Here is a 113,962-nt window from a genome sequence, read left to right as displayed (position 1 = left end):
GCCAGCGCGTCGACAGCGGCCTGCTGGTCGGCGGCGTGATGCACCGAGGCCGATGCCCAGATCAGGTCGGCGGGCGCGGCGATTGCCCGGCGCAACGGTTCCGCGCCCTCGTCCATGGAGGCGAGCTCGCACCGCACCAGGCCGGCGGTGTGTTCGCGTGCTTGCTCGAGGACGTCGGGATCCGCGTCGATCGCCACGACTGACGCACCGGGGAGTGCCTCGGCGAGTGCCTTGGCCATCCCGCCGCCTCCGCAGCCGACGTCCGCCAGGACCTTGTCGCCGTCGCGCACGAGGCTGCGGGCCACTGCCGCATTCCAGTCCGTTTCGCCCTCGGCCGACGCGCGCAGCCGTCCGGCCTCTCCCGCCCAATCGATCTCGATCATGCCGACAGTCTCGCGCCGTCCAGGGACGTTGTCCGTCTCAGGTTGCTGTTTCGGCAAAGGGCGTTACCGTTGCGCGGGTGATCGCCACGGACCGCCTGACCCTGCTGCCGCTGCGGGTCGAGTACGCCGAACCGATGGCGGAGGTGCTGTCCGACCCCGCGCTCTACACCTTCACCGGCGGGGAGCCCCCGTCCGTGGCGGAGCTCGAGGCACGCTACCGCCGCCAACTGGCCGGTCCGGGACGCCCGGACGAGCAGTGGCTCAACTGGGTGATCGAGTACGACGACGCGCTGGTCGGCTACGTCCAGGCGACGGTGACCGACGGTACGGCGGAGATCGCCTGGGTGATCGGCACTGCCTGGCAGGGCCGGGGTCTCGCGAAGGAGGCCGCCCAGGGACTGGTCACCTGGTTACGGGCTCAGGGAATCGGCCGGATCGTCGCGCACGTCCATCCGGACCACGGTGCGTCGGCCGCGATCGCGGCCGCGGCAGGTCTCGCGCGCACCGACGTGCTGGAGGACGGCGAGTACCTGTGGTGCACGGCAGACCCGGCCTGAACCGGGTCTGCCGCCAAGCTCAGATCAGAGCGGGCGAACGTTCTCCGCCTGCAGGCCCTTCGGGCCCTGGGCGATCTCGAACTCGACCCGCTGGTTCTCGTCCAGGGAGCGGAAGCCCTGGGTCTGGATCGCCGAGTAGTGCACGAACACGTCGGCGCCGCCGTCCTCCTGGGAGATGAAGCCGAAGCCCTTCTCGCCGTTGAACCACTTCACTGTTCCCAAAGCCATTTTCTTCTCCTGATACGACAAAACGCCCGGCGGATCACAAATCCGCGGGCGCTTCGACACGAACGTGGAACTGCAACTGCAACGATCAGAAACCCTAGCACGCTGGATGAGCCGTCAGCCACCCCTGTTCTCGCCGTACGTCGTACTCGTCGGGCGTACCCTCCCAGGGGGCAGCACAACCGGGTGTCCCGCACTCGCAGGCGAACGGGTACGGCGGCAGCTCGGCCAGCCCGATGTCCGCCTGCCACAGCCGCCCCTGCCGGCACGCTGCGAGGTTCTCGTACCGTCGCTGCCGGCTCAGCTCGGCGCCTGGCGCAAGACGCGGTAGGGCACCCAGCGCGTCCTCGACCGCTTCGGTGATACTTGCCCAGTCCGGTTTCGCGGAGACCTCGATGAGTACCCGCCCGCGTTCGAGCGCCTCTCGCCGTACCAGGTCAGCCAGTACGGCGTCCCGCGCCAGCAGGCTCTCGAGACGGGCGCGCCCGGCAGGATCGTCTGCCCGGGCCAGCCGCTCCTCCCGCGCTCTGCGGGTCTGCTCGGCGTCCGGCAGCAGCCACACCGCTGCCGGAACCGAGTCAGCCATCGACGGGAAGAGCTGCGGTCCCTCCACCACCGCGGGTACGTCGCCCAGGTCGCGCTCGCGGACGTCCGTGACAACGAGGCCCAGCCGCAGCCGCGCGACGTCCACGAAGGCCTCGGCGGCAGAGTCCGGTCCCTTGGCCAGATCCTCCGCCAGGGGCCGGAGTGGCGGCAGCCGGTCCAGGTGCGCATACGTCCACAGGTCCACCGGGTGCAGAGGCAGATCGGCGCGCCGCGCGAGACCCCGCGCGATCGTCGACTTCCCCGCGCCCGGAGCCCCACCGATCCACACCATCGCCGGCCAGGTCATCGGATCATCTTGCTAGGCCCGGACGTAGGTCGCCAGTGACGCCGCGCCGGTCTGCGCCACCGAGGTGAGCCGGAAGTGGAAGGGTGCGTCCGACGGGCCGAAGAGCTGCGAGCCGGTGCCGACGATCGACGGGAAGGTCATCAGCCGGTACTCGTCGACCAGGTCCGCGGCCTGCAGCTCCCGGATCACGCTGAGGCTGCCGGTGACGGCGATGGTGCGCGACTCCGACCGCACGTAGTCGGCCAGAGAGCCCACCATCAGCGTGGAGTTGGGGAAGGCGGACAGGTCGGTCAGCGAGTGCGTGGCGACCACCTTCGCCATCTTGTTCATGCGGGTGGAGAACTCGTCGGTGCGGTTCGGCCAGAGCCGGCTGAACAGCTCCCAGGTGGTCCGGCCGAGCAGCAGCACGCCGGTGTCCATCAGGTCGCCGAGGCGGAACTTGTCGCCGCCGACCGTCTCGGGACCGTGCCGGAACGCCCAGCCGCCGGCCGGGGTGCCGCCGGAGCCGTCGGGGTCGGTGACGATGCCGTCGAGGCTGACGAACGCGGTGACGATGACGTGGCCCATGGTTCCTGCTCCTTGCGTCGAGTGGGTTGACGCAGGTACTTACCGCCGGCGATGCGCCGATTCATCGGTCCCCGGTGAACTTTTTTCGGCGAGCGCTTGCCGGGGGATGTGATCTTGACCGCATTCAGCCTCCAGCCTACTGTATGCCGTATACCAAGCCCTATCCGGCCTCCTCGGAAGGCAGGGACCCCTATGAGAGTTGCGGTTCTCGGCGCCGGTGCGATCGGTGCGTACGTCGGTGCGGCGCTGCACCGTGGTGGGACAGAGGTTCACCTGGTCGCCCGCGGCGCGCACCTGGACGCGATCCGGTCGAACGGCGTAACGGTGCGCAGTCCCCGCGGTGACTTCACCGCCCGCACACCCGCCACCGACGATCCGGCCGCGATCGGCCCGGTCGACTACGTCTTTCTCGGGCTCAAGGCGAACTCGTACGCGAGCGCCGGCCCCTTGCTCGAGCCGCTGCTGCACGACCGCACGGTCGTCGTCGCCGCGCAGAACGGCATCCCCTGGTGGTACTTCCACGGGCTGAAGGGCCCGTACGAAGGCCGCCGGATCGAGTCGGTCGACCCCGGCGGCGCCGTCACCGAGGTGCTGGACCTCGACCGCGCGATCGGCTGCGTCGTGTACTGCTCCACCGAGCTCGACGGCCCGGGCGTCGTCCGGCACCTGGAAGGCACCCGCTTCTCGATCGGCGAACCCGGCGGCGGGCGGTCGGAACGCTGCACCCAGTTCAGTACGGCGATGATCGCCGGCGGACTGAAGTGTCCGGTCGAGGACGACATCCGCAAGGACATCTGGATCAAGCTGCTCGGGAACGCGGCGTTCAACCCGATCAGCGCGCTGGCCCGGGCGACGATGGTGGAGATCGCCACGCACCAGGGCACCCGGCAGATGGTCCGGATGATGATGGAGGAGTCGCTGGAGATCGCCGCCGCACTCGGCTGTCACCCGGAGATCTCCGTGGACAAGCGCCTCGACGGCGCCGAACGCGTGGGGGAGCACAAGACGTCGATGTTGCAGGACCTGGAGAAGGACAAGCCGCTCGAGCTCGACGTCATCCTCGCCGCGGTCGTCGAGCTGGCTGACCTCACGGGCGTCAAGGCTCCGACGCTACGAGCGGTCCACGCCGTTGCCGATCTGCTGGCGAGCAAGGTCGGCGTGTAACTGACCAGGTGGGTCCGACCACAGCGACGTCGGACCCACCTGTTCCATCAACTTCAGCCGTTGACCTGGAAGCCCTGCTGGTTGCCGTACTTGACCAGCGCTTCCTGCCACGCCGTGAGACCGGTGTTCAGGTCGGACTTCGACTGGTACGCCTTGCCGACGGTGTCGCCGTAGATGCTGTTCGCGTACAGCTCGTACGGCAGGTAGCTCCAGCCCTTCACGACCTGGCCGGCCGCGCTGGTGAGCACCTGGTTGATCTTCTGGCCGCCGAAGTACGCGCTCGCCTTGTCCACGAACGCCGGGTCCTTCAGGTCGGCCGTGGTCGCCGGGAAGCCGCCGCTGGCCAGGAACGGCTTCACGCCTTCGTCGTGGTTCAGCCAGCGCACGAACGCCGCCGCGAGGGCCGGGTTCTTGCTCTGCTTGATCACGGACTCGGTGCTGCCGCCGTTCTCCGCGGTGGCCGGCTGGCCGTCGTACGTCGGCATCGGGGCGACCGCCCACTTGCCGGCGCCCGCCTTGACCGAGGCCTCCATCACGCCCGGCATCCACGCGCCGGTCGGCAGGGTGGCGATGGTGCCGTCGCCGAGCGCCTTGAACCACTCGTCGGTCCAGCCGGGGATGTTCGACACCAAGCCGCCCTGGACGAGCTGGTTCCACATCCCGGTCCACTTCTTGGAGCCGTCGTCCTGCAGGTTGATCGTGACGTTCTTGCCGTCGGTCTTGAACGGCTGCCCGCCGGCCTGCCAGATCATGCTCGTGGTGAAGCCGGCGTCACCGGAGTCGTTGGTGATGTAGGACTTCGGGTTCGCGGCGTGCAGCTTCTTCGCGGCCGCGACGTACTCGTCCCAGGTCTTTGGCACGGCGATGCCGTACTTGTCGAAGACCTCCTTGTTGTAGAACAGCGCCATCGGCCCAGAGTCCTGGGGCAGGCCGAACAGGCCGCTGCCGGCGTGGACTGCGCCCCAGGTCGAGGCCGTGTACGCCGACTCGTACTGCGAGAACCCGTACTGGTTCAGGTCGACGAGCGAGCCGGGCAGCGCGAACTGGGGGAGGGCCTGGTACTCGATCTGGGCCACGTCCGGTGCGCCGGAGCCGGCCTTGATCGCGTTCTGCAGCTTCGTGTAGTGGTCGTTGCCGGTACCGGCGTTGACGTAGTTGACCTTCACGTTCGGGTACTGCTTCATGAACGCGGTGACCTGGGCCTGCGCCGACGGCGTCCAGCTCCAGTAGGTGATCTCGCCGCCCGCCTTGAGTGCGGCGTCGACGGCGTCGGCCGAGCCGGTCGTCGTACCTGCGCCGGCGGCGTCGGTCTTGGAGCCGCCGCCACAGGCGGCCAGCACCGCGAGGGCCGTGAGAGCGGCTCCGGCAACCACCAGCTGCCGGATGCCCCGCCGATGTGACTTCATCCTGTTCCCTTTCATTTCACACTCCCGGCGGACAGGCCCGACTGCCAGAACCGCTGGAGAAGGAGGAAGGCGACCACCAGTGGAACGATCGTCAGCAACGATCCGGTGACCACCAGGTTGTAGATGGGGCGGGCGCCCACGCCGGTCGCCTGGTTGCTCCACTGGGTGAGCCCGACCGTGAGTGGGTAGAGGTTGGGTTTGCTGAGCATGATCAGCGGCAGGAAATAGTTGTTCCAGGTCGAGACCATCGCGAACAGCAGCGTGGTGACGATGCCCGGGGCGAGCAGCCGCAGCGCGACGGTGAAGAACGTCCGGACCTCGCCGGCGCCGTCGATCCGGGCCGCCTCGAGCAGTTCGCCCGGTACGGCGTCGGTCGCGTACACCCACATCAGGTACAGCCCGAACGGGCTCACCAGCGACGGGATGATGATCGCCCAGACCGTGTTCGTCAGGCCGAGGTTGGAGAACATCAGGAACGTCGGTACGGCGAGCGCCGTCCCCGGCACCGCGACCGCGCCGAGCAGCACCGCGAACACCGCGCGGCGACCGGCGAACTTGTACTTCGCCAGTCCGTAGCCGGCCGCCGTCGCGAGCAGCGTCGCACCGCCCGCGCCGACCACGACGTACAGCACCGTGTTGCCCAGCCAGCGCAGGAAGATGCCGTCGTTGTAGGTGAGCGTGTCCTTGATGTTGGTGAAGAACGCGAAGCTCTTCCCGAACCACAGCCCGGGCGTCGAGAGCAGGTCGTCCTGGGTCTTGGTCGTGCTGAGCAACAACCAGGCGAGCGGGACGATCGTGTACAGCAGATACAGCACCATCACGCCGGTCAGCAGCTTGGAGCGCTTCGGGCGCAGGGGAGAGGTCAGGGCACTCACAGTGACTCCCGGGATCCGCGGAGCTGGACGACGTACGCGATGACCGCGGTGATGACGCCCATCACGATCGCGATCGTGGCCGAGTAGTTGAACTGCTGGCCGGCGAAGGACAGGTTGTAGGCGTACATGTTGGGTGTGTAGTACGTCGTGATCACGTTCGGTGCGAGCGTCCGCAGGATGTTCGGCTCGTTGAACAGCTGGAAGCTGCCGATGATCGAGAAGATCGTCGCGATCACGATCGCGCCGCGCAGCGCCGGCAGCTTCACCGCGCGGATCGTCCGGAACGTCCCGGCGCCGTCGATCGCGGCCGCCTCGTACAGCTCACCGGGCACCGTGCGCAGCGCCGAGTAGAAGATCAGCATGTTGTAGCCGACGAACTCCCAGGTCACGATGTTGGCGATCGACGGCAGCATCCAGCTGCTGCTCAGCGGCTGGATCGCGGTCGTGCCGAGCAGGTCGTTGAGGTTCGACGCCAGGCCGAAGTTGTCGCCGTAGATGTAGCCCCACATCAGGACGGCGACCACGCCCGGTACGGCGTACGGCAGGAAGATCACGATCCGGAAGAAACCGGCCGCGTGCAGCCGCGCGCTGTCGATCGCGAGCGCCGCGAGCAGCGCCAGCACGAGCATCACCGGCACCTGGACGACCAGGAAGACCGCCACCCGGGCGAACGCCTCCCAGAACTTCGGGTCCTGCAGCGCCTGGGCGTAGTTGTCCAGGCCGACGAACACGGTGCCGCCGAAGAACGCCTGGTTGCGATACAGGCTCAGGTAGATCGCGTACCCGATCGGGGCCAGGAAGGTGAGCGCGAAGACCGCCAGGAACGGCCCGACGAACAGCCACCCCTTGCCGTCCTTGAACACCCGCCGGCGCCGGCCGGCCACCCCGGCCCGCACCTGCTGCCCGGCCGGTTGCCGGGCCGGTTGCCGGGCCGGTTTCTGGGCCGGTTGCTGGGCCACGGACTCCGCCATGTCCGGGGACCTCCTCTCGCTTTCCACGCCCGGAGGTGGGCGCGACGCGCGATGTTGACGTCAACATCGACGGCGCGACGGTAACGTGTTTACGTCAACATGTCTACACTCCGACGCAAAGACCGAGGAGGTGCGGATGCCAGCGGAGGATTCAGCGGGCCGCCGGCGGCGCGGCCCGTCGATGGCGGACGTGGCACGGCTGGCGGGGGTCTCGGGGCAGACCGTCTCGCGGGTCGCGAACGACCGGAACAACGTCGACGCGGTCACCCGGGACCGGGTGCAGGCCGCGATGCGCCAGCTCGGGTACCGCCCGAACAGCGCCGCCCGCGCGCTGCGCAACGGCGAGTACCGCAGCATCGGCGTCATCGTCTTCGAGTTGCACAGCTTCGGTACGACGCGGACGCTCGACGCGATCGCCACCGCCGCCACGATCAGCGGGTACGCGATCAACCTGGTCCCGGTGCTGGACGTCACGCAGAGTGCGGTCACGAACGCGTTCAGCCGGCTCGGCGAGCAGGCGGTGGACGGCGTCATCATCCTGATCGAGGCGCACACGCTGGACGAGGCGGGCGTGCGGCTCCCGCACGGGCTTCCGGTCGTCGTGGTCGACTCGAGCGCGCACTACGACTACCCGATCGTCGACACCGACCAGCGGCAGGGCGCGCGGCTGGCGACCGAGCACCTGCTCGGCCTGGGGCATGCGACGGTATGGCACCTGGGCGGTCCGCCGACCTCGTTCGCTGCGGACCGGCGCCGGCGGTCGTGGGAGGCGACGCTGCTGGATCACGGCCGGGAGGTCCCGCCGGTGCTGGACGGAGACTGGACGGCGACCTCCGGGTACGAAGCCGGTCGGCGGCTGGCGACCAACGCCGAGGTGACCGCCGTGTTCGTCGCGAACGACCAGATGGCGCTCGGCCTGCTCCGCGCACTTCACGAACACGGCCGGGACGTGCCCGGCGACGTGAGCGTGGTCGGTTTCGACGACATGGAGGAGTCGGCGCACTTCTGGCCGCCGCTGACCACCATCCGCCAGAACTTCGTCGACGTCGGCCGGTTGAGCGTCGACGCGCTGATCCGCGAGATCCACGCCGGCGAACACCACCACGAGCCGGTCGCCGTCGCCGCCAAACTCGTCCACCGCAGCAGCACCGGCCCGGCCCCCCACCGCTGACCCCGCGCCCCGCCCGCCTCCGTATTTGGTGGGTAGACCCATCACGTTGGGGGTTTGTCACCCTGGATACGGTGACAAACCCCGGATTTCGCTGGTCAACCAGCGAAATGGTGGACGGCCGGGAGCGTCGCGCGGAGGAGATGGGCGGTTTCGGTCGGGGTTTTTCCGACCTTTACGCCGACGGCCTCGAGGGCCTCCTTCTTCGCGGCCGCGGTGCCGGACGAGCCGGACACGATCGCGCCCGCGTGGCCCATCGTCTTGCCCTCCGGCGCGGTGAAGCCGGCGACGTACCCGACGACCGGCTTGGTCACGTTCTCCTTGATGAACGCGGCCGCCCGTTCCTCGGCGTCACCGCCGATCTCGCCGATCATCACGATCGCGTCGGTGTCCGGGTCGTCCTGGAACGCCTGCAGCGCGTCGATGTGCGTCGTCCCGATGATCGGGTCGCCGCCGATCCCGATCGCGGTCGAGAACCCGAAGTCCCGCAGCTCGTACATCATCTGGTACGTCAGCGTGCCGGACTTGCTGACCAGTCCGATCCGCCCGGGACCCGCGATGTCCGCCGGGATGATGCCCGCGTTGGAGCGGCCGGGACTGATGATGCCCGGGCAGTTCGGGCCGATGATCCGCGTCCCGTTGGCCTGCGCGGCGGCGAAGAACGCGGCCGTGTCGTGCACCGGCACGCCCTCGGTGATCACCACGACCAGCGGGATCCCGGCGTCGACCGCTTCGAATACCGCGCCTTTGGTGAAGCGCGGGGGGACGAACACCACCGAAACGTCCGCGTCCGCCGCCTTCACCGCGTCCGCACACGACCCGTAGACCGGGATCGACTGCCGCGCGAAGTCCACCGACTGACCGCCCTTGCCGGGGGTCACGCCGCCGACCACGGTGGTGCCGGCGGCGAGCATCCGGCTGGTGTGCTTCTGGCCCTCGGACCCGGTCATGCCCTGCACGACGACCCGGCTCTTCTCGGTCAGGAAGATCGCCACGTCAGTTTCCCTTCTCTGCGGCGAGTTCGGCGGCGCGGGCGGCGGCGCCGTCCATCGTGTCGACCACGGTCACCAGCGGATGAGCGGCCTTGGCGAGGATCGCGCGGCCCTCGTCGACGTTGTTGCCGTCCAGCCGGACGACGAGTGGCTTGTCGGCCCGGTCGCCGAGCACGGCGAGCGCCTGCACGATGCCGTTCGAGACCGCGTCGCAGGCGGTGATCCCGCCGAAGACGTTCACGAAGACGCTGCGCACCTGGGGGTCGGACAGGATGATCCCGAGCCCGTCGGCCATCACCTCGGCCGACGCGCCGCCGCCGATGTCCAAGAAGTTGGCCGGCCGCACGCCGTACGCCGACCCCGCGTATGCGACCACGTCGAGCGTGGACATCACCAGACCCGCGCCGTTGCCGATGATGCCGACCGAGCCGTCCAGCTTGACGTAGTTCAGGCCCTTCGCGTGCGCCTCGGCCTCGAGCGGGTCGGCGGCTGTCTTGTCGTCGAAGCCGGCGTGGTCCGCGTGCCGGTACGCCGCGTTGTCGTCGAGCGTGACCTTGCCGTCGAGCGCCTCCAGCGATCCGTCGCCGAGCTTCACCAGCGGATTCACCTCGACCAACGAGGCGTCCTCGGCGACGAACACGTCCCACAGCCGCTGGACGACGGCCGACGCCTCGGCAGGGAATCCGGCTGCGGTCACGATCTCCGCGGCCTTCGCGTCGTCGACTCCGACGGCCGGGTCGATCGGCACCTTCGCGATCGCGCCCGGGTTGGTGTGCGCGACCTCCTCGATCTCCACACCGCCTTCGGTGCTGGCGATGCAGAGGTACTCGCGGTTCGCCCGGTCGACCAGGAACGAGACGTAGTACTCCTCGGCGATGTCCGCGGCCGGCGCGAGCAGTACCCGGCGCACGGTGTGGCCTTTGATGTCCATCCCGAGGATCTCGCCCGCCCGGGCCGTCGCCTCGTCCGGTCCGGCGGCCAGTTTCACGCCGCCGGCCTTACCCCGGCCGCCGGTCTTCACCTGTGCTTTCACCACCACGCGCCCGCCGAGCTCGCGGGCCGCGTCCGCCGCGTCGGCGGGGTTCTCGATCACCCGTCCGAGCGTCGCCGGGACGCCGTGCCGGGCGAACAGTTCCTTCGCTTGGTACTCCATGAGGTCCACGTCGCCTCCCTGAAAGTGTGGTGACGACTGTATGCGGTATGCAATCTACTCACAAGACCAGCTCAGGTCTGGACAGGCCGCGACGGGAGGAGTACCACAGACTTCATACGGTATGCAGTAGTCAGGAGGCTCGATGGATCACGCTGATGTACGTGACGTCTATGGCCGGCGGTACCGGATCGGCGAGGATGCCCGCGAACTGACCGGCCGTTCGCGCCGCTGGCAACTCTGGGCGGCCTGGGCCTGCATGGTCGCGATCAGTCCGCTGCAGTACTCGTTCGGCGCGGCGGCGCTCGGTCTGTCGTCGGATCGCGGGTGGGGCGCTGCCCGCACGCTGTGGCTGCTCGCGCTCTTCGTCGCCTGCCAGGCGCTGGTCGCCGTCCCGGCGGCGTGGGCCCAGAGGGTACGGCGGGCCACGCCCACGCAGCTCGTCGTCGGAGGCGGCGTGCTCTCGGCGCTCGGCCTCCTCACGCTCGCGCACGTCGACGCGTACGTCGCGGTCGTGGCCGGTTACTCACTCCTCGGCGGCACCGGTGCGGGCCTCGTGTACGCCGCCTGCATCACCACATCGGCCCGCTGGTTCCCGGAGCGGCGGACGGCGACGATCGGATTCGTCACCGGCGGCTTCGCGGTCGGCGCGGTGCCGAGCATCTTCTTGCTCACCTGGCTGGACGAGTCGTTCGTGTTCGACCTGACCGCGCTGGTGGCGGTGCTGATCGTACTGGTCGCCGGCGGTCTGTTGAAGGATCCGCCGCGGTACTGGTGGCCCGCGCACATCGACGCTCAGGCGTGGGCAGTCGACCGGAAGCTCAATCGCAGCATTCCGAACAATGCGCCCGCCGTCCGGCACTACCGTCCCGCGGAGGCGATGAAGACCGGTGCGCTGCCGCTGATGTGGTTGCTACTGGCAATCAGCGCGGCGCTGTCGCTGCTCGGGATCGGGTTCGTCGCCGGCTACGCCGTCGACACGGGCCTGGGGACGGCGACCGCAGCCGGCGCCGCCGGATTGCTTGCCGCCGTCAACGGTCTCGGGCGATCGTCGGCGGGCCACCTTTCCGACCGCTTCGGCCGCCGCCGCGTGCTGGCCGCCGTACTGATGGTCGAGGGGTTCGCGCACCTGGGACTCGTGACCGCCGGAACCGGGTGGGGGTTCGTGGTGTGTGCCATGTTCGCCGGCCTCGGCGGCGGCGCGTTCTACGCGATCATGGCCAACCTGGTGCTGGAGTTCTTCGGCGAGAACAGCCTGGTGCAGAACCAGGCCGTCCTGTACTCCGCGAAGGCGGTCGGCGGGCTGGTCGGCATCGGTGTCGCCGCCTCGGTGATCGCCGCCATTGGATACCGGCCGGTGTTCCTGACCGCGGGGCTGGTCGGCGTACTGACCGCGCTCAGTGTGCGGCTGCTCAAACAACCCGGCCGACCGGCGCTGCCCGTCCGCCCGCAGCTCGGTACGCCGGTGGCGGGCGAGTGAACGGCTACGGGAAGGTTCAGCGGGATCCCTGTGTGATGGAGCTGGTGTCCCGTTTGGCGCGAGAGCCCTGGACGGATCGTCCTGGATGCGTGCATCCGGTACTGAGTGCAGTGGCGCGGGTGGCTCACGACCACAGCACGTCGACCGGTCGACGCGAGTTGCTTCCACTGGCTCCGCGGTTCATCGACACCAACCGGGCGGGCTTCGAGTCGTCCGCCCGGTTGGTCGCGCTCTGCGTGTCGACAGCGCTGACGACCGGCGAGCTCCTGCGTGACGAGCGCCGCCGCCTGACCGTGGCGCACCAGACTGCTCTGCACCTGCTCGGTTCCGAAGGCCGCCCTGGGGGAGCGGCGCGATGGTGGCTACCGGTGCTTTCGCCCCTGAAATGGAGCGAGCCGTTCTATCGCATGTTCGTCGCCACGGAGCACGCAGCCGAGGCGGTGACGATCACCGCTCGCGCGGCCGATCCCGACGTGCACCTGCGAAGCCTGCTGAAGCTCTGCCTGGCGACTCAGGGCGCCGTGCGCCCCAAGCCCTCGTGCTCCGCGTCGGCCCAGAAATCGTGGTCGTAGTCGTCGTCCGGGATCACCACGAGCTCGTGCCGGCGGGGCGCGCGGACCTGCTGCTGCTCGAGGCGGCGGAGGTCTGCCGTGCAGCGCTCCAGGTCGTCGAGCAACCGCAATACGTCGAGGTGCGGACCGAGGCGATTCCTCAATGCCACAAGGGATTTCTCCAGCGCGAGCAGCGCGGCGCGAGTCCGGTCGAGTTCGTCGGAAATCGTCATCACAGCCTCCTGGGTGCGAACTCTGGACAACCACCGCGGCGTGGGATAAGACTACGACTACACCATACGGTATGCAATCTACATCCAAGCCGCTAACCGGCCTTTCCGAGGAGTGACTGCAGATGGCGCAGACAGTGTCGGAGACCCACCCCGTCGCGGAAGTCAAGGAGCCGGAGACCATCTCCGGGGGTCACCTCGTCGCGAAGGCCTTGAAGGCCGAGGGCATCGACGTGATCTTCACGCTCTGTGGCGGTCACATCATCGACATCTACGACGGCTGCGTCGACGAGGGCATCGCGGTGGTCGACGTACGGCACGAGCAGGTCGCGGCGCACGCGGCCGACGGGTACGCGCGGGTCACCGGCAAGCCCGGGTGCGCGGTCGTCACCGCCGGCCCCGGCACGACCGACGCGGTCACCGGTGTCGCGAACGCGTTCCGTGCCGAGAGCCCGATGCTGCTGATCGGTGGCCAGGGCGCCCTGAACCAGCACAAGATGGGGTCCCTGCAGGACCTGCCGCACGTGGACATGATGACGCCGATCACCAAGTTCGCCGCGACCGTGCCGCACACCGCGCGGGCCGCGGACATGGTCTCGATGGCGTTCCGCGAGTGCTACAACGGCGCGCCCGGGCCGTCGTTCCTGGAGATCCCGCGCGACATCCTGGACAACTCGGTGCCGGTCGAATCCGCGTCCGTCCCCGAAGCCGGTCACTACCGTGCGTCGACGAAGAGCATCGGCGACCCGGCCAGCATCGAGGCGCTGGCCGACCTGCTGGTGCGGGCCGAGAAGCCCGTCGTCCTGCTCGGCACCCAGGTGTGGACGTCCCGCGGCAGCGAGGCGGCGGTCGACTTCGCCCGCACGCTCGACATCCCGGTCTTCATGAACGGGTCGGCCCGCGGCACGCTGCCGCCCGGCGACCCGCACCACTTCCACCTGTCCCGGCGCTACGGCTTCAACAACGCCGACCTGATCCTGATCGTCGGTACGCCGTTCGACTTCCGGATGGGGTACGGGCGCCGGCTCCCGGAGAGCGCCACCGTCGTACAGATCGATCTCGACTACCGCACCGTCGGCAAGAACCGCGACATCGACCTCGGCCTGGTCGGCGACCCGGGCGCGATCCTGGCGGCCGTCACGCAGGCGGCATCGGGCCGCATCCAGAAGACGGACCGGAAGGCCTGGTTCGCGGAGCTGCGCGCCGAGGAGGACTCGGCGTACCAGAAGCGGCTGCCGCGGCAGCTGTCCGACGCGAACCCGATCCACCCGCTCCGGCTCGCGCACGAGATCAACGAGTTCCTCACCGAGGACTCGATCTACATCGGCGACGGCGGCGACATCGTCACGTTCTCCGGCGGCGTCGTGCAGCCGAAGTCGCCCGGCCACTGGATGGACCCGGGCCCGCTCGGCACGCTCGGCGTCGGCATCCCGTTCGTGCTCGCGGCCAAATACGCGCGGCCGGACAAGGAAGTGGTCGCGCTCTTCGGCGACGGCGCGTTCTCGCTGACCGGCTGGGACTTCGAGACGCTGGTCCGCTACAAGCTGCCGTTCGTCGGCGTGGTAGGCAACAACTCCTCGATGAACCAGATCCGGTACGGCCAGGAAGCCAAGTACGGCAAGGACCGCGGCCGGGTCGGCAACACCCTCGGCGACGTCAAGTACGACGAGTTCGCGCGGATGCTCGGCGGGTACGGCGAGGAGGTTCGCGACCCCGCGGACATCGGGCCGGCGCTGCTGCGGGCTCGCGAGTCCGGGCTGCCGTCGCTGATCAACGTCTGGGTCGACCCGGACGCGTACGCCCCCGGAACCATGAACCAGACCATGTACAAGTAAAGGGGACCCGCATGAGTAAGGCCCTCGAAGGTGTCCGTGTTCTCGACATGACCCACGTGCAGTCCGGACCGTCCTGCACCCAGATCCTCGCCTGGCTCGGCGCCGACGTGATCAAGCTCGAGGCGCCGACCGGCGACATCACCCGCCAGCAGCTGCGCGACCTGCCGGACGTCGACAGCCTCTACTTCACGATGCTGAACTGCAACAAGCGCAGCATCACGCTGAACATGAAGTCCGAGCGGGGCAAGGAGATCTTCACCGAGCTGGTGAAGAACTCCGACGTCCTCGTCGAGAACTTCGCGCCCGGCGCCATCGACCGGATGGGGTTCACCTGGGAACGCCTCCAGGAGATCAACCCCGGCCTGGTGTTCGCGTCGATCAAGGGCTTCGGCCCGGGCCGGTACGAGAACTTCAAGGCGTACGAGGTGGTCGCCCAGGCGATGGGCGGCGCGATGAGTACGACCGGGTTCGAGGACGGACCGCCGACAGCGACCGGTGCGCAGATCGGCGACTCCGGCACCGGGATCCACCTGGTGGCCGGCATCCTCGCCGCGCTGTTCCAGCGGACCAGCACCGGCAAGGGCCAGCGGGTCACCGTGGCCATGCAGGAAGCCGTCCTGAACCTGACCCGGGTGAAGCTGCGTGACCAGCAACGGCTGACGCACGGCCCGCTGCGCGAGTACCCGAACGACAACTTCGGTACCGAGGTCCCGCGGTCCGGCAACGCGTCGGGCGGCGGCCAGCCCGGCTGGGCGCTGAGGTGTGCGCCGGGCGGCCCGAACGACTACATCTACGTGATCGTCCAGCCGCCGGGCTGGGCCCCGATCGCTGAGCTGATCGGCAAGCCGGAGCTGGCCGAGGATCCGGACTGGGCGACGCCGGTCGCGCGGCTGGACAAGCTCGACAAGATGTTCGCGCTGATCGAGCAGTGGACCGAGCAGCACACCAAGTTCGAGGTGATGGACAAACTCAACGCGCTGAACGTGCCGTGCGGGCCGATCATGTCCACGGCCGAGCTGATCGCGGACGAGACGCTGGCCGACCTCGGCGCGGTGGTCGAGGTCGAGCACCCGCAGCGCGGCACCTTCAAGACCGTCGGCTGCCCGATCAAGCTGTCCGACTCGCCGGTCGAGGTGCAGACCTCGCCGGGCCTCGGCGAACACAACTCCGTCATCTACGGCTCGCTCGGGATCTCCCCGGCCGAGCTCGACGACCTCAAGACCGCCGGCGTGATCTGACTCTCGCGAAATGGAGTGCATTCGCATGACTTATGACAAGGCAGCAGTCCGGACCATCCTCGACCAGGCTCTGGCGGACGGCCGCACCTCGCTGAGCGCGCCGGAGGCCAAGCTGGTGGCCGACGCGTACGGCATCCCGACACCGGGCGAGGGGCTGGCCACGACTGCCGAGGAGGCCGCCGGCCTCGCGGCCGAGATCGGGTTCCCGGTCGTGCTGAAGATCGTCTCGCCGGACATCCTGCACAAGACCGACGCCGGCGGCGTCGTGGTCGGCATCGACGGCGAGGACGCGGCGCGGGACGCCTTCGACAAGATCCTCGCCAACGCGCGGGCACACCAAGCCGACGCCGAGATCACCGGCGTACAGGTCCAGAAGATGCTGGTCACCGGCGGTGACGCGCAGGAGGTCATCGTCGGCGCGGTCACCGACCCGACGTTCGGCAAGGTGGTCGCGTTCGGGCTGGGCGGCGTCCTCGTCGAGGTGCTGAAGGACGTCACCTTCCGGCTGGCTCCGCTCGGTGACGACGAGGCGCGGGCGATGATCGACGGGATCGGCGCCCACGAGATGCTCGACGGCGTCCGCGGCGCCCGGCCCGTCGACAAGGACGCCCTCGCCGACCTGGTCCGGAGACTGTCGGACCTGGTCACCGACTTCCCGCAGTTCGCGGAGGTCGACCTGAACCCGGTGCTCGCGGCGCCGGACGGCGCCACCGCGGTCGACGTCCGGATCATCGTGGACGCCGAGGCCGGGAAACCGGTCGAGCGGTACTCCCAGGAGGAGATCCTGGCCGCGATGACCCGGATCATGAAGCCGCGCGCGGTGGCCGTGATCGGCGCGTCCAACGAGGACGGCAAGATCGGCAACTCGGTGATGAAGAACCTGGTCAACGGCGGGTACGCCGGGGACATCTACCCGATCAACCCCAAGGGCGGCGAGGTGCTCGGGCGGAAGGCGTTCGCCAGCATCCTGGAGGTGCCGGGCGACGTCGACGTGGCGGTGTTCGCCGTGCCGGCGAAGTTCGTCGGCGGCGCGCTCGAGCAGTGCGGCCAGAAGGGTGTCGCGGGCGCGATCCTGATCCCGTCCGGGTTCGCCGAGACCGGCGAGCAGGAGCTCCAGGACGAGGTCGTCGCGATCGCCCGCAAGCACAATGTCCGCATCCTGGGACCGAACATCTACGGCTACTACTACCTGCCGGAGAGCCTCTGCGCGACGTTCTGCACGCCGTACGACGTGCGGGGTTCCGTGGCCCTGTCGTCGCAGTCAGGCGGTATCGGGATGGCGATCCTGGGCTTCAGCCGCTCGAGCCGGATGGGAGTCTCCGCGATCGTTGGGGTAGGCAACAAGGCCGACATCGACGAGGATGACCTCCTGACGTTCTTCGAGAGCGACGACAACACCAACCTGATCGCCATGCACCTTGAGGACCTGAAGGACGGCCGGGCCTTCGCCGAGACGGCGGCCCGGGTGTCGAAGAAGAAGCCGGTCGTCGTACTGAAGGCCGGCCGCACCTCCCTGGGCGCGCGGGCGGCCAGCTCGCACACCGGCGCCCTGGCCGGCGACGACAAGGTGTACGACGACATCCTGCGGCAGAGCGGCGTGGTCCGGGCGCCAGGGCTGAACGAGATGCTGCAGTACGCCCGCGGCATCCCGCTGCTGCCGACGCCGAAGGGCGAGAACGTCGTCATCATCACCGGCGCGGGCGGGTCCGGCGTACTGCTGTCGGACGCCTGCGTGGACGCCGGGCTGAGGCTGATGGACATCCCGCCGGACCTCGACGAGGCGTTCCGGGCGTACATCCCGCCGTTCGGCGCGGCCGGGAACCCGGTCGACATCACCGGCGGCGAGCCGCCGTCGACGTACCGGAACACGATCGCGCTGGGACTGTCCGACGAGCGGATCCACGCGCTGATCCTGGGGTACTGGCACACGATCGTGACGCCGCCGATGGTGTTCGCGGAGCTGGTCGCCGACGTCGTCGGGGAATTCCGGGCCAAGGGCATCGACAAACCCGTGGTCGCCTCGCTGTCCGGCGACGTCCAGGTCGAGGAAGCCAGCCAGTACCTGTTCGACCACGGTGTGGTCGCGTACCCGTACACCACCGAGACCCCGGTCCAGGTCCTCGGTGCCAAGTACCGCTGGGCCCGCAACGCCGGGCCGCTCGGCATCAGTTGATTGGAGGAAGCAGTCCGCGGGGGTGTGGTAGTCCGCTAGTTGGCGTCGATCTAAGGAGTCCGCCTTGGACGTCACGAGCAAGACCTCAGAAGTACCCGAAGAGTCGGCGGCCGCGGTCACCGAGAAGGTGTGGAAAGCCGGCCGGCTCGAACCGATGCCGATCCGGAAACTTCCGGACGCACCGCCCTCGTTGCACATCCTCGGCCCGACCGTCTTCCTGGTCGCGCTGGGGGTGGGCATGGGGGAGTCGTACATGTGGCCCCGGCTCGTCCTGGTGTTCGGGCCGGACATCCGCTGGTTGTTCATGGTCGGTGTCACGCTGCAGGCGTTCGTGCTGCTGGAGATGGCGCGGTACGCGATGGCCACCGGGGAGAGCATCTTCTTCGGCGCGGCCCGGATCTTCAAACCGCTGATGTGGTTCTTCTACGCGGCGGCGATCCTGATCTACATGTGGCCGGGCCATCTGTCCGCCGGCGCGGCCGCCTTCGAGGAGATCACCGGCATACCCTGGCAGGTCACCGCGTGCGTGGCTCTGGTGTTCGTCGGTGTGCTGTTCAGCCTGTTGTCGGTGATCTACAACTTCCTCGAGAAGCTGCTCGGCCTGCTGATCGGGCTGCTGGTCGTCGGTACGTCGGTGATCGCGGCGATCGTCGGCAGCTGGGACGACCTCGGCCGGACGCTGTCCGGGATGTTCGCGTTCGGGTACTTCCCGGACGAGGCGATGACCTCGGCGTGGTTCCCGGTCGTGGTCGGTTCGATCGCGTTCGCGGGACCGTCCGGGATGCAGCAGATGTGGTACACGCTGCAGCTGCGGGACAGCGGCGCCGGTATGGGCGCGCACATCCCGAAGATCCGCGGGCTGCGGGCGGCGAGCGAGGCCGAGTCGATGCCGTCCCGCGGGTTCATGTTCGACACCGAGGACCCGGCCGAGCTGGCGAAGTGGAAGGGCTGGCGCAAGTGGGTCACGTTCGACGCGCTGCTGCTCTTCTGGGGTATCACGATGCTGGTCACGATCTCGTTCACCGTGCTGGCCATGTCGGCATCCCGGGAGAACCCGAACGTGGCCACGCTGATCGAGGGCGGTGACCGGGAGGCGGCGCTGAAGGCGATGTCGGACGCGTTCGCGTCGGCCGGCTCGCCGATCCTCGGCACGCTGTTCTTCGCCTTCATCGCACTGATCGGGCTGAACGCGACCCTCGGTCTGTTCGACTCGTTCTCCCGCGGTCAGGCGGACATGACGTACTACTTCGTGCCCGGCGCGAAGCGGTTCTCGATGTCGCGGCTGTACGCCGGGTTCCTGTGGGGCGTGATCCTGTTCGGGATCCTGATCCTGCTGTTCGGGCCGGCCGACGGTCCGGCGGGGATCCTGGACACGCTGGCGTTCCTGTCCACGTTCGCGATGGGCGCGTACTGCATCGTGCTGCTGCTGACCAACAACATGCTGCTGCCGAAGAAGATCCGTCCCGGCCCGGTGCGGAACGTGATCATCGGCTTCGGAGCGGTGTTCTACCTCGGAATGCTGTTCTACTGCCTGTTCCGCTTCGGCGTGGCTGTGGGCTGACATGGCGGATCTGAAGCAGTTGGCGGAGTACTCGGTCCCGGCCGTCTCGGTCGGTGCCGCGGCAGGGATGATCGCCGGTGGGCTGGCCGCATTCGTCGGCCAGCCCGCCGGCTGGGCGGTGCTCACCGGGCTCGGGCTCGGCGTACCGCTGATGCTGTTCGGGACGGGGTACGCCGTCCTGGTCGCGCTGGGGAAGGTCCCCGCCGGGGTGTTCGCGCCGGCGGCGGTCTACTGGGTGATCGCGTTTCCGCTGGCCTTGCTGGTGCACGCGGTGGTCACCGAATGGGTGGTCGCCGGTTCGCCCGGCCTGCCGCCGGAACCGTGGAAGTTCCTCGCCTTCCGTGCGCTGGTGAGCATGGGATTCGCGATCGGCTTCCTCTGGATGCACGAACAGATCGGCCGCCTGTGGTGGCCGCACATCCTCGACCGCAACCTGTACGCCCGGCGGGTCGTCGAGCAGTACACCCATCTGGCCGCCGCCCTGGAGGCCCGCAAAGCCGTCACCGGCCGGGGCCGCAAGAACCGCACCGCCTGACAGTTGCTCGAGGGGATATCCCCTCCTGTTGTAGGTTCTCCGCTCGTATGCCAGGGGAGAACCCGCAACTCGAGGGGATATCCCTCGAGTGCTGGTACGGCGGCACCTGTGCTCGGCCGGGCCGCAGGACCCGTGCCTGTCAGCTGGTGCGGCGTCGGCGGCGCGCGGGTTCGGGGTCGGGGGTTTCTGCGGGGGGTGTGGAGGCCTGGAGGTCGTGGTAGGCCTTGCGGGTGTGTTCGGTGTGTTCGCGCATGATCTGGGCGGCCTTGTCCTCGTCGCCTTCGCTGATGGCCTTGACGAGGCGGTTGTGTTCGCGCCAGGACGCGGCGCCGCGGACGGGGGCGACGGGGGTGTAGTACCAGCGGACGCGGCGGTCGACCTGGGCGGCGAAGTCGACGAGGAAGCGGTTGCCGGACATCTGGGTGATCAGGCTGTGGAGCTCCGCGTTGGTGCGGACCGTGCCGTCGATGTCGCCGGCTTCCTGGTATGCGGTGCCGACCTTGCAGAGCTCGCGCAACCGGGCGACGTCGTCCTTGGACGCGTGCCGGGCGGCGAGGCGTGCGGACTCCGATTCCAGGGCGGCGCGGGCCGCGAGCAGCTGGTCGACCTCGTCCTCGGCCGGCACGTGCACCATCGCGCCGAACCCGGGCCGCAGGTCGACCCAGCCTTCGTTGTTCAGCCGCTGCAGGGCCTCGCGCACCGGTTGGCGGGAGACGCCGAGCATCCCGGCGAGCTCGACCTCCACCAGGTGCCGGCCGCGCTCGAGCGTACCGTCGATGATCATCTCGGTGAGGGCCTCGTACACCGATTCCCGCAACGGCTGCGGGCGCTTGACGTGCCGCACACCGGCCGGTTCCGAACCCGCCCCTGGCCCTGCGCTGATCGTCGTCATGAGGTCCCTTCCGGTCCTACAGTCATGGCACTTGGTAGACAGTCTACCAAGTGCCATGACCTGCCATATAGCTCCGGCGGCAGAGTGTTCTGCCCCGGATTCAGGCGGCCGACTCGCGGTCGCCGTCGTGCGTGCCGCGGCCTTCGCCGGCCGTCAACTCGGCGAGCTCCGCGTCGAGATCGAGCGGCTTGTGCAACTCCTGCAGCTCCGGGGCATCCGGGAACTGCGGCCGCGCCGCCAGAGCACCGAACCTACGCGTGAAGATCATTGCTGTCCCTTCCTGAATTCTGCCTTCTGTATACATTCAACCAGCCGTAGTCACCGGTTGTGCCCACGTCTCACGTGATCCCCGTTACGTACGCCGTGATCCCGCTTACACGCGGGTCGAGTACATATGCGCTCCGGTGCCGGCCGGTCGCCCACTGTCGACGATCAGGTAGGCACTTCCACCATCGCCGGGTCAGTGGCCGGCGGTCAAAGACTTGGTTGCTATGTCGAGATAGCCCGAATCCATCAGATGTACGTCGAGCAGGTCGTCGAGGGCTTTCTGTACGCCGGCCTGGCGCGCGACGTCGAGCAGTGCGCGGGCGAGGACGGGCTCGGGGCTGCGGGCGGCGATCACCAGGCCGATGCGCGGGCCGTGCGCCGGCCGCTTCAGCGGCACGACGCGCATCCCGTCCGGTACGCCGAACATGTGCAGCCACGCGTGCGAGATGACCGTCGACCAGTGGTTGCCGTGCAAGTGGCTGTAGAGACCGGAGACCGTGTCGCTCTCGATCGACGGTGTCGCGGTCACGCCGTCGTCGGTGAAGTACCCGTTCATGATCCGGCGGTTGCGCATGTCGGGGGAGAGCAGGCACAGCGGCAGTCCGGCGACCTGCGCCCAGGTCGCGAACGGCAGTTCGGCGAGTTCGGTGTCCTTCGGCGTGAGCAGCAGGTACCGCTCCTCGTACAGCGGTGTCTTGCGCACCTGGCCGAGCGTGTCGTCATCGAGGTACGTCATCGCGACGTCCAGCTCGAAGTCGGCCAGCTTCTGGGTGATGTCGCGCGACGACAGCGACTCGAGGGTGACGCGGGTGTTCGGGTGCCGCTCGCAGAACGGGGTGGTGAGCAGCGAGACGACCGGCATCGCGGTCGGGATCGCGCCGAGCCGGAGGGTGCCGTTCAGGCCGCCGCGCATCATCGACAGCTCGTGCCGGAGCGCGTCCTGCTCGGCGAGGATCCGCTGCGCCCACAGCAGCACCCGCTCGCCCTCGGGAGTCAGGCCCTCGAAGCGCCGGCCGCGGCGCACGATCGGTACGTCGAGCTCCTGCTCGAGCTTGCGGATCGCCGCGGACAACGACGGCTGGGAGACGTAACAGGCGTCCGCGGCGCGCGCGAAATGCTTCTCGCGGGCGAGGGCGACGAGGTACTCGAGCTGGCGGAGCAGCATCAACGACCTCGGGCTGGTGTGCAGTCGTCTGTATACATAATCCAACTGTAGTGAGGCCGGCCGCGCACGGAAAGATCCCGGCCTACTGTGATGTGGGTCACACGATGTCTCGGGTGGACCCCGCCGTTCGACGGTAGGGCAGAGAGTTTTTTCGGGCGAAGGAGCAGTGATGGAGAAGGTTGTCTCGAAGGACGGCACCGAGATCGCGTACGACGTGACCGGCAGCGGACCCGCACTCGTGCTGGTCGCCGGCGCGTTCACCGACCGATCGAGGTACGTCCAGGACGCCGAGGCGCTGGCGTCGGCGTTCAGCGTGGTGAACTACGACAGGCGTGGTCGCGGTGACTCCGGCGACACGCTGCCGTACGCGGTCGAGCGCGAGTGGGAGGACCTCGCGGCGGTGCGCGACGCGACCGGCGCGCGGTTCGCCTGCGCGTACTCGTCGGGGTCGATGGTGCTGCTGCGGTCCCGGGTGCCGTTCGAGAAGCTGGCGGTTGTCGAGCCGCCGTTCCGGGTGGAGGGCGCACCGCCGGCGCCGGAGCGGTACCTCGAGCGGTTGCAGGAGTTCGTCGCGGCCGGGAATCCCGGTGGCGCGGCCGAGCTGTTCATGGTTGAGGCCGTCGGCCAGCCGAAGGAGATGGTCGACCAGATCCGGCAGACGCCGATGTGGGCCGGCCTGGAGGCGATCGCGCACACCCTCGTGTACGACGCGCTGCAGATGGGCGACAGCGCGGTGCCGACCGCGCTGCTGTCGTCCATCGACATCCCGGCGCTGGCGCTCTACAGCAACGCGAGTCCTGACTGGCTGAAGGATTCGGTCCGGCAGACCGCGGACGCGTTGCCGCACGGCACGGCCGAGGGCCACGACGGCACGTTCCACACCATCGCCTCGGAGAACCTGGCGCGCGTGCTGGCAGGTTACTTCGGCGCTGCGTGAACCGGGCGGCGACCGGGGAGACCTCGGTCCAGGAGGCGTTTGAGGCGCGGGGCGAGCGGCCGTTCGACGCCGTAGTGCAGGGCGGCCGCGACGCCGGTCATCAGCGCCATCGTGGCGGCGACCAGGAGGACGTGGTTCACCTGGTCGCCGAGCCGCTCGAAGATGATGAAGCCGATGTGCGCGTTCACCAGGTACAGCGGATAGGTGAGCGCGCCGAGCACCGCGAACCACGGCCGTCCCAACCGGTGGGTGAGCTTCAGCGCGACCGCCAGCATGACCGCGAAGATCGCCACGCCGAGCGAGACCGCGACGAGGGCGAGTGTCTGCGGCGTCGCGCCGTACCGGTGGATCAGGCACAGCGCCATACCGGCGATGAAGTAGGGCGAGAACTGGGTGTTCAGCACCAGGTCGGTTGCGTGCGGCAACAGTCCGGCCTGGAACGCGACGGTCGCGGCGAGCCACGCCCAGAGGAAGATCGTCACTGAAGGCGACCGAGGCGACCGCGGTGAGCGCGACGGCGATCCAGTACGCCGGATACAGGCGCACCGCCCGGGAGGTGACGAACGAGGAGCCGACCCCGTGAGGGTTCCACAGCCTTCCTTCTGTCGGGTCCCCTCACTACACCGCACGCGGGTCCCTCGATCGTCAGCCCTCAGCACGATCTGGACCTGCGACCTACGGATGACGGTCGGATGCGGGGTGTGCGGCGACGAGACGGTTGTAGGTGGCAAGTACTTCGTCCGGAACGTCGATGTGGTCGATGAAGTTGCGGCCGCGAGGCCCGTAGACGTCCGGCGACAGCCGGTGGATCTCGCCGAGCAGCAGGGAGCGGAAGCGCTCGCGGCTCCAGACCTCAGGCGCGCCCGGCGCCGCGCCGACGTGATCCGGGCCGATCCACGGGATGACCGGCGCGTGGCTGATCATCGTGCTGCCAGGCAGGTCGGCGAAGGACCGCTCGAAGCAGGCGTGCGTACGACGCTGCATGGTCGGATCCTGGATCAGCAGCAGTGTCTGCGGGCGGCTGATCAGCGCGCGGGTGAACGCCGCGTTCTCGCCGCAGTTCGCGGATCGGTCCTCGACGACGATCTGGTCGTCCGGGACGCCGTAGCTCAGCAGGAGTTCGCGGAAGACGTGCGACTCGGGCCGGCCGGTGGCCAGGCCGAGCCCGCGCCGCCGGACGGCCTCGTCGAGGAACTGTGTCGAATGCCCGATCCCGCCGCTGACGAGAATCGGCGCCGAGTGCGCGCGGTGCGCCTCGGCCGCAACCTCAACCGACTCCAGCACGGCCGACCCCATCAGCACGACCCGATCGACCGGCCGATCGATTGGGTCCCGGCGCGCGAGCCAGCGCGCGATGACGTGCTCATCCAAAGCTGACTCGCTCCCGGTAGTACTCGAGGAGATCCGTGTCACCGTCCACCTCGAGATTGTCGTCGCGGCTACTCCTCCGCTCGGGTCCTTTGCCGTGTGGTCGGAGCCGAAGGCGGCGGTTTGACGTCAGGTCGGGAGGCGCATCGGCATCAGGATGTAGGCGGCGTCGGACGGCGGTGTGTCGTCGGGAGCGCTGAGGCCTGTCAGGTTGGCCGGCTTGGTGGGCTGGGTGAAGGCGAAGTGTGCGATCGGTGCGCCCAGGGACGCCAGCCCGTCGAGCAGGTAGCCCGCGTTGAACCCGGTCACCACCGGATCGCCGTTGAGGGTGACCTCGACGGACTCGGACGCCTGTGCCTCCTCGCCGTTGCCCGCGTCGAGCGTCGCCGTGCCGTCCGCGAAGGTGATCCGGACCGGCGCCGACCGCTCGGCGACCAGCGCGACCCTTTTGACGGCCTCGACGAGCGCGGCGGTCCGGACCGTGACGGTGCTGGTGATCGCGCTCTCGGCTGGGATCAGGCCGCGCACCTTCGGGAACTCGCCGTCGATCAGCCGGCTGGTCGCATGCCGCCCGCCGCCCTCGAACCCGATCAGCCCGTCCCCGCCGCCGGTCGAACCGAGCGAGAGGGTGATGTCGTGCCCGGACATCGCCTTCGCGACGTCGGCGAGCAGCTTCGCGGGAACCAGGGCATTCGTCTCCAGGGCCGGATCGACGGGTTGCCACGGGACGGTCCGGACGGCCAGCCGGTAGCGGTCGGTCGCCAGCAGCGAGATGGTCGATTCGCGGATCTCCAGCCGGATCCCGGTGAAGACCGGCAGCGTGTCGTCGCGGCCGGCCGCGCTCACCACCTGCGCGACGGCTCGGGCGAAGACCTCCGCGTCGACGACGCCGCTCGCCGCCGGGATCTCCGGGAGCGGCGGATACTCGTCGAGCGGCAAGGTGTGCAGCAGGAACCGGGCGGCCCCGCTGCTCACCTGGACCCGGGCCGCTTCGCCGCTCAGATCCACCGAGTCCCGCGGCATGCTCTTGCAGATGTCCGACAGCAACCGCCCGGAGACCAGCACCCGTCCCTCGTCGGCCACCTCGGCCGGCACGCTGACCTGCGCCGAGCTCTCGTAGTCGAACCCGGACACCGTCACCTGACCGTCGGCTGCCTCGACCAGCATCCCGGCCAGGATCGGAACGCTCGGCCTGCTCGGCAGCCCGCGCGCAACCCATCCGACGGCCTCGGCCAGCACCTCGCGCCCGACTCGAATCTTCATCCCAGCTCCTCCCCATCGAGAGGAACGACTCAATCAGGCGGCACCGACAATTTCCGGACGGACCGGCCGACCGGCCGGTCCGTCCTCAGGAAATGACGATCAGTAGATCGTCACGCCGTACGCGTTCGCGGCTTCGCGGACGGGCTGGAAGAACGTCGTCCCTCCGGACTGGCAGTCGCCGCTGCCGCCGGACGTGATGCCCAGCGCCTTCGTGCCGTCGTACAGCGGGCCGCCGGAGTCGCCCGGCTCGGCGCAGACGGTGGTCTGGATCATGCCGTCGACCTTGCCCCCGCCCTGGTAGCGGACGCTGACGTTCAGTGCGGTGACCCTGCCGCTGTGGATGCCGGTCGTCGAGCCCTTGCGGGTGACGGTCTCACCGACAACCGCGTCGCCGACCGTGAAGCCACCCGGGTGGCTCAGCGACGTGTTGGTGTACTGCACCAGGGCGTAGTCGTTGCCGGGGAAGCTGTAGCCGATGGTCGGGCCGATCAGGGTGCTGTGGTTGGAGTTGGTGAACCACTCCTTCGCGACCTTGCCGCAGTGCCCGGCGGTCAGGAAGTAGTAGCTGCTGCCCTTCTGCACGTTGAAGCCGAGCGAGCAGCGGTACTGCCCGCCGTAGATCGCGTCACCGGCCGAGAGCAACGGCTTGAAGACACCTCTGGTGCGATTGACCTGCACACCGTCGTGCTGCAGCGCCGCAAGCTCCTTGGCGGAGACCGTGCTGTCTGCAGTCACCACGACCTTGCCGGCGGCCGCGTCGGTGTACCAGGCGACGCCGCCGACGCCGGACCGTTCGACTGCGGACTGCGCCGCCGCCAGCCGCGCGGCCGGTGATGGAGCCTTGGCTTGCGCCGGTACGGCGTACAGGGATGCTGCGACCGCGCTGACGGCGGCCAGGAGCTGGACGGTACGGCGCACGCGTGACGTACGTTCGATCCTCACTGTTCCTCCTGCGACATCGCGGGACCGTGTGGGCGGGGTCCCTGGAATGTCGTCGGCGCCTGTCAGGGGTGAGCACCGCGACAGTGCACATGTTCCCGCCTGAAGTCAGTTGCAACCAGACCGTAGGCGCAGATCACCGAACGTAATCTGCTCCACCTCCTCGGCCTCCTGTCTGGTCAGAACGACTGCGGACAGTGCACCAGGCACGACGCGGCCCGGGGCGCTTGCCGCCTTCCGAACCACGTCCGGCCAGCGCCGGCAGTGCGTCTCCATGCTGGCCGACCGTACGACCCGACCGCGGGCCCACTGCCCAGAGCGGGCCATATCGCCCGGTACGTCGAGCAGGATCAGGTGCAGCGGCAAGCCGGCCTGACGGGCGCGCCATCCGATCAGGTGGCGCACCCACGGCCGCGTCGCGCAGTCGTGGATCACCAGCGGCCCGCGTCCGGGGCGCATAGCCGTCAAGAGCGCCACGTAGTACACGAGATATACCAGGGGACGCCACAAGGCGTAGGGGAGGACGCCTAGGACAGGCATCCACCGGTCGCGGATGTGCGCGGAGTCGTACACGCGCACGTCGTCGTTGCCGGTGAACACCCGGCGCAGGAGCGTGCTCTTCCCTGCGCCGGGTATTCCGGCCAGCAGTACGACCGCGTCGACCGCATACCTCAGCTCTCGTCCCCGCAGCACTCCTTCGACAAGTCCCGTATGCACCACGCACGTCCTTCCTGCACTCGCCAGGTACAGGTAGGACGAACAGGGTCCGCCGGCGGCCCCGAAAGAACGCTGAGAAGTGGTTAGGAACTCCCTGAGAGAGGCTGTGGTCAGTGCGTTCCGAAGGTCTCCAGCAAGATCTGGCGCTCGCCCTCGGTGAGGTTGGTGTCGACCAGCTTGATCCCCATACCGTGGAACCGCTCGCCCAGCCGATCGAGGTCACCTTGGTCGGTGACGACGAACAGGGCCGAGGTTCCTTCCGTCACTTCGCTGTGGATCTTGTGCAGCTGTTCCTTCGTGATGCCGACGTCCTCTGTCGCCTTGCTGATCGCACCGATCGCCGCTCCGACGGCGCCGCCGATCAACGGGACGAAGAACAGCGCGCCGAGCAGCAGGCCCCAGAACGCGCCCCACCCGGTCCCTCGCCAGGTCTCCTCGTGACTCTGGTGCGTCGTCGGCTTCGACTGGCCCTTCGGCCAACTGACCACCGCATGGTCGAGGATCTTCACCAACCCGTCCGCACTGGCCCCCTTCAGTATCCGGACGGCCTTGTCGGCGCCGTCCGGGTCATCGAACTTCCACACCGTGAACGTGGTCATGCCACCGCTCTCCCCTCGAAGGTCCGGCGCAACCCACGTGCCCCCAGGGGGCTACGCCCTGTGTCGAGCGTAGCCCCCGCCGGACCGCCCCTGAAGACCGCGCGACAACCCTCTGACCTGCGACTTTCCGGTCAGCGCCGGAGGTCGCGCCGCTGGTGCATCCGGCCGTCGCCGTCGAGCTCGACGACGGTGTCGACGCCGATCCGTTCCAGGAACGCGAAATCGTGGCTGACGACGAGCAGAGCACCGCGGTACGCGTCGAGAGCCTCCGCGAGTTGCTCCACGCTTGTGAGGTCCAAGTTGTTGGTGGGCTCGTCCAGTACGAGCAGCTGCGCCGGCGGCTCCGCGAGCAGCAGTCTGGCGAGTGAGACGCGAAAGCGCTCCCCACCCGACAACGTGCGCACCGGACGGTCCGGGCTGTCGCCGCGGAGCAGCAGACGCGCAAGCTGGTTGCGAATCGTGCCGACCGGCGTCTGCGGGGCGAGGGCCTGCACGTTCGCCAGTGCGCTCGCGTCGTCATCGAGGCCGTCGAGGCGCTGGGGGAGGTAGCCGACCAGATCGGTCAGGAGCTTCCCGTGCGGTCGTCCGGGCGTCGCATCCGTCCCGTTGACCAGCTGACTGATCAGCGTCGACTTCCCGCTGCCGTTCGCACCGACCAGCGCGACCCGCTCGGGGCCCTGGATCACGACAGTGCGGTCGTTGTCGTACAGCTCGGCGATCCGCCGTCCGCGCGGTACGTCGGGATCGGGCAGCACGAGGTTGATGTGCTCCTCCTGGCGTACCCTGGCGTCCGCGGCGTCGACCGCTGCCTGGGCCGACTGCACCTTGTCGTCCAGCGTCGAGCGCATCGCGCCGGCCGACGCCTGGGCCTTGCTCGCGCGGTTGCCCGCCAGGATCTTCGGTATGCCGCCGTGCTGCTGCGTCTTCTTCGCGGTGCGTTCGCGGCGGGCCAGTTTGGTCTCTGCCTCGACGCGTTGCCGCTTCTCCACCTTGAGCGCCTGCTGAGCAGACCGTGCCGCTTGGAGCGCGGCTGCTTGTTCTTGCTCCTGGTGCTCCTTCCAGGCGCTGTACGGACCGCCGTACGTGCTGAGCGTGCCGTCGTACAGCTCGGTGGTGTTCTCCATGTGCTCCAGGAGCTCGAGGTCGTGGCTGACGACAACGAGCGTCCCGGGCCACTTGTCGACGAACTCGGCGAGTTTGGCGCGCGTCGGCCGGTCCAGGTTGTTGGTCGGCTCGTCGAGCAACGTGATCGGCGTACGGCGGACACGCAGCCCGGTGATCGCGATCAGCATCGCCTCGCCGCCGGACACCTCGGCGACGCGGCGGTCGAGGTCGGCGGCGGAGAACCCGAGCTGGTCGAGGGCCTCGCCGGCGCGGGCCTCGATGTCCCAGTCGTCGCCGATCGTGTCGAAGTGGCGCTCGTCGGCGTCACCGGCCTCGATGGCGCGGATCGCGGCGACGATCGCGTCGACCCCGAGCAGCTCGGCGATCGTGGCGTCCTGGCGCAGCGTCAGCGTCTGCGGCAGGTACCCGACCTCGCCGCTCACGTCGATCTGCCCGGACGCCGGTCGCAGCAGGCCGGCGATCAACCGCAGCAGGGTCGACTTGCCGGCGCCGTTGCGCCCGATCAGACCGGTGCGGCCGGCATTGATGGTGCCGCTGACGCCGGACAGGGCGACAACGCCGTCCGGCCACTCGAAGGTCAGCTCGCGCAGCGTGATTGCGGACTTGGAAGACATAGGCGTGTGCTTTCGTGGATCGAGGTCGCGCGCGTCGGAACGCCCGGACCCGGGGAACAGGTCGGCGCGAAGCGGACAGGCCGGACGTGGCTCAGGCGGACCGCGTGACAGCACGGGTCGGACGCAACTGAAAGCCACCGGCGGTCCGGTGGCTAGATTCTGTCGACCTCGATCTCCACGACACCGAGCTTAACAGGTGCCACCATCGGTTCTAGCGGGCCGAATCAGGGCCGAGTCAGGGCCGAGTCAGGGCCGAGTCAGGGGAGGTGGCGGCCATGGGCGGTGCTGTACGCCGGGTTCCGACCTACTGCCCGTTGTGTGTGTCCAAGTGCGGCGCGACCGCGGTGATCGACGACGGCGTGTTCGTCGCCCTGGAACCCGATCCGTCGCACCCGACCGGGCAGGCCGTCTGTATCAAGGGCAAGGCGGCGCCGGCCGTGCTGAACCATCCCGATCGGCTGCTCTACCCGGTCCGGCGTACCGCACCGAAGGGCGCCGCGGACCCTGGCTGGCAGCGGATCAGCTGGGACGAGGCGCTGGACACGATCGCCGCGAGGCTGACCGCCGCCGCGCGCGAGTACGGCCCGGAATCGGTCGTGTTCGCGAGCGCGTCCCCGTCGACGTCGGCGATGTCCGACGCGATCGACTGGGTGGACAGGCTGCGGCGCGCCGTCGGCAGCCCGAACCTCGCGGTCTACATGGAACTCTGCGCGTGGGGCCGGATGGGTGCGCCGCTGTTCACGTTCGGCGCGCCGGTGCCCGCGGCGTACATGCCTGATCTCGACAACGCCGGCTGCATCCTGTTCTGGGGTTACAACCCGTCGGTGGCGCGGTTGGCGCACGCCACGGCGACGACCGCCGCGTTGCGCCTCGGAGCCAAGCTCGTCGTCGTGGACCCGCGGCGCGCCGGACTGGCGAGCAAGGCGGATCACTGGCTGCGGGTCCGGCCCGGGACCGACGCCGCTTTGGCCCTGGCGATGACGCAGGTGATGATCACGCGCGGCTGGTACGACGAGGACTTCGTGCGACGCTGGACGAACGCGCCACTGCTTGTCCGCAGCGACACCGGGGAGTTGCTCCGGGCAGACGGCGATCCGGCGGGGTACGTCGCATGGGCTGGTCGCCCGGTCCGTTACGACCCGTCAGCAGGCCGGTACGAGGTCGACGAGTCGCAGTTGGACCTCACCGGAACACATGTCGTGCCGACGGCTGCCGGGCAGGTCGTGTGCCGCCCGGTGTTCGCCGTACTGGCCGAGGAGTGCGCCCGCATGACGCCGGAAGCGGCGGCGGAGCTGACGGGAGTGCCGGCGGAAGAGATCGAGGCGTGTGCGCGGACCTTGTGGGAATCCCGCCCGGTCGCCTTCTACACGTGGAGCGGACTCGAGCAGCACAACAACGTCACGCAGACGGTCCGTGCGATCGACGTTCTCTACACCCTGACCGGCTGCCTCGACGCTCCAGGTGGCAACGTGCTGTTCTCGGCGGTCCCAGCGAACCCCGTGGCGCCGAGGGCCGCGGCGGCCGAGCAGGTGCAGGCTCTCGGGTTCACTGAACGTCCGCTCGGCCCTGCGCGGCTCGGCTTCGTCACCGGGTCGGCCCTGTACGAGGCAGCGCTCGACGGTCGCGTCCGGGCGCTGCTGACGTTCGGTGCGAACCTGGTGATGGCCCACGGCGACACCGCGCGCGGCCGGAAGGCACTCGCCGCCGTCGATTTCGTGGCGCACGCGGACCTGTTCATGAATCCGACCGCCGAACTCGCCGACATCGTCCTGCCGGTGGCCGCCGCGTTCGAGGCCGAGGCGCTGCGGATCGGCTTCGAGACCAGCCAGGACGCGCAGTCGCTCGTCCAGCTGCGCACCCCGTTGGCGGCGCCGCGCGGGGAAGCCCGGTCCGACCTGCAGATCCTCTTCGCGCTGGCCGAGCGCCTCGGCGTCGGGGACCAGTTCTTCGGCGGGGACATCGAGGCCGCGTTCCGTCACCAGCTCGAGCCGGCCGGTATCACGCTGGAGCAGCTGCGGGACAACCCGGCAGGCGTTCGCGTCCCGCTCACCACGGCGTACAGAAAGTATCGCGACACCGGCTTCCGTACGCCGACCCGCAAGATCGAGTTGTACTCCGAGACGCTCGGGGCCGCGGGCGCTCCGCCGCTCCCGACGTACTCCGAGCCGGCCACCAGCCCGCGGTCCCGCCCCGACCTCGCGGCGGAGTTCCCGCTCGTCCTCACGTGTGCGAAGTCGCTGTGGTTCTGCGAGTCTCAGCACCGCGGCATCGCCGCCCTCCGCAAGTCCATGCCGGACCCGCAGGTCGAGCTGCACCCTGACACAGCCGCTGCGCGTGGGATTGCAGCCGGCGACTGGGTTCGCATCTCGACTCCCGCCGGGAGCGTCCAGGCCCGCGCCAAGTTCAACGCCGGCCTCGACCCGTCGGTGGTCTGCGGCCAGCACGGCTGGTGGCAGGGCTGCGCTGACCTCGACCTCCCTGGCTACCCGGTCGAGGGCCCCGGCAGCGCCAACCTCAACCTCGTGCTGCCCCAGCAACCTGGCGACCCGATCAGTGACAGCGCGCCCCTCCGTTCGTCCCTCTGCGACATAACGCCGCTGTAAGCCCCCGCGAACAGCCTGTGTTCCGAGATCGCGGTTTCACCCGGTGCGGGCGATGCCGCGGGGTCTGCGGCGAATCCACAGTCGAACGAAGACCGCTCACATCATCCGGGTCGTGCCGGACGTGTAGAGCAGGCTGTGGGGAGGGGCCGGGGGGCTATGAGGGCAGATTTGCGGACGGAGCGCATCGGACAACACACTGCGGGTACGTACGGTCTCAGACACGTGACCGACTCGGCCGTCCCGCCCGACCGGATCCGTCCACCGGGGCCGCCGCCGTTCCGGGTCGTCCAGCGGCCGCGATTGCTCGACCTCATCTCTCGGGGCGTCCGCGAGGCCCCGCTCACGCTGGTGAGCGCAGGTGCCGGTTCCGGCAAGACGGTGCTCACCGCAGCCTGGGCGAGGCACCACCGACAGACGTCGGTCGCCTGGCTCTCATTGTCCGATCGTGACGACACGTTCATCCCGGATGTGTGCAGTGCGCTCGCGCGCGCCGGTGTTCTGGACGCCGACGACCCGCACCTGACCGACGTCGAGGCGCTGTCCGCGCACTTGCTGCTGCTGGACGAACCGGTGGTCCTCGTCCTCGATGCGGCCGACCGCGTACGGCGCCAGGTGGTCTTCGACCAGCTGGGCAGGCTGCTCGACGCGGCCGGGGACCGGCTCCGGGTGCTGATGGCGACGAGGGCGGATCCGCCGCTGCCGCTGCACCGGCTCAGACTCGAGGGCACGGTCTCGGAGATCCGCTCCGACGACCTCGCCTTCACCGCCGCGGAAGTCGAGGCACTGCTCGGCGTCCATGACATCGAGGAGCCGGAGGCGGTCCAGGAGGTGGTCGAACGGACCGAGGGCTGGGCCGCCGGCGTGCGGCTGGCAGCGCTCGCACTGTGGTCCGGCGATCGCAAGTCCCTGCCGACGGGGTTCGCGGCCGACTACCTGGCTGCCGAGGTGTTCGCCGGTCTCGACCGGGCCGATCGAGACTTCCTGCTCAGGATCAGCCTGGTGGACGAACTTCCGGCAGAGCTCGCTGCCGTGCTCGCGGATCGCCCGGACGCGGACACCGTGCTGCGGCGGATGGCGAGCGGCAACACCTTCGTCCAACCTGTACACGGCCACTACCGGATCCACGGACTGGTCCGGGAGTTCCTCCGCGCCGAGCTCGCCCGCACCCTGCCCGGCGCGGTCGACGACCTCCGGCGGCGGGCCGCGGACTGGTACGGCGCGAACGGCCGGCTGGTGCAGGCCGTCAGCCATGCCGCCGAGACGGGCGACTGGGAGCGCGCCGCCGGTTTCGTGGTCAACGGGCTGGGCGTCGGAGACCTGCTGCTGCGGACCGGAGTCGGCATGGAGCTGGCCCGTGGCCTGTCGGAGATGCCGGCCGTGGCCTCTGTCGACGGACAACTCGTGCGCGCCGCGATCGCCGTCGCCAACGACGACGTCACCGCAGCCAGGCAGCTCCTCGCGGACTGCGCGGTGGACCACCCCGTCAGCGGTGCCTGGTCGGCGTCGGCCGCTGCCGTGACCACCTTGCTGTACGACAAGTCGGGCAGTGTCGACCAGACATTGCTCGCCGCCCGAGCGCAACGGGAGGAACTGGCCGCGCACGGCAACGCAGTACTGAACGCGCTGGTACTGGGCGCGGAGGGCAAGGCGCACCTGCGCGGCGGCGACCTCGATGTCGCGTGTGCGGTGCTCACCGAAGCGGTCCGGACGGCCGCAACGGGTGACTGCGCGGATCTCCGGTTGCTCTGCCTTGCCACGCTGGCGCTCGCCGAAGCCTGCCGCGGCCACCTGTCCCGCGCCCAGGGGCTCGCGGACACCGCCGAGCGGCTTGCTGCGGAGTCCGGTGCCGCGGCCGAGCGTCCCGCCGCAACACATCTGGCGCACGCCTGGGTGGCACTGGAGCGTCAGGACCTCGCCGGGGCGCAGCAGTCCCTCGACCGCGCTCGCCGGCTCCGTGAGACGCACAGCGACCATCTCTTCAGCTCGGTGTTCTCGCTGCTGAGCGTGCGGTTGATGCGGGACCGGGGCGACCGGATCGGCGCCCGCGGCGCCCTGGCGGACCCGGAACCGCCGGACAGCTGGCTGCGCAGGTCCATCGACGCCGAGGCGGCAGGCGTCGGTCTGGACCGGGCCGGGCGGCACGACACGACCGGGCGCGGGACGATCACCGCGTCGCAGCAGATGCAGGAGCTCCTGGATCAGGCGCTGGCCGAATGGCTCGACGGGAACGTCCGCGACGGCCGGTCCGACATCGCCAAGGCGCTGTCGCTGGGTCGCGCCGAGCGGCTTCGCCGTCCGTTCGCGCACACGTCCGCCCGGATCCGGGCGATCATCCGCAACGATGCCGCGCTGCGCTCACTGGCCGGCTGGCTGGGCCCGGACGAGCTGACGGCCGGGGACCCGTCGGACGGGCCGGCGCCGATCGTGGAGGAACTGTCCGAGCGCGAGCTCGAGGTCCTGCGGCTGCTGGCGGCACTGCGCACCACCACTGAGATCGCCGACGAGCTGTTCATCTCGGTCAACACGGTGAAGTCGCACATCCGCAACATCCTGCGGAAGCTGTCGGTCTCGAGCCGCAACGAGTCCGTCCGCCGGGCGTGGGACCTGAACCTGATCTGATCCGGCGAGCTGGGGAGGCTCGATGATCGTGGGGGAGACCGTGATCGGTCTGGCCGTCGCGGCCGCCGTGGACCCGGTTCCGTGGGCGCGGTCGCAGATGGCGTTCACGCTCGCCTTCCACATCGTCCTGGTGCCGCTCGGGGTGTCCTGGGCGTTCATGGCCCTGATCGCCAACTACCGGGCGGTACGGCGCGACGACCACGACGCGCTGCTGCTCGCGCAGCGGTGGTCGAAGTACATGGCCGTGACCTTCGCCGTCGGTGCGGTGACGGGGACCGTGCTGAGCTTCGAGTTCGGTCTGCTCTGGCCGCGGTTCATGGGCACCTGGGGTGACGCGTTCGGGATCCCGTTCGCGTTCGAGGGCCTGTTCTTCTTCACCGAGGCGATCTTCGTCGCGATCTACATCTTCGGCTGGCGCCGGCTGAACCCGTGGACGCACTTCTGGACCGGCGTGCCGATCCCGGTCGCCGGCGTCTTCGGCTCGATCTCGGTGGTCGCGGCGAACGCCTGGATGAACGCCCCGGGCGGCTTCACGATGAACGCGAACGGCGAGATCACCGATGTCGATCCGATCAAGGTGATCTTCAACGACGCGATGCCGTTGCAGGCCGCGCACATGGTGATCGCGGCGTACCTGGTCGGCGGGTTCCTGGTCGCGTCGGTGTACGCCGCCGGGATGCTGCGCGGCCGGACCGACCGGTACCACCGGCTCGCGTTCACGATCGCTTTCACGGTCGCCGCGGTGGCGACGCCGATCCAGATGGGGGTCGGCGATGCGCTGGCCCGGTGGGTGTTCAACAACCAGCCGGTGAAGTTCGCCGCGATCGAGCTGGTGCCGACGACGAGTTCCGACGTACCGGAGCGGTTGCTCGGCACGCTGAATCCGGACGGCCAGGTCTCCGGCGGCATCCCGATCCCGGGGCTGGCGTCCTGGCTGTCGGATCCGAGCACCGGTCGGTCGACCGTCGTCCAGGGGCTGAACAGCGTGCCGGCCGACGAGCGCCCGACCGTCGGCGAGACGAACGTCGTCCACCTCGCGTGGGACGTCATGGTCGGGATCGGTACCGCCCTGTTCCTGCTGTCGGTCTGGTACGGCGTGATCTGGCTCTTCCGCCGCCGGATGCCCCGGAGCAAGTGGTTCCTCCGCGCCGCGGCGTGCTCCGGTGTCCTCGCCGTGATCACGATGGAGGCCGGCTGGATCGTCACCGAGGTCGGCCGGCAGCCGTGGATCGTCTACCAGCGGATGAAGGTCGAGGCGGCCGCGACCGCGAACACCGGCGTCTGGCTCACCTTCATCGGCGTCTTCGTGCTGTACGCCGCCCTCGGCGTCACGCTGATCCTGGTGCTGCGCGGGATGAGCCGGCGCTTCCGCCGCGCGGGCGGCTTCGTCGAGGGGGACACGCCGTACGGACCGACGGAGGCGGCCGCGGCCGCGGAGGTCGAGACGGCCGAGCAGGTCGAGGAGCGGACGCCGTGAGTACGACGATCGCGGTGCTGCTGCTCGTCGCCCTGGCGACGTACGCCGTGTTCGGCGGGGCGGACTTCGGCGCCGGGTTCTGGGATCTCGTCGCGGGCGGACCGGACCGCGGTGCGGAGCCGCGCGCGGTGATCGAGCGCTCGATCGGCCCGGTGTGGGAGGCGAACCACGTCTGGCTGATCTTCATCTTCGTGGTCACCTGGACCGCCTTCCCGGCGGCGTACCAGTCGATCATGCTGACGATGTTCGTCCCGCTGACGGTGGCCGCGCTCGGGATCGTGCTGCGGGGGGCGAGTTTCGCCTTCCGCAAGGGGGTCGTGACGCTGCGGTTCCGGCGGATCTTCGGCGGGGCGTTCGCGTTGTCGTCGGTGCTCGTGCCGTTCTGCATGGGGGCGATCGCGGGCGGTATCGCGTCGGGGCACGTGCCGTCGGGCGGCAAGGCCGGCGACCCTGTGGACAGCTGGCTGAACCCGACGTCGCTGCTGACCGGCGTGCTCGCGGTCGTCGTGGCGGCGTACCTTGCCGCGGTCTATCTGGTCTGGGACGCGCGCCACTTCCGCCAGTTCGTGATGGCCGAGTACTTCCGGCGCCGCGCTGTGCTGAGCGCCGTCGTCGCCGCGGTGGTCGCGGTGGCCGCCCTGTTCGTCCTGAACGCCGAGGCGTCGCACGTCTTCGACGGCATGACGTCGAGAGCGCTGCCCGCCGCGATCCTCAGTGTGCTGTCCGGACTCGGCGCGCTGGTGCTGCTGACGCGGTACGCCGCCCGCGGTGCGCGGGTCCTCGCCGTACTCGCAGCGGCCGGGATCATCGTCAGCTGGGGCATCGCCCAGTGGCCGTACCTATTGCCGGAGAGCTTGACCGTCGCGGCGGCGGCCGCACCCGACGACACGCTGGTCGCGTTGCTGGTGGCGGCCGGGCTGGCAGTGCTGATCGTCGTGCCCGGCTTCGTCCTGCTCTACGTGCTCGACCAGCGTGCGCTGCTGCCCGACGAGAGTGTCGAGGACGCCGGCGACCGTCCAATCACCTCTGGCGGGTGATTCCTTGTCCTGCACGGCCGCAGATCGTGGAGGCAGGCCCGTGACGTCGCGTGTCACGACTGTGAAGGAGCTCCCGCCATGACTTCGTCGCCGTTCCCGCCGATCGCCGACTACGCGTTCCTGTCGAACTGCCACACCGGTGCGCTGGTCGCTCCGGACGGATCGGTCGACTGGCTCTGTCTGCCGTCGTTCGACGCGCCGAGCGTGTTCGGAAACCTGCTGGACCGCGGGGCCGGGTCCTTCCGGTTCGGTCCGTACGGGATCAACCAGCCGACCGCCCGCACGTACGTGCCGGGCACGAACGTGATGACGACCACGTGGCACACCCCGGCCGGCTGGCTGCTCGTCCACGACGCCTTGACGATGGGCCCGTCGCACGGTCCGGACACGGTGACCCCGCACACCCGTCCGCCGGCCGACGACGACGCCGAGCACGTCCTGGTCAGAACCGTCGAGTGCCTCGACGGATCGGTCGAGATCGAGCTCGTCTGCGAACCGGCCTTCGACTACGGACGCGTCCCGGCCGAATGGGCGATGGTCGGCGACGACGCGCACACCGCGGACGCGTCCGGCGCCGGCCGGACGTTCCGGCTGAGCACCGACATGCTGATCGGGATCGAGGGGGGCTCCGCCCGGGCCCGGCACGTCATCTCCAAGGGGGAGAAGGCGTACTGCGCGCTGTCCTGGGCCGACGGACTGGCGTCACCGGCCGACCTCGCCGACGCGGAGGCACGCATCGCCGCGACGATCCGGTTCTGGCGCAACTGGCTGGCCCGGGCCCGGATCCCCGACCACCGGTACCGGCATCCGCTGGAGCGGTCGGCACTGACCATCAAGGGCCTGACCTACATGCCGACCGGAGCCACGATCGCCGCACTGACCACGTCGTTGCCGGAGACGCCGGGCGGCGAACGCAACTGGGACTACCGCTACACCTGGATCCGCGACACGACGTTCACCTTGCAGGCGCTGCACTACCTGAACCTGGACTGGGAGGCCAACGAGTTCATGCAGTTCGTGGCCGACCTGGAGCCCAACTCGGACGGCGCGCTGCAGATCATGTACGGCATCGACGGCCGCCGCGACCTGACCGAGTCGACCCGCGACGACCTCACCGGCTACGAGGGCGCCAGGCCGGTGCGGATCGGCAACGGCGCGTTCGACCAGCGGCAGAACGACGTGTTCGGCGCGGTGCTGGACTCGGTGCTGCTGCACACCGTCCGGAGCAAGCGGCTGCCGCGCCGGCTCTGGCCCTTGGTCGAGTCGCAGGCCCAGTGCGCGATGTCGTCGTGGCGTGATCCCGATCAGGGCATCTGGGAGGCCCGCGGAGATCCGCAGCACTACGTCTCCTCCAAGCTGATGGGCTGGGTGGCCCTGGACCGTGCGTCCCGGCTGGCCCGGATCCGCAACGACGACGACCTCGCCGAGCTGTGGGCGAAGACGGCCGAGGAGATCCGCGAGGACATCCTCGAGCACGGGGTGAGCGACCGCGGCGTCCTGCGTCAGCACTACGACACCGACGCGCTGGATGCCTCGACCCTGCTGGCTCCGCTGTTCGGCTTCCTGCCGGGCAGCGACGAACGGATGCGGGCGACCGTCGAGGCGATCGACAAGGAGCTGACCGAGAACGGCTTCGTGCTGCGCTACCGGACCGACGAGACCGACGACGGCATGTCCGGCAAGGAAGGCACGTTCCTGATCTGCTCGTTCTGGCTGGTGTCCGCGCTCGCGATGACCGGTGAGACCGAGCGCGCCCGCAGCCAGTTCGAGCGGCTGCTCCGGATCGAGTCGAAGCTCGGCCTGTACGCCGAGGAGTTCGAGGTGGACCGGGCCCGGCACCTGGGCAACTTCCCCCAGGCGTTCTCGCACCTGGCGCTGATCGGAGCGGCCGGCCGGATCATCCTCGCAGACCTCCGGGAGGAGTTCTCGCTGTGAACGAACAGGGGCAGCAGAGCCCGCACGTCGTCGTCCTCGGCGGCGGGCTCGGCGGGGTCGCGTGTGCGCACCGCCTCGGGGACGAAGGTGTCCGGGTCACGCTGGTCGACCGCAACGACTACCACCAGTTCCAGCCGTTGCTCTACCAGGTCGCCACCGCGCAACTGCCGGCCGAGGACATCGCCCGGCCGCACCGGGCGATCTTCCGCGAGCATCCGACAGTCGAGGTTCGCACCGCCGACGTCGCGCAGATCGATGCCGACGACCTCACGCTGACGCTGACCGACGGCGAGCGGATCACCGGATCGCACCTGGTGATCGCGGCCGGCGCGCGACCGGAGTACTTCGGGGTTCCGGGCGCGGCCGAGCACGCGTTCGCGCTCTACTCGGTCGCCGACGCGGAGCGGTTGCGGCTCCATGTGCAGTCCATGGTCCAGGCCGGTGCCGAGCCGACCGCGGACGAGGGCGAGCTCGACATCGTGGTCGTCGGCGGCGGCCCGACCGGCGTCGAGATCACCGGGGCACTGACCGAACTGATGGCCGCGCTGGTGGCCACCGAACGGATCCCGCGGCCGGGCAAGGTCACCGTGGTCGACCGCGGTGACACGTTGCTCGGTGCGTTCTCCGAGAAGTCGCATGAGTACGCGCACGAACGGCTGACCAAAGAAGGCGCCGAGCCGAGACTCGGTACCGGCGTGTCGGCGGTGCACGCCGACCGCGTCGAGTTCGACGACGGGACGTCGATCCGTACCCGGACGGTCATCTGGGGCGGCGGCGAGTCGGCCGCCTCGGTGGTGGCGAACGCGCCCGGGCTGCCGACCGGCCGCGGCGGGCGCATCGACGTACTGCCGGACCTCACGGTCGACGGCCACCCGCACGTCTACGCGGTCGGCGACGTCGCGAACATCCCGGCCAAGGACGGCACGATCCTGCCGCAGCTGGGCTCGGTCGCGCAGCAGTCCGGTGCCTGGGCCGCCGGCAACATTCTGCGGGAACTGCACGGAGACAAGGCCAAACCGTTCCACTACAAGGACAAAGGCATCATGGCGATGATCGGCCGGAACGCGGCCGTCGCCGAGGTCGGCCGGCATCGGCACCAGGTGGAGGGCCCGGTCGCGTTCGCGGCGTGGCTCGGCGTGCACGCGATGCTGGTCAGCGGTGCGCACAGCAGGACCGACGCGTTCCTGTCCTGGGCCTGGGACTACTTCGACCGTGACCACGCCGCCTCCGTCGAGTGGTCCACCACGCCGGAGCGGATCGCCTGGGGCGACGAGGCCGCCGACGTTCCGCACATCGTCCTGGACCGACGCGGCCCGACCGCCCGCGACGCCTGAGGAGAACAGGCATGTCCGACCACTACGACGTCGTCATCGTGGGATCAGGAGCAGGTGGCGGCACGCTCGCGCACCGGCTCGCACCGTCGGGACGGCGCGTCCTGATCCTGGAGCGCGGGGACTGGCTCCCGCGGGAGGCCGAGAACTGGGACGCCGAGGCCGTTTTCGTCGACAACCGCTACGTCTCACCGGACCAGTGGTTCGACAGCGCGGGCAAGCCGTTCCAGCCCCAGGTGCACTACTTCGTCGGCGGTGCGACCAAGTTCTACGGCGCCGCGCTGTACCGGCTGCGCGAGCGGGACTTCGGTGAGCTCAAGCACCACGGCGGCATCTCGCCGGCCTGGCCGATCTCGTACGACGTGATGGAGCCGTACTACACGCAGGCCGAACAGCTCTACCAGGTGCACGGTGTCCGGGGCGAGGACCCGACGGAACCGCCCGCGTCCGCGCCGTACCCGTTCCCGCCGGTGTCGCACGAGCCGCGGATCCAGAAGCTGTTCGACGACATGGCCGCGGTCGGGCTGCATCCGTACCACGCGCCGTGCGGCGTGATGCTGGACGAGAGCCGGCCCGCGTTCAGCGCCTGCGTGCGCTGCGCGACCTGCGACGGGTTCCCGTGTCTCGTGCACGCGAAGTCCGACGCGGACGTCATCGCGGTCCGGCCCGCGATCGAGCACGACAACGTGACGCTGCTGCGCAACGCCGTCGTACGGCGCCTCGAGACCGACGCCACCGGCCGCACGGTGACCGCGGTCGTCGCCGACGTCGAGGGGGCCGAACAACGGTTCAGCGGCGACGTCGTCGTACTGTCGGCCGGCGCCGTGAACTCGGCGCGGATCCTGCTCGCGAGTGCCGGCGACCGGCATCCGAACGGGCTCGCGAACGGATCCGACCAGGTCGGGCGCAACTACGTGTTCCACAACAGCCGGGCCTTCCTGGCGGTCTCGACCGAGAAGAACGACACCCGGTTCCAGAAGACGCTCGGGCTGAACGACTACTACTTCGGCGACGCCGACTTCGACTACCCGATGGGCAACCTGCAGATGGTCGGCAAGTCGTCGGCCCCGATGTACCGCGGGGAGAAGCCGGTCGAGACCCTCCTGGCGCCGAGGTTCGCGCTGCGCGACGTCGCCGCGCACGCCGTCGACTTCTGGCTGTCGGTCGAGGACCTGCCCGATCAGGACAACCGGGTGACGCTCGACCGGGACGGCGCCGTCGTCCTGAGCTACACGCCGAACAACACCGAGCCGATGACGCAGCTGTACCGGCGGATCAAGAAGAACCTGGGCCGGCTCGGCATGCACCCGCGTCACCTGGTCCCGCGCAGCGTCTACATGAAGAACGACATCCCGGTGGCAGGCTGCGCGCACCAGGCCGGGACGGTCCGGTTCGGGCACGATCCGGAGACCTCGGTGCTGGACGTCAACTGCCGCGCGCACGAGGTCGACAACCTGTACGTCGTCGACACCAGCTTCTTCCCGAGCATCGGCGCGGTGAATCCGGCGCTCACCGCGATGGCGAACGCGCTCCGGGTCGGTGACCACCTGCTGGAGCGCCTCGGCTGATACAGGCTGATACAGGCTGATACGGCTGTGCGTCAGCTCGGGATCCAGGGCTGCCGCCAGCCGCCGTACCCGGCCGGTACTTCGGCGGCCGCGGCCGGCCCCCAGGTCCCGGGCTGATACGTGTGGATCGGCGTCGGTGCGTCGAGCAACGGCTGCATGACCCGCCACTGCTCCTCGACCGCGTCCTGGCGCGTGAACCGGGTGCTCTGCCCGGTCATCGCCGCGTGCAGCAGCACCTCGTACGGCGTCGGGCCCTCACCGCCCTCGGCGGCGAATTCCGTGTCCAGGTCGATCGGCGCGATCCGCGACATGTCCGCACGGTGCGCGTCGATCCGGACCCGGACGCCGGTCGACGGGTCGAGCTTGATCACCAGCTGGTTCGGCTCGGCGATGTGTCCCCGCGGCCCGAACCCCAGCCGCGGCGGGCGCTTGAAGACCAGCCGGAGCTCGGTCTGGGTCACCGGCAGCCGCTTCCCGGTGCGGATGAAGAACGGCACGCCGGCCCAGCGCCAGTTCTCGATGTCGAGCCGGAGCGCGGCGTACGTCTCGGTGGCCGAACCCTTCGCGACCCCGTCGATCCCGAGGTAGCCGTCGTACTGGCCGCGGACGTAGTGGGCCGGATCGGCGTCCTCCACCGCGCGGAACAAGATCACCTGCGAGTCCTTGAGCGTGCTTGGATCGCCGCGCGACGGCGGCTCCATCGCGGCCGCCGCGACCACCTGCATCAGGTGGTTGACCACGACGTCGCGCAGCGCGCCGACCGGGTCGTAGAAATGGCCGCGGTCCTCGACGCCGAAGCTCTCCGCCATGCTGATCTGGACACAGTCCAGGTAGTTGCGGCTCCACAGCGGCTCGAGTACCGCGTTCGCGAACCGCAGGTACAGGATCTCCTCCAGCCCCATCTTCCCGAGGTAGTGGTCGATCCGGAACAGCTGCGACTCGTCGAGGTACTGGTGCAGCTCGGCGGCCAGGTCGCGGGCCGACTGCTGATCGTGACCGAACGGCTTCTCGACCACCACCCGGGCCCCGGCGGTCAGCCCGGCCTCGGACAGTCCCCGGATCACCCGGCCGAACAGGAACGGCGGGATCTCGAGGTAGAACACCGGGGTCTTGGCGCCCTTGATCGCCTCGCCCACCCGCTCGTACAGCGGTGCGTCGGTGAAGTCGCCGCCGACGTACGACAGCCGATCGGCGAAGCTGTCGAAGACGGCCTTGTCGATCGTGACGCCGGTCCCCTCGATCGACGTCCTGGCCCGCTCGATCAACTGGTCGACGGTCCAGTCGTCGGCCGCCACCCCCACGATCGGGCAGTCGAGCAGACCGCGCGCCTCCAGCTGGTACAGCGAGCGGAACGTCATCACCTTGGCCAGGTCGCCGGTGATCCCGAAGATCACCAGGACGTCCGCCGCCTTCGGGCCGGTTGCCGTCTCTGCCATGACTACCTCGCCTCTGGAAATCTCTGGGGACCGGCTGTCTGCGGGATCAGGCCGGGCGCGCCTGCCGGCCCGGGATCTGGTTGCGCTGCGTCGCGCTCGCCGCCCAGTGGCCGAGGTCGAGCAGAGCGGCCAGGCCGATCCAGAACCAGTCGAACCCGTGGATCCCCCCGGGAGCCCACAGGAACAGGTAGATCAGCGTCGTGAACGGCAGGAAGATGATGCCGAGCAGCGGCCACAACCAGGTGCTGAACGCCGCGTCGACCCGCTCCGGCCGCGCGACCCAGACGATGAACACCCCGAGCCGCGGAAACACGCCGGCCATCAACGCGAACAGGCAGCCCATCGGATCCCCCTGACATCCTCCGACCGCCACTCGGTCAGACGTCGCACCATCCTGTCTGGCGCCCGATCGGTGCGAATCACCCGCGACGAATGATTCGCCCGGCCGTTCACTGCGAAACGCTCGACCTGGCGCTGCGGATCAGCTGCTCATGGCGGCGTAGTGCCGGAGAAACAGTGCCTCGGTCAGGGCCATCGCTTCGATCTCGGTCGGATCCACGCTCTCGTTGGGGGCGTGGATGAGGGCCAAGGGCTCCTCGACGCCGATCAGGATCAGCTCGGCATCGGGATAGGTCTCCTCGAAGACGTTGCACAGGGGAATCGAGCCGCCCTGTCCGAGACTGGTCATCGGCCGGCCGTACGCCTCCTGCATCGCCTTGGCCATCGCCCCGTACGCCGGGCCGTCGGTCGCCGCCTCGAAAGGAGCACCGGCGGCCTCGACGTCGGCTGTGATGTGCACTCCCCAGGGGGCGGCGGCTTTCAGGTGCTCGATGAGGGCCCGCTGCGCGATCTCGGGTGACAGGCCGGGCGGGATGCGCAGATTCAGCCGTGCCGCGGCCTTGGGGACCACGGCGGCGGCCGAGCCGACGACCGGTGGGCAGTCGATGCCGAGAATGGTGAGCGCGGGCCGGGCCCACAGCATGTCGGACACGCTGCCGTCCCCGAGCAGCGAGACGCCTTCCAGTACGCCGGCGTCCGCTGTGAACTGGTCGGTCGGGTACGGCGCGCCGGACCAGGTACGGGTGTTGTCCAGACCGGTGATCGTGGTGTTCCCCTTCGCGTCGCGCAGTGTGGACAACATCGCCACCAGCGCGGCGAGAGCGTCGGGAGCGGGGCCGCCGAACATGCCGGAGTGGACCTCGGAGGAGAGGGCCTCGACGGTCACGACGAGGTTGACCATGCCGCGCAGACTCACGGTGGCGGCCGGGTGGCCGACCGCGGCGTTGCCGGTGTCGCAGACGAGGATCGCGTCGGCGCGGAGGAGGTCCGCGTGCTCGGGGACGAACGCCTCGAGACCGCCGGTGCCCTGCTCCTCGGAGCCTTCGACCACCAGCCTCAGGTCGACCGGGACGTCGTCCCCGAGTGCGCGCAGGGCCGCCAGGTGCATGACGATGTTGCCTTTGCAGTCGGCGGCTCCACGGCCGTACCAGCGCCCGTCGACCTCGGTCAGCTGGAACGGGGGAGTGCGCCAGGCGGCGTCGTCGAGCGGCGGCTGGACGTCGTAGTGGGCGTACAGCAGCACCGTCGGAGCATCGGCCCGGGAACACTTCCTGGATCCGACGACCGCCATGCTGCCGTCGGCGGTCTCCTCGAGGCGGGCGTCGGAGAACCCGAGGTCCGCGAACCTCTCGAGCACCCACTGGGCGGTGCGCTCGCACTCTTCGGCGGGGTACTGGCGTGGGTCGGCCACCGATCGGAGCGCGACGAGCTCGGCGAGTTCGTCGTGGGCCGTCGGCATCAGATCCGCGATGCGCTGCCGCAGGTCGTCCATGTCAGTCGCTCGCCACGTCGTCGGTCTTGAGGTCCTCGACGAGCCTCTTGAAGTCGTTCAGCTCGTTGGGGCAGTAGATCTGGATGATCAGCAGCTGGCCCTTGAGCGCGCGGCTGTCGACGATGACCGGCCTGGCGCCCGGGCCCGCGGCGCCGTTGGCGAGCTGGCTGAACAGCACCGCGCGGCTCAGGGCGTCGTTCGGGTTCTCGCAGGTCGCGCCTCCGTCGGTCCCGAGCACGCGGACGATCTGGTCCTTGTCGGGCGTTCGGGCCCCGGCGGCCGAGAGCGCAGCGATCAGCTGATCGGCTTTCTGGTTGGCCTCGTTCGTCCGCCTGTGGGAGCTGAAGGTGAGCAGGCCGATGATCAGCAGCACCCCGAGGACGACACAGGCGGTGATGTAGATCCACGTCCGTTCGCGTTTGGGCTCGTTCTCGGCAGACGTGCTCATGACGGAGTCACCTCCTCCTGCTCAGGCTGCCTCCAGGACGGCTTGCGCAGCCGGTAGAACAGGAACGGCACGAGCAGGCCGAGACCGAGGGCGCCGCCGCCGACGATCAGCAGGTACACACCGGAGTTGCCGGACTCGAACTGCGACGGCGGGATGAAGCCGACCAGCAAGGCGGCCAGCGAGGCTGCGAAACCGACGCCGCACAGGCTGAACAGCATCGGCGCCCGGTAGCCGCGCGCGTGGTCCGGATCCTTGCGGCGCAGCTGGATCGCGGCCACGAACATCAGCAGGTACATGATCAGGTACACCTGCGTGGTGATCACCGAGAAGATCCAGTAGGCGCTCGATACGTCCGGGATCAACGCGTACGCGAGGCCGATCACGGTCGTGAGCAGGCCCTGGACGACCAGGATGTTCTGCTGGACGCCGTTCTTGTTCAGGCGCTGCAGGTACGGCGGGAGGTAGCCCTCCTGCCGGGAGATGAGCAACAGGCCCTTGGACGGCCCGGCCAGCCAGGTCAGCATGCCGCCGAGCGAGGCGGTGACCAGCATGATCCCGACAATCGGGGTCAGCCATTGCCAGCCGAAGTTGGCGAAGACGGCGTCGAAAGCCTGCATCACACCGGCGGTGAGGGACAGTTCCTCGGCCGGCACGACCCAGCTGATCGCCAAGGCGGGCAGGATGAAGATCGCAAGCACCATGCCCATGGCAAGGAACATCGCTCGCGGGAACTCCTTGCCGGGCTTCCGCAGCGACGACACGTGCACGGCGTTCATCTCCATGCCGGAGTAGGACAGGAAGTTGTTGACGATCAGCACGAGGCTCGAGAGCCCTGCCCACGCGGGCAAGATGTTGTCGGCCGTCATCGGCGCGGCCGACGGGTTGCCCTGGCCGAGGAAGACGATGCCGAGGGTCACCAGGACGACGCCCGGGATCAGCGTGCCGATGATCAGGCCGCCGCTGGCCAGTCCGGCCACGCCCTTGGTGCCGCGCGAGGAGACCCAGACGCCCGACCAGTAGACGACGATGATGACCGCCGCGGTCCAGACGCCGCTACTGGCCAGCTCCGGGTTGAACACATACGCGAGGGTGCTCGCCACGAACCCCAGCAGGCTCGGGTAGTAGAAGATCGTCATGGCGAACTGGCACCACACCGCGAGGAAGCCGGCCGGCTTGGAGATGCCTTCCGAGACCCACTTGTAGATCCCGCCGTTCCAGCCCGACGCCAACTCCGCCGAAACCAGCGAGGTCGGCAGCAGGAACACGATGGCCGGGAGCAGGTACAAGAACACGCAGGCCAGTCCGTACACCGCCATCGTCGGCGCCGCCCGGAGGCTGGCGACCGAGCTCGTCGTCATCATCGCCAGCGCCACCCAGGAAATCCATTGGGTGGTGGTCGCACGCGAGCGTGCGACAGCAGCGGCTTCGGTGCCGTCGGCCGGCACGTCCGCGGCGCTCATGACCGTCCCTGACGTGTTGCACGCGTATGCATGAGAGCCTCCGCTCCCCGGGCCCCAGTAGGTAGGCCACTCGTCACAGTCTGGAATCAGGTCGGTCGGTCGGTCCTCATCCTGTCCGGATGACGTACGCGGGACACCCGCCGTGGGACGGCCTTACCGGACGCTGCGGAGGTCGCGCCCGGTGTTGTTGAGTCGGCGCCCGCCGGTCCCGGTGACGGTCACGATGTCCTCGATCCGCACCCCGAACTGCCCGGCGAGGTAGATGCCCGGCTCGACCGAGAAGCACATCCCGGGCACCAGCGGCTGCTCCTCACCCTCGATCATGTACGGCGGTTCGTGGGTCGTGGTACCGATGCCGTGGCCGGTGCGATGGATGAACCGCTCGCCGTAGCCGGCCTGCGTGATCACCTTCCTGGCCGCCCGATCGACCTCCTGACACGCGACGCCCGGCCGGACCGCCTCGACGCCTGCCTGCTGGGCCAGGCGCACGATCTCGTGCACCTCGCGGATCCGGGCGGACGGCTCGCCCACGCACACGGTGCGGCTGGTGTCCGATCCGTAGCCGTACATCAGCCCGCCGAAGTCGAGCACCACCGCGTCGCCGACCTCGATCGTCCGGTCGCCGGCCTCGTGGTGCGGGTTGGCGCCGTTAGGGCCCGAGCCGACCACGGTGAAGTCGACCTGTTCGTGCCCGAACTCGCGCAGCAGCCCGGCCAGATCGGCCGCGACGTCGGTCTCCTTCCGGCCGGAGAATTGCACCTGCAGGATCCGCTCGTACGCCGCATCCGCGGCGGCGCCGGCCGCTTCGAGCCGGGCGAGTTCGGTGGCGTCCTTGACCGCTCGGAGCATCGGCAGGCTCTGCGTGAGGGAGCGGTACGAGGATCCGGGCAACGCCTCCTGCAGGCCGAGCAGATGCATCGCCCAGGCGGAGTCCGCGATGCCCAGGGTTCCGGTCGCGCGAAGGTAGCCGGCAGTTCTCGCGAACGGGTCGTCTCCGTCGGCCCAGTCCACGATCGTCAGGCTCGGCGCGCCCGGCGCCCCTTCCGCGTCCGGCCGTTCGAGGGTCGGCACCACCAGGGTCGGCTCCTGATCCGGTGTCAGGACAAGCGCCGTCAGTCGCTCGGTGATTGCGGTCGGCCGGTACCCGGTGAGCCAGACCAGGTCCGGCCCGGGCGTGATCAGGAGCCCGTCGAGCCCCGCGCGTACGGCGTCGGCCAGGACGCGCCGCATCCGTGCCGCGTAGTCCTCGGCGGTGAAGGGAGCCGGTGCTGCCGGCCGGGTTGTGGTCATCGATTCCTCCCGGGTGCGGGCGTCGGCCTCAGCCTTGCCCGGCGGCCGTTCGTCCAGCAGTTGCCGAGGTGGGCAGGGTGTGGGTGTGCGCGGCCGCTGCCGCGGCGGCGTCGTTCAGCGTCCCGGCGGCCGCGCGGTGCCGGCCGATCACGAACGCCATCACGACGCCGAGGAAACTGAAGATCGCCATCGTCCAGGAGGCCGCGGCAAGACCCGAGGCGAGCGAGTCACCTTGCGACGCGCCGTCGGCGGTCTGGTTGCCGATCACCGAGCCGTAGATGGTGGCGGCCAGCGCGGTGGCGACCGCGGCGCCGACGTACCGGGCCATGTTCGAGACACCGGACGCCCCGCCGACCTGGTTCTCCGGCACCGACGCCGTCGACGCGGACGACGCCGGACCGTTCGACAGGCCCATGCCCACCGCGATGGCGATCAGCGGCAGCAGGAACGCGACGTACTTCCACGACGCGTCCACGAAGCCCACGATCACGAATCCCAGCGTGGTGAGGGCGAATCCGGCGCCGATCGTCTGCCGGCCGCCGATCTTCGCGGCAAGCTTCGGTACGAAAGGCGCCACGACGACGAGACCGATGGTCGCCGGCAACGTCGCCAGGCCGGCCTGGAGCGGGCTGAAGTCCAGGACCGCGGGATCCTGGAAGTACAGGCTGAGCAGGTACATCAGCGCGTTGATCGTGCCTGCGCCGATGAGGATCGCGATGGTCGAGCCCACCAGGACGCGGTTCCGCAGCAGCGCGAGGTCCAGCAGCGGTACGGCGACCCGCCGCTCGACCGCGATGAATCCGTACCCGGCCCCGATCGTGATCGCGAAACACCCCAGCGTGGCCACGGAGATCCATCCCCAGTCGCTGCTCTTGGAGACCCCGAGGATGAGCGGAGTCAGGGTCAGCGCGATCAGCACCGTGCCCGCATAGTCGATCGTCTTCGGCCGATCCGGATCCCGTGACTCGCCCACGGTCGCCGCCGTCAGCAGCATGCACAGCACCGCAATGCCGGCGTCGATCCAGAACAGCCCCTGCCACCCCGTGGCCTCGACGAGGGCGCCGCCCGCCAACGGACCAGCGGCCGCGCCAACGGCCGCCGCCGCGCCCCACAGCGACACAGCCTTCAGTTGCGCGGCGCCCTCGTTGGCGACCGTGAGCAGGCTCAGGCCGCAGGCCAGAATCGTTGCCCCCGCCGCACCCTGGATGACGCGGCCGGCGATCACCATCCCGCCCGACCCGGCGAGCGCGATCAGCACGCACGACGCCACGAACAGCAGCAGGCCGAGTTGGAAGACGCGCTTGCGGCCGAAGACGTCACCCAGCGAGCCCGAGGTGACGATGACCGCGGCGCCGACCAGCGAATATCCGGTCACCGCCCACTGCAGCGTCGTGACCGACGTACCGGTGTCCTCCGAGATGGCGGGCAGCAGAATACTGACCGCCGAGGTGTTCGCGTTCACCACGAGCGTCGAGACACACGTGGCCGCGAGCACCCCACCCGCCCGGCTCTTGACCTGCGCGGTGTCGCTCATGCGAGCCCTCCCGGTGACCGAGACCGAGCCCCAACGCTAGGGCTGGGCACCGCACGGCGGCCTCACCCGCGACGGACGAGGCCAGGCGGACGTCAGCTCGCCGAGCACCGCCGCGGTGGCAGCTGATGCGTGAGGGCCCGCCGGACAGCCGGTCCGGCGGTTGCCTGTTCGCGGGTCTCTTCACCCTTGCCGGGTGAAGACCTGGAAATCGCAGCGCACAAGCGTGAGGACCGCGAGGCGGTTCGAGCGGATCTCGTTCCCGATCCGTGGCCGACGGCTGTTCGAGGAGAGGCGAGGATGACCGAGATCCGTAGTGAAGACTCCGTGCGCGCTGGTACCTCATCACCGCTGGTGCAGCAGGTCAACAGCGGGAACTGGCTGGAGCAGGAAGAGGCTCAATCGCTGCGCGCGGAGGTGTTCTACCAGCGTGCTGTGCACGCCTACATGACAATGCAGCCGGCTTTGAATGTGATCGGGATGCGCGACGGGTCGGAGAAGGTCTTCGGGCGGGGCTACCACGTGCTGCCGATCTGGAAGGACCGGATGGACAGCCGGACCTGGGTCCCGACGCCGAACGCCGATGTCATCTATTCGATGAGCTACTTGGACCTGAAGGAGACCGGTCCGCTGGTGGTGAACGCGCCGGCGAATGTGATCGGGATGTTCACCGACTTCTTCCAGCGCACCATCACCGATGTCGGCGCGATCGGCCCGGACCGCGCGCGAGGCGGTCTGTACCTCCTCCTACCGCCCGGCTACGACGGTCACGTCCCGGGCGGTTACTACACGTTTTCGTCCTCGACGTACAACGTCTTCCTGTTCTTCCGTACCCTCATGGGCCAAGGCAACGGCGAGCCCGACCCGGCCGCGGGAGTCGCGGTTGCCGAGGGCACCCGGGTCTTCCCGCTGTGGACGCCGGAGAAGGACGCCACGGCAATGTCCTTCCCCAACGCCAGCGGTCAGCGGCTGGACATGATGTACCCGACCGACTTCGCGTACTGGACCAAGCTCAAGGAGTTCGTCGACTACGAACCAGTCTCCGCGATCGAGCCCGAGTTGCGAGGCGTCCTCGCGTCGATCGGAATCATCAAAGGCAACCCGTTCGAGCCGAACGAGTGGCAGCGCGCCCAGCTCGACCGTGCGCTGCGCGACGCGCCGCGGATGATCCTCGCGCTCGCACAACTCGGTCGCGAAGACCAGCGCAACCTCTACTACGACGACCGGCGGTGGCAGGTGGCGTGGGCGGGCGGCACGGCCGAGTGGATGCAGGAGACCTACCTCGACCTCAATACTCGTGCCAGGTTCTTCCAGTACGCCTACTCCTCGGCCCCGGCGATGAACATCCACAGCACCGGTGCAGGGTCGAAATACCCGTTCACCTACCACGACGCCGACGGCGAGTTCCTGCACGGCAGCCACACCTACAAGCTGCACCTACCACCCGGGATCCCCGCCGGGCTGTTCTGGGCAGCCACCGCCTACAACATCACCGACGGCACGATGCCCGAGACCGACCAGTTGCTGCCCTCGACCAACGGCTACTACGAGATCCCCGAGAACGACGACGGGTCCCTCGACATCTGGTTCGGCCCGAACAAGCCCGACGGCGCCGTCGACGCTGCGTTCGTACAGACCGTCCCGGACCGCCACTTCCTCGTCGCGCTGCGCCTCTACGGCACCGAGGCCGCGTTCTACGACCAAACCTGGCGACCCGACGACATCACCGAAGTCAAGTGACCCGGCTCGGCCGGACACCGGGGTCGGTGGCATGCCGGCGAGCTGACGCACGCTGCACAGCGCAGTGCTCCGGGTGTCAGCGTCGGGCTCCTGGGTGTGGTCTTGGGCGGCCGCGATCCCGGCGCCGACGTCTCGGTGGATCACGGAACTCGCCCACGGTCGATGCCGTCAGCAACGGCCGAAGTGTTCGCGTTCACCACGAGCGTCGAGATACATGTGGCCGCGACGGACGAGCCCAGCGGCTACTCGCCAGTTCGGCCGTGGTCAGCGAGGGCGTCCCGTCTTCATCGCACTCCATGCCTCGATCGTCATCCCGAGAGGCGTGCTCTGTGGGCTGTCGCGAGCTAGATTCGGGTGCCTCGGCTCTCTCGCGGGAGGACGTCACATGACCGGTCGGATCGTCGTCGGCATCGACGGCTCACAGCAAAGCGGCAACGCGCTCGAGTGGGCGGTGGAGCGGGCACGCCTCGGAGGTGAGCAGCTCGAACTGCTCAACGCCTACACGCTCGTTCCAGAGCTCAATTTCTACGGCTTTTACGGCGCACCGAGCCAGCCTGTGGATTGGTACGTCGACTTCTCCGGGCAGCTGCTCGAGGCCGCGGCAATGCGGGTGCGGGAGCTCGCGCCCGCTCTGACCTGCAAGGTGACCTCGCAGCTCGGCCACCCGGCCCACCTGCTCGCGGAGGCTTCTGAGGGCGCGGACGCCGTCGTGGTCGGCCGGCGCGGGCTGGGCAGTGTCGCGAGCGCACTGATGGGTTCGGTGAGCAACCGGCTGACCAGCCAGGCGAAATGTCCGCTGGTCGTGGTCGGAGAGGAGAAGTGGCCGACGACCGGCCCGATCGTGGTCGGTATCGACGGGTCGGAGTTCGGCGTGCACGCGCTGCGCTACGCGCTCGCCGAGGCAGCTGTGCACAAAACGGCGGTCCGCGCCGTCGCCGCCTACGAGCTGCTGCATCCCGCGCTCCGGGACGACCCGGAGCTCGTCGCCCGGATGCAGGCGGACGTCGAGCGGGAGACCGCCGACACCATCGCCCACGCACTCGACGAGGCGAAGGGCACCGACACCGCGTCGGTGAGCGTGGAACCCGTCGCGGTCCAGGGCCCCGCCGCAGAGGCGATCCTGGACCACGCCGAGGACGCCCGGCTGATCGTGGTCGGCACCCACGGCAAAGGCCTGGTACGCCGGATCCTCCTCGGCTCCGTCAGCCGCCGAGTCCTGAACGACGCAGACCGACCGGTCGCCGTGGTCGACCTCCCCGAAGCCTGACAGCGAGCCGCCGGTCCAGACGCGGTACAGGCGAGCCGCCTCCCCCTCGGTGGATGAGCCCGGCCCGGGCCACCGGCGAAGCGGGCGCACGGACAGCCAGCTTGGTTCCGGCAGGGAGCCCTCGGCCGAATCCGGCTCCAGAGTCGAACCTGGGCAGACACCGGTCCGGTATCTGCCCAGGTCACAGCTTGCGCGCCCGGCAGGACTCGAACCTGCGACCAACGGATTAGAAGGCCACCGGACCGCATCAACAGGGGTCGATTTGAGCCTCAGGACCCATGCAGAGTTCGGCCTCTTGTCGACTCCAGTAACTCTATTACTCGCCAGTCCGTTCCAAAATGTGTTCCACAGCTGCTCCACGAGCTCCGATGCGCAGAGCAGTGCAGTGCGGTTCGCCTGGCACCCGAGGGCTGACGTCGACTGCCGGGTAAACCTCTTATGGATCAAGGGTGCGCCTTTGGCGCGCGGCCTCGGCTGCGGGCGGCGCTGGGGCGCCGTCCTCGCCGGAGCCCAGCAGCAGGACCTTTCCCTCACCACCGATCCCAACCGCCACGAGGCTCGTACCAGCGTCTGGCCTGGGTTAGCCCCCCGCCGCTCGATCGTGCGGCCACGACGACCACATCAAGAGCGTCTACGGCGTCGCTATGGGATCGGCGAGCCGACTCTCGACACGCGCCGCGCTGGCCTGGGTCTCTCTGACCAGGGTCCACTGGGCCGTCACGTTGGTCCTCTCGCTGGCGATCCTGTTTCTCGTCGCTGCCTGGCCGGTGCGGGCCGTGATGGGCTCTCCGAATCCCGGGATTCGTGCGATCGAGGGCCTGGCTTCCTCTGCGCCCTTGTTCGTCCTGCTGTTCGCCGCGACCTATTACGTGATGAGCCAGTCCGACGTCGCCGACTTCAGCGCCTCGTCCTCGGCCTCGGCGTCTGGGGTCTTCGCCGGAGCCGTCCGCCTCGGCCGAGCCCGCAACCACGGAGTCCGATCGCCCAGGGACGACGCCTGAGAGTGTGGCCAGCTCTGAGCGCCCGAGTAGACCAAGGGTCGGAAGACCCGTTCGGGGTGATGCGGGTGATGCTGCGAGATCGTACTGTCGCGCAAGCACGGACGGTTCGTGTTCGACCTGCCCCTGCCCAGTGGCCCTGAACCCGGTTGGATGAATCCAAGTCCCACCAGCAGTGGGTGTCCCAGCAGGCCGGCCACACAAACAAGGGCCCGCCAGCGAGCAACCATGAACAGGTGGCGAAGATGCCGGCTGGGCTACTCGCGGGAGCTGGCCTGGGTGAGATGGGCCGTTTGGCCCTGCCCTGTGAGTTCGCCACGGAAGACGGTCGTGGGTATGAGGGGCTCACCCCGCCGGATGACCGGGGGCGACGCCTGTTGGTCCGAGAGTCCGAGCTGGTCGTCGATCCCTTGGAGGTGTCGGGGATGGCCGTGATGGAGAAGGCTTCGGTGGTGTTCAAGGTCGATCCGAAGGGATTCGATCTGCGCAGAGGCGTCGGTACCTTTCTCGTGTTGCTGGTGCCGCTGATCGTTCTTGGCCTGCTGGACCAGGAGAAGTATTTCCTCAGCACAGCGTTCGGGGCGTTGTTCACGGGATTGTGCGATCCGGGCGGGAAATACGCCTACCGGGCGCCGCGGCTGGCCGTGGTCGCCGTGGCGGGCGCGCTGCTGACCGCGCTGGGCTATTGGCTCGGGCCTCTCGCCTGGGGATGGGTGGTGCTGGCCGCGTTCATGGTCACTGTCCTGGCCAGCCTGGCGGTGAAGTACGGCACCCACCGGTTCACCGCCGCACTGCTGCTGAACATCTGGTTCCTGATCGCGCTGTCGTTGCCGGGGGCGTACCAAGCTGACCAGGTGCGCACCAGCGCCTGGCCGCAAGCGCTGGCCTGGCTGACTGGGGCAGCGATCATGATCGGCTACATCGGTCTCATGTGGCTGGTCGACGCGCGGTCGGGGCGACAGCAGACCGGCGCGGAACTGCTGCCCGGTGATACCACGCCGGTTCCGCTGAGTCCGCCGGTGATCATGTTCGCGGTGATCCGGGCCATCGTGGTCGCGATCACGGTAGCGATCCCGTTCGGGCTGGACCTTCCCAACGCCGACTGGATGCCGATCGCCGCGCTGGTCGCGATGAAGCCGAGCCTGCAACAATCGACGTTAGTGGCCGCCCAGCGCCTGGCCGGGGCGACAATCGGAGCTGTGGTGGCGGCGGTTCTCCTGCTGGGCGTGGACAGTAAGGTCGTGCTGGGAGTGGTCGTGGTTGTCCTCGGCGCACTGGCCGGCGCACTCCGTGCGGTCAACTATGCCTGGTACTGCGCGACCGTGGCCGCAGCGGTGCTGATCGCGGAGGACGTCGGGCATCCGACGAACCTGTCCGAGGAGGCCAGGCGGGTGGCCTTCACCTTCGCCGGCGTGGCGACCGCCGTCGCGGTGACGTTCCTCGCCGGTCTCCTGGCAAAGCGCGCAGCCCGCCGACAGACTTCTCCCGCGGCCGGGACAACCGGATAGCGAGGCCTCCGGGCAGCTTGTGACGAACCCGAAGAAAGCGTTTGGAGAGTCAGCCTGGCCGGGCGCATCCGGGCGGGTGTTGTGCTGCTCGGTCTCCTGTCAGTGGCGGCCGTCGACAGTGTGGTCAGCCATCCACCCAGCGTAGCCACGAACGATCCTCACCGAGGAACTCGATGACACGGTCAACCTCCGCGATGAACCCAGCCCCGGCGCCGCCTCGAAGTTGGATCAGACCGCCCTCCAGCCAGACGTCGGGTGCTACAGCTCCACGGACGGCCGCCTCACCAAGAACCGCCTGCTCGAACTGAACCTCCCGGCAGACGCGACGGCCTACATCTGCGGTCCAGGCTCCTTCATGACAGACATGCGCGAGGCGCTCACCGCCGTCGGGGTGACCGACATCCACACCGAGGTGTTCGGTGCCCTGCCGCCCCTCAACCCCGGCACTACCGGCCAGATCACCCGTCCACCTCACCAGCCCGAAGGCCCACCAGGTGAGGGGCCCCTGGTCACGTTCGCCCGCAGTGGAATCGCAACGCCGAGCACTCACAGCAGTCTGCTCGAACTGGCCGAGGCCTGCGACGTCCCGCCCAGCCGGCCACGATCGCCGCACTCCAAACGCTGCTCGAGGTCTTCGTGGACGAATGCAACCACCGCCGCCCGCACCGATCCCTGCCTCGCCGCGCCACTCCGGCCACCGCCTATCACGCCCGCCCGAAAGCCACTCCGACCACGGACCGCACCGGCGAGGCCCACCATCGAGTCCGCACCGACCGCGTCGACCACACCGGCGTCGTCACGCTGCGGGTCAACGGGCGGCTGCACCACATCGGCATCGGCCGAACCCACGCCCGAACCCACGCCCTGATCCTCGCCCACGACCTGCACATCCGCGTCGTCCACGCCGCCACCGGCGAACTCCTCCGCGAACTGGTCCTCGACCCCACCCGCGACTACCAGCCCACCGGCAAACCACCAGGACCAGCCCGCAAACACCCCCGGAACGACAACAGGTGAACCCACAAATCGTGGGTTCACCTGTCGCCGATGTCTTGAGACATCACATTGCGCGCCCGGCAGGATTCGAACCTGCGACCAACGGATTAGAAGAGTGATGCGACCCGCCACATAGCCACTCTTCAGACGGTAGCACTCGCCGATGCGCCCCCAGGAGGAGACGTTTACCGCCCCAGTTGACTGGATTTCATGTCACGAACCATGTCACGCCATCGAGCCCTGCGGCGGCCCGTGACGTCGGCGGCAAGGTGCTGATCTTCGACTCCTCACGACCGGGCTGGCTGAAGTCGCCTGTCCGAGTTGCGTTCCATGACCCTGCCGGGTACGCCTCTCGATGGTCAAGGGGCACGCCTTGGTGCGTTTACCGCGCGGGGTGGGCGACTGCCGGCCTCGAACCGGATCTCCGGCCGCCGCTTAACCGACCTACCCCCGCACGACCTGGTACGTGACATCGTGCAAGCCGTGCTCGTTGATCAGCCGTGAAAGTCCACCGCCGCAATGGCTGCTACTGCTGGACCTCAGCGGTATGACCCTTAGCGGCGCCACCGGTATTTCTCCTCGCGACCGGTGTCTCCGCAGGTTTCAGCGCTGCTCCGCCCGCTGAAGGCATGCCGCCCAAGGCAGTCTCGGCAGCCGACCGATCGGCCCGATCGTTCTGCAAGCCCACCAACCAATCGGAGTCCGTATCCAGCGGACTCGAAGTGCGCGGCTGGCTCTGTTCAGATTGCCGAAGGTAGTTCACGGCCCACTCGCGGGGGTTCGGGATGCCACGGCTCGTCGCGTCCGCGGTGAGTGCTTGCAATCGACGCTCATGTTCCCGCGCCGCGGCGGAGCCCTGGCCAAGATTGTCTTGTGGTGTTGTCCATTTCTGGATCACTGACCGGGCTTTGGCGCGGTAGTAGGCTGCCTCTGCGGCTCGGAACGTGGGCCAGTCGGGGGTGTGGGCGTGCTGAAGGCTCGCTTCGGCGAATGTGATCTCGACGGGGTCGGCGGCAGCGGTGGCGTCGTCGAGTTGTGCCTGGGCGATGGTGATTTCGCCTCGTCGTCGGGCCGCCTCGAATTGCTGTGGTGTCGCCGTGGCCAGGTGATGGGCATCGAGGACCCACCGCCACCGGGCTGCCGCCGCGTTCTGGCCCTTGTTCTCATGTTCTGCGATCCGCTGTTCAACCTGCGCAACGGTAAGAGATTCCTCAGCCTGGCGCCAGCGTATCAGAGGGTGAAGCTGTGTCCGGTCGGGTGGAAGAATAACAGGAGATCGCATGATGCCTGTCGGCAGCCCCGCAGCGCGCGCACGCGCATCAAACTCCTCGGCTGCACGGGCGGTGAGCAACATCAGAGCAAGCTCAGCCTCGCCGTCAATAAGGTAATCGCCGCCGACTCTTGTTATCCCCTGCGGGCACAATGCGCGCAGAATTAAGTAATTGTCAGCGAGTTCTTGCTGCTGTTGCCTGGCGACAGCGGGGTCGCTGCTCGGTGGTCCGATCGCTGAGGTGATATCCGCTACTGGGCCATCGTTTTCAGGGAAGCTTTCATGTATCTTCTTGCTCGTTACAGCAAGAACTGTCGCTGACCTGGTCAGCTCTCGGATGACGGCGTCTTTTCTGCCGCTGAGATTGATTTCTATCTTTTGTATGGGGTCTGGATCAGTGGCAACTGCCAATTCTAGTGCCTCGCGCGCATAGTTGTGCGCCCATTGGGTTTCGAGCACCAAATTTAGCGCTGAAACGGCATTGCCGAGTCGTCCATCGGCTTCCAGTTGCAGCATGGCCGAATGTTGGGTTTCGCAAATGTCCACGAATCGCCGAATTTCAGCCACAAACCAGGAATTCTGGGGGAAGGCTTCGGTCCCGCTCGTTCCCTGTTCTCCGCCGCGAGATAAGACAATCGATGCTAGGCCGGTATTCCCGACAATATTTTCTGGAAGTGTGAATCTCGGTGCTGGTGTGCGTAGCGACCTGGTGCGTTCAGCGGGCCTGATGAGAGCCGGATCTAGCGGCACTGGCACATAGAGCAGCCGCATGTTGATGACCCTCGGCGATGAATCGCTCATGGGCCGAACCTTAGTTCTGTGCGAGGGTCACCTCTTTGGGTGGGACGGGGTCTCGCGGCAAGCGGTCAGGTCCGGTGAGCCACAGTGAACGGGCAACGCGTGCCATGTCGCTTCCCCTGCACGGCCCCCTCCGGAACTCGACGTTCAAGAAGCAGGATGAGGATAAACCAGTGTCGTTGCCGACACTCGATCCCAAGACGACCGGTCAGACGGCAGGGCCCCGCAGCTTCACCGAGTCGGGATCATCGCTGCCGTAGTCGTACAGTTCCACGCCGGGCTCCTGGTTCTTGGACTCGACGGTGATCAACTCGTGCGGATTCGATCTATTCACTGTTTGTCGCGGGTCAAGCTCGTATCCAGGTCGCACGTACCTCTCGCCGAGTTGCTTCTGAAGATACTCGACATAGCCTCGATCTTTCGTCTGGCTGGTTGATGAGTGGGTGATGGTCGGGTTGGGGGGCTTGGGTTGGGTAGGGCGTGGCGGGGTTCCGGCGCTGGTTCCGCCGGTTCTCCGGGGTCCTGGTTGGGGTTTGGGGTTGGGTGTCAGGTGGTGCGGAGGTTGGCCCAGCCGGTGTCGATGAGGTGATTCCAGGGCCAGTTGGCGGGGAGTCTGAGGCGTCGTCGGCGGCCACCACGGATGATTTGGCCGGCGACGGCCAGGATCCGGAAGCGTAGTTTCTTGGGTTCCCACCGGCGGGCGGGGGCTTGGTGGTCGAAGGCGAGGGTCTGGGTCCAGGTGAGCAGGTCGGTGGCGAGTGCGACGATCTCGAGCCAGATCTGGTTGTGGGCGTAGCCGTGGAAGGGCAGGTTCCGCATTCCGGTGTCTTTGGCGTTGCGGATGCGGTCTTCGGCGCGGGCGCGTTGCCGGTGCCGGACCTCGAGGTCCTGGACGGGCCAGCCGCGGCGGCCACCTCGTCCAGTGGGGTCGACGGGGGTGTTGGTGGCGAAGCAGGTGACCCGCCAGCCGTTGTGATCGGTCAACCTGAGTTGGGCGCCGGGGTGGGGACGTTCGCGGCGGGCGATGACCCGCATGGTGTCGGGCCAGTGCTGGGGGCCGAACCGGGCCGGTGAACGTGTCGGCAGTGTCGGCATGGTCGGGGTGGGCATCCAGCCGGTCAGGTCGGCGACCTGGGCGCCGTCTCGCGGCAGGCCATCACCATCGATGGCGTCGGTCCAGGCGGACTCGGGGATGGTCTCGATCGCGGCTTTCACGGTGTCCAGCGCCCCGAACCCGACCGAATACTCCAGCCCAAGATCGGTGATGTGGTGCAGGAACGCCTTCGACCCGCCGCCGGCGTCGGCGCGGACCAGCACCTGGCCCCGCTCGCCGGCGGGCAACTGGACGAGTGCCGCGTTCAGGCAGGTGATGTGATCGGCGGCGTTGAACGGCGAGGCGTTGCCCGGCCGCAGATCCAGTGCCAAGACCTCACCGGTGCCGTACTCGCCGTGGTCGACGAACGCGCACATCGGTGCGAAGCCGAACCCTTTCTTATATGTCGGCGCCGCACCTTGTTTGTCCGAGTGTGCGGTCACCAGCGTGGCGTCCAGGTCCACGATCACCAGGCCGCCGTCCCGCGGTACCGGCCAGCGGACGGCGCCGGGCCCATACCGCCGCCCGCGCCCGGGCTCGCGCGGCCCGGATCGCCGGCACCACCTGGTCGGCGTCGGCGGCCAGCCGCGCGATCACCCGCGACACCGTCGGATCCGACGCCACCGCACCGAACAGGTCCGGCTGGGAACGGACCACCGCCACATCGGCCAGGCAGTCCCCACCCAGCGCGACCGCAGTCGCGACATCCAGCAGCACCTTGCCCGGATCGTGGATCGCCCGCGCCGCACGCCACGGCGCCAGCACCTCCGACAACCCGCGCCCCAAGCCCGCGACCCGGGCCGCCTCCCGCACCAGCAACCCACCCGACGACGAGATCAGCGACTCGCGCCCCGGATCCAGACCAACGCCAACAGCCCAGCTACGCTTCACCTACGGAGTGCCTTTCTGTGCGGCGGACCTTGACCTTCGACAAGCCAAGAATCCCTCACCAGACAGGCACTTCCGTGCGTTACGCGCCGACCTTAACCCCCACCAGATGAAATCTCGAGGATAGTAGTTGTCAACCTGGTCCTTACCGTCGTCCTCGGCGGCACCTCCGCCATGCTCGACCTCCCAGATCCACACCTCACGCGGGCCTCCATCCTTCGGCACTGGGTGGCATACTGACGGTTCTGGGGTACGTGGGGGTACGCGATCTGGAAGAGGAACGCCGGCGAGAGTGGCGCAGGGATGACTGACGGGATGTCGGCGGCCGACGAGGCGACCCGGCTGAAATCGGCGCGTGGGATCCGTGGTTTGTCACATCCCAGCCGGGTGATTGTCAACATGCGGGGGCAAGAGGGCCTCGAACTGGACCACGAGACCTCGATCGCCCATGCTTCAACGGCGGGCACCGCGTACTCCGTATTCAGATGTTGGCTTCAACAACCCGCATCAAAACGGAACGTGGTGCCCGCGTCACATCCCCAGACCGACACGCCTACCCGTGCGATCTCTTAGTCACCAGCCTTGAATCCCGTTGACTTTCCTAACCAGTCCGGGAGCGGCTAATTCGCGCCTAACAGATGCATGCGATGACGCCACGCAAGAGTCAGGCAGGTAGCGCTGGTCTGCCCGAGCGGCTCACGTGTCGTCAGTCGTTTCACGGTCTCCTCGTCGAAGGGTAGTCCCCGGATCGATTTGCTGTCGCTCAGAGAGAACACGACCTCGCCCTCGGGATTCGTGGTGACCAGGTCGCTGAACAGGTCGTCGAAGATGGTGTCGTCGATGATGGTTGCTGTGGCGATGGAGGCGTTGAGGCTTAGGGCGTCGAGGATGACGCCGAGGGCGAAGGGCCGTACGGCCCCGGCTTCGCGAGCGGTCGTCATGTCTCGGTAGAACGGCCAAACGTCGTAGTCGACGGGGATTCCGCTGCTGCCGTCGTGTTCTGGCTGCCCGAGCATTTCTTCCGCGTACTCGCGGATCATGTTGCGCCAGATATCGAGGTCAGTCGTGATGCTCTGGGGAGAGATGCTGGCGGGTTGGAACTCGCCTGCGGGTGGGAGGCTGTAGTGGCGGCCGTTCGTGACCTGTGTCGGGTCGCGTCTGAGCAGGAAGAACGTTCCGGTGCCATCGGCCGTGTTTCTGCGGATCGTGAGCGTGCTGATGCCCGGGTTGACGATCCGAGTCGCGAGGTCGAACGGATCCGACACAAGGTCTCTGAATGGCAGGTGTTGCCAATCGAGGTGGCCGGTGATCTCGGCTGCCGCGGCCTCGTGTCCGAGTGGCTCGGAGACGTCGAGTTTGTCGAAGAAGGTCGCGAGGGCGAACGTCATACGTCCGACGCCTTGACCCCATTCGATTGCGCTGAGGCGGTAGCTGTGGTGGTTCTCGAACAGCGCCGGTTTTCGCAGGCACCGGATTGCAGCGGTGTACCGGGCGAATGCGTGCCCGGGTGCACGCAGGGGCAGCGTGGGACGAGCCTCTGCCTCAAGCCCCGTGATTCGCGGTTTACGCGGGTTGTCGTCCCAGTCCAGGACGAGCTTCTCGAGTGGTACTGGTTCACTGGGCAGCCAAGCGGCGGGGCTGATCGCTGGCACATGCTCTACGCGAAGGTCTGGATCGTACAGGTCGGCCGTCCTCGCAGCCAGGCCGATCCCGCTTTCGATCAGGTACTGCCGTACCTGGCGCCAATGCGCCTGGCTTGCGTCCACGGCGCCGTCTGGCGATGGTCTCTGGCCGCGCGTTGGGAGCGTGGAGCGCTCGGCCGGCGCATTCGGCAGGGCGCCATCCTGTGCGGCCAGCAGCATGCCAAATCGGCGTTGCACGCTCTCGTCTGCGCCCTTCAGTGCAGCATCAAGTACTTCCTGCATGCCCTGCGAGAGCACCATGTCCGGATTCGCCTCCCAGTTCGCAACCGTGCGAACTCCGGCACCGAGGCGGCTGGCGAAGGCTTCATTGCTCATGCGCAGGGACGCTCGGAGTGCCGACGCTCGTCGGCCTGTCCACAGGTCAACTACGTCCATCGTCTGAGTCCCTCCGCAAGGTCGATCCAGTAAGACTGCACTGCGGCTGCACTGTCGTTGCATCGTCGCGGCATGTTGAGCAAGTCGCCTTCAGTATTCACTGGTTCACGTGACAGCCAGAGACAACCAAGCTTCGTTGACTCACTCAGGGGTCTGCTGCGCGGATAGGTGACATCTGGGCTGGCTTGCCGTGAGGTGGGCCTGGAAGGATGTTGCTGTGCCCAAGCCCTATCCCCGTGAGGTCCGTGACGATGTCGTTCGCGTGGCTCGCGATCGGGGTCCCGGAGTCACGGTCGAGCAGATCGCCAAGGACTTCGGGGTTCATCCGATGACGCTGTTCAAGTGGTTGCGGCAGGCCGAGATCGACGAGGGCGCCAAGCAAGGTGCGAGTCGGGGTGAGTCGGCCGAGCTCCGTGAGGCCCGCCGGCGGATCAGGCTGCTGGAGCAGGAGAACGAGGTACTGCGCCGTGCGGCGGCCTACCTGTCCCAGGCCAGCCTTCCGGGAAAAGGCTCTACCCGCTCGTGAGCGATCTGGCCGCTGACGGGATCCCCGTCGCGGTGACGTGCCCGGTACTGAAGATCGCTCGCCAGCCCTACTACCGGTGGCTGGCCCAGCCGGTCACCACTGCCGAGCTCGAGCAGGCCTACCGCGCCAACGCATTGTTCGACGCCCACCGCGACGACCCCGAGTTCGGCTACCGGTTCCTGGTCGACGAAGCCCGCGACGCCGGCGTGTCGATGGCAGATCGGACCGCGTGGCGGGATCTGTTCGGCCATGGGCTGGTGGAGCGCATTCGGAAAGGCGCGTGGGAAGAACGGCAAGAAGCCCGGTCCACCGGTCCACGGTGACCTGGTCGGTCGCGTGTTGACAGCGCGGAGACCGAACCAGCTGTGGCTGGCCGACATCACCGAGCACCGCACAGGCGAGGGCAAGCTCTATCTGTGTGCGATCAAGGACGTCTACTCCAACCGGATCGTGGGCTATTCCATCGACCCACGGATGAAGTCCCGGCTCGCGGTCTCCGCGCTGAACAACGCCGTCGCGAGGCGCACCGACGTAGCCGGCTGCGTCCTGCACACCGACCGCGGATCGCAGTTTCGGTCCAGGAAGTTCGTGCACGCGCTCGGACGCCACGGCCTGGCCGGGTCCATGGGCCGGGTCGGCGCCGCCGGTGACAACGCCGCGATAGAAAGCTTCTTCGCGCTGCTGCAGAACAATGTCCTCGACCGACGAACCTGGTCCACCCGCGACGAACTCCGGATCGCAATCGTCAGCTGGATCGAACGCACCTACCACCGCCGCAGACGCCAAGCCGCCCTCGGCCGATTGCCCCCCATCGAATACGAAGCAATCATGACCACCCCAGCCAGTCAGGGCTGCGTGACCCGAACTGTCACCTACTCGTGCAGCAGTCCCCCTCTTCCGCGTCCGCACGCCGCTCGGCAACCAGCCACAACCTCGCGAACTCACCCACAGGCATACGCACATTCCTGCGCGGTATCCGCTCAATATGCCGCGCCGTCAGCTCCATACCACAGCACGATCCCACGCCTCACCGACAGTGTCGCGCCGGTCAGCGCGGAGGCTGTTGCCGGGGTGTGGGCAGCGCCGTCATCACCTGTGCCACTTGCACCGGACCGCGGTCGACGCCAACGCGCTCGGCGCGGACCTTGGAGCTGCAGCTACCGGGCCTCGACGGTCGACACCGAGACTGAACCGCTCGCTACGGCATGGTCACCGGCGCAACACGCGTCAAGGTCGCCATAAACATGGTGGAGCCGGCCAGGCCGTCGAGCGCGTGCTGGAGATCGCTCACGTCGTCGACGCGGCCGATCATTGTGGTCTAGTCTCCGATCACGCACTGCAAGCATTAGACGGAAGCGAGGGCCAGTGCCTGACGCCGATCCCCAGCCAGCCGACGTGTACAAGGCGAGTCCAGCGACATCGATCGACGGTGACGCGCACGGAGATAGGTACCGGCCCGTCGCCGTCGTTGAGCGGCTTCCGCGCACCGCGACATGTCTCACGCGGACGACGCACCCCGAATCCAGGGCCGAGACGCTCGAGTCGGAAAAGAACGTAGAGATCGGCCTCACGGAGGATGGCTGGTGGACTAACCGGCATCAGCGGTCGGTGCCCCGCCGGTTCTGGGGCACCAAGGACTTTGTGTATTCTGGTCGGCTGCCCGAATCCGAGGCGGCTGCGTTGGCGCGGTTCTGGGAGCTTCTCGGGATGCTTGGAAGGAGGAACGCATGACGTCGATTCCGACCCTCCTGCCCACCGAGCGAATCGATACGAGCCGCGCTACCCCCACCCCGGAGCCGGGTCAGCTGTGGATCGCCTCCTGGGGCGGTGAGTCTCTGGGATTGGTTCTCGTGGCCATCGCGTATGACGACTACTTCATTGCATGGCCCGTCACCGACGAGAGCGTGCCGCCGTCCCATCCTTGCTTCAAGCTGGCCATGGCTGGTCCGCCGCTGGCGTGCTGGCCGGAGGGTGAGACTGGCATTTCAAACGCCGTGTTGGACAGTTGCCTCGGACAACCGCTAACGGGTAGAGCAGTGCGCGAGATCCGGGCCTGGGTGCGAGGCGACGAGCCGGTAGAGGGACTCGACGTCTACCCCGAGCGTACCGATGATGACGCTGAGGACGCTCTCGCGCTCGTCTGCATGACGGCCGCAGCCTGGGGCGAACTGGACTCGCCAGGCTTGGAAACCACCGGCGGCGTCCTGAGCGCTGCCTTCGTCGAGTCGCATGCGGTCGATGCGATCAGGCTGAACAGGGTTCTGGGAGGTGTGGCCGCGTTGGCACGGGACGCGCTGGCACAGCGCAGGCTGCTGGATGCGAGCCAGGCCGCGGCGATCGCCTCGGAGTTCGGCGCGTCTGTCGACCACGTTTGGTCCCCGCCCTCGGGGGAGGAAGCCGTGCTGCTACGCAGCCCCGAGATGAAGCATGAAGTCCTCGAGACGGCACGATCTCTCGGCTCGTCGGAGGACGAGGTGCGCGCCAAGGCCTGGGAGGCGTCCCTGATCGCCGCCCGCCAGGAGGGGCAATCCCGGGACGCGATCCGCGAGCGGGTCCGGCACGCGCTCCGGTCGCTGCGAAGTGAGGCGTAGACGACGATGCTACCGGATCTTGCCGCCGAGTCGTGGTTCGGACCTGAGGCCATTTCCGCCGGCGCGGACCATCTCCTGGAGGTCGCCGCGGGTATTGGGCCTGAAATCCTCAGCCGATGCCGCTGGGACACGCGAGGCGCCCTCGAAGCGGTGCCTGGATTATCGATCAGTGAGGACTACTCGCTGCGACCGCGGGCATGTCCGATTGACGGGACATACGACCCGGCAACGCGGTCGATCAGATACCGCCCAGTCAGCGAGCGCCGCGATCGCTTCACGTTGCTGCATGAGTTTGGACACGACCAGCTGGCGATCGACACGGAATGGTCCCTACGGGTGGCGCCCGCTCTCGACAAGCGTCAGTACGGAAGACAAGTCGAGGAGAAGATCGTCAACCGCTTCGCTTCCCGAGTCCTGATCACAGACCAAGAGGCGGAGAGTGCGTTTGCGCACGGGGTGACGGCTGACGCTGCTGCATCTCTACACAACATTGGGTCCGCCTCAGCGACCGCATGCCTGGTTCGTGCCCTAGGGGAGCGGGGACAGCGGATGGTGATGCTGACGGACTTCGCAGGTCGGCCGTGGTTCACCGAGAGCAACGGAGAACCCTATGCCCCGTCGCGCGAGATCCGGCAGCCCGCCATCGAGAAGGCCGCGTTACGCGCGGCCGAGACCGCCACCGAGACATTCAGCGGCGTAGGGCTCGGTGGGGTGCAGTACAAATCTGGCAAGGTGTTGTCCGACGTTCGCATCGATGTGGCCGTCCGCGGCGGCCTGGTTTTCGCGGTGGTTACGGCGTTGCCGCGAGACGTCCGAGTGGAGGCCGGGATTTCCGAGTGGCACGTCGAGTGCCTTGCTGGCTGCGGATGCACGTTTACCCAGGAGGAATCACCCGGGCAGTGCGACGTGTGCCGCGAGCCGAAGTGTCCCAGCTGTCGCGGCTGCGAGTGCGCACTGAACCAGCAGGAGTTCTGCTCAAAATGCTTCATGTTGTTGCCCAAGGCCAGAAAAGGCCAAGCATTCTGCGAGATTTGCGAGTGATCCGGATCGCTAACGTATCTACCTGCCGGAGCCATCCACGCGCTCAGGTGACGGCATCACACAGATGAGTGCCTCAGGAGGTCACGTACATCACGACGCGTTTGTACTGGGTGTTGATCGCATATTCACCTCGCAGGGTCCAACCGGCAGTTCCGCCGTGGTTGATCCCGCCACAAGAGCACTCGCACAAGAGCGCGTTCTTGGGATCGGCCTGCTGGCACGCGGGCGCACAGATAGTCTGCATCGCAACGTCGCGGATGACCGTAATTGCTCTGCCAGGGAAGCCCGCGACGAGGGCGGCGCGCAGCTCGTCAGTGTGATTTCGACCCAGGACAAGAGCGCCGGTCCCTCGTTCGCCGCGACCGACTCGCACTCGGGAGCCAAGGGACGCACGTAGCCAGTTGAGTCCGAACAGAGGCTTGTTCGGGACGTACGGCAGGAGAACCTGGACCTTGCCCTTGACCGGCACCCATAGCGAGGGCGGCGGCTTCATTTCCGCTGGCAGACCCATATCTCAGGATGGCACCACCCCTCGGTAGGTGTCGAGTATCGAGCTAAACCCCCACCCAGTTCCGGTTCTCGGCGCGGGCCTCAACGGAGGCGTGCTGCTGGTCACGTCCGTGGTGCAGCTTGTGGTGCACCTCTGCTGGCCGCCGGCGCAGGACTCATCACCTGCTGGCGACACGGTCGGCTAGGTGCTGCCCCGCTCAGCGGCCGACCGGTGAGCGGGGCATGTCTCATGGCACGAAGTGCCGGATATTGATGCCGAATCTCGGGTCCCATGAGCGGACGCCTGTTGAGAGCGGATCTGACGCTGTCGTTCCTTCTCGTAATGAGAAGGTCGTCGGTTCGACTCCGACTAGCTGTATCCACAGCCCTTCGATCGCCGCCCGCAAGCCACGATGTCGCAGGGCTTCAGTCCGACGAACTGAGGTCCTACATCATTCCGACTCGGCGGCAGGCGGTACTAGAACGAAACACCTACAGACGGGGCGACCTTGAAATCAAGGTCCATCACCTCGTGCAGCAGGTCCCGGGCGAGTGTGACCGCAGCGATGGCATCCTGGTAGCTTGCTGCCGCGACTCCGTGGATCCATTTGTTTCTCCTGCTACGCACCTCGCCGATCGCAATGCTGAGTTTCGGAGCGATGGTGCCGGCTAGCGTCATTACCTCGACGATGATGGATGCAGTAAAGTCGCGGCCCGACCAGTAGGCCCGACGGTTCTTGCTGACGCTCAACCCGTGACTTGTCGCTTGAGCATGAGTGTAGGTATCCCAGAGGGTTTGAAGGAGGGATTCGCAAGCCGTCCATGCTGAAGCAACCGCTAGTTCGAAGTCGTGCCCTTTGCAAGCGCTGAGGGCGTGATTGGTTAGAGCAACAAGAGCAAGCGACTTAGGATGCGAGCATCCGAGAACGGAATCCAGTAGTTTGCATGCATGTTCGATGGTCGATGCAGGGACGACCCCGTGCCTGGACGGATGCGGTAGGAGATATCCCTGTAGAGGGATCAGAGGAAGGTGCTTCATCCCTGGACCGCCGTGACCTTGGCGTAGATCGTCGTAATGAACGAGGTCCTCGTGAGTTATGCGAAATCCCCCGTAGCTGAACTTGTCGAATTCGACTGTCGCGGAGTGCAGGCATAGAGCGAAGGCGTTGATAACTTGTACGCGCTCTCGCATGGCCTGAATTGCTAGTTCAAGCATATTGTCGGCAGGAGGGTCATCGTTCGGGAGGACGGCACTTGGCAGATGGGTGAAGTCGAAACCTAGGAAACCTCCGGCTGTCGCCTCGATCGATAGGCCCGATTCTAAGCTCCACCGACCCACCGGCGAGAAGAAATCTCGAAATTCCATTGTGGCTGTTGGAAGTCTAATCCCAGGATCGCTTACGAGCCACCTAGCCTCAGGATAAACCAGCCCGCTCTTTGCTGACCGCATTGTATGAGTATCCAATTCATTTGATATCGGCTTGAGAGGAGTGCGTGAAAGAGGCGTCGACTTCGGGGCCGCGTCCCCGTTCAGCTACGCCGATGGCGTAGGCGGCTTCGGGCTCGCGGCGATCACGCGCGGCCTCTTGCCTCGAGGGCCCTCGATCATGCCAGCTTCCTTCAGCGCCGCGATGGCGCGACTAACCGTGCCAGTCGAGACCTTGTGCTTGGCTCGAATCGTCTCGTTGGAGGGCAATTGAGAACCGACCCGGTACTCGCCACCCTCGATGGCTTCCCGGAGGTCGCTCAGCACTCTTTCATAGGGAGTGCGTGGCACGCGCCTCAGTGGGTCGGGGACCGGCAGTTTGGTTGCGATGCTGCCGGCGGCGCGCTTGTCGGCTTCTTCGAGCCAGGCAGCGTAGAACCGGAGCGTGGTGCTGCCGCTGGCATGGCCGAGGCGGCCGGAGACCGTCTTCAGGTCGACGCCGGCCGCGAGTAGTTCAGTCGCCGAGTAGTGCCTGAGGGAATGGATTCTGGTGCTGCGTAGGCCGTTGCGTGCAGCCAGGCGCCTGTACCGCTGCGTGACTGTGTCCGGCCTCATCGGCTTCGAGAAATCTGCTTCGAGCGAGAAGACGTAGGAGTTCTGGCCGAGGGTTATGCCAGCGGCGTTGCACTGCTCGGCGGCGCGTTTCTTGTGTGAGCGCAGCATCTCTACCGTGTAGGGGTCGATCGAGATACGCCGGTCCTGTTCGCTCTTGGTGGACTTCTCCTGCAGCTTTCGGGTCAGCGCCGAGTCGATGGTCACCTTGGCTCGGTCCAGGTCGATGTCCGACCAACGCAGTGCGCAGAGCTCGCCGCGCCGGCAGCCGGTGACCATGACCGTCCAGAGGAGTGCGCCCCAGGCTGGTGTTTTCCAAGCCTCGTTGAGGATGGCCGCGGCTTCAGCCTCGTTTGGGGGATCGGGTGCACCCTTCTTGGCGGCCGGGGGCTTTGCAAGTTCCGCGGGATTCACCCTGAAGTACTTCCAACGCACTCCACGCTGGCCGGCGCCCGCCAGCACCGCGTGGATCTGCCGGACGCTGCTCGGTGCGAGTGGTGCGCAGATGTGGTTCTTTGCGCGTCGTTTGTCGCACAGGTACCTGCACTTGCGCAGCCGCGAGTAGAACGTCTCCAGGTGCTCAGGGTCGAGCTTGGCGAACTGGATCGAGCCGAAGGCCGGTTCTATGTACTTCCTGTTGAGGCCCTCGTATCGCTCGCGCGTGGAGTCCTCCAACTCGGCCACGTCGAACCACTTCTCGATCAAGGCGCTGACGGTGATCCTGCTCTTCGGCTGGCGTTCCTCATCGATCTGCCGGTGCAGTTCGAGCAGTTCGGCTTCGGCCTCGGCTGCCGTGGCGAACAGTTCGGTCTTCGGCTGCCGTCGGCGACCGGTCACCGGATCACGACCGGCCGAGGCAACTCCTCGGAACTTGCCGCCGACCTCTTCTATATGGCCCCGACGCTTCCCCATACGGGGAGTCTAGAGTGGTCCTGTTCCAAAATCTGTTCCAAGTACAGACCAGGGCAGACACCGCTTGCGGTATCTGCCCTGGTCACAGCTTGCGCGCCCGGCAGGATTCGAACCTGCGACCAACGGATTAGAAGTCCGACGCTCTATCCAGCTGAGCTACGGGCGCGTGGCACGGAAGAGTGTCTCAGATCTTCGGGTGATCTCGCCTCCGGGTTCCTGATCGCGACGGTTCGCGGCGGGCCGAAGTACAGGGTTGTCGTTCCATCCCGGTAACGCTGAGTGGGTGGTCCTGCCACTGGATCTTGACCCCAACTAGGCTTCGGGGCATGAGTCACCCCTCACCAGGCCCGTCCGGCGCGCCGCAACCCGCGGCGGGGTCGGCGTACTCACCCGGCGGACCGTACCCGCAGCCCAACGTGCTCGGGAGCCATCCCGTGCCCGGGCAGCGGCGCAACCGCGGCGTGCTGATCGGCATCGTGATCGCGGTCGTGTTCGCGATCGCTGGTCTGGTGATCTTCGGGATCGTGGCCAAGTCGACCGGCGCCGGCGGCTTCACCTGGGGCCTGGTGTTCGCGTTCGTCCCGGTCATCCCGGTGATCGCGCTCTACCTCTGGCTGGACCGCTACGAGCCCGAGCCCACGAAGTACATCGTCTTCGCGCTCTGCTGGGGCGCGTTCATCGCCACGCTGGCCGCGATCTTCATCAACACCGAGGTGTCGCACCGCCTGGCCGAGACCGGCGTCGGCGGCGACCGGTCCGCGGTCTTCGTCGCCCCGCCGGTGGAGGAGTTCGCCAAGGGCTCCGTGATCCTGCTGCTGGCGCTGGTCCGGCGCAAGGAGTTCGACGGCATCATCGACGGCCTGGTGTACGCCGGGATGGTGGGTGTCGGCTTCGCCTTCACCGAGAACATCCTGTACTACGGCCGCGTCTTCAACACGCTCTCCGAGGAGGCCGGCAGCGACGCGGGCCTGCGCGGCGCGTTCGCGCTGTTCATCATCCGCGGCGTGATCTCGCCGTTCGCGCATCCGCTCTTCACATCGTTCACCGCGATCGGCATCGGCGTCGCGATCCGGCACCGAAGTACCGCCGTACGGTATCTGGCTCCGGTCGTCGGGTACCTGGCCGCGGTGCTCGCGCACGCGGCCTGGAACGCGTCGGCGAGCTGGGCCGGCGGCGGGGGCTTCATCCTCGCGTACCTGTGCCTGATGGTGCCGCTGTTCATCTGCCTGGTCGTTTTCGCGCTGGTGATGCGGTCGCGGGAGGGCCAGATGATCGCCTCGCGGCTGTATGACTACGTCCGGTTCGGCTGGCTGGTGCCGCAGGACGTACCGCTGATCGCGACGCTGCGCGGGCGCAAGGCGCTGCGGCAGAACGCGCGCCGGTACGGCTCCCAGGCGGAAGCGGCCGCGAAGGCGTTCCAGCACAACGCGACCGAGCTGGCGTACCTGCGCGACAAGATCGTCCGCCAGGTGATCGGCCCCGAGGCGCTGGAGACCGAGAAATCTCTGCTCGACGAGCTCCGGGACCGGCGCCCGAGCGTCCCGTTCCCGCCGATGCCGGCGTTCGCCCAGGCCGCACCGCAGTACGCCGGTGCGCCCGGGTATCCCGGCGCGGCGATGCCGCCTGGTGGACCTGGCGGGCAGATGGGGCCTGGGGCGCCTGGTGGGCCTGGTGTGCAGCCGGGGCTCGGCGGAGCAGGGCAGGGCGCAGGCGGAGCGGTGCCGGGTGCGGATGGCGCGGTGCCGGGCCAGGCGCCGTACCCGCGGCCGCAGGACGGTTATCCGCCTGCTCAATCCGGGTATCCCTCCGGACAACCCGGTCACGGAACCGGTCAGCCTGGTTACCCACCGGGACCCCCTGGTCGACAAGGACCGCCGGGAGGATACGGTCCGTATCCACCACCGCAGTGACTGCCACCCGTCCACGCCGCCAAACGGGGATGACGATGACTTTGCTTCTGCGCTGTCCGACCGGGCACTCTGTGCTCGTGGGCGGACGCCGTGGCTGACACCAGGTCAGCAGCTGGTGACGGTTCGGAACCGCGGGTTCCGAATCAGGATCAGCATGCCCAGGAGCTGGCGAACCTCATCGCCCAATCACCCCCGAAGCCCCGAGGCTTCTGGCGCCGCCGCCGCAAAAAGCCCACCGACGACCCCACCCCATCCACGTCAACCACGCCGCCCGGAGACGTCCCAGCCGACCCCAAGTCAGCAGACAGCTCATCCGCCGTCCAGCGCGGGGCCGACTCGGAGCGGCCCCTGTCAGTTGCGGCAGCGGCCCAGCCGAGTCCCGGCTCGTCCAGCGCACAGTCGAGCCCCGGCTCGGCGAGCGCTCAGCCTGGAGACGGGACGGCCAGCGTCGAGCAAGAAGTTGGCGCGGGTGAGGCCCAGCCGGGACCGGCACAGGCGCAGCCGGGCGACGAGTCTGGCGCGGTCCAGCCGGGCGACGGCTCCGGCGACGCCTCGACGGACGTCCCAGCGGACTCCGCAGCGGGCGACGCCGCAAACGTGTCAGCAGACGGCAAAGCGGCAGACGCGCCCGCAGAAGCCCGTACGACGGCGAACGGGTCAGCTGACGCTCCTGCCCGGGCTGACGCGTCCACCGACGCCGATTCTGGCGCGACGGCCCCAGGGACCGGGCCCCAGGATGGAACTGCCGGGGAGACGTCTGCCGTGCAAGCCGACGCAGAGGACGCTTCCGCCGTGGAAACTGCGTCCGGCAACCCAGACGGCCAGGCCTCAGCTGGGCTGACGGCCGCGGAAGGCGGCGACCCTGGCCCGGTAGACGGCGAGGGCTCCGCAGGTTCGGCAACTGCTGGTACGACGACCGGCCGCGCCGACGGCCGAACTGGTACGTCGACCGCTGAGCAGGCCGCCGTACGCCCGGCAACCGCAGGCGAGCGTCCGCGCTCGGCCGTCGGTGTCGTGTACGAACCTGACGAGTCACCCGACGGATTCCCTCTCGAGTACGGCAACATCATCATCGGCCTCCCCAAACAAGCGGAGACGGCCGACGCCTCAGCTCACACGGCCCAGGCCGCCGACGGTGCTGATGAGCCGCACCCCGCGGACGTCGCCGACGGTGTGGGCCCCTCAGACCGTGCCGACGAGACGGATCGTGCGGGCGACCGAGACGAAGCGGGCCCGGCCAACGGTGCGGGCGAGGGTGTCGGGTCCGGCGACGGGCCTGAAGCTGACGACGCGACTGAAGCTGACGACGCGACTGAAGCCGGCGATAGGCCCGAAGCCGGCGATGGGTCTGAAGCTGGGGGCCGGGCTGGAGCTGGTGGCGGGGCTGAAGTTGGCGAGGCGGCTGGTACTGCCGGTGGTGCCGAGGGGGCGGCGCCTGACTCTCAGGGCGACGTACAAGCCGATGGAGCGGTGGAGGCGCCCGCGGCGGCTGCAGGCGATGGCGAGGATGGCGACGGCGCTGCGGAGCATGCGGGCGAGCAGCCCGCGGAGGACGCGGCTGAGGCTGGCAATGCGGACCGCGTGGCGTCTGGAGCCGGCGAGGCGGATGCCTCAGCCGGCCCGGTCGAGGGGTCCGACGCGGGTGCTGAGGCTGGCGCGGACGTCGAGGTTGGTGCCGGCGTTGCTGAGGGCGCGGATGCGGCTGCAGTGGGCGCTGGGGCGGCTGCTGATGAGGCTGCTGGTCAGTCGGATGAGTCTGCGGGTGCAGAGCAGTCCGATGGGTCGGCCGACAGCACTGGCGTGGATGGTGCCGGCGACGAGTCGATCGATTCCTCGGCGGCGGACGGCGCTGACGAGTCTGTAGGCGGAGACCTCGCCGGTGACGGCGCGGGTGCGTCGGGGGATGGCTCGGCTGGTGACGCTGCTGCTGAGGAAGGCGAGTCGGTCGCCGATGGCGATGCCGTCGAGGCCGGCGCTGCCGGGGACTACGCTGGAGACGCTCCGGCCGGCGAGGCGGGTGCGTCGGGGGATGACTCGGCTGATGACGCCGTCGCTGGGGAGGGCGGCACGGCTGCAGAAGGTGCTGTCGAGGGCGGTGCTGCCGGGGACGGCGCTGGAGACGAGCCAGCTGATCCCGCCGGCGAGGGCGCGGTCGTCGATGAGGTGGGTGCGTCGGGCGACGACTCGACCGATGGTGCCGCCGTTGTGGCTGCTGCGGACGATGCGGCTGACGAGGGTGCTGCCGAGGGTGAAGCGGCTGAGGGTGACGCTGCCGAGGGTGGTGCTGGTGACGGTTCTGAGGGGCCGGATGAGCCGGAGCTGACCGGGGAGGAGTTGGCTCGGCGGTTGGCGGCTGAGCAGGCTGCTATGGCGCTTATTACGGCGCTGATGAAGCTGCGGGGCGTGCTGGCGGGGAGTCAGTTGCCGTTGGAGGTTGTCGGGGCTGACGAGGCTCGGCAGCAGCAGAAGGCGATGCTGGATCAGCTGGACGACTACTTGTTGCCTCGGCTGGTGCAGCTCGAGGCTCCGATTCTGGCTGTGGTGGGTGGGTCTACGGGCGCCGGTAAGTCGACGCTGGTGAACACGGTGATCGGCAAGGTCGTGAGCGAGCCGGGCGTACTGCGGCCCACGACGCGGTCGCCGGTGCTGATTCATCACCCCGCCGATGCCGACTGGTTCGTGGGGGACCGGGTGTTGCCGGGGATGGCGCGGACCAGTTCGGACGAGCCGGGCGGCATGGAGGACGCGGGGCAGTTGCGGCTGGTGGAGGCCGACAGCGTGCCCCGGGGCCTGGCGATCCTGGACGCGCCGGACATCGACTCGGTCGTCGAGACGAATCGTGATCTCGCGACCCAGCTGCTCGCGGCGGCGGATCTGTGGTTGTTCGTGACCACGGCGGCCCGGTACTCCGATGCGGTGCCGTGGGAGTTCCTGCAGAGCGCGTCGGATCGCAGTACGGCGGTCGCGGTCGTGCTCGACCGGGCGCCGAGCGAGACGATCGACGACATCACCGGCCACCTCGCGCAGATGCTGCTCGAGCGCGGGCTCGGCGAGTCGCCGCTGTTCTCGATCCAGGAGACGGTTGTCGATGGCAACGGGATGTTGCCGCAGGCGGCCGTTGCCTCGATCAAGGACTGGCTCGCGGACCTGGCCGCCGACGCCGAGGCGCGGGCGGCGGTCGTGCGCCGAACCCTGCAGGGCGCGGTCAGTGCGATGGTGAAGAAGACCCCGCCGTTCGCCGAGGCGGTGAAGGCGCAGGCAGACACCGCGGTGGAGCTGCGGTCCTCGGTGGAGTCGGCATACGACCAGGGCGTCAAGGACATCGCGAAGGCGTGCCAGGACGGGACGCTGCTGCGGGGCGAGGTGCTGGCCCGGTGGCAGGAGTTCGTCGGGACCGGCGAGCTGCTGAAGGGTCTGCAGTCCAATGCCGGTCGGCTGCGGGATCGGTTGAAGAGCTCGCTCGGCAACAAGCCGGCGGAGACCCGTGACGTCAGCGACGCGATCCAGTCCGGTCTGGAGTCGTTGCTGGGTGAGCACGCGACAGCCGCCGCAGAACGCGCGGAGAAGGTCTGGCAGGCAAGTGCTCCCGGTCGCCAGCTTCTGGCCGCCGCCGAGGCGAATGATGCCGACGGCAACAGCGGGCAGGCGCTGGGCGTGGTGTCGGAGGACTTCCCGGCCGCTGCGAGCCGGTCGGTCCGGGAGTGGCAGACGTTCGTCCTGGAGCTGGTCCGCAAGGAAGGCGCGGACAAGAAGTCGACGGCACGGATCCTGGAGTACGGCGTCAACGGGCTGGGCCTCTCGCTCATGGTGGTGGTGTTCGCCAGCGGTGCAGGCATTCCGAAGGGTGCCGAGGCCAGCGCCGGCGCGGGCAGCGCGGTGGTCGGGAAGCGACTGCTGGAGGCAGTTTTCGGCGACAAGGCCGTTCAGGGCATGGTGGACAAGGCACGCGAGGAGCTGGACGGTAAGGTTCATGCCCTGATGGATGCCGAATTCGCCCGGTATCTGGCTGTCCTCGACCAGCATCCGGTCGACGCCGAGACGGCCAGGCAACTCACCGAGGCCGCGCGCGCGGTGGAGGACTGCACGTGACGGAAACAGTGGATACGGTCGAGACCCCGGCGCGGGCCGAGACCGATGTCCTGAAGAAGATCGACGCGCTCGAGGCGGCCGCGGAGGCCGGCGACGGCCGGCTCGACCCCGTGGTGCTCACCGAGGCCGGGCAGATCGTCGACCGGGCCGCGCAGCGCCTGCGGATGTCGGGCGACCTGACCGTGGTGGCGCTCGCGGGAGCGACCGGCTCGGGGAAGTCGTCGCTGTTCAACGCGCTGACCGGGCTCGACCTGGCCGCGATCGGAACCCGCCGGCCGACGAGCTCGATGCCGCTGGCCTGTGTCTGGGGTGACGAGCCGGCCGGTGAGGTGCTGACCTGGCTGGGCATCCCGCGCCGGCACCAGGTGCAGCACCGCAGCTCGCTCGAGGAAGCCCAGTCCGAGGATCTCGACGGTCTGGTGCTGCTGGACCTTCCCGACCACGACTCGACCGAGGTCGAGCACCGGCTGATCGTCGACCGGCTGGTGGAGCTGGTCGACCTGCTCGTCTGGGTGGTGGATCCGCAGAAGTACGCCGACGCGGCGCTGCACAACCGCTACATCAAGCCGTTCGCCTCGCATTCTCCGGTGATGGTGTTCGCGCTCAACCACATCGACAAGCTGACGCCCGACCAGCGGAAGAGCTGCCTCGAGGACCTGGAGCGGCTGCTGAAGTCGGACGGCCTCAAGTCGCCGACCGTCGTCGCCACGTCGGCCGTCAGCGGCGACGGTCTGGAAGAAGTCCGTTCGCTGCTGGTCAAGCGGGTCAGCAACAAGCGCTCCGCCCGGGAGCGGCTCGCGGCCGACGTCGATCGGGTCGCGGACCGGATGGCGAGCCAGTGCGGCAACGCCAAGACGCCGGAGATCGCGGAGGCCGACGTCACCGAGCTCGTCGACGCGCTCGCGGACGCGAGCGGGCTGTCCGTCGTGTCGGACGCCGTACGGCGCTCCTACCTGCAGCGGGCGCGGGCGGCGACCGGGTGGCCGTTGACCAAGTGGCTCGGGCGGTTCCGTCCGGATCCGTTGCGGCGGCTGCACGGCGACCAGGTGTCGCGCGAGCAGGGCAAGGCACTGCGCAAGTCCGCGGCGAGCGAGGTCGCGATCGCACGCTCTTCGTTGCCTGCGGCAACGCCGGTGCAGCGGGCGCGGATGGACGCCGCGGTCCGCACGATCACGAACAAGGCCGCCGAGGGGCTGTCGCGCCCGTGGGCGGACTCGGTGCGTACGGCGATCAGGCGGCGCGAGGAGTCGCTCGGCGACGAACTCGACCAGGCGGTCGCGCGGACGGATCTGGGTGTGTCCGGCAACCCCGGGTGGTGGGGTTTCGCCAGGGTCGTGCAGTGGTTGCTGTTCCTGGTCACGCTCGGCGGCGCCGCCTGGCTGATCGCCTTGCTGGTGGCGCGGATCGCCGACCGGAACGATCCGCCGCTGCCGGAATGGAACGGCATTCCCTACGCGTGGATCATGCTGGTCGGTGGTGCCGTCCTTGGAGTGGCGCTCTCGTTCGTCTGCCGGGTGTTCGCCACGAACGGCGCGCTGCGGCGCTCCCGGCAGGTAGCGACGGCGCTCCGCGCCGAGCTGGTTAACGTTGCCGACAGCCACGTTGTGGCGCCGGCGCGCGCGGAGCTCGCGGCATACACGAAGTGCAGGGACAGCGTCGCCGCTGCCCGCGGATAGTCCGCCGGTCGCCGGTATCTCTGCCGGCGGGCAGGCGCTGCTCTGCCGCCGCGCCTCTCGGACGAGACGACGCGCGACGGCGAGGGCGATCAGAGCTCGGCGTCTGGCGCGTACTGCGACAGGGAGATCTTGGCGGCGCCGAGGAGGTCCTCCTCGGTCGTGGTGCCGGACGCCCGGATCGCCTCGATCCAGGCGCGGACGGACTGCTCGTTGTAGTTGACGACCTCGGGAGAGTTGGCCATCTCGACCGGGTCGGCGTCGGCCGGGAGCTCGCCGGTGACGTAGAGGGCGAGGCCGAGCAGGCCGCCGTCCCAGCCTGGCCCGACCCAGAGCGCGCCGGAGCCGCCGGGCGCCGGGGCCTCGCCCATCGAGTGCTCCAGCTCGAGCTCGGTGGAGGAATCCGCGCCGGGCAGCAGCCGGAGCTCCAGCAGGCTGGTCGGGCCGCCGAAGGTCACCTTGAACCGCTTCGGCGGATCGCACTCCAGGATGTCGCCGCCGGCGTTGCCCTCCAGCTGGAACGATCCGCCGACCTTCAGGTCGCCGCTGACCGGCATGAACCAGCGCCGCATCCGCTCCGGATCCGTCAGCGCGTCCCACACCTCGGCCGGCTCCGCCCGGTAGGAACGGCGCATCAGCACCGTCACGGTCTCGCCGGTGCGGCTGACCTCGCGCTGGACCGCGTTGAGGTGCTCGAGGATGTCGATCACGGGTGGTTCCCTCTTCTGAAGTGGTCTGGAGACCTCCACAATGCCGGGATTCACTTATATAAGTCAACACTGACTTATAGGGTCCGGCGGCGTCGCGGACCTGCGCTGCGGGGGCGCTGGGAGTCGTCGAGCTCATGCGGCGTCGGCTGTCAGCGGGAGCGAGGTGGCGGAGTATTCCTCGGCGGGGAACGGGGTGGCGGTGACTTCAGGCGCGGAGGCTTCGGAGCGGGGCGCGGATTTGGTGTAGCTGGTGGTGCCTCGGTTCAGGTCGTGGCCGATGGCGAAGGCTTCCAGGACCAGGCGGCTGCGAGGCTCGCCGTTGTCGTCCCTCCACTCGTGGGTGCGGAGTTTGCCGGCGACGATGACCGGTTGGCCGAGCTGCACCGAGTCGGCGGTGTTCTGCGCCAGTTGACGCCAGCACTCGACCTGGAACCAGGTGGTGGTCTTGTCGATGAAGTAGCCGAGGTTCTTGTCGAACTGTCGCGGGGTGGAGGCGAGCCGGAACGACAAGTGGGGGGAGTGGCCACGCTCCTTGAGGTCAGGCTCGCTGCCGACGCGGCCGAAGACTGTCACATAGGTTTCGTTGAGGCTCATGGGATCGCCTTCCGTGAAGAGTTCTGTCCACGGAGAAGATGCACCGATCGGGACCGGGTCGGGCGGGGAAAGTCGGAGGCTGTGGATGACATAGGCTCTGGGGTATGGCGGAATTCATCTACACGCTTCGCAACGTCCGGAAGGCGCACGGCGACAAGGTCGTTCTCGACAATGTGACGCTGAACTTCCTGACCGGGGCGAAGATCGGCGTGGTCGGGCCGAACGGCACCGGTAAGTCCTCGCTGTTCAAGATCATGGCGGGGCTCGACCAGCCCTCCAACGGCGAGGCTCGGCTGGCCGAGGACGCGACGGTCGGGATCCTGCTGCAGGAGCCGCCGTTGACCGAGGGCAAGACCGTGCTGGAGAACGTCCAGGAAGGCGTCGGCGACACCAAGCAGAAGCTGGACCGCTTCAACGAGATCTCCGCCGAGCTGGCCGATCCGGACGCGGACTACGACACGCTGCTCGCCGAGATGGGCGATCTGCAGACGGAGCTCGACCACCGCAACGCCTGGGACATCGACGCGCAGCTGGAGCAGGCGATGGACGCGCTGCGCTGCCCGCCGCCGGACGCGATCGTCGACAAGCTGTCCGGTGGTGAGCGCCGCCGGGTCGCGCTCTGCAAGCTGCTGCTGCAGCAGCCGGATCTGCTGCTGCTCGACGAGCCCACCAACCACCTGGACGCCGAGTCCGTGCTGTGGCTCGAGCAGCACCTGCAGAAGTATCCGGGCGCCGTCATGGCGATCACCCACGACCGGTACTTCCTGGACAACGTCGCCGAGTGGATCCTCGAGCTCGACCGCGGCCGCACCTACGGGTACGAGGGGAACTACTCGAAGTACCTGGAGACCAAGAAGCAGCGCCTCGTCGTCGAGGGTCAGAAGGACGCCAAGCGGCAGAAGATCCTGGAGCGCGAGCTCGAGTGGGTCCGGTCGAACGCGAAGGCCCGGCAGACCAAGAGCAAGGCCCGGCTCGCGCGATACGAGGAGCTCGCCGCCGAGGCCGAGCGGAACCGCAAGCTCGACATCGACGAGATCAACATTCCGCCGGGCCCGCGCCTGGGCAGCACCGTGCTCGAGGTGAACAAGCTGGAGAAGGGCTTCGGCGACCGCAAGCTGATCGACGGCCTGAGCTTCAGCCTCCCGCGGGCCGGCATCGTCGGTATCGTCGGCCCGAACGGCGTCGGCAAGTCGACCCTGTTCCGGATGATCGTCGGCGAGGAGCAGCCCGACGCGGGCTCGCTGAAGCTCGGCGAGACCGTGAAGATCTCGTACGTCGACCAGTCGCGTGGCGGCCTGGACCCGAAGAAGACGGTCTGGCAGCAGGTGTCCGACGAGCTCGACTTTATCAAGGTCGCGAACTTCGAGATGCCGAGCCGGGCGTACGTCGCCTCGTTCGGGTTCAAGGGCCCGGACCAGCAGAAGCTGACCGGTGTCCTGTCCGGCGGTGAGCGGAACCGGCTGAACCTGGCGCTGACGCTGAAGATGGGCGGCAACCTGCTCCTCCTCGACGAGCCGACCAACGACCTGGACGTCGAGACCCTGCAGTCGCTCGAGGACGCTCTGCTGGAGTTCCCGGGCTGTGCGGTGGTCGTGTCCCACGACCGGTGGTTCCTCGACCGGGTGGCGACGCACATCCTGGCCTGGGAGGGCAGCGACGACGACCCGGCCAACTGGTTCTGGTTCGAGGGCAACTTCGCGGCCTACGAGGCGAACAAGATCGAGCGTCTCGGGCCGGAGGCGGCGCGGCCGCACCGCGTCACCCACCGCAAGCTCACGCGCGACTAACCGACGACGACCCGAAGGGCCCCGCTCCTCATCAGGAGCCGGGGCCCTTCGCACGTTCCAACACTTAGCCCTTGCGTTAACTATCGAGCTCGGGCAATACTTAGCCTCATGGCACAGTATTCGGAGCAGGTCGACGGCGTCTTCGTGGCGCTCGCCGATCCGACGCGGCGCAGCGTGATCCGGCGTCTGGGGCGGGGACCGACGAGCGTCGGCGAGCTCGCGGCGGAGTTCCCCATCACGTTGCCGTCGTTCATGAAGCACGTCCGGACGCTCGAGTCGAACGGGCTGATCCGCACCGTGAAGACCGGCCGGGTGCGCACCTGCGTGCTCAACCGGGAGCGGCTGGAGCTGGTGGACGACTGGCTCGCCGAGCAGCGGCGGATCTGGGAGGAGCGCACCGACCGGCTGGAGCGCTTCGTCATCGAGGAGGAGGAATCGTGAGTCGTACAGGGTTCGATCCGGAGCTGGACCTGATGGTGGAGCGGGTGATCCGCGCGCCCCGCAAGGCCCTGTGGCGGGCCTGGACCGATCCGCGACGCTTCGAGCAGTGGTGGGTGCCGGCGCCGGCGCTGTGCCGGGTCGAGCGGCTGGAGATGCGGCCGGGCGGGGCGATCGTGACGCGGTTCAGCCAGGACGGCGGCGACTTCGTACCGCATCTCGAGGCGGTCGTCCTGGTGGCCGACGAGCTCGAGCGGATCGCCTTCACGAACACGATCGACAGCACCTGGCGGCCGGCGGATCCGCAGCCGATCGCGATGACGGCCGAGGTGCTCCTGGACGACCACCCGGACGGTACGGCGTACCGGATGATCGCTCGGCACGGTGACCCGGCCACTCGCGGCCGGCATGCGGAAATGGGGTTCGCGGACGGCTGGGGAACGGTCACCGAGCAGCTGGCGACGTTGGTGGAGAGATGAAGCTCGTACTGACGGAGTTCGTGACGCTCGACGGCGTCAGCCAGGGGCCGGGCTCGCCGACCGAGGACACGAGCGACGGCTTCACACGCGGCGGGTGGCTCGTGCCGTACATCGACGAGCTCTTCGTACGCCGGACGGCCGAATGGCTCCGACACGCCGACGGGCTGCTCCTGGGGCGACGCACGTACGACGCGTTCGCGCGCGACTGGCCGCAAATCACTGATCCCGATGATCCGTACACGGAGCGGATGAACTCCCTACCGAAGTACGTCGTGACCAGCACGCGAACCGCGGGCACCTGGCATCCGACGACGGTGCTGACCGGCCTCGACGACGTCGGCGAGCTGAAGCGGCAGCCAGGCGGCGAGCTGCAGATCCACGGCAGCGCACGGCTCGGGTACGCGCTGTTGAAGGCGGGGCTGGTCGACCTGGTGCGGCTGGTCGTCGCGCCGACCGTACTCGGCGCCGGAAGGCGGTTGTTCGAGCCGCCGGGTGACACGGCAGGGCTGAGGCTTCAGGCGCAGGAGTCGACGCCGAGCGGGCTCATGCTGCTCGAGTACGAGGCGGTCGGCGCCGCTCCGGTGGGGGAGTACGAAGGCGTCACGGCGTACGTCTGAGTCAGCCGTCGCCGCCCCCGTCGATCCCGCCACCGTCGAAACCGCCACCGTCGAAACCGCCACCGTCGAAACCGCCGAAGTCATGCCCGTGCATGCCGATGTCACCCCAGCCGCCGGCCGCGCCGCTCTGGGCCTCGAAGCCGGCGAGCGGGATGTAGCTCGCGCCGGCGCCGGCCGCGAAGTACCCCTGCCCGTACGGCGTGACGGCGGCGCCGGCCTGCCAGTACGGGACGCGGCGGCCGCCATAGTGGACAAGGCGGACCTCAGGCTCCTCGTCCGCGCGGATGCGGGCGGCGTCCTGCGCGCAGGCCGGGACGGTCCGGGTTCCGTACTTCGGCTGGGTCCAGACGATGTCGGTCGTCGACGGACCGTGCTGCGGGTTGAAGAAGCACGGAACCCGGCGCTCCGGCGCCGGCTCGCCGCGCATCCGCGCCTGGACGCAGACGATCGCGTAGCGACCGGTCGCGAGCGTGTCGGTGACGGAGCTGATGCCCTCGGCGCTCCGGATGCGCGTGACTGCCCGCTGCGCCGCCTCGTACGCGTCGAGTGCCACCTGGTAGTCCGCCCGAGCGTCCGGGTCGAGCGGATGCCCTTCCACTTGCGTGTCCAGCCGCCGCAGCTCCTCGCCGAGCAGCGTCACGTCCTCGTCGGCCAGCTTGCGGATCTGCTCCAGTTCCTCGGCGTCACCGCGCTGGGCGGCTCGCCGGTCCCAGAAGTACCGGCCCGCGAGTGCCAAACTCCCGCCCCCCAAGGCGGCCAGAAACCACCACATCTTCCGACGGTAACGCCGGTTGCCGCGCGGCTAAACGGTCTGCGCCAGATAGTCTGTCAAAACGTTGCCGACGACGCGCAGGTCCTCGGTGATGAGCGCCTTCCAGAGCGCCCAGCCGCGGGCCCTGGCCCAGGTGCCGGCGTCCTGGTCGACCGTCTCCCGGAAGGTGGCGCGGGAGGCGCCGGAGAAGAACGTGTAGGCGATCACCAGGTCGCACGCAGGGTCGCCGACTCCCGACGTACCGAAGTCGATGACCGCGCAGAGCCGGCCGTCGCGGACCAGCAGGTTGCCGTTGGCGATGTCGCCGTGGAACCACACCGGCGGCCGGTCCCAGGACGTCGTCAGCGCCGCGTCCCACACCTCACGCGCGAGATCGGTGTCGATCCGGCCCTTCAGTGCGGCGAGGGCCTCGATCGTCTCGTCGTGGTAGTACGCCGGGGGCCCGCCGCGATGGAAGCTGTGCGCACCGGCGAGCGGCCCGCCGGTGGGGTCGACGTCCTGCAGGGCGCGGATGAACTCCGCGATCGACCGAGCGAAGCCGGGCAGGTCCGTCACGGTGTCCGCTGACGCGGTCCGGCCGTCGATCCAGCGCCGGATCGCCCAGGGGTGCGGGTAGCCCTCGCCGGGTGCACCCTTCGCGACGGCCTCGGGGATCTCGACCGGGAGCTGTGGACCGAGAACCGGCAGCCACGTGTGCTCCTTGTCCACGGCCGCCACGTAGCTCGCGTGCGTCGGCAGCCGAGCGGTCAGCCCGGCGCCGAGCCGGTACGTCCGGTTGTCCCAGCCGTCGACCTCGACCGGTGTCACCGGGAGGTCGGCCCACTGCGGGAACTGCTGTGCGATCAGTCGCCGTACCAGCGCTGCGTCGATACCGGCCCGGCCGTCCTGGGGGAGTTCCGTCACGCGAAGAAGGTTCCCCGATGCGGACGGCCGGTCTCAAACGCTTTAGCCGTCGGCTTCAGCGTTGGCCGATGTGCTCGGAAACGGCGTCGAAGACCCGGCCGACGGCGGCGAAGTCCTCGGGGCTGGCGAGGTCGACCAGGTTCTCCCGGACGCCCTCGACGTGGAACGGCGCGGCCTGCTCGAGCAGGGCGAAGCCGGCGTCGGTCAGCTCGGCCCAGACGCCCCGCTTGTCGCTCGTGCACGACGTGCGGCGGACCAGTTCGGCGGCCTCCAGGCGGCCGACGGTGTGCGTCAGGCGGGACCGGCTCTGGTGCAGCCGGTCGGCTAGGTCGGCCATCCGGAGCCGCCGGTCGGGCGCCTCGGAGAGCCGCACCAGGATCTCGTAGTCGTTGATTCCGAGGCCGAACTGGCGCAGATCGTCGTCGAGTTTGGCCATCAGGCGTGCAGTGCCCAGCAGGTACGCACGCCACGCCACCTGCTGCTCGGCGTCGAGCCACCGAGTCCCCCGGTCCATCTCAGTCTCCATCGTCACGGGAACAGTGTAGCGGGAATGTAGTTGACTTTTAAACCGTTACTGCCTACTGTCGTAGTCATCGGTTGAAGTTTTAACTACCGAGGCTGCGTCGCCCCCGACCAGTACGACCCTTTCCGAGAGGACCCCATGAGCGACACCACCACCGGCACCCCGACCAGCAGCATCCCCGGCCTGGTCGCCGGCACGTACGCCCTCGACACCGCGCACAGCGAGGTCGGCTTCACCGTCCGGCACCTGATGACCAAGGTCCGCGGCACCTTCCAGGAGTTCAGCGGCGAGATCGTCGTCAAGGACAGCATCGAGGAGTCCACGACCAACGTCGCGATCGAGCTGGCGTCGGTGCACACCCGCAGCGAGCAGCGCGACGGGCACCTGCGCTCCGGCGACTTCTTCGACGCCGAGAACAGCCCGAAGATGACCTTCGTCAGCACCGCCATCAAGCCCGAGGGCGACGACTACGTCCTGGCCGGCGAGCTGACCATCAAGGACGTCACCAAGCCGATCGAGCTGGCCGTCGAGTTCCTCGGCGTCGACCAGAACGCCTACGGCCAGACCATCATCGGTTTCGAGGCCTCCGCGTCGATCAGCCGCAAGGAGTGGGGCATCGACTTCAACGTGCCGCTCGAGGGCGGCAAGCTGCTGATCGGTGACAAGGTGGACATCCACCTCGACGTCCAGGCCGCGCTGCAGGCCTGACCCACCCAGCAAACCCGAAAGACCCCGCGCCGCCCGGTGCGGGGTCTTTGCTATGCCTGGACCATGCGGTGCGCGAGGTCGGCGTACAGCTTGCCGAGCGCGGCCGGGTCGCCGCGGTGCGGGGTGTACCACCGGGCGACGTCGATGGACAGCGAGAGCACGGCGAGGGTGGTGCCGGGCAGGTCGGGCACGGTGAACTCGCCCGCGGCCACGCCGTCAGTGAGAACCTGCTCGATCTGGGCGGAGATCGCCCGGCGGATCGTCGCGACCTCGGCCAGGTGCTCGGGTGACAGGGCGGCGAGCTCGTACTGGACCACGCGCGCGATCGTGTGGTGCTCCGCGTGCCAGGCGGTGAAGGCGGCGACCAGCGAGCGGAGCCGGTCCGCAGGCGCGGAACCGGTGTCGGCGGACCGTAGGACGTCGAGGGCCGCATTGTGGCCGTAGAGGCTGATCTCGAAGAGCAGCCGCTCTTTCGACGGGTAGTGGACGTACAGCGCGGCGGGGCTCATCCCGGCGCGCGAGGCGATGTCGCGGGTGGTGGTGGCCTGGTAGCCGCGCTCGGCGAAGGCGTCGACGGCGCCGGTCAGCAGCCGGCGCGCCGCGGCCGGCTGGACGTGCTCCCACACCAGGGGATCGGTGACTGCGGACACGTTGACACCTTGCACCGAACGCGTGAAGCTAAGCAAGCGCTTAGCCATTTGTCTCAATCCTCGGGGAGGCCCCATGGAGCGCGTCATCTTCGGCGAGGACCACCACGCCTTCCGCGCCAGCGCCAAGGAGTACTGCGACCGCTCGCTGGTGCCGCGGATGGAGCAGTTCCTCGAAGCGAAGACGATCGACCGCGCCGCCTGGCTGGAGGCCGGGAAGCAGGGCTTCCTCGGCCTCGACGTGCCGGAGGAGTACGGCGGCTCGAGCGTCGGCGACTACCGGTTCAACGCGGTGTTCGCCGAGGAGGTGTCGAAGGTCTCCGCCTCGCTGTCGAGCTGCTTCGGCATCCACTACGACTGCGCCGCGCCGTACTTCGTGGACCTCGGCACCGAGGAACAGAAGCAGCGCTGGCTGCCGAAGTTCTGCGCCGGCGAGTACGTCGCCGCGATCGGGATGACCGAGCCGTCCGGCGGTTCGGACCTGGCCGCGCTTAAGACCACCGCGAAGAAGGCCGACGGCGGCTGGGTGCTGAACGGCTCGAAGACCTTCATCACCAACGGCGACATGGCCGACCTGGTGATCGTGGCGGCCCGCACGACCCCGGACAAGGGCGCGAAGGGCATCACGCTGTTCGTGGTCGAGGAGGGCATGGAGGGCTTCGCCCGCGGCCGCAAGCTCGACAAGGTCGGCCAGACCGAATCCGGTACGTCGGAGCTGTTCTTCGAGGACCTGTTCGTCGGCGACGACAACGTGCTCGGCGAGCTGGACCGCGGCTTCATCCACATGATGGAGCGGCTGGCGCAGGAGCGGATCGGCGCCGCGGTGTCGAACATCGCGCACGCCACGCAGATCCTGGCCGAGACGATCGACTACGTGAAGCAGCGCAAGGCGTTCGGCCAGCCGGTCGGCTCGTTCCAGTACAACAAGTTCCTGATCGCCGAGCTGGTCACCAAGGCCGAGGTCACCCAGTCGTACGTCGACAACGCGATCGTCGCGCACGACGAGGACCGGCTGTCCGCGGTGGACGCGGCGAAGGCGAAGTGGTGGAGCGCCCAGGTGCAGAACGAAATCCTGGATGCCTGCGTCCAGCTGCACGGCGGCTACGGCTACATGAACGAGTACCGGGTCGCGCGCGCCTGGCGCGACGCCCGCGTGACCAAGATCTGGGCCGGCTCGAACGAGATCATGAAGGAACTCATCGGCCGCGACCTGGGCCTCTGAAAGGGAACTGACCATGCCTGAAGCAGTCATCGTGTCCACGGCCCGGTCGCCGATCGGCCGCGCGTACAAGGGGTCGCTGACCACGATCCGGCCGGACGACCTCGTCGTACAGATGATCGAGGCCGCGGTCGAGAAGGTGGGCCTGACCGGCGACCAGATCGAGGACCTGGCGCTCGGGTGCGCAGAGCCGCACGACGAGCACGGCGGCAACATGGCGCGCCGGGTCGCGGTGCAGCTCGGCTGGGACAACACGCCGGCGACCACGGTCAACCGGTTCTGCGCGTCGTCGACGCAGACCGCGCGAATGGCGTACCACGCGATCAAGTCCGGCGAGGGCGACATCTTCGTCAGCGCCGGCGTCGAGTGCGTCTCGCGGTACAAGAACTTCGGCTCCGCCGGTGTCGGCGACCCGAGCTCGTTCAACCCGCTCTTCACCGACGCCGTCGCGCGGACCGAGAAGTACGCCGAGACCAACGACACCTGGCACGACCCGCGCGCGGACGGGCAGATCCCGGACATCTACATCTCGATGGGCCAGACCGCGGAGAACGTGGCGACCCTGCGGGGCATCAGCCGCGAAGACCAGGACGTCTTCGGCGTCCGCTCGCAGAACCTCGCCGAGAAGGCGATCAACAACGGGTTCTTCGAGCGCGAGATCACGCCGGTGACGCTGCCGGACGGGACCGTGGTGAGCAAGGACGACGGCCCGCGGGCCGGGACGACGCTGGAGAAGGTGAGCCAGCTGCAGCCGGTGTTCCGCCCCGACGGCACCGTGACGGCCGGGAACTGCTGCCCGCTGAACGACGGTGCCGCGGCGGTCGTGATCATGAGCGACACCAAGGCACGCGAACTCGGCCTGACGCCGCTGGCGCGGATCGTGTCGACCGGCGTCAGCGGTCTGTCGCCGGAGATCATGGGACTCGGGCCGGTCGAGGCCTCGAAGCAGGCGCTGGCCCGGGCCGGGATGAGCATCAACGACATCGACCTGGTCGAGATCAACGAGGCGTTCGCGGTCCAGGTGATCGGCTCCGCGCGCGAGCTCGGGATCGACGAGGACAAGCTGAACGTGCACGGCGGCGCGATCGCGCTCGGTCACCCGTTCGGTTCGACCGGTGCGCGGATCATGACCACGCTGGTCAACGGTCTGCAGTTCGAGGACAAGCAGTTCGGCCTCGAGACCATGTGCGTCGGCGGCGGGCAGGGGATGGCGATCGTTCTCGAGCGCCTCAGCTGATGAGCCTCGACGGCCGGACGGCGATCGTCACCGGCGCCTCACGCGGTATCGGGCTGGCGATCGCGCAGCGCCTGGTGGCCGACGGCGCGCGGGTCGTCATCACCGGCCGGACCCAGGAGACCCTCGACCAGGCGGTCGAGGCCCTGGGCGGCCGGGAGCACGCGCTCGCGGTGGCCGGCAAGGCCGCCGACCCGGAGCACCGGTCGCAGGTGGTGGCGGCCGCGGTGGCGACGTACGGCTCGGTGGACCTGCTGGTGAACAACGCCGGCATCAACCCGATCTACGGAAAGCTGCTGGACGTCGACCAGACGGTCGCGGCCAAGATGGTGGACACCAACGTGCTGGCCGCGATCGCCTGGGTGCGGGCCTGCCGGGACGCGTGGATGCGCGCACACGGCGGGGCCGTGGTCAACCTGTCCTCGGTGGCCGGTCAGGGGCCGTCGCCCGGCATCGGGTGGTACGGCGCGACCAAGGCGATGGTGTCCCGGGTCACGCAGGAGCTCGCCGTCGAGCTGGCTCCGGAGATCCGGGTCAACGCCGTGGCCCCGGCGGTGGTGAAGACAAAGTTCGCCGGAGCGCTCTACGAGGGCCGTGAGGAGAAGGTGGCGTCGACGTACCCGCTGGGACGGCTGGGCCGGCCGGAAGACGTCGCCTCACTGGTGTGGTTCCTGCTGTCCGACGAGGCGTCGTGGATCACCGGCCAGACCATCACCATCGACGGCGGGCTGATGCTGAACGGTGGGATCGCCTAGGGCCGGCGGCCCTGCCAGCCCGCCAGTTGGTCGTACGGCGGCGCGTCGGCGGCCACCGGCACCACCGGGCCGAACGGTATGTGCCCGCCGCGCTGCTCGGCCGGGACGTACTGCCGAACCATCGGAAGCACCTGTGCCGCGAGCTCCTCGTCGAGCTGGTCACGGCGGCCGGTCGCCGTGGCCAGGTCCCAGGCGTGGGTGGCGAGCTCACCCGTGTACGCGGCGATGGCTGCTGCGCCGGGGAAGGTGCCCCAAGGCAGCTTGCAGATCCGCCCGAGGATCGAGTCGTCGGCCAGGGTGGCGTCGAGCGCGACGCGGCGTTCCTTCCAGGCGGCCGGGACGTCGTCGACTCCGGTGGTGACGACGGGGACGGTCAGCGGGTCGCCGCCGTTCAGCGCCAGGTCGATCCGCGCCGCGACCGTGAGCAGGTGGCCGAGGAGAGTGCGGACGTCGTACTCGTCGCAGGGTGTCTGGCGGTCGAGGTCGTCGGGCCCGGTGGTGTCGACGAGCTGCTGGGTCTGGTCGAGGGCGCGGACGAACAGTGCGCGTGGGTCGTTGGTCATGAAGACCAGCTTCGAGGGGTATATACGACATCCTCTGTCCCATATTGTTGAGGACATGCGCGCGGACCGGTTGTTGCAGATCATCCTGTTGCTGCAGCGGCACGAGCGGCTGAGCGCGCGGGAGCTGGCCGAGCGGCTCGAGGTGTCGACGCGGACCGTCATGCGGGACATGGAGGCGTTGTCGGCGGCCGGCGTACCGGTGTACTCCGAGCGTGGGCGCAACGGGGGCTGCGTGCTGCTGCCCGGGTATCGCGCCGACGTGAGTGAGCTGACGCCGCGCGAGGCGCAGGCGCTGTTCGCCTGGTCCGGGCGAGCGGCGCTGTCGGAGGAGCTCGGGCTGCGGGACGCGCTGCACTCGGCGATGGGGAAGCTGTCCGCGACGTTGCCCGCCGAGCTGCAAGGCGATGCGGACGCGTTGTCGGGCGCGATCGTGGTGGACCGGCGGCGGTGGTTCGCCGACACCGAGGACACCGGCGCGTTGCCGGTGCTGCGGCAGGCCGTCGTCACCCGCCGCCGGGTGCGGCTGCGCTACGCGTCGGCGAGTGAGGGCGTTCAGCAACGAACCGTCGATCCGTGGGGACTCGTGGAGCAGGCTGGCAGGTGGTACCTGGTGGCTGCGCATCGCGGTGCCGCGCGGATGTACCGGGTCTCCCGTGTCGAGCAGGCCGACGTACTCGACGAGGCGGCGGAGCGGCCGGAAGGGCTGGACGTCCGCGCCGAGTGGGAGCGGTTGCGCTCAGGGCTAGAGCGGCAGCTGCCGGTCGGGGCGGACGTGCTGGTTCGGGTGCGGCCGGACCGGGTGGAGATGGTCCGGCGGATCGCCACGCCGATGCTGGTCAAGGGGGAGGCGGCCCGCGACGTACCGGCCGACGACGAATGGCCGCACCTGCGGATGCACTTCCGGGTACGCGAGGCCGCGTGCGGCGTGCTGCTGGGGTTCGCCGGCGATGTCGAGGTGCTGGAGCCGGCCGGCATCAGGGCGCGGATGCTCGAGCTGGCGAAGGCGGCGGTGGCGACCTACGGCTGACGGGTGGCCACGAACGTCTGCCGCAGGATCACGTTGCCGTCGGCACCGATGTCCTCGTTGCGCCAGTGGAATCCTGTCGTCGTGATGCCGGTGAACTGCCAGCGGGTACTGGCGTTCTGCGCCTCGAGCGTGATGGTGTCCCCGGTCGCGTGGGCGATGAACGGCATCACGAACGCGGCCTTCGGGCCCAGCCAGGTCGAGCGGAACGCCTCCAGTCCGGGATCGTAGATCCGGATCGACAGTCCCCACTCCCCGTCGCCGTCGGTCGCCCGCGCTGCTCGGCTCGGGGTGATCCAGATGTCGGCGACCGCGCGGCCGTCGAGCGCCCAGGCGAAATGCCATTCCCCCGTGGTCTGCCGGATCACGGCACCGCTCTCGTCGTACCAGGCGACGTCGAGGTCCCAGCTCCCGATCAGCGGTGCGAACGGGCGGAACGGCTCGGCGAACTCGGGGCGCGGTGCGTCGGAGACCATCAGGCCGGCCAGTGTCCGGGCGGCCGCCGCACCGTCGGGGATCTGCATGAGCTCAAGCCTAGGCCCGGACGCCCCGCCGCCGGTGACCCCGTCGCGTGGAACCACGATGGCACTTCCGGCGGTCGGGGCGATCAGTCCGACAGCACCGCGCCACTGTAGTACGAGTCCGGCGCACATCCGAATCACGGGACGCGCGCGATCCCGTCACTTAATCCGTGGCGGGTGCCCTGCCTGCTGGCTAGGGTCCGGGCATGACGACTCGGGCGGTGGTACGGCTGGCGGTGGGGGACGATGCCGAGGCGGTGGCAACGGTCCGGGCGGTGGTCGCGCCGTACAAGGTGATGTCGGCCGCGGCGACGCGGCACCTGATCACGGTGCAGTCGCCGAAGGAGCGGTTCCTGCCGCTGGTCGCCGAGCACGAGGGTGAGATCGTCGCTTGGGCGTCGGCCGGGATCAACGTGTGGACCAGCGAGCCGGGGCAGGCCCACCTCAGCATCTATGTGCATCCGGACCACCGTAAGCAGGGCATCGGCAGCGAGCTCGCCGAACGTCTGCACCAGCACCTCACCGAGGTCGGCGCGGTCCGGGTCCGGACCTTCGTGCAGCCCGACGGGCTCGAGTTCGCGCGCAACCTCGGGTACGACGGGACGCGGCAGATGCACTTCGCCGGCCTCGACCTGACGGCGGCGCTGCCCGAGCAGCCGGAGACCCCGGCGGGGATCGAGCTCGTGGCGCTGGACAGCGTGGATCCGCGGACGGCGTACACGGCCGACACGATCGCGTCGCTGGACGAGCCGAGCGACTCGCCGCTGGACTCGGTCGACTACGACCAGTGGCTGGAGGAGGTCTGGAACAGCCCCTCGGTGGACAGGTCGCTCAGCGTCGGCGCGATGGCCGGCGAGGAGCTGGCGGCCTTCACCGTCGTCGAGACGGCCGCGGACCGGATGTGGTCGGGCATGACCGGCACGGTTCCGGCGTACCGCGGGACCGGCCTGGCGAAGCTGGTGAAATCGGTCGCGCTCCGGCGCGCGGCGGCGGCCGGGATCACCTCGGCGTACACGTCCAACGACGACGAGAACGGCCCGATGCTGGCCGTCAACAACTGGCTCGGGTACCGCCGGGTGCAGACCGAGCTGGGGCTGCTGAAAACCCTCTGAGACAGAGCTGTAATGGGTTCACTTCCGGTATGCACCTGAAATGGCGCTAGATTCCGGGAGACTTCGGTGTCGTTGGAGTGCCCAAGGAGTTTCAGATGGAGATCAGGGCGGCTGAGCCACGCGATGTGGACGCGGCGGTCGCGCTGCACGACGCACTGGTGCCGTACCTGGTGACCACCCGGGGCGCGCTCGCCCGCCGGATCGGCACCGGGAACGCGCCCGGTCGGGGAACGTTCGCGGCCGTCGGCGACGACGCCACGCTCGCGGGCTGGGCGACGGACGGCCTGATCGCCGGCTCCGACCCGCTGGACGGGGAGTTGCGGGTGCTGGTCCGGCCGGAGTACCGGCGCCGGGGGATCGGGACGCGGTTGCTGGAGGCAACGCACGCCAACCTGAGGGCGGCCGGCGCGACGTCGGCGCGAGTGTTCGCGGACCCGGGATCGGTCGCCTGGGCGGCCCGGTTCGGGTACCGGCAGACGCGCCAGGTGCACTACGCGGGCATCGATCCGCGGAAGGCGCCGGAGTTGCCCGAGATCCCGAGCGGCGTGGAGCTGTTGCCGGCCGGCGCCGTCGATCCGCGGCTGCTGTACGAGGCCGACATGGTTGCCCAGCGCACCAAACCGGGCGACGCCAAGATCTCCACCCGGCCGTACGACGACTGGCTGGCGGGGGTCTGGCGGAACCCGGACACGGTGCTCGATCTGAGCGTCGCCGCCGTGTCCGAGGGCCGGGTGGTCGCGTTCACGCTGGGGCTCGGCGACCACACGATGATCTGGTCGAAGATGACCTCGACGATGCCCGAGTACCGCGGCCGCGGCCTGGCCAAGCTGGTCAAAGCCGCGGCCCTGCACCGCGCCGCCGAGGCCGGAGTGCACGGCGCCTACACCGCCAACTACGACGGCAACGCCCCCATGATCGCCGTCAACGAATGGCTCGGCTACCACCGCATCGCGACGCACGCGGTGCTGATCTGCCCGCTCTGATTCGTGTTGCCGCCTGGGTGGCGCCAGGAGATAGTGGTGGGGATGGACCGCCCACTGCTCATCACCTGCCTCGCCGGCTTGGCCTGTGCCCTGGGTGGGTCGTTCCTCGCCACTCTGACCGATCGCAAGGACCGGCAGCACTACTACAAGACGTACTTCTGGGTGGAGTTCGGCGACGGGATCTACTTCGTCGCCGGCTTCGGCCTGCTCGCGGCATCGGTGAGCAGCGTGACGGCACTCGGTCGCGCGGACTCCGACGCGCCGGCCGGCCGTGCCGGTCTGATCGTGCTGGCGGCGATCGCAGTTCTGATCGCGGTGCTCGGCGGCCTGGTCTTCCAGCGGTCGTCGCGCATCGTCGTGCCGAGCCTGCTCACCGGTGGCAGCGTGGGAGCGGCCGTGCTCGCGCTGGCCGGCCTGCTGGGGCTCCACGGACAGGATCTGGTCGACACCGGCGCACTCGGCTGGGTCGTCGGACTCGGTGGGACCGTGGTCGTCGGCGTGGTGTCGCTGTTCTTCGTCGACGGCATCTGACTCAGGGGACGAGCAGGACGACCGTTTCGGCGACGCAGGCCGGCTTGGTGGAGTTCTCCAGTTCGATCACCCAGTTGAGGGAGACCTGGACGCCGGCGGGCGTCTGTACGGCGTTCGCGATCGAGGCGCCGGCGCGGACCCGGGCGCCGACCGGGACCGGGGCCGGGAAGCGGACCTTGTTGACGCCGTAGTTGAGTTTCGCGGTCACGCCGTCGACCTTGAACAGCTCGTCGCCGAAGCGGGCGATCAGGCTCAGCGTCAGGTAACCGTGCGCGATCGTCCCGCCGTACGGGCCCTTCGCGGCGCGGTCGACGTCGACGTGGATCCACTGGTGGTCACCGGTCGCGTCGGCGAACTGGTTCACCTGCTCCTGGGTGATCTCCAGCCACGCGCTCTCACCGAGCGTCGTGCCGACCGCGTGCACCACCTCGTCGACGCCGTTGAACGTCTGCGGCATGTCGCCTGCCTCCTAGTTCCGCGGTCCGCCGGCGACGTACAGGACCTGGCCGGACACGAAGCCGGCCTCCTCGCTGCAGAAGAACGACGCCGCGGCGGCGATGTCCTCCGGCTTGCCGGTGCGCTGCACCGGGATGCTCGCGGCGGTCGCCTTCTTGAACTCCTCGAAGTCGACGCCGACCCGGGCCGCGGTCGCGGCCGTCATGTCGGTCTCGATGAACCCCGGCGCGATCGCGTTCGCCGTGACACCGAACTTGCCCAGCTCGATGGCGAGCGTCTTCGCCAGGCCCTGCAGGCCGGCCTTCGCGGACGCGTAGTTCGCCTGGCCGCGGTTGCCGAGGGCCGACGTCGAGGAGAGGAACACCATCCGGCCGTACTTGGCCTCGACCATGTGCGCCTGGCAGGCCTTCGACATCAGGAAGCTGCCCTTGAGGTGCACCGACATGACCGTGTCCCAGTCGTCCTCGGACATCTTGAACAGCAGGTTGTCCCGCAGGACGCCGGCGTTGTTGACCAGGATCGTCGGCGCGCCGAGCTCCGCGGCCACCCGCTCGACGGCGGCCGTGACCTGCTCGGCCTTGCTGACGTCGGCGCCGACGCCGATCGCCCTGCCGCCGGCCTCGGTGATGGCCTTCACGGTCGCCTCGCAGGCGCCCTCGTCGAGGTCGACGACCGCGACGGCGTTACCGTCCGCGGCGAGCCGCTGCGCGATGGCCGCGCCGATTCCCCGGGCCGCCCCGGTCACGATCGCCACCCGCTGCGTACTCATCAACCACTCCATTCGGTCCACTGGTCTGCCGGAGATGACATTACCCACGGTCAGTCACCCGGGAAGTACCCCGGATGACATGATCGTGGTGTGGATCATCACAGACCGGGGCGGTGGGGTGGGCAAAGTATGAGGAACCGCCACGTTTACCACTGCCCGTTGCGCTGGGGCGACATGGACGCGCTCGGCCATGTGAACAACGGCCGGTACGTGGACTACCTCCAGGACGCCCGCGTGGACTTCCTGTTCCGGACCGCGAAGGAGCTCGGCGCCGACAACCTCGAGACCGGCCTGCTGGTGGCCCGGCACGAGGTGCAGTACCGCGCGCCGCTGCACTTCCGGCCCGAGCCGGTGCGGATCGAGCTCTGGATCAGCGAGATCCGGGCCGCGTCGTTCACGGTCGACTACGAGATCCTCGACGCCGAGCCGGAACGCCGGACGTACGTCGAGGCGCGGACCAAGCTGGTCCCGTTCGACTTCACCGCCAACCGCCTGCGCCGGATCACCCCGGTCGAGCGGACCGCCCTGGAGAAGCTGGTGGGCGCCTGATGTATACACACCCGGTCCTGGTCCGGTGGTCCGACATCGACTCCTACGACCACGTGAACAACGTGCGGTACTTCGACTACCTGCAGGAGGCGCGAATCGCGTTCCTCGGGCAGGTGATGGAGACGACGGGCGACTTCTTCGCGCAGTACCCGTGCGTCCTGGTCAGCCAGACGGTGGACTACCTGCGTCCGATCCTGCTCCGGCACCCGCCGTACGACGTGGACGTATGGATCGCGTCGGTCGGTACGTCGTCGTACACGCTCGGCTCCCGCATCGTCGACCGCAGCGCCGGCGCGGAGGACCTGTACGCCAAGGCGGAGTCGGTGATCGTCGCCGTGGACGGCGCCACCCACGCCAAACGGCCCCTCGGCGACACCGAAAAGGCAGCCCTCCTCCGACACCTTGTGACCAGTTGAGAGACTGGGTCCGACATGAGTGAGCAGCAGAGCTTCTACGACGCCGTCGGTGGGGCGGAGACCTTCCACCGGTTGGTGGCAGCGTTCTACCGCGGGGTTGCCGCCGATCCGGAACTGCGGGCGATGTACCCGGAGGAGGACCTCGGTCCGGCCGAGGTGCGCTTCCGGATGTTCCTCGAGCAGTACTGGGGCGGCCCGAAGACGTACTCCGAGCAGCGCGGGCACCCCCGGCTGCGGATGCGGCACGCCCCGTTCGCCGTCACCCCGGGCGCGCGGGACCGGTGGCTCGGCCACATGCGGGCCGCGCTCGACGAGATCGCCCTGTCCCCGGAGCGGGACGAGGAGATCTGGCGCTACATGGTGATGGCCGCGCACAGCATGGTGAACACCGACGAACCGCAGTACCCGGGCGCGATCGACGTGTCCGGCCGCTGAACCACTGTCTGAATCTTCCAGAAGGAGACAACACGAGCATGGCTACCACTCGTACGGCGAAGGCCCACTGGGAAGGCTCGCTGATGGAGGGCGCCGGCAAGGTCGCCCTGGAGTCGTCCGGTGTCGGCACGTATGACGTCACCTGGGCCTCCCGCGCGAACGACGCCAACGGCAAGACCAGCCCGGAGGAGCTGATCGCGGCCGCGCACTCCACCTGCTTCTCGATGGCCCTGTCGCACGCGCTGGCGCAGGCCGGCAACCCGCCGGCGTCGATCGACACCCAGGCCGACGTGACCTTCCAGCCGGGTGAGGGCATCACCGGGATCAAGCTGGCCGTGAACGGCAACGTGCCCGGGCTGACCGCCGACGAGTTCGCGGAGTTCGCCGAGGGCGCGAAGAAGAACTGCCCGGTCTCGCAGGCGCTGTCCGCCGTCCCGATCACCCTGGACGTCACCTTCACCGCCTGAACCGCCGGCGCTGAACCACGGCGCTGAACCACGGCGCTGAATCACCGCTCTGACGCCTCCCGTGCCTCGGCACGGGAGGCGTTCGCGTCTCAGCTCCGGGCCTCGTCCTGCTTCTCGGCGGCCGCGCTGTCGTCGGCCTTGGCCTCTTCTTCCTTCTCGGTGCCGGAGCCGACGCCGGAGGTGAGGGTGCTGTTCGGGTCGCGGGTGGTCAGGTTGCCGACCCGGAGGACCTCGCCGTTGCGGACGTACCAGGTGGTGCCGTCCTCGCCGCGCAGCGTGGTGATCCGCAGGCCGACCGCGACCACGACGCCGGTCGCCTTCTCCATGTCGATCAGGTCGCCGACGCCGTACTGGTCCTCGAAGATCATGAACACGCCGGCCAGGAAGTCCTTCACCAGCGTCTGCGCGCCGAAGCCGAGCGCCACGCCGATGATGCTCGCGGACGCGATCACCGGGAGGATGTTGAAGCCGAGCTCGGCGAGCACCATCACCACCAGGACCGCGCTCAGCACGATGGTGATCGCGCTGCACAGCAGCGAGGCGATCGTCTCCGCGCGCTGGGTCCGGCGCTCGCTGGCGAGCGTGCTCTCCACGAACCCCTGGCCGAGCTTCGACTTGGACAGGACGCCGGCCACGGCACCGTTGCCGGTCCGCCGGGCGAACCGGCGGATGATCTTGTGCAGCAGCCAGCGCAGCACGAAGAAGCCGATGATCAGGCCGGCGATCCGGGCCGGCACGACCACGACCTGATCGGTCACCTCCAGCTTGCCGTCGTTGCCCATCCGGAAGAACGTCGGGAACGTGTCCGGCAGACTCAACGACGAGGAAAACAGGGGGTGACTGACTAGGGACACAAGGTAGCTGGTCAGAATAGGCATCTCGCCGCCTGATGTTAGTAGGGCTGACAAGGAGACGGAAAAGCATGTCGAGCCGGCTGGACGACGAGCTTTCAAGGCTCGTGAGCGCTGGTGTGCTGCGCCAGTACCAGGCCGACTCGATCCGGGACGCCGCCGACGCCGAGATCGCCGCGGCGCTCGCCGACCCCGGCCGGCCACGTCCGCGGCAGGAGCCGCCCGAGCCGGAGCCGGCCAAGGGCAAGCGGCCGCCCGTTCCGGCCCACACGAGTGCGCTGGTGGAGGTGCTCGGCTACATCGGCGGGGCGCTGCTGCTCGGCGCCGTCGCGCTCCTGACCTTGGCGAACTGGGGCGAAATGGGCCGCGCCGCCCGGATCACCACCGGCACGGCCGCCGCGGTCGTGCTGCTCGGGGCCGCGGTGGTGCTGGCGCTGGTGCGGCGCCGGGAACAGCTGAGCTCGGCGCTCGCGGCCTTGGGCTGCTGCGTGGCCGGCTTCGCGACGTACGTGGCGATCGAGGGGGAGGCCGGCCGGGTCACCGGGGTCGCGATCGCGCTTGCGCTGGCGGCCGGTGGGGTGTGCTGGCTGCAGCAGCCTTCGTTGCTGGTGGCAACGTTCGGGATCCTGGCCGTGGGTGTGTTGGTGATCACGGCAGATGTCCTCACTCCGGACACCGGGTCGGCGCCGAACAGTGCGGGGATCGCCGGGACCGGGTTCATCATCGTCGCGTTCGTGTTCGCGATGCTCGGTCTGGTGCGCGATCAGGTGACGTCGTGGTCACTGGCCGGAGCGGCGATGTTCAGCTCGTCGATCTGCTGGCTGGTCCAGGAGCGCGGCGAGATCATGGCGCTGGCCGTCGGTACGGCGGGCCCCGCGGCGCTGCTGGTCGCGTACGGGCGGACCCGGCGCTCGGCGTACGCCGTGGTCGGCTGCGCGATCCTCCTGGTCATCTGGCCGACCGCCCTGTACCAACTGACCGACAACCTGGCCGGCGTCGCCATCGGCCTCGTCGTCGCCAGTGCGGTCCTCCTGCTGGCCGTCCTCATGCTCAGCCGGCGCCGCTCGAACGCGTAAGAGGGGTCTGCAACGCGCGCCGTTTGGCCGTGGGTGCCGTTGATACGGCAGACTCGCTGGGGTGACTGCTCCTACTCCGGCCCTTGTCGAGCTAGCGGTTGCCCATGGCGTGGCGACGGAGTACTGGAACTGGCAGGGCGAGCATGTGATCGTCTCCAGCGAGGTCGTGGCCGACGTGCTCGCGGCCCTCGGTGTGGACGCGTCGACGCCGGAGAAGGCGGCCCTGGCGCTGGCCGAGCACCAGCAGGCGCGTTGGCGCCGGACGCTGCCGGCGACCGTGGTGATGCGGGAGGGCTGGACCCCGTGGTTCGCCGTACACCTTCCGCACGGCTCGTCGGCGGAGGTGTGGATCGACCTCGAGGACGGCGGTCACCGGCGGGACATCCCGCAGCAGGAGCACTGGGTCGAGCCGGAGTGGATCGACGGCGTCCAGGTCGGTGAGGCGACGTTCCAGCTGCCGGGCGACCTGCCGCTCGGGTACCACCGGCTGTGCGCGCGGATCGGCACCAACCCGGAGATCTCGGTCAGCACGCTGATCGTCACGCCGGCGAAGCTGGCGCCGGAGAAGCTGCGACGGACGTGGGGCTGGGTGCTGCAGCTGTACTCCGTGCGCTCCCGCCGCTCGTGGGGCATCGGCGACCTGCACGACCTGGGGGACCTGGCCGCGTGGTCGGCGCACGACCTGGGAGCGGGCTTCGTCCTGGTGAACCCGTTGCACGCCGCGGAGCTGGCCGGCCGCATGGAGCCCTCGCCGTACCTGCCGGCGTCCCGGCGCTTCGCGAATCCGATCTACCTGCGCATCGAGGACATCGAGGAGTACGGCGACCTCGCTCCGGCGGAGCGCGACCGGGTGCGGGCGCTGGCGCTGCAGGCACGCGCACTGAGCGAGGACTCGACGGCGCTCGACCGCGACACGGTCTGGGCGGCCAAGCGGGAGGCGCTGCAGGTGCTGTTCGGCGTGCAGCCGTCCGTGGGACGGATCGCGGAGTACGGCGCGTTCTGCGACCGGGAGAGCCAGGGGCTGATCGATTTCGCCACCTGGGCCGCGATCGCCGACGTGCACGGGCCGGAGTGGAGCAAGTGGCCGGAGGAACTGCAGGAGCCGACCTCGCCGGAAGTTGTTGCCTTCCGCAATGAGAATCCGGACGCGGTGGAGTTCCACTGCTGGCTGCAGTGGCAGCTCGACGATCAGCTGGCGCGGACCCAGGCCCGCGCGAAGGCGGCCGGCATGTCGCTGGGCGTGGTCCACGATCTCGCTGTCGGTGTGCATCCGGACGGCGCCGACGCCTGGGCGCTGCAGAACGTGCTTGCGCGCAACATCCACGTGGGTGCGCCGCCGGACGCGTTCAACCAGCAGGGACAGGACTGGTCGCAGCCGCCGTGGCGGCCGAACGCGCTGGCCGACACCGGGTACGCCGCGTGGCGGGACCTGGTGCGCGCGGTGATGCGGCACGGCGGCGGGCTGCGGATCGACCACATCCTCGGCATGTTCCGCCTGTGGTGGGTGACGTCGCCGGAGCGGCCGACCGAGGGCACGTACGTGCGGTACGACCACGAGGCATTGGTCGGCATCCTGGTGCTGGAAGCGCAACGCTCCGGGGTGACCGTGATCGGTGAGGACCTGGGGACCGTCGAGCCCTGGGTCCGCGACTACCTGACCGAGCGGGGCATCCTCGGTACGTCGGTGCTGTGGTTCGAGCGGGATGCCAACGGCAAGCCGTTGTCGCCGGAGCGGTGGCGGGAGCTGTGCCTTGCCACGGTCACCACCCACGACCTGCCGCCGACGGCGGGCTACCTCGCCGGTGATCACGTCGAGCTGCGGAACCGGCTGGGGTTGCTGACCCGGCCTGTGGAAGAGGAACTGGCGGTCGACGAGGCCGATCGCGACGCCTGGCTCGACGCGCTGCGTGAGCGCCACCTGCTCAGCAACACCGACGGCGATGTCGAGCGCATCGTCGAGGCCATGCACCGGTACGTCGCGCACACGCCGGCGAAGCTCGTCGGTGTCGCGTTGACGGACGCCGTCGGGGAACGCCGTACGCAGAACCAGCCCGGCACCACGGACGAGTATCCGAACTGGCGCGTCCCGCTCGGTGGCCCGCGCGGCGAACCCGTCCTGATCGAGGACCTGCCCAACAACCAGCGCCTCCGACGGCTGATCGGCGCCCTGAACATCTAGCGCTTCGTACCTTTCTGTATTCACCTGCTCACGAACCGTTGACAATAGATTTGAACGGTTGTTTTCTATTGAGCAGGAGAGGCGCCTTCCTTCGCTGTCCACCGCCCCAACAGTTGAAGGAGTTTGTTGCATGCTGCCCAAACGAAGGCTCAGCCTGGCCGGAATTGCCGTCGGCGCTCTCGCGCTGACCGTCGGTACGTCGGTCCCGCTCGCCTACGGACATGGTTGGACGAACTCGCCGATCAGTCGCGCCAAGCTCTGTCAGCAAGGCGCCGTACAGAACTGCGGCGCGATCCAGTGGGAGCCGCAGAGTGTCGAAGGGCCGAAGGGCTTCCCGGCCGCGGGACCGGCCGACGGTGTCCTGTGCTCGGCCGGGCTCGCTCAGTTCCACGAACTCGACGACCAGCGCGGGGGAGCCTGGCCGGCAACCCAGTTGCAGGGCGGGCAGGGGTTCACGTTCACCTGGCACCTGACCGCCCCGCACTCGACCGCCGACTTCTCGTACTACATGACCAAGCAGGGCTGGAATCCGTCGCAGCCCCTGACCCGGTCCGCGCTCGAGCTGACGCCGTTCCTGACGGTCAAGATGAACGGCAGCCGGCCGCCGAACGACGTGTCGCACCCCGGCACGATCCCGACCGGCCGGTCCGGGCGGCACATGATCCTCGCGGTCTGGACGATCGCCGACACCGGGAACGCCTTCTACCAGTGCTCGGATGTCAATTTCTGATTCAACCTGACGTTTCGCCAATAACTTTCCTGGGAATTGCACTCCTTGAAATAACCGCCCCATATTTCAAGGAGTGTCCCCATGAAGTCGTTGCTCCGTCGCGTCGTGGTTCCCCTGGTCGCCGTGGTCGTCGGCCTGCTGCCCGGAGTGGTGGCGGTCGAGCAGGCGTCCGCGCTGACCAAGCTGACGCACTCCCAGGCCACGTCGATCTTCCGGGCCGCGGGGCTGACCTGGTCGTCCAGCGGTGGCTGCTCGGACCGCTACAACTCCACGTGCACGTCGTTCGAGCAGATCAACGACAGCACGGCGTACGGCGTCCGCACGCTGAAGACCGCCAGCGGGTGCGCGGTCAACATCACCGGCGGTACCGAGGTCGGCCACGCGAGCGGCACCTACAGCCACTGGAACGGGTACAAGGTCGACATCTCGAAGTACACCTGCGTCGGCAACTACATCCGCAACACGTTCACCCGGATCGCCGACCGCGGCGACGGCGCCGCCCAGTGGCGCTCCGGCGCCGGCAACATCTACGCCGACGAGGGCAGCCACTGGGACATCACCTACTACAACTGCGGAGGCTGCTGACAGAGTTGCTGACAGGTCTTGCGGGAGGGGCCTCGGTCCCTCCCGTGCTGCGGGTACTAGGCTTCGGCTTGTGATTGTCGAATTGTCCGGGCACTCGTTGCTGGTGTTCGTCGGGATTCCTGCCCTCGTCATCGCCGTGCTGGCGCTGCTGGTGTTCGCGTCGTCGATCGCGAGCGGCCCGCGGTACCGCCCGGGCCTGTCCTGGTGGGCCCCGCCGGTCTGGATCAACGGACCGACGGCGACCAAGCCGGACCCGGCCAACCTGCCCGAGATGCCTGAGCTGACCAGTGCACCGGGTGCCACCGCGACCGCCGGCACCGGCGTCGCCCGCACGCTCGGAGGCGCAAGTGCCAGCTGGTGACGCATTCACCCCCGACCAGCTCTACGACATCGAGCGGGCCGTCCGGAACGCCGAGGAGACCTCCGGCCTGCACTTCTCGGTGTACGTCGGCGGCGCGGACTCCGAGACCCGTCCGTTCGCGATCGAGCTGCTGAACGAGCTCGACGACCCGGACAGCAGCGTCCTGGTGTACGTCGACCCGGCCGGCCGCCGGCTCGAGATCGTCACCGGCTCGCTGGCCAGGCGGCAGCTGTCGGACACGTCCGCCGGCTTGGCCGCCTTGACCATGCAGACCTCGTTCGCGACCGGTGACCTCACCGGCGGCCTGGTCACCGGTGTCCAGCAGCTCGGCGCGCACGCCCACCAGCCGCCGCTGCTGCACGCGAACAACGAGCCGCACAAGCTCTGACGTGGCGGCCCTGCAGCCCCGTCGCATCGCCCTGGACGACGTCGTACTGCGTCCGTTCGTCGCCTCCGACGAGGCTGCGGTCGCCCTCGCGCTGCAGGACCCTGGCATCCTCCGCTGGACCGCCGGCACGGCGGTGATCAGCACGCCGGCCGACAAGCGCGCCCGCCGCTGGCTCGAGCCGCGGATCGACAGCTGGGCGCGCGGCAACGCGGTCTTCGCGATCGCGGACACGCAGACCGATCAGGTGATCGGCAGCGTGACGCTGCGGGACGTCCACCGCGTACCGGACCAGGCCGTGGCGGCGTACTGGGTGAGCCCGCTCGCCCGTGGTCGCCGGCTCGGTGCCCGCGCCCTGGACGCGGCCGCGCGCTGGGGATTCGCAGCCGACGGCCTACGGCTGCACCGCATCTCGCTCGACCACGCGCTGGTCAACGAGGGGTCATGCCACGTCGCACAGCGCGCCGGGTTCCGCCTCGAAGGCGTGATGCGTGACTACTACGTCGAGCCGACCGGGCTGCGGCACGACTCGCACCTGCACGCCCGGCTGGCGACCGACCCGGTGCCCGCGGTGCCCCCAGTACCTCAGCCGGCTGGTTCGTAGGTCGGGCACGGGCTCTGGTACGCCGCTTGCGTGCGCGGGTCCAGGCACAGGTTCAGCATCTGCTCAGAGGACGTGCCCGGGCCGAGATAGACCATCCAGGTGCCCGTGACCGGTGTGAGCGAGCTGGTCGTGAGGCCCGGGTACTGGCCGTCGACCAGCATCGCCTTCGCCGGGATTCCGGCGCGCGTGATCTTGGCGGCTGTCTCCTTGGCCGTCTCGCCCGCGTCGGCGGGGTACTTGTCCAGCATCGCGATCCACTGGCCGCTCTTGAACTTCGGCGAGGTCGGACCGGTGTTCACCGGCGGCGGCGTGGTCGTCTGAGGCTTCGCTGTCGGCTTAGGGGCTGTCGCGGACACCGGCGGCTTCCGGTCGGCCTTGCTGACGCTGCCGGTCGCGCTCGCGGTCGGTGCGGCCGGCGCCGCGGCGCCGCTGTCGGTCCCCGACCCCATGCGCAGTCCGTCGGCGGGTGTCTCCGAGTCCGCGCCGCGGGTGAGGATGAACGCGAACACTGCGACCATCGCCAGACTGGCCACGATCGCTGCGCCGATCGCACTGCGCGATCGCTGCGGCTTCCGCGGTCGCCCTGCGGGCGCGTTCCGTCGGGCGGCAGGCCGCTGCTGTCTGCGGGCAGCCCGGGCGGGCGGCTTCCGGTGGTCGACGCGTGTCACGGCAAGGGCCCCTCCCCAGACACCCTGATGGATATATGCGGTGCAGCTTAAACCGAACGCACGAGTAAGTGAGCCTTCTTCAGGTGGTAAGAATCTCTTTCCCCAGAAGGGGATCGCACACCGCACACACGCCTTCACGATCCGCCGACCAACAAGCGTTTGACCCTCACGGGTAGCGTTCGAGCTACCACTGTCCGGGTCCGGAGGCGATGGCTGCCGTCCGGCGGCGCTGGCAGCCTCGTGCCAGCTGACCGACCCGATCCGGAGGGGATCTCGCCGATGAGACGCCTGCCCGCTGTTGTGGTGATCATGACTCTCGCCCTGTCCGTCGTACCGCTGCGGGCCGACGCGGGGCGCTCGTCGCTGCAGCGGGACGCCGATGTCGTGCACGCCGTCGGCGTCACCGGAGTGATCGCACGGCAGACGACGACGTCCGGCCGGACGCGAACGGTGGCGAGCGGCGTCGGGGAACTCGGCGGCCGGCCGCCCAGGAAGGACGGGCAGTTCCGGATCGGCAGCACGAACAAGGCGCTCGTCGCGACCGTGGTCCTGCAACTCGTCGCCGAACGCCGGATGCTCCTCGACGACGTGGTGCTGGCCTGGCTGATGGGTGGCGAGCTCTCGATCATCCCGCTGGTCGGTGCGTCGTCGGTCGCCCAGCTCGACGAGACGCTCGCATCCGTCGACCTGGAGCTCACCACGGACCAACGGCACCGCCTCGACGCGGCTGGTCAGAACTAGGGCATGCCCTAGGTGCCGGACGGTATGCCGTCGGGGCGTGGGGTGGGGCGGGTGTCGAGGACGTCGTCGAGCCAGCCGTCGACGTCCACGCCGGCCGACAGGATGTGCTGCACGTACGACGCGCGCTCATGGCTCAGGACCTCGAGTTCCCAGACGCAGGGCGCGGCGCCGATCGGTGCCGGGCGTAGGTCGTCGACGTCCATCCCGCTGAAGATGCTCAGCCGTGACTGGAAGTCCTTCGCCCAGCTCTGCACCACGAGGTAGATGCCGTCGTCGCCCAGATGCAGTACGACGACACCGAGCCCCACGGAGCCCATCGCGTCGTCGAACTCGAGCTGCCGGGTGGCGGTACCGCGGGCGACGTCGACCATGTGGTCGTCCCATTGCCGGCCGCGCGCTGTGACGACGTACGGCTTCACCAGACGGTTGCTGTAGCGCCAGGGCATCAGCGGTGTGATGGGGCGGGGTCGGTACGCCTCTGCGAGTCCGGTCAGCGCAACAGCTGCCGCACCAGCCAAGGCGGGATCAGAGGCGGGCACCGACCCAGTCTTACCGCACGGCGAGGTTCAAAGCGACAGGGCCGGTCCCGTGATGAGACCGGCCCTGCCTGAAGGGTGTCAGGCGACGATGTCGTTGGCCTGTGCGGCGATCGCGCGGGTCAGGTCGGCCTGGGCCTCGGTGACGTACCGGAGCGTCGGAGCGTCGACGGACGACGACTCCACGGCCAGCCAGCCGGTCAGTGCGTCGAGCGCGCCCTGGTCGGCGAGGTGCCGCGGGGACAGGTACACGAGCACGTTCTCGCCCATGGACGAGCCGAGCCGCGTGTAGACGTCCTTGGCCGCGTTCAGGTACTTGTCGACGTACGGCCGCAGCAGGTCCTCCTGGCCCGGCTGCTGGAAGCCGAGGATGGTCCGGAACTGGGTCTCGTTCGGGGTGTCCTCGGACTCGACGGCGACCCGCCAGGCTTCTTCCTTCGCCTCCGCCGTCGGCCGGGCGGCACGGGCCTGGGCGGCCCGCTCCTGACCGGTGATCGTGGTGTCGCGGGTGAGCTCGTCGTCGATCTCGTCCGCGCCGATCCGGCCGAGCCGGGCCAGCGCCACGATCAGCGTCCAGCGCAGGTCGGTGTCGACGGCCAGGCCTTGCGGCAGGTCGCGACCCTCCAGCCAGCCGCCGAGGCGGTCGGCGCCTGCCTCGGAGAACACCGCCGAGCTGTACGCCCGGACGAACGCCAGCTGGTGGTCGCTGCCCGGCTCGGAGTCGGCGACCAGTCCGGCCAGCGCCTCCTCGAACTGTGCGCGCAGGGCGGGCCGGTTCTGCGGGGCGGCGTACTGATTGATCGCGCTGCTCGCCTGGTTGAGCAGGGAGCGCACACCGGTCAGATCGGTCTCGGCCCGGATGCCGCGCAGCACGATGCCGACGTACTGGCTGGCCGGCATCTCCGCGTCCCGGGTCATGTCCCACGCGGAGCCCCAGGCGAGTGCCCTCGGCAACGACTCGGTGAGCTGGTCGATCGACTCCACCAGCGTGCCGCGGGAGCGCTCGTCGAGCCGGATCTTGGCGTAGGTGAGGTCGTCGTCGTTCAGCAGCACCAGGTCCGGCTGGGTCGCACCGGTCAGCTCCGGGAGCTCGGTGCGTGGCCCGTCGATGTCCACCTCGAATCGCTCGGTCCGGACCAGGCCGGCCTCCGTGCGCCGGTACAGGCCGACCGCGAGCCGGTGCGGCCGCAGCACCGGGAACTTCTCGGTCGCGGTCTGCTCGATCGCGAACCGCGTGAACGCGCCCTGCTCGTCGACCGCGAAGTCGGCGCGCAGCGTGTTCACGCCGGCGGTCCGCAGCCAGCGCTCGGTCCAGTCGTCGAGATCGCGGCCGGACGCCTTCTCCAGCGGCTTCAGCAGGTCCGCGAGCTCGGTGTTGGAGAACGCGTGGTCCTTGAAGTACTCCTTCAGGGCGCTGACGAAGGTGTCCTCGCCGACGAACGCGACCAGTTGCCGCAGCGTCGACGCGCCCTTGGCGTAGGTGATGCCGTCGAAGTTCACCTCGACCGCGTGGAAGTCGATCATGTCGGCCGCGATCGGGTGCGTCGACGGCAGCTGGTCCTGGCGATACGCCCAGTTCTTGCGGGCGTTGCAGAACGTCGTCCACGCGTCGGAGTACTTCGTCGTGGCGACCACCTGCGCCCAGTGGCTGGCCCACTCGGCGAACGACTCGTTCAGCCACAGGTCGTCCCACCAGGTCATCGTGACCAGGTCGCCGAACCACATGTGCGCCAGCTCGTGCAGCACGGTGTTGGCGCGCGCCTCCATCTCGGCGTGCGTCGTCCGGCTGCGGAACAGGTACTCGTCGCGCAGCGTCACGCAGCCCGCGTTCTCCATCGCGCCCATGTTGTACTCCGGCACGAAAGCCTGGTCGTACTTGTGGAACGGGTACGGCGTACCGAACGCCTCCTCGAAGAGCGCGAAGCCCTGCTTGGTGACCTCGAACAGGTCGTCGACGTCCAGCGCGCCCTTCAGCGACGGACGGCACAGCAGCGACAGCGGGTACGTCCCGTGCGGCCCTTCGTACACGTCGGTGACCACGTGGTACGGACCCGCGACCACCGCGGTGATGTAGGTGGAGATCCGCTCGGTCGGCGGGAACTCCCAGCGCGCCAGCTCCTCGCCGTTCGCGCCCTGGTACGGCGTGGGCTCGGGGGTCGGGGCGTTCGAGATGACGACCCAGCGGGCCGGTGCGGAGACGGTGAAGGTGAACGGGGCCTTGAGGTCGGGCTGCTCGAAGGTGGCGAACACCCGGCGAGCGTCCGGCACCTCGAACTGGGTGTAGAGGTAGGTCTCCTTGTCGGCCGGATCGACCGAACGGTGCAGCCCTTCACCGGTCCGCGAGTACAGGCAGTCCGCCACCACGGTGAGCTCGTTGCGCTCCGCCAGCCCGTCGAGCTGGATGCGGGCGCCGTCGTACACGGCGTCCGGGTCGAGGGTCGCGCCGTTCAGTGTCACCGAACGGACCTTGTCCGCGATCAGGTCGGCGAAGGTGCTCGCCCCGGCCTCGGCCGCGAACGTGATGGTGGTCACCGACGGGTAGGTCGGAGCACCGGTCGGGGCGTTGGCCAGATCGAGCTCGACCGCGTAGCTCACGTCGCTGACCACGCCCGCACGGGAACGCGCCTCGTCGCGCGTCAGGTTGGTTCCAGGCATGTCGGCATCCTATGCACCTGGCTCGCGGGTTCGCCGAGGGTTTCCCCCCGACATTGGGTATTGGATACCGAGTCGGTATAACCGTTGCTTCAACTTTGTATGATGGTGAATATGACTGCCTCCGCTGATTTCTGGTTCGACCCGGCCTGCCCCTGGGCCTGGATGACGTCCCGCTGGATGCTCGAGGTCGAGCAGGTCCGGGACGTGAAGACGACCTGGCACGTGATGAGCCTCGCCGTCCTGAACGACGGCCGTGACGAGCTCGACGAGAAGTACAAGGCCAACCTGCGCAACCTGTGGGGCCCGGTCCGGGTGCTGATCGCCGCCGAGCAGGCGCACGGCAACGAGGTCCTGCTGCCGCTCTACACCGCGCTCGGCAACCGCATCCACGTCGAAGGCCGCGGCGTCGGCGACGGTAAGGGTGACGTGGTTCGCGAAGCCCTGGAAGAGGTCGGGTTGCCGGCGTCGCTGATCGAGGCGGCCGACACCGATCGGTACGACGACGCGCTGAAGAAGTCGCACCACGCCGGCATGGACCAGGTCGGCATGGAGGTCGGTACGCCGGTGATCTCGGTCGAGGGCACCGCGTTCTTCGGCCCGGTGGTGACGCCGGCGCCCAAGGGCGAGGCGGCCGGCAAGCTCTGGGACGGCGTCCGGCTGGTCGCCGGCACCGAGGGCTTCTTCGAGATCAAGCGCACCCGGGACCGCGGGCCGATCTTCGACTGACGGTTCAGGGGTTGAACTTTCGGCACCCGGGCGGTGAAAGTTACTCACTCGTGAATCCGTCCAGGAGTGAGTGGGTTTCCAGATGACTTTGGCCGCCGGCGTCGCCGTGTTCGACCGCCAGACCGGACAGTTCGTCCACCAGCAGGACGCGGACCAGCGCTTCCGGTCCGCGTCGGTGGTCAAGCTGCTGATCGCGCTGGACTTCTTCGCACGCCGCGAACCGGAGTCCGACGTACCGCCCGACGACGGGAAACGGCTCGAGGTCATGCTGCGCAGCAGTGACGACGACGCGGCGAGCTACTACTGGGACCAGTTGGGCGGTGCCGCGATCGTGGACCGCACGGCCGAGCGACTCGGCCTGACGCACACGGCCGGGCCGCCGCCCAGCCACCCGGGCTTCTGGGGGTACGTCGCGATCACCGCCGCCGACACCGTCCGGATCTACCGCCACCTGCTGGAGGACGCCCCGCGGCCGGTGCGCGACTTCGTGATGGGCCACCTGCATCAGGCGACCCGCCACGGCACGGACGGCTTCGACCAGTTCTTCGGGATCCCGTCGGTCTTCGAGGACGGCTACAGCATCAAGCAGGGCTGGTCCGGGTTCCAGGGGTCGAGCGGGTACCGGTCCGACCGGGCGAAACCGGACTCCGTGGTCGACCTCGTCAACGACGCGCTGCACACGACCGGCACCGTCGGGCCGGACGACCGGAGCATCGTCGCGGTCTTCACGCTGCACCCGAGCGGGACGCCGTACGAGCAGGCGTACGCCGCTGTGACGGAGCTGACCGCGGGGCTGACGGTGCCAGGCGGCGTACACCTGCGGAAGGCTGACAAGTAGATTGCGGGCCATGCGAGTGCACATCGGCTCCGACCATGCCGGCTTCGAACTCAAGAACCACCTGGTGCAGCACCTGACGGCTGCCGGGCACGACGTCGTGGACCACGGTCCGGCGGTGTACGACGCCGTCGACGACTACCCGCCGTACTGCCTGCGCACGGGCCGGGCCGTGGCCGGCGAACCGGGCAGCCTGGGCATCGTGATCGGCGGCTCGGGCAACGGCGAGCAGATCGCCGCCAACAAGGTGAAGGGCGTGCGGGCAGTGCTCGCCTGGAGCACCGAGACCGCGCGGCTCGGTCGCGAACACAACAACGCCAACGTGGTCAGCGTCGGCGCCCGGATGCACACCGAGGAGGAGGCCACCGCGTTCGTCGAGACGTTCCTGGCCACCGACTACTCCGGCGAGGAGCGGCACACCCGCCGGATCGAGATGCTGTCCGCCTACGAGTCCACCGGCGAACTCCCGCCGCTGCCCTGATCGTCCGTCTCGTTCGCATCGGTCGCATCGGTGCTCGGCAGGACGGGGCGACGTACGGCGGGCTGACGTGGCCGCGACACGTCGCGGGCCCGCATGCTCCGGCCGGTGCCGACTACGGCCGGGGTGGGCGGACTCGTCCGACCCCCTCTGGATCCATCTGTCGTCCCCATAAGAGGAATTATGCCTGAAGGTCACACCCTGCATCGATTGGCGAACGACGTCTGGGACGCGTTCGGCGGCCGGACGGTTCGGGCGTCGAGTCCGCAGGGGCGGTTCGCCGAGGGCGCCGCGCTGCTCGACGGGCACCTGCTGCGCCAGACCGAGGCACACGGCAAGCACTTCCTCGCCGACTTCGAGGGTGCGGGCTGGCTGCACATCCACCTCGGGCTGATCGGGAAGATGGACATCCGCCCGGCGCCGGTCCCCGAACCGGTCGGTCAGGTCCGGCTGCGGCTGCAGAACGCGACGGCGTACGCCGATCTGCGCGGTGCGACCGTGTGCGAGGTGATCACCGACGAGGAGCGCGACAAACTGCTCGGCCGGCTCGGTCCGGACCCGCTGCGTGACGACGCGGATCCGGACCTGGCATGGAACCGCATCCACCGTAGCAAGCTGCCGATCGGTCAGCTGCTGATGAACCAGGACGTGCTGAGCGGTGTCGGCAACGTGTATCGCGCCGAGGTGCTGTTCCGGGCCAAGCTGAACCCGATGACGCCCGGCAACGTGGTGAAGAAGCGCGAGTGGCAGGGGATGTGGGACGACCTGCTCGCGCTGATGAAGTACGGCGTCGAGACCGGGCGGATCGACACCGTTGCCGACGACCACACCCCGGAGGCGATGGGCCGTGACCCGCGCCGGGACGACCATGGCGGCGAGGTCTACGTCTACCGGCGTCAGGGGCAACGATGCTTCGTCTGCCAGTCGGTGATCCGCACGAAGATCCTCGCAGGCCGTAACTTGTTCTGGTGCCCCAAGTGCCAGCGAACCGGTCTCACTCGCAAGAGCTGACAGTCATCGGTTGTGTTTCGAATTGATGCACGGACCGGTCGGTACCGTTATCTTCTTCACACCATGAGGAAGAGCGGCGGACTCGCGCTGATACGACGCATCGGCCGCCGGGTCGAGGCGCTGGGCCGGCGTGCCCGCCGCTCGCACCGCGTCGCCTTCGGCGCGCTCATGCTGGTGCAGTTGCTGATCTCGATCGCGTGCCTGGCCTGGTCGACGTTCGTGCCGGCCTCCTTCCTGATCGTCCCGCTGGTGGTCGGCGGCGTACTGCTGCGGTTCGGGGAGCTGGTCGCGCTGACCGCGATCACGACGACCTTCGGCGCGTACGTCGTCCTGTCGCGCGGCCCGACGCTGCCCCGGATCGGCTTCGTGCTGGTGCTCGTGGTCGTCGGCTGGATCATGATCACCAGCGCGAAGGTGCGCAGCCGGCTCGGCGTTCCCGGGACGCGCGGCGAGTCGATGCTGATGGAGTTGCGCGACACGCTCACCGCACAGGGGGAGTTGCCGACACTGCCGCCCGGCTGGCGGGTCGAGGTCGCGATCCAGTCGGCGGGCGGATCGACGTTCTCCGGTGACTTCGTCGTGTCGACGGTGCACGAGCACGTCCTCGAGGTGGCGCTGGTCGATGTCTCCGGCAAGGGCATCGACGCCGGGACCCGGGCGCTGTTGCTGTCCGGGGCGTTCGGCGGGCTGCTGGGCGTCGTACCGGAAGAGGAGTTCCTGTCGTCGGCGAACCGGTACATCCGGCGCCAGGAGTGGGACGACGACTTCGCGACCGTGGTGCACGTCGTGCTGGACCTGCGCACAGGGGACTTCGACGTCCGGACGGCCGGGCATCCGCCGGCGATCCAGTTCGACGCGTGGTCGGGGCGCTGGCAGACGCGGGACACCGACGGGCCGCTGCTCGGGCTGGTGGAGTCGCCCGAGTTCGAGGTGAACCACGGGCAGCTGAAGCTCGGGGACGCGTTGTTCCTGTACAGCGACGGGATGGTCGAGACGCCGCGGCAGGACATCGGCCGCGGCACCGACCGGCTCGCGGGCCACGCGGAACGGCTGGTGGGCCAGGGGTTCCTGGGCGCGGCCGCGGAGCTGGTCGCGACCGCCGGCGGGCCGGGCGACGACTCGGCGATCGTCATCATCCACCGCATGGCGCATGCCTGAGGCAACCAAGTCTTTCGTTGTCATCCCCCGAATTCGTTGACTTGGGCAACGAGAGGGTCATACTGCTGGAGAGATGTCCGCCCGGGTTGTGACCATTGGTAGACAGGGGACTGGGGATGGTCGTCAAGGGGGTTCGCGCTCAGGCTGCCACGATGGTGGCGGCCGCCGGGGCGCTCACGGTTCTGATCGGCGCCGCCGCGATGTTCGTGCGGCCGGGCGGGGACGCGCTGCCGGCCGGCGCGGCGATGGGGGCGCCGCCGGGCAACAACGGCACGATCAAGATCGACGGGGTGGAGCTCGGCGACAAGCCGCCGGAGAACAACCCGCATCAGGGGTGTTCGTTCACCGTCGAGTTCTACAACTACGAGGAAGGGCCGTACAACGCGCAGGTCATCTTCCAGGACCAGGCGCCGACGTCCGACGCCGGCGTGCAGGTCGTGTCCGGTGACCTGAACCCGTTCATCGGCGGCGATCCTGCGGGCGGCGGCAACGACCTCGACGCACGCGTGGTCTACACGGTGAAGTTCACCGGCCAGCCGCATCCCGTGCAGGGCTACCACCTCAAGATCACCATCCACGCCCCCGGCGCCCAGGGCAACGACACCAAACACAAGGTCTTCTGGGTCAAGGGCTGCGACGCCCCACCCCCGACGACTCCGCCGACGACTCCGCCGACGACTCCGCCGACGACTCCGCCGACGACTCCGCCGACGACTCCGCCGACCACTCCGCCGACCACTCCGCCGACCACTCCGCCGACCACACCGCCGACCACACCGCCGACCACACCGCCGACCACACCGCCGACCACACCGCCGACCACACCGCCGACCACACCGCCGACCACACCGCCGACCACCC

105 protein-coding genes, 1 tRNA gene and 2 pseudogenes (1 of these 108 cut by a window edge) are annotated in these 113,962 nt (G+C 68.7%); 60 read left to right on the top strand and 48 right to left on the bottom strand.

Annotated features, from left to right (window positions below; translation table 11 throughout):
- A protein-coding gene (locus tag ABZX12_RS04105) for a class I SAM-dependent methyltransferase (protein ID WP_355689610.1) crosses the window boundary here: on the bottom strand, positions 1–383 show its 5' portion. The gene continues 535 nt to the left of window position 1, outside the view; only the first 383 of its 918 coding nucleotides appear in the window; it begins with the start codon at positions 381–383; its stop codon lies off the left edge, out of view.
- A gap of 77 nt (positions 384–460) precedes the next feature.
- Between ABZX12_RS04105 and ABZX12_RS04100 the strand changes: the two genes are divergently transcribed.
- On the top strand, positions 461–940 hold the full coding sequence (locus ABZX12_RS04100) for a GNAT family N-acetyltransferase (protein ID WP_355689608.1): 480 nt from the start codon (positions 461–463) through the stop codon (positions 938–940).
- A 24-nt stretch (positions 941–964) separates the two neighbouring features.
- Here the strand turns inward: ABZX12_RS04100 and ABZX12_RS04095 are convergent, their stop codons facing one another.
- The 3 genes from ABZX12_RS04095 to ABZX12_RS04085 form a co-directional block, all read right to left on the bottom strand.
- Complete coding sequence (locus ABZX12_RS04095; RefSeq protein WP_184835013.1) at positions 965–1,168, bottom strand: cold-shock protein; 204 nt, start codon at positions 1,166–1,168, stop codon at positions 965–967.
- A gap of 94 nt (positions 1,169–1,262) precedes the next feature.
- The gene (locus ABZX12_RS04090; RefSeq protein ID WP_355689606.1) at positions 1,263–2,057 is read right to left on the bottom strand and encodes a hypothetical protein; all 795 of its coding nucleotides are present in this window, start codon (positions 2,055–2,057) and stop codon (positions 1,263–1,265) included.
- A gap of 12 nt (positions 2,058–2,069) precedes the next feature.
- Positions 2,070–2,624, bottom strand: coding sequence for a dihydrofolate reductase family protein (locus tag ABZX12_RS04085; RefSeq protein WP_355689604.1), 555 nt, complete (start codon positions 2,622–2,624; stop codon positions 2,070–2,072).
- A 192-nt stretch (positions 2,625–2,816) separates the two neighbouring features.
- On the opposite strand from ABZX12_RS04085, the gene ABZX12_RS04080 reads away from it, so the two are divergent.
- Positions 2,817–3,788: a 2-dehydropantoate 2-reductase gene (locus tag ABZX12_RS04080; RefSeq protein WP_355689602.1), complete on the top strand. Its 972-nt coding sequence runs from the start codon at positions 2,817–2,819 to the stop codon at positions 3,786–3,788.
- A gap of 53 nt (positions 3,789–3,841) precedes the next feature.
- Here the strand turns inward: ABZX12_RS04080 and ABZX12_RS04075 are convergent, their stop codons facing one another.
- From ABZX12_RS04075 to ABZX12_RS04065, 3 genes are read right to left on the bottom strand one after another with little or no spacing between them, the layout of a single operon-like run.
- Positions 3,842–5,194, bottom strand: a complete 1,353-nt coding sequence (locus tag ABZX12_RS04075; RefSeq protein WP_355689601.1) for a sugar ABC transporter substrate-binding protein — start codon at positions 5,192–5,194, stop codon at positions 3,842–3,844.
- An 11-nt stretch (positions 5,195–5,205) separates the two neighbouring features.
- The gene (locus ABZX12_RS04070) at positions 5,206–6,069 is read right to left on the bottom strand and encodes a carbohydrate ABC transporter permease (protein ID WP_355689599.1); all 864 of its coding nucleotides are present in this window, start codon (positions 6,067–6,069) and stop codon (positions 5,206–5,208) included.
- Positions 6,066–7,040: a sugar ABC transporter permease gene (locus ABZX12_RS04065; RefSeq protein WP_355689597.1), complete on the bottom strand. Its 975-nt coding sequence runs from the start codon at positions 7,038–7,040 to the stop codon at positions 6,066–6,068. The genes ABZX12_RS04070 and ABZX12_RS04065 overlap by 4 nt, the downstream gene beginning before the upstream one ends.
- A 136-nt stretch (positions 7,041–7,176) precedes the next feature.
- On the opposite strand from ABZX12_RS04065, the gene ABZX12_RS04060 reads away from it, so the two are divergent.
- Entirely contained in the window at positions 7,177–8,211 is a 1,035-nt protein-coding gene (locus ABZX12_RS04060; RefSeq protein WP_355689596.1) for a LacI family DNA-binding transcriptional regulator, read from the top strand.
- A gap of 95 nt (positions 8,212–8,306) precedes the next feature.
- Here the strand turns inward: ABZX12_RS04060 and sucD are convergent, their stop codons facing one another.
- Complete coding sequence (gene sucD / locus ABZX12_RS04055; protein ID WP_355689594.1) at positions 8,307–9,203, bottom strand: succinate--CoA ligase subunit alpha; 897 nt, start codon at positions 9,201–9,203, stop codon at positions 8,307–8,309.
- Position 9,204: 1 nt separating this feature from the next.
- Complete coding sequence (gene sucC / locus ABZX12_RS04050) at positions 9,205–10,362, bottom strand: ADP-forming succinate--CoA ligase subunit beta (RefSeq protein ID WP_355689592.1); 1,158 nt, start codon at positions 10,360–10,362, stop codon at positions 9,205–9,207.
- A gap of 133 nt (positions 10,363–10,495) precedes the next feature.
- On the opposite strand from sucC, the gene ABZX12_RS04045 reads away from it, so the two are divergent.
- Together ABZX12_RS04045 and ABZX12_RS04040 are read left to right on the top strand one after the other, a co-directional pair.
- Entirely contained in the window at positions 10,496–11,830 is a 1,335-nt protein-coding gene (locus tag ABZX12_RS04045; protein ID WP_355689591.1) for an OFA family MFS transporter, read from the top strand.
- Between the two features lie 119 nt (positions 11,831–11,949).
- Positions 11,950–12,402 carry a hypothetical protein gene (locus ABZX12_RS04040; RefSeq protein ID WP_355689590.1) on the top strand — a complete coding sequence of 151 codons (453 nt, stop codon included), beginning with the start codon at positions 11,950–11,952 and terminating at the stop codon, positions 12,400–12,402.
- Here ABZX12_RS04040 and ABZX12_RS04035 read toward each other — a convergent pair.
- Positions 12,342–12,614 carry a hypothetical protein gene (locus tag ABZX12_RS04035; protein ID WP_355689589.1) on the bottom strand — a complete coding sequence of 91 codons (273 nt, stop codon included), beginning with the start codon at positions 12,612–12,614 and terminating at the stop codon, positions 12,342–12,344. The two genes, ABZX12_RS04040 and ABZX12_RS04035, sit on opposite strands and share 61 nt — an antisense overlap.
- 122 nt (positions 12,615–12,736) lie before the next feature.
- Between ABZX12_RS04035 and ABZX12_RS04030 the strand changes: the two genes are divergently transcribed.
- The 5 genes from ABZX12_RS04030 to ABZX12_RS04010 all read left to right on the top strand — a co-directional run bounded on the left by ABZX12_RS04030 (position 12,737) and on the right by ABZX12_RS04010 (position 19,953).
- Positions 12,737–14,446 carry a thiamine pyrophosphate-binding protein gene (locus ABZX12_RS04030; protein ID WP_355689587.1) on the top strand — a complete coding sequence of 570 codons (1,710 nt, stop codon included), beginning with the start codon at positions 12,737–12,739 and terminating at the stop codon, positions 14,444–14,446.
- Positions 14,447–14,457: 11 nt separating this feature from the next.
- Positions 14,458–15,684 (top strand): formyl-CoA transferase, encoded by a 1,227-nt coding sequence (frc, locus tag ABZX12_RS04025; protein ID WP_355689586.1) that lies wholly within the window; start codon positions 14,458–14,460, stop codon positions 15,682–15,684.
- Positions 15,685–15,709: 25 nt separating this feature from the next.
- Positions 15,710–17,857 carry an acetate--CoA ligase family protein gene (locus tag ABZX12_RS04020; protein WP_355689584.1) on the top strand — a complete coding sequence of 716 codons (2,148 nt, stop codon included), beginning with the start codon at positions 15,710–15,712 and terminating at the stop codon, positions 17,855–17,857.
- A 64-nt stretch (positions 17,858–17,921) separates the two neighbouring features.
- The gene (locus tag ABZX12_RS04015) at positions 17,922–19,418 is read left to right on the top strand and encodes an Nramp family divalent metal transporter (protein ID WP_355689583.1); all 1,497 of its coding nucleotides are present in this window, start codon (positions 17,922–17,924) and stop codon (positions 19,416–19,418) included.
- A 1-nt stretch (position 19,419) separates the two neighbouring features.
- Positions 19,420–19,953 carry a hypothetical protein gene (locus ABZX12_RS04010; protein WP_355689582.1) on the top strand — a complete coding sequence of 178 codons (534 nt, stop codon included), beginning with the start codon at positions 19,420–19,422 and terminating at the stop codon, positions 19,951–19,953.
- Positions 19,954–20,092: 139 nt separating this feature from the next.
- Here ABZX12_RS04010 and ABZX12_RS04005 read toward each other — a convergent pair whose 3' ends face one another.
- From ABZX12_RS04005 to ABZX12_RS03995, 3 genes are all read right to left on the bottom strand, one after another.
- A complete protein-coding gene (locus ABZX12_RS04005) occupies positions 20,093–20,845 on the bottom strand; it encodes a GntR family transcriptional regulator (RefSeq protein WP_355689580.1) in 753 nt (250 codons plus the stop codon).
- 100 nt (positions 20,846–20,945) lie between these two features.
- Entirely contained in the window at positions 20,946–21,113 is a 168-nt protein-coding gene (locus tag ABZX12_RS04000; RefSeq protein WP_355689579.1) for a hypothetical protein, read from the bottom strand.
- Between the two features lie 192 nt (positions 21,114–21,305).
- The gene (locus ABZX12_RS03995) at positions 21,306–22,277 is read right to left on the bottom strand and encodes a LysR family transcriptional regulator (RefSeq protein ID WP_355689578.1); all 972 of its coding nucleotides are present in this window, start codon (positions 22,275–22,277) and stop codon (positions 21,306–21,308) included.
- 169 nt (positions 22,278–22,446) lie between these two features.
- Here ABZX12_RS03995 and ABZX12_RS03990 point away from each other — a divergent pair, with 169 nt between their 5' ends.
- Positions 22,447–23,214, top strand: coding sequence for an alpha/beta hydrolase (locus ABZX12_RS03990; RefSeq protein ID WP_355689576.1), 768 nt, complete (start codon positions 22,447–22,449; stop codon positions 23,212–23,214).
- Here the strand turns inward: ABZX12_RS03990 and ABZX12_RS03985 are convergent.
- The 7 genes from ABZX12_RS03985 to ABZX12_RS03955 all read right to left on the bottom strand — a co-directional run bounded on the left by ABZX12_RS03985 (position 23,196) and on the right by ABZX12_RS03955 (position 29,839).
- Entirely contained in the window at positions 23,196–23,696 is a 501-nt protein-coding gene (locus ABZX12_RS03985; protein ID WP_355689575.1) for a hypothetical protein, read from the bottom strand. The genes ABZX12_RS03990 and ABZX12_RS03985 overlap by 19 nt on opposite strands.
- 193 nt (positions 23,697–23,889) lie before the next feature.
- On the bottom strand, positions 23,890–24,585 hold the full coding sequence (locus tag ABZX12_RS03980; RefSeq protein ID WP_355689573.1) for a YdcF family protein: 696 nt from the start codon (positions 24,583–24,585) through the stop codon (positions 23,890–23,892).
- A gap of 126 nt (positions 24,586–24,711) precedes the next feature.
- Positions 24,712–25,845, bottom strand: coding sequence for a DNA polymerase III subunit beta (gene dnaN, locus ABZX12_RS03975; RefSeq protein ID WP_355689571.1), 1,134 nt, complete (start codon positions 25,843–25,845; stop codon positions 24,712–24,714).
- Between the two features lie 99 nt (positions 25,846–25,944).
- Positions 25,945–26,787, bottom strand: a complete 843-nt coding sequence (locus ABZX12_RS03970; protein WP_355689570.1) for a S1 family peptidase — start codon at positions 26,785–26,787, stop codon at positions 25,945–25,947.
- Between the two features lie 105 nt (positions 26,788–26,892).
- On the bottom strand, positions 26,893–27,501 hold the full coding sequence (locus ABZX12_RS03965; protein ID WP_355689568.1) for an AAA family ATPase: 609 nt from the start codon (positions 27,499–27,501) through the stop codon (positions 26,893–26,895).
- Positions 27,502–27,611: 110 nt separating this feature from the next.
- Complete coding sequence (locus ABZX12_RS03960) at positions 27,612–28,100, bottom strand: DUF1269 domain-containing protein (RefSeq protein ID WP_355689566.1); 489 nt, start codon at positions 28,098–28,100, stop codon at positions 27,612–27,614.
- 131 nt (positions 28,101–28,231) lie between these two features.
- Positions 28,232–29,839 (bottom strand): ABC-F family ATP-binding cassette domain-containing protein, encoded by a 1,608-nt coding sequence (locus ABZX12_RS03955; RefSeq protein ID WP_355689564.1) that lies wholly within the window; start codon positions 29,837–29,839, stop codon positions 28,232–28,234.
- 275 nt (positions 29,840–30,114) lie between these two features.
- On the opposite strand from ABZX12_RS03955, the gene ABZX12_RS03950 reads away from it, so the two are divergent.
- The 7 genes from ABZX12_RS03950 (at position 30,115) to ABZX12_RS03920 (ending at position 42,409) form a co-directional block, all read left to right on the top strand.
- Positions 30,115–32,442 carry a molybdopterin-dependent oxidoreductase gene (locus ABZX12_RS03950; RefSeq protein WP_355689563.1) on the top strand — a complete coding sequence of 776 codons (2,328 nt, stop codon included), beginning with the start codon at positions 30,115–30,117 and terminating at the stop codon, positions 32,440–32,442.
- Positions 32,443–32,664: 222 nt separating this feature from the next.
- Positions 32,665–35,061, top strand: coding sequence for a LuxR C-terminal-related transcriptional regulator (locus ABZX12_RS03945; protein ID WP_355689561.1), 2,397 nt, complete (start codon positions 32,665–32,667; stop codon positions 35,059–35,061).
- Between the two features lie 22 nt (positions 35,062–35,083).
- Complete coding sequence (locus ABZX12_RS03940) at positions 35,084–36,538, top strand: cytochrome ubiquinol oxidase subunit I (RefSeq protein ID WP_355689560.1); 1,455 nt, start codon at positions 35,084–35,086, stop codon at positions 36,536–36,538.
- The gene (locus tag ABZX12_RS03935; RefSeq protein ID WP_355689558.1) at positions 36,535–37,575 is read left to right on the top strand and encodes a cytochrome d ubiquinol oxidase subunit II; all 1,041 of its coding nucleotides are present in this window, start codon (positions 36,535–36,537) and stop codon (positions 37,573–37,575) included. The genes ABZX12_RS03940 and ABZX12_RS03935 overlap by 4 nt, the downstream gene beginning before the upstream one ends.
- Before the next feature lie 78 nt (positions 37,576–37,653).
- Positions 37,654–39,510 (top strand): glycoside hydrolase family 15 protein, encoded by a 1,857-nt coding sequence (locus ABZX12_RS03930; RefSeq protein WP_355689557.1) that lies wholly within the window; start codon positions 37,654–37,656, stop codon positions 39,508–39,510.
- Entirely contained in the window at positions 39,507–40,844 is a 1,338-nt protein-coding gene (locus ABZX12_RS03925) for an NAD(P)/FAD-dependent oxidoreductase (RefSeq protein ID WP_355689556.1), read from the top strand. The genes ABZX12_RS03930 and ABZX12_RS03925 overlap by 4 nt, the downstream gene beginning before the upstream one ends.
- A gap of 11 nt (positions 40,845–40,855) precedes the next feature.
- Positions 40,856–42,409: a GMC family oxidoreductase gene (locus ABZX12_RS03920; RefSeq protein WP_355689555.1), complete on the top strand. Its 1,554-nt coding sequence runs from the start codon at positions 40,856–40,858 to the stop codon at positions 42,407–42,409.
- Between the two features lie 32 nt (positions 42,410–42,441).
- Here the strand turns inward: ABZX12_RS03920 and zwf are convergent, their stop codons facing one another.
- The 7 genes from zwf to ABZX12_RS03885 form a co-directional block, all read right to left on the bottom strand.
- Entirely contained in the window at positions 42,442–43,845 is a 1,404-nt protein-coding gene (gene zwf / locus ABZX12_RS03915) for a glucose-6-phosphate dehydrogenase (protein WP_355689553.1), read from the bottom strand.
- Positions 43,846–43,891: 46 nt separating this feature from the next.
- Positions 43,892–44,188, bottom strand: a complete 297-nt coding sequence (locus ABZX12_RS03910) for a hypothetical protein (RefSeq protein ID WP_355689551.1) — start codon at positions 44,186–44,188, stop codon at positions 43,892–43,894.
- Positions 44,189–44,326: 138 nt separating this feature from the next.
- Positions 44,327–45,676 carry a dipeptidase gene (locus ABZX12_RS03905; protein WP_355689550.1) on the bottom strand — a complete coding sequence of 450 codons (1,350 nt, stop codon included), beginning with the start codon at positions 45,674–45,676 and terminating at the stop codon, positions 44,327–44,329.
- A gap of 1 nt (position 45,677) precedes the next feature.
- On the bottom strand, positions 45,678–46,124 hold the full coding sequence (locus ABZX12_RS03900; RefSeq protein WP_355689548.1) for a hypothetical protein: 447 nt from the start codon (positions 46,122–46,124) through the stop codon (positions 45,678–45,680).
- Positions 46,121–47,584, bottom strand: a complete 1,464-nt coding sequence (locus ABZX12_RS03895; RefSeq protein WP_355689547.1) for an APC family permease — start codon at positions 47,582–47,584, stop codon at positions 46,121–46,123. The genes ABZX12_RS03900 and ABZX12_RS03895 overlap by 4 nt, the downstream gene beginning before the upstream one ends.
- A gap of 153 nt (positions 47,585–47,737) precedes the next feature.
- Complete coding sequence (locus tag ABZX12_RS03890; protein WP_355689546.1) at positions 47,738–48,874, bottom strand: Xaa-Pro peptidase family protein; 1,137 nt, start codon at positions 48,872–48,874, stop codon at positions 47,738–47,740.
- A gap of 28 nt (positions 48,875–48,902) precedes the next feature.
- Positions 48,903–50,408, bottom strand: coding sequence for an MFS transporter (locus ABZX12_RS03885; protein WP_355689544.1), 1,506 nt, complete (start codon positions 50,406–50,408; stop codon positions 48,903–48,905).
- A 297-nt stretch (positions 50,409–50,705) separates the two neighbouring features.
- Between ABZX12_RS03885 and ABZX12_RS03880 the strand changes: the two genes are divergently transcribed.
- The 5 genes from ABZX12_RS03880 (at position 50,706) to ABZX12_RS03860 (ending at position 56,935) form a co-directional block, all read left to right on the top strand.
- A complete protein-coding gene (locus ABZX12_RS03880) occupies positions 50,706–52,145 on the top strand; it encodes a DUF1254 domain-containing protein (protein WP_355689542.1) in 1,440 nt (479 codons plus the stop codon).
- A 385-nt stretch (positions 52,146–52,530) separates the two neighbouring features.
- Positions 52,531–53,412 (top strand): universal stress protein, encoded by an 882-nt coding sequence (locus ABZX12_RS03875; protein ID WP_355689541.1) that lies wholly within the window; start codon positions 52,531–52,533, stop codon positions 53,410–53,412.
- A 644-nt stretch (positions 53,413–54,056) separates the two neighbouring features.
- Positions 54,057–54,413, top strand: a complete 357-nt coding sequence (locus tag ABZX12_RS03870; protein ID WP_355689540.1) for a hypothetical protein — start codon at positions 54,057–54,059, stop codon at positions 54,411–54,413.
- A gap of 242 nt (positions 54,414–54,655) precedes the next feature.
- Positions 54,656–55,918, top strand: coding sequence for an FUSC family protein (locus ABZX12_RS03865; protein WP_355689734.1), 1,263 nt, complete (start codon positions 54,656–54,658; stop codon positions 55,916–55,918).
- 636 nt (positions 55,919–56,554) lie between these two features.
- Positions 56,555–56,935, top strand: a complete 381-nt coding sequence (locus tag ABZX12_RS03860) for a hypothetical protein (RefSeq protein WP_355689539.1) — start codon at positions 56,555–56,557, stop codon at positions 56,933–56,935.
- A gap of 505 nt (positions 56,936–57,440) precedes the next feature.
- Here ABZX12_RS03860 and ABZX12_RS03855 read toward each other — a convergent pair.
- The 4 genes and pseudogenes from ABZX12_RS03855 to ABZX12_RS03840 all read right to left on the bottom strand — a co-directional run bounded on the left by ABZX12_RS03855 (position 57,441) and on the right by ABZX12_RS03840 (position 62,981).
- Positions 57,441–58,985, bottom strand: coding sequence for a hypothetical protein (locus ABZX12_RS03855; RefSeq protein WP_355689537.1), 1,545 nt, complete (start codon positions 58,983–58,985; stop codon positions 57,441–57,443).
- 205 nt (positions 58,986–59,190) lie between these two features.
- Positions 59,191–59,316, bottom strand: a complete 126-nt coding sequence (locus tag ABZX12_RS03850) for a hypothetical protein (protein WP_355689536.1) — start codon at positions 59,314–59,316, stop codon at positions 59,191–59,193.
- A gap of 212 nt (positions 59,317–59,528) precedes the next feature.
- Positions 59,529–60,966: pseudogene (locus ABZX12_RS03845) on the bottom strand (IS1380 family transposase).
- Between the two features lie 617 nt (positions 60,967–61,583).
- Complete coding sequence (locus ABZX12_RS03840) at positions 61,584–62,981, bottom strand: hypothetical protein (protein WP_355689534.1); 1,398 nt, start codon at positions 62,979–62,981, stop codon at positions 61,584–61,586.
- 277 nt (positions 62,982–63,258) lie between these two features.
- On the opposite strand from ABZX12_RS03840, the pseudogene ABZX12_RS03835 reads away from it, so the two are divergent.
- The 4 genes and pseudogenes from ABZX12_RS03835 to ABZX12_RS03820 form a co-directional block, all read left to right on the top strand.
- Positions 63,259–64,395: pseudogene (locus ABZX12_RS03835) on the top strand (IS3 family transposase); the annotation flags it as partial.
- A gap of 537 nt (positions 64,396–64,932) precedes the next feature.
- Positions 64,933–65,298: a hypothetical protein gene (locus tag ABZX12_RS03830; protein ID WP_355689532.1), complete on the top strand. Its 366-nt coding sequence runs from the start codon at positions 64,933–64,935 to the stop codon at positions 65,296–65,298.
- Positions 65,295–66,158, top strand: a complete 864-nt coding sequence (locus tag ABZX12_RS03825) for a hypothetical protein (RefSeq protein ID WP_355689530.1) — start codon at positions 65,295–65,297, stop codon at positions 66,156–66,158. Before ABZX12_RS03830 ends, ABZX12_RS03825 begins: the two co-directional genes overlap by 4 nt.
- 549 nt (positions 66,159–66,707) lie before the next feature.
- On the top strand, positions 66,708–67,199 hold the full coding sequence (locus tag ABZX12_RS03820; RefSeq protein ID WP_355689528.1) for a hypothetical protein: 492 nt from the start codon (positions 66,708–66,710) through the stop codon (positions 67,197–67,199).
- Positions 67,200–68,166: 967 nt separating this feature from the next.
- Here the strand turns inward: ABZX12_RS03820 and ABZX12_RS03815 are convergent.
- The 3 genes from ABZX12_RS03815 to ABZX12_RS03805 form a co-directional block, all read right to left on the bottom strand.
- Entirely contained in the window at positions 68,167–69,054 is an 888-nt protein-coding gene (locus tag ABZX12_RS03815) for a hypothetical protein (protein ID WP_355689526.1), read from the bottom strand.
- Positions 69,055–69,222: 168 nt separating this feature from the next.
- A complete protein-coding gene (locus ABZX12_RS03810; RefSeq protein ID WP_355689524.1) occupies positions 69,223–70,638 on the bottom strand; it encodes a tyrosine-type recombinase/integrase in 1,416 nt (471 codons plus the stop codon).
- A gap of 92 nt (positions 70,639–70,730) precedes the next feature.
- Positions 70,731–70,804 (bottom strand) — tRNA-Arg (locus ABZX12_RS03805).
- Positions 70,805–70,964: 160 nt separating this feature from the next.
- Here ABZX12_RS03805 and ABZX12_RS03800 point away from each other — a divergent pair.
- From ABZX12_RS03800 to ABZX12_RS03790, 3 genes are all read left to right on the top strand, one after another.
- Complete coding sequence (locus ABZX12_RS03800) at positions 70,965–72,548, top strand: PrsW family intramembrane metalloprotease (RefSeq protein ID WP_355689522.1); 1,584 nt, start codon at positions 70,965–70,967, stop codon at positions 72,546–72,548.
- Positions 72,549–74,018: 1,470 nt separating this feature from the next.
- Positions 74,019–76,637, top strand: a complete 2,619-nt coding sequence (locus tag ABZX12_RS03795; RefSeq protein WP_355689520.1) for an AAA family ATPase — start codon at positions 74,019–74,021, stop codon at positions 76,635–76,637.
- The gene (locus ABZX12_RS03790; RefSeq protein WP_355689519.1) at positions 76,634–78,313 is read left to right on the top strand and encodes a GTPase; all 1,680 of its coding nucleotides are present in this window, start codon (positions 76,634–76,636) and stop codon (positions 78,311–78,313) included. The genes ABZX12_RS03795 and ABZX12_RS03790 overlap by 4 nt, the downstream gene beginning before the upstream one ends.
- A gap of 89 nt (positions 78,314–78,402) precedes the next feature.
- Here ABZX12_RS03790 and ABZX12_RS03785 read toward each other — a convergent pair whose 3' ends face one another.
- Together ABZX12_RS03785 and ABZX12_RS03780 are read right to left on the bottom strand one after the other, a co-directional pair.
- Complete coding sequence (locus tag ABZX12_RS03785; RefSeq protein ID WP_355689517.1) at positions 78,403–79,020, bottom strand: SRPBCC family protein; 618 nt, start codon at positions 79,018–79,020, stop codon at positions 78,403–78,405.
- A 132-nt stretch (positions 79,021–79,152) separates the two neighbouring features.
- Positions 79,153–79,614 (bottom strand): single-stranded DNA-binding protein, encoded by a 462-nt coding sequence (locus ABZX12_RS03780; protein WP_355689515.1) that lies wholly within the window; start codon positions 79,612–79,614, stop codon positions 79,153–79,155.
- Between the two features lie 104 nt (positions 79,615–79,718).
- Between ABZX12_RS03780 and ettA the strand changes: the two genes are divergently transcribed.
- From ettA to ABZX12_RS03760, 4 genes are all read left to right on the top strand, one after another.
- Positions 79,719–81,401 (top strand): energy-dependent translational throttle protein EttA, encoded by a 1,683-nt coding sequence (gene ettA / locus ABZX12_RS03775; RefSeq protein WP_355689514.1) that lies wholly within the window; start codon positions 79,719–79,721, stop codon positions 81,399–81,401.
- 108 nt (positions 81,402–81,509) lie between these two features.
- Complete coding sequence (locus tag ABZX12_RS03770; RefSeq protein ID WP_355689512.1) at positions 81,510–81,842, top strand: metalloregulator ArsR/SmtB family transcription factor; 333 nt, start codon at positions 81,510–81,512, stop codon at positions 81,840–81,842.
- The gene (locus ABZX12_RS03765) at positions 81,839–82,318 is read left to right on the top strand and encodes an SRPBCC domain-containing protein (RefSeq protein ID WP_355689510.1); all 480 of its coding nucleotides are present in this window, start codon (positions 81,839–81,841) and stop codon (positions 82,316–82,318) included. Before ABZX12_RS03770 ends, ABZX12_RS03765 begins: the two co-directional genes overlap by 4 nt.
- Complete coding sequence (locus ABZX12_RS03760; RefSeq protein ID WP_355689509.1) at positions 82,315–82,935, top strand: dihydrofolate reductase family protein; 621 nt, start codon at positions 82,315–82,317, stop codon at positions 82,933–82,935. The genes ABZX12_RS03765 and ABZX12_RS03760 overlap by 4 nt, the downstream gene beginning before the upstream one ends.
- 1 nt (position 82,936) lies before the next feature.
- Here the strand turns inward: ABZX12_RS03760 and ABZX12_RS03755 are convergent, their stop codons facing one another.
- Genes ABZX12_RS03755 through ABZX12_RS03745 form a run of 3 tightly spaced genes read right to left on the bottom strand, consistent with a single transcriptional unit; the run spans position 82,937 to position 85,124 of the window.
- Positions 82,937–83,707, bottom strand: a complete 771-nt coding sequence (locus ABZX12_RS03755; protein ID WP_355689507.1) for a hypothetical protein — start codon at positions 83,705–83,707, stop codon at positions 82,937–82,939.
- A gap of 30 nt (positions 83,708–83,737) precedes the next feature.
- The gene (locus tag ABZX12_RS03750) at positions 83,738–84,610 is read right to left on the bottom strand and encodes an aminoglycoside phosphotransferase family protein (RefSeq protein WP_355689506.1); all 873 of its coding nucleotides are present in this window, start codon (positions 84,608–84,610) and stop codon (positions 83,738–83,740) included.
- A gap of 55 nt (positions 84,611–84,665) precedes the next feature.
- A complete protein-coding gene (locus tag ABZX12_RS03745) occupies positions 84,666–85,124 on the bottom strand; it encodes a MarR family transcriptional regulator (RefSeq protein ID WP_355689732.1) in 459 nt (152 codons plus the stop codon).
- Positions 85,125–85,271: 147 nt separating this feature from the next.
- Between ABZX12_RS03745 and ABZX12_RS03740 the strand changes: the two genes are divergently transcribed.
- Positions 85,272–85,841: a YceI family protein gene (locus ABZX12_RS03740; protein WP_355484153.1), complete on the top strand. Its 570-nt coding sequence runs from the start codon at positions 85,272–85,274 to the stop codon at positions 85,839–85,841.
- Positions 85,842–85,891: 50 nt separating this feature from the next.
- On the opposite strand, the gene ABZX12_RS03735 is transcribed toward ABZX12_RS03740, so the two are convergent.
- On the bottom strand, positions 85,892–86,491 hold the full coding sequence (locus ABZX12_RS03735; protein WP_355689505.1) for a TetR/AcrR family transcriptional regulator: 600 nt from the start codon (positions 86,489–86,491) through the stop codon (positions 85,892–85,894).
- A gap of 73 nt (positions 86,492–86,564) precedes the next feature.
- On the opposite strand from ABZX12_RS03735, the gene ABZX12_RS03730 reads away from it, so the two are divergent.
- Genes ABZX12_RS03730 through ABZX12_RS03720 form a run of 3 tightly spaced genes read left to right on the top strand, consistent with a single transcriptional unit; the run spans position 86,565 to position 89,696 of the window.
- Positions 86,565–87,710, top strand: a complete 1,146-nt coding sequence (locus tag ABZX12_RS03730) for an acyl-CoA dehydrogenase family protein (protein WP_355689503.1) — start codon at positions 86,565–86,567, stop codon at positions 87,708–87,710.
- A gap of 13 nt (positions 87,711–87,723) precedes the next feature.
- The gene (locus tag ABZX12_RS03725; protein WP_355689502.1) at positions 87,724–88,944 is read left to right on the top strand and encodes an acetyl-CoA C-acetyltransferase; all 1,221 of its coding nucleotides are present in this window, start codon (positions 87,724–87,726) and stop codon (positions 88,942–88,944) included.
- Complete coding sequence (locus ABZX12_RS03720; protein WP_355689501.1) at positions 88,944–89,696, top strand: SDR family oxidoreductase; 753 nt, start codon at positions 88,944–88,946, stop codon at positions 89,694–89,696. Before ABZX12_RS03725 ends, ABZX12_RS03720 begins: the two co-directional genes overlap by 1 nt.
- Here the strand turns inward: ABZX12_RS03720 and ABZX12_RS03715 are convergent.
- Positions 89,693–90,259: a TIGR03086 family metal-binding protein gene (locus tag ABZX12_RS03715; RefSeq protein WP_355689500.1), complete on the bottom strand. Its 567-nt coding sequence runs from the start codon at positions 90,257–90,259 to the stop codon at positions 89,693–89,695. The genes ABZX12_RS03720 and ABZX12_RS03715 overlap by 4 nt on opposite strands.
- Before the next feature lie 55 nt (positions 90,260–90,314).
- Between ABZX12_RS03715 and ABZX12_RS03710 the strand changes: the two genes are divergently transcribed.
- Positions 90,315–91,286, top strand: a complete 972-nt coding sequence (locus ABZX12_RS03710; protein WP_355689498.1) for a WYL domain-containing protein — start codon at positions 90,315–90,317, stop codon at positions 91,284–91,286.
- On the opposite strand, the gene ABZX12_RS03705 is transcribed toward ABZX12_RS03710, so the two are convergent.
- The gene (locus ABZX12_RS03705; protein ID WP_355689497.1) at positions 91,277–91,807 is read right to left on the bottom strand and encodes a hypothetical protein; all 531 of its coding nucleotides are present in this window, start codon (positions 91,805–91,807) and stop codon (positions 91,277–91,279) included. The genes ABZX12_RS03710 and ABZX12_RS03705 overlap by 10 nt on opposite strands.
- A gap of 203 nt (positions 91,808–92,010) precedes the next feature.
- Between ABZX12_RS03705 and ABZX12_RS03700 the strand changes: the two genes are divergently transcribed.
- From ABZX12_RS03700 to ABZX12_RS03690, 3 genes are all read left to right on the top strand, one after another.
- Positions 92,011–92,916 (top strand): GNAT family N-acetyltransferase, encoded by a 906-nt coding sequence (locus ABZX12_RS03700; protein ID WP_355689495.1) that lies wholly within the window; start codon positions 92,011–92,013, stop codon positions 92,914–92,916.
- A 95-nt stretch (positions 92,917–93,011) separates the two neighbouring features.
- Positions 93,012–93,899, top strand: coding sequence for a GNAT family N-acetyltransferase (locus ABZX12_RS03695; RefSeq protein ID WP_355689493.1), 888 nt, complete (start codon positions 93,012–93,014; stop codon positions 93,897–93,899).
- A gap of 42 nt (positions 93,900–93,941) precedes the next feature.
- The gene (locus ABZX12_RS03690) at positions 93,942–94,430 is read left to right on the top strand and encodes a hypothetical protein (protein WP_355689491.1); all 489 of its coding nucleotides are present in this window, start codon (positions 93,942–93,944) and stop codon (positions 94,428–94,430) included.
- 1 nt (position 94,431) lies between these two features.
- Here ABZX12_RS03690 and ABZX12_RS03685 read toward each other — a convergent pair whose 3' ends face one another.
- Together ABZX12_RS03685 and ABZX12_RS03680 are read right to left on the bottom strand one after the other, a co-directional pair.
- Positions 94,432–94,887, bottom strand: coding sequence for a MaoC family dehydratase (locus ABZX12_RS03685; RefSeq protein ID WP_355689489.1), 456 nt, complete (start codon positions 94,885–94,887; stop codon positions 94,432–94,434).
- Positions 94,888–94,899: 12 nt separating this feature from the next.
- On the bottom strand, positions 94,900–95,658 hold the full coding sequence (locus ABZX12_RS03680; RefSeq protein WP_355689730.1) for an SDR family oxidoreductase: 759 nt from the start codon (positions 95,656–95,658) through the stop codon (positions 94,900–94,902).
- Between the two features lie 126 nt (positions 95,659–95,784).
- Between ABZX12_RS03680 and ABZX12_RS03675 the strand changes: the two genes are divergently transcribed.
- From ABZX12_RS03675 to ABZX12_RS03660, 4 genes are read left to right on the top strand one after another with little or no spacing between them, the layout of a single operon-like run.
- Entirely contained in the window at positions 95,785–96,204 is a 420-nt protein-coding gene (locus ABZX12_RS03675; RefSeq protein ID WP_355689487.1) for a thioesterase family protein, read from the top strand.
- Entirely contained in the window at positions 96,204–96,620 is a 417-nt protein-coding gene (locus ABZX12_RS03670; RefSeq protein ID WP_355689486.1) for an acyl-CoA thioesterase, read from the top strand. Before ABZX12_RS03675 ends, ABZX12_RS03670 begins: the two co-directional genes overlap by 1 nt.
- A gap of 15 nt (positions 96,621–96,635) precedes the next feature.
- Complete coding sequence (locus ABZX12_RS03665) at positions 96,636–97,055, top strand: globin (protein ID WP_355689485.1); 420 nt, start codon at positions 96,636–96,638, stop codon at positions 97,053–97,055.
- Between the two features lie 38 nt (positions 97,056–97,093).
- Complete coding sequence (locus tag ABZX12_RS03660) at positions 97,094–97,522, top strand: OsmC family protein (protein WP_355689483.1); 429 nt, start codon at positions 97,094–97,096, stop codon at positions 97,520–97,522.
- Between the two features lie 89 nt (positions 97,523–97,611).
- Here ABZX12_RS03660 and ABZX12_RS03655 read toward each other — a convergent pair whose 3' ends face one another.
- Complete coding sequence (locus ABZX12_RS03655; protein ID WP_355689482.1) at positions 97,612–98,340, bottom strand: mechanosensitive ion channel domain-containing protein; 729 nt, start codon at positions 98,338–98,340, stop codon at positions 97,612–97,614.
- 104 nt (positions 98,341–98,444) lie between these two features.
- Here ABZX12_RS03655 and ABZX12_RS03650 point away from each other — a divergent pair, with 104 nt between their 5' ends.
- The 7 genes from ABZX12_RS03650 (at position 98,445) to ABZX12_RS03620 (ending at position 104,293) form a co-directional block, all read left to right on the top strand.
- Complete coding sequence (locus tag ABZX12_RS03650) at positions 98,445–99,449, top strand: hypothetical protein (protein ID WP_355689480.1); 1,005 nt, start codon at positions 98,445–98,447, stop codon at positions 99,447–99,449.
- 61 nt (positions 99,450–99,510) lie between these two features.
- Positions 99,511–101,628: a 4-alpha-glucanotransferase gene (malQ, locus tag ABZX12_RS03645; protein ID WP_355689478.1), complete on the top strand. Its 2,118-nt coding sequence runs from the start codon at positions 99,511–99,513 to the stop codon at positions 101,626–101,628.
- 130 nt (positions 101,629–101,758) lie between these two features.
- Positions 101,759–102,358, top strand: coding sequence for a lytic polysaccharide monooxygenase (locus tag ABZX12_RS03640; protein ID WP_355689476.1), 600 nt, complete (start codon positions 101,759–101,761; stop codon positions 102,356–102,358).
- 81 nt (positions 102,359–102,439) lie between these two features.
- Complete coding sequence (locus tag ABZX12_RS03635) at positions 102,440–102,943, top strand: hypothetical protein (protein ID WP_355689474.1); 504 nt, start codon at positions 102,440–102,442, stop codon at positions 102,941–102,943.
- Positions 102,944–103,013: 70 nt separating this feature from the next.
- On the top strand, positions 103,014–103,304 hold the full coding sequence (locus ABZX12_RS03630) for a hypothetical protein (RefSeq protein ID WP_355689473.1): 291 nt from the start codon (positions 103,014–103,016) through the stop codon (positions 103,302–103,304).
- Entirely contained in the window at positions 103,291–103,692 is a 402-nt protein-coding gene (locus ABZX12_RS03625) for a DUF5130 family protein (RefSeq protein WP_355689471.1), read from the top strand. Before ABZX12_RS03630 ends, ABZX12_RS03625 begins: the two co-directional genes overlap by 14 nt.
- Before the next feature lies 1 nt (position 103,693).
- Complete coding sequence (locus ABZX12_RS03620; RefSeq protein ID WP_355689469.1) at positions 103,694–104,293, top strand: GNAT family protein; 600 nt, start codon at positions 103,694–103,696, stop codon at positions 104,291–104,293.
- Here the strand turns inward: ABZX12_RS03620 and ABZX12_RS03615 are convergent.
- A complete protein-coding gene (locus tag ABZX12_RS03615) occupies positions 104,275–104,826 on the bottom strand; it encodes a hypothetical protein (protein WP_355689468.1) in 552 nt (183 codons plus the stop codon). The genes ABZX12_RS03620 and ABZX12_RS03615 overlap by 19 nt on opposite strands.
- 414 nt (positions 104,827–105,240) lie before the next feature.
- On the opposite strand from ABZX12_RS03615, the gene ABZX12_RS03610 reads away from it, so the two are divergent.
- Positions 105,241–105,702 carry an aldo/keto reductase gene (locus ABZX12_RS03610; protein ID WP_355689466.1) on the top strand — a complete coding sequence of 154 codons (462 nt, stop codon included), beginning with the start codon at positions 105,241–105,243 and terminating at the stop codon, positions 105,700–105,702.
- Between the two features lie 8 nt (positions 105,703–105,710).
- On the opposite strand, the gene ABZX12_RS03605 is transcribed toward ABZX12_RS03610, so the two are convergent.
- Positions 105,711–106,241 carry a hypothetical protein gene (locus ABZX12_RS03605; RefSeq protein WP_355689464.1) on the bottom strand — a complete coding sequence of 177 codons (531 nt, stop codon included), beginning with the start codon at positions 106,239–106,241 and terminating at the stop codon, positions 105,711–105,713.
- A gap of 78 nt (positions 106,242–106,319) precedes the next feature.
- Positions 106,320–108,893: an aminopeptidase N gene (pepN, locus tag ABZX12_RS03600; protein WP_355689462.1), complete on the bottom strand. Its 2,574-nt coding sequence runs from the start codon at positions 108,891–108,893 to the stop codon at positions 106,320–106,322.
- Positions 108,894–109,004: 111 nt separating this feature from the next.
- On the opposite strand from pepN, the gene ABZX12_RS03595 reads away from it, so the two are divergent.
- The 6 genes from ABZX12_RS03595 to ABZX12_RS03570 all read left to right on the top strand — a co-directional run.
- Positions 109,005–109,619, top strand: coding sequence for a DsbA family protein (locus ABZX12_RS03595; RefSeq protein ID WP_355689460.1), 615 nt, complete (start codon positions 109,005–109,007; stop codon positions 109,617–109,619).
- A gap of 82 nt (positions 109,620–109,701) precedes the next feature.
- Positions 109,702–110,457 carry a hypothetical protein gene (locus ABZX12_RS03590; protein ID WP_355689459.1) on the top strand — a complete coding sequence of 252 codons (756 nt, stop codon included), beginning with the start codon at positions 109,702–109,704 and terminating at the stop codon, positions 110,455–110,457.
- A 10-nt stretch (positions 110,458–110,467) separates the two neighbouring features.
- On the top strand, positions 110,468–110,935 hold the full coding sequence (locus ABZX12_RS03585) for a ribose-5-phosphate isomerase (RefSeq protein WP_355689458.1): 468 nt from the start codon (positions 110,468–110,470) through the stop codon (positions 110,933–110,935).
- A gap of 180 nt (positions 110,936–111,115) precedes the next feature.
- Complete coding sequence (locus tag ABZX12_RS03580; protein ID WP_355689456.1) at positions 111,116–111,943, top strand: DNA-formamidopyrimidine glycosylase family protein; 828 nt, start codon at positions 111,116–111,118, stop codon at positions 111,941–111,943.
- A gap of 63 nt (positions 111,944–112,006) precedes the next feature.
- The gene (locus ABZX12_RS03575) at positions 112,007–113,101 is read left to right on the top strand and encodes a PP2C family protein-serine/threonine phosphatase (RefSeq protein ID WP_355689454.1); all 1,095 of its coding nucleotides are present in this window, start codon (positions 112,007–112,009) and stop codon (positions 113,099–113,101) included.
- A gap of 116 nt (positions 113,102–113,217) precedes the next feature.
- Positions 113,218–113,962, top strand: a 745-nt coding sequence (locus ABZX12_RS03570; RefSeq protein ID WP_355689452.1) for a hypothetical protein, incomplete at its 3' end; no start/stop codon positions are given.

The sequence above is a fragment of the Kribbella sp. NPDC003505 genome (genome assembly GCF_040610875.1).
In the GTDB taxonomy this organism is placed as follows: domain Bacteria; phylum Actinomycetota; class Actinomycetes; order Propionibacteriales; family Kribbellaceae; genus Kribbella.
The sequence above is the reverse complement of the archived record's forward strand: the minus strand, read 5'-3'. Positions and strand labels throughout refer to the sequence as shown.

Coding starts and splice junctions, on each gene's coding strand:
- ABZX12_RS03995 (WP_355689578.1), bottom strand. CDS start 22,277: ATGCTGCTCCGCCAGCTCGAGTACCTCGTCGCCCTCGCCCGCGAGAAG.
- ABZX12_RS03885 (WP_355689544.1), bottom strand. CDS start 50,408: ATGAGCGACACCGCGCAGGTCAAGAGCCGGGCGGGTGGGGTGCTCGCG.
- ABZX12_RS03590 (WP_355689459.1), top strand. CDS start 109,702: ATGACTTTGGCCGCCGGCGTCGCCGTGTTCGACCGCCAGACCGGACAG.
- ABZX12_RS03820 (WP_355689528.1), top strand. CDS start 66,708: ATGGTGATGCTGACGGACTTCGCAGGTCGGCCGTGGTTCACCGAGAGC.
- ABZX12_RS03815 (WP_355689526.1), bottom strand. CDS start 69,054: ATGGAATTTCGAGATTTCTTCTCGCCGGTGGGTCGGTGGAGCTTAGAA.
- ABZX12_RS03880 (WP_355689542.1), top strand. CDS start 50,706: ATGACCGAGATCCGTAGTGAAGACTCCGTGCGCGCTGGTACCTCATCA.
- ABZX12_RS04020 (WP_355689584.1), top strand. CDS start 15,710: ATGACTTATGACAAGGCAGCAGTCCGGACCATCCTCGACCAGGCTCTG.
- ABZX12_RS03595 (WP_355689460.1), top strand. CDS start 109,005: ATGACTGCCTCCGCTGATTTCTGGTTCGACCCGGCCTGCCCCTGGGCC.
- ABZX12_RS03705 (WP_355689497.1), bottom strand. CDS start 91,807: ATGCAGATCCCCGACGGTGCGGCGGCCGCCCGGACACTGGCCGGCCTG.
- ABZX12_RS03770 (WP_355689512.1), top strand. CDS start 81,510: ATGGCACAGTATTCGGAGCAGGTCGACGGCGTCTTCGTGGCGCTCGCC.
- ettA (WP_355689514.1), top strand. CDS start 79,719: ATGGCGGAATTCATCTACACGCTTCGCAACGTCCGGAAGGCGCACGGC.
- ABZX12_RS03675 (WP_355689487.1), top strand. CDS start 95,785: ATGAGGAACCGCCACGTTTACCACTGCCCGTTGCGCTGGGGCGACATG.
- ABZX12_RS03760 (WP_355689509.1), top strand. CDS start 82,315: ATGAAGCTCGTACTGACGGAGTTCGTGACGCTCGACGGCGTCAGCCAG.
- ABZX12_RS03810 (WP_355689524.1), bottom strand. CDS start 70,638: ATGGGGAAGCGTCGGGGCCATATAGAAGAGGTCGGCGGCAAGTTCCGA.
- ABZX12_RS03690 (WP_355689491.1), top strand. CDS start 93,942: ATGGACCGCCCACTGCTCATCACCTGCCTCGCCGGCTTGGCCTGTGCC.
- ABZX12_RS03660 (WP_355689483.1), top strand. CDS start 97,094: ATGGCTACCACTCGTACGGCGAAGGCCCACTGGGAAGGCTCGCTGATG.
- ABZX12_RS03670 (WP_355689486.1), top strand. CDS start 96,204: ATGTATACACACCCGGTCCTGGTCCGGTGGTCCGACATCGACTCCTAC.
- ABZX12_RS03635 (WP_355689474.1), top strand. CDS start 102,440: ATGAAGTCGTTGCTCCGTCGCGTCGTGGTTCCCCTGGTCGCCGTGGTC.
- ABZX12_RS03725 (WP_355689502.1), top strand. CDS start 87,724: ATGCCTGAAGCAGTCATCGTGTCCACGGCCCGGTCGCCGATCGGCCGC.
- ABZX12_RS03665 (WP_355689485.1), top strand. CDS start 96,636: ATGAGTGAGCAGCAGAGCTTCTACGACGCCGTCGGTGGGGCGGAGACC.
- ABZX12_RS03960 (WP_355689566.1), bottom strand. CDS start 28,100: ATGACCACGTTCACGGTGTGGAAGTTCGATGACCCGGACGGCGCCGAC.
- ABZX12_RS03895 (WP_355689547.1), bottom strand. CDS start 47,584: ATGAGCGCCGCGGACGTGCCGGCCGACGGCACCGAAGCCGCTGCTGTC.
- ABZX12_RS03930 (WP_355689557.1), top strand. CDS start 37,654: ATGACTTCGTCGCCGTTCCCGCCGATCGCCGACTACGCGTTCCTGTCG.
- ABZX12_RS03580 (WP_355689456.1), top strand. CDS start 111,116: ATGCCTGAAGGTCACACCCTGCATCGATTGGCGAACGACGTCTGGGAC.
- ABZX12_RS03905 (WP_355689550.1), bottom strand. CDS start 45,676: ATGGACGACCTGCGGCAGCGCATCGCGGATCTGATGCCGACGGCCCAC.
- ABZX12_RS03825 (WP_355689530.1), top strand. CDS start 65,295: ATGACGTCGATTCCGACCCTCCTGCCCACCGAGCGAATCGATACGAGC.
- ABZX12_RS03730 (WP_355689503.1), top strand. CDS start 86,565: ATGGAGCGCGTCATCTTCGGCGAGGACCACCACGCCTTCCGCGCCAGC.
- ABZX12_RS03640 (WP_355689476.1), top strand. CDS start 101,759: ATGCTGCCCAAACGAAGGCTCAGCCTGGCCGGAATTGCCGTCGGCGCT.
- ABZX12_RS04060 (WP_355689596.1), top strand. CDS start 7,177: ATGCCAGCGGAGGATTCAGCGGGCCGCCGGCGGCGCGGCCCGTCGATG.
- ABZX12_RS03890 (WP_355689546.1), bottom strand. CDS start 48,874: ATGACCACAACCCGGCCGGCAGCACCGGCTCCCTTCACCGCCGAGGAC.
- ABZX12_RS03720 (WP_355689501.1), top strand. CDS start 88,944: ATGAGCCTCGACGGCCGGACGGCGATCGTCACCGGCGCCTCACGCGGT.
- ABZX12_RS03710 (WP_355689498.1), top strand. CDS start 90,315: ATGCGCGCGGACCGGTTGTTGCAGATCATCCTGTTGCTGCAGCGGCAC.
- ABZX12_RS04010 (WP_355689582.1), top strand. CDS start 19,420: ATGGCGGATCTGAAGCAGTTGGCGGAGTACTCGGTCCCGGCCGTCTCG.
- ABZX12_RS03940 (WP_355689560.1), top strand. CDS start 35,084: ATGATCGTGGGGGAGACCGTGATCGGTCTGGCCGTCGCGGCCGCCGTG.
- ABZX12_RS03910 (WP_355689551.1), bottom strand. CDS start 44,188: ATGGGCTGCCTGTTCGCGTTGATGGCCGGCGTGTTTCCGCGGCTCGGG.
- ABZX12_RS04045 (WP_355689591.1), top strand. CDS start 10,496: ATGGATCACGCTGATGTACGTGACGTCTATGGCCGGCGGTACCGGATC.
- ABZX12_RS03715 (WP_355689500.1), bottom strand. CDS start 90,259: ATGACCAACGACCCACGCGCACTGTTCGTCCGCGCCCTCGACCAGACC.
- ABZX12_RS03700 (WP_355689495.1), top strand. CDS start 92,011: ATGACGACTCGGGCGGTGGTACGGCTGGCGGTGGGGGACGATGCCGAG.
- ABZX12_RS04075 (WP_355689601.1), bottom strand. CDS start 5,194: ATGAAGTCACATCGGCGGGGCATCCGGCAGCTGGTGGTTGCCGGAGCC.
- ABZX12_RS03695 (WP_355689493.1), top strand. CDS start 93,012: ATGGAGATCAGGGCGGCTGAGCCACGCGATGTGGACGCGGCGGTCGCG.
- ABZX12_RS03990 (WP_355689576.1), top strand. CDS start 22,447: ATGGAGAAGGTTGTCTCGAAGGACGGCACCGAGATCGCGTACGACGTG.
- ABZX12_RS03955 (WP_355689564.1), bottom strand. CDS start 29,839: ATGTCTTCCAAGTCCGCAATCACGCTGCGCGAGCTGACCTTCGAGTGG.
- ABZX12_RS03870 (WP_355689540.1), top strand. CDS start 54,057: ATGGGATCGGCGAGCCGACTCTCGACACGCGCCGCGCTGGCCTGGGTC.
- pepN (WP_355689462.1), bottom strand. CDS start 108,893: ATGCCTGGAACCAACCTGACGCGCGACGAGGCGCGTTCCCGTGCGGGC.
- ABZX12_RS04030 (WP_355689587.1), top strand. CDS start 12,737: ATGGCGCAGACAGTGTCGGAGACCCACCCCGTCGCGGAAGTCAAGGAG.
- frc (WP_355689586.1), top strand. CDS start 14,458: ATGAGTAAGGCCCTCGAAGGTGTCCGTGTTCTCGACATGACCCACGTG.
- ABZX12_RS03840 (WP_355689534.1), bottom strand. CDS start 62,981: ATGAGCAATGAAGCCTTCGCCAGCCGCCTCGGTGCCGGAGTTCGCACG.
- ABZX12_RS04080 (WP_355689602.1), top strand. CDS start 2,817: ATGAGAGTTGCGGTTCTCGGCGCCGGTGCGATCGGTGCGTACGTCGGT.
- ABZX12_RS03900 (WP_355689548.1), bottom strand. CDS start 46,124: ATGAGCACGTCTGCCGAGAACGAGCCCAAACGCGAACGGACGTGGATC.
- ABZX12_RS03920 (WP_355689555.1), top strand. CDS start 40,856: ATGTCCGACCACTACGACGTCGTCATCGTGGGATCAGGAGCAGGTGGC.
- ABZX12_RS03800 (WP_355689522.1), top strand. CDS start 70,965: ATGAGTCACCCCTCACCAGGCCCGTCCGGCGCGCCGCAACCCGCGGCG.
- ABZX12_RS04005 (WP_355689580.1), bottom strand. CDS start 20,845: ATGACGACGATCAGCGCAGGGCCAGGGGCGGGTTCGGAACCGGCCGGT.
- ABZX12_RS03585 (WP_355689458.1), top strand. CDS start 110,468: ATGCGAGTGCACATCGGCTCCGACCATGCCGGCTTCGAACTCAAGAAC.
- ABZX12_RS03865 (WP_355689734.1), top strand. CDS start 54,656: ATGCCGGCTGGGCTACTCGCGGGAGCTGGCCTGGGTGAGATGGGCCGT.
- ABZX12_RS04000 (WP_355689579.1), bottom strand. CDS start 21,113: ATGATCTTCACGCGTAGGTTCGGTGCTCTGGCGGCGCGGCCGCAGTTC.
- ABZX12_RS04090 (WP_355689606.1), bottom strand. CDS start 2,057: ATGACCTGGCCGGCGATGGTGTGGATCGGTGGGGCTCCGGGCGCGGGG.
- zwf (WP_355689553.1), bottom strand. CDS start 43,845: ATGGCAGAGACGGCAACCGGCCCGAAGGCGGCGGACGTCCTGGTGATC.
- ABZX12_RS03575 (WP_355689454.1), top strand. CDS start 112,007: ATGAGGAAGAGCGGCGGACTCGCGCTGATACGACGCATCGGCCGCCGG.
- ABZX12_RS03740 (WP_355484153.1), top strand. CDS start 85,272: ATGAGCGACACCACCACCGGCACCCCGACCAGCAGCATCCCCGGCCTG.
- ABZX12_RS03685 (WP_355689489.1), bottom strand. CDS start 94,887: ATGCCGCAGACGTTCAACGGCGTCGACGAGGTGGTGCACGCGGTCGGC.
- ABZX12_RS04065 (WP_355689597.1), bottom strand. CDS start 7,040: ATGGCGGAGTCCGTGGCCCAGCAACCGGCCCAGAAACCGGCCCGGCAA.
- ABZX12_RS04035 (WP_355689589.1), bottom strand. CDS start 12,614: ATGACGATTTCCGACGAACTCGACCGGACTCGCGCCGCGCTGCTCGCG.
- ABZX12_RS03950 (WP_355689563.1), top strand. CDS start 30,115: ATGGGCGGTGCTGTACGCCGGGTTCCGACCTACTGCCCGTTGTGTGTG.
- ABZX12_RS03745 (WP_355689732.1), bottom strand. CDS start 85,124: ATGGACCGGGGGACTCGGTGGCTCGACGCCGAGCAGCAGGTGGCGTGG.
- ABZX12_RS04095 (WP_184835013.1), bottom strand. CDS start 1,168: ATGGCTTTGGGAACAGTGAAGTGGTTCAACGGCGAGAAGGGCTTCGGC.
- ABZX12_RS03755 (WP_355689507.1), bottom strand. CDS start 83,707: ATGTGGTGGTTTCTGGCCGCCTTGGGGGGCGGGAGTTTGGCACTCGCG.
- ABZX12_RS03780 (WP_355689515.1), bottom strand. CDS start 79,614: ATGAGCCTCAACGAAACCTATGTGACAGTCTTCGGCCGCGTCGGCAGC.
- ABZX12_RS03875 (WP_355689541.1), top strand. CDS start 52,531: ATGACCGGTCGGATCGTCGTCGGCATCGACGGCTCACAGCAAAGCGGC.
- ABZX12_RS03855 (WP_355689537.1), bottom strand. CDS start 58,985: ATGAGCGATTCATCGCCGAGGGTCATCAACATGCGGCTGCTCTATGTG.
- dnaN (WP_355689571.1), bottom strand. CDS start 25,845: ATGAAGATTCGAGTCGGGCGCGAGGTGCTGGCCGAGGCCGTCGGATGG.
- ABZX12_RS04085 (WP_355689604.1), bottom strand. CDS start 2,624: ATGGGCCACGTCATCGTCACCGCGTTCGTCAGCCTCGACGGCATCGTC.
- ABZX12_RS03610 (WP_355689466.1), top strand. CDS start 105,241: ATGAGACGCCTGCCCGCTGTTGTGGTGATCATGACTCTCGCCCTGTCC.
- ABZX12_RS03650 (WP_355689480.1), top strand. CDS start 98,445: ATGTCGAGCCGGCTGGACGACGAGCTTTCAAGGCTCGTGAGCGCTGGT.